Source organism: Paenibacillus sp. MAH-35 (assembly GCF_058135425.1).
The window spans coordinates 173,015-281,419 of sequence record NZ_JBYUPU010000007.1; the positions used below are offsets into that span (position 1 = coordinate 173,015).

The window sequence follows — 108,405 nt, forward strand, 5'->3', positions numbered from 1 at the left end:
GGTCCCCGAGCTTGGTCTGCATGTTCTCCCAGATCGTATGTACGGCTTTGGCCGATATCAGCTGTCCGACTATCGCGTATACGAGCGCGGTGAACGGGTCGGGCATCACAACGCGCTCTATCTTCCCGATCCGCGATATGGCCGCTCCAAGCACAGGATCGGCTTTACTTAAGTAGTCGGTCTGTTCCTTCCCGAAGTCAAAAAACTTGGTTTGTATCGGCTGCATGAGAGTTCCTCCGGTGTACACAATGGTATAGAAGCGGCTCCCTCTTCGCTTGAAGCTGCTCCTCCTACTATATCTCAATGGTGTGATCTCTTACGAGCTCTGCAAGTGTAACAGCAATCTTGCAAAGCAAGAAATATTAAAATACAGAAATACGAGTCTTTCGTATCCTCTATTTTTGGCCTTTTACCAGGACAGAAGAGATTAAAAGCGGTTTGCAGCCCTTATTTCAGCCGACTGACGGGACTGCACCCGATTCGCGGATTTTATGAGTCTCAAACCGCTCCTATTCCGTGCCCAAGCGGGTTTTCGGTCAAAATAAAGGGTACAAACCACCCTTACTCGGCCTCTACCTGCCGCCTATTAATGAACATACAAACACAATAACCCCCCGCTTCACCTGTAAAGCGAAGACGAGGGGCGCTAAGCGACTTATCGGGACTTATACATCCGGTAAGCCGCATGGTTGGTCGGACCGAAATAGGAGTTAAGCGGGAACGAATGCCGGATGGCCGCGGTAATAAACGCTTTGGCCGTGTCGATTGCTTCCCGGACCGGTTTGCCTTTGGCAAGCTCGGCGGCAATCGCGGCCGAATAGGTGCAGCCTGCCCCGTGCGTGTAGGTGGTGCCGATTTTGTCCGATTCCAGCGTCTCGAATGTCTGCCCGTCGTAGAGCAAGTCCAAGGCGCGAGGGTGATCGAGCTTGCCGCCGCCTTTGATCAGCACATACCGGGCTCCGAGCTCGTGAATGCGGGCTGCGGCTTCCTTCATATCGTCGACCGTCCGGATCGGAGGTCTGCCGCTGAGCTGGGACGCTTCGAACAAGTTCGGCGTCACGATAAGCGCCGCAGGAACGAGTACGTCGCGAAGGCTGTCGTTCGTCTCCGGATGCAGCGCTTCGTCCGCGCCTTTGCATACCATGACCGGATCGACGACGACGTTCGTTATCCCGTATTTCGCCAGCTTATGCGCCACCAGCTCGATAATCTCGATCGAACCGAGCATACCGGTCTTCAGAGCGTCGACCCCGATTCCGGATATAACCGTTTCGAGTTGCGCCTCTAGCGCATGAACCGGTAAGGGGAACACGTTGTGGAACCAGCCGTTATGAGGATCTTGAGCAACAACCGTCGTCAGGGCGGTCATCCCGTAGACGCCGTGCTCCTGGAACGTTTTCAGATCGGCCTGGATACCGGCTCCGCCGCTAGTATCCGAGCCGGCAATCGTTAAAGCTTTGTAAATGGCGGTCATCGATGAACTCTCCTGTCCGATAGAGCGAAATCCCGCTTATTCCGGTAATCCCGCTCTGATCACTCCTTTATATTTTCTCATATCCTACACCCGTTCGTCTGGAAAATCAAGATGGTGTTTGGCCCTGCTAACCGCTCTGGTTCGATATCAATCCGATCTGTTACAATAATAAAGCACGAATACAGTAGGCATTCTCGTCCTAGCTCTTCCTGTCGGGCGGAATGCTCGGGATCTTGGGAGCATCGCTCCTATGGACAATATCCAGCCGGTTATCCGGTAAAAACTGAGAATCCGTCACTCTTTTGCTTCATTTTACTTACCGAAGTTGAGAAACTATATAAAAATTAGTAAAGTAGAAGCTGTAAGCAAAGGAGGAGAAATCAAATGACCGAATCAGCAAATAGGATGGAAATTGGAATCAGCACATTTCTCGAGGCGACTCCCGACCCGTCAACCGGTGTAGTGATCAGTCACGCCGAGCGGCTGCGCAATGCGGTGGAGGAAATCGTCGTAGCCGATCAGGCCGGGCTCGATGTGTACGGGATCGGCGAGCATCACCGGGCCGATTACGCGGGCAGCTCCCCGGCCGTCGTACTGGCTGCGGCTGCGGCGATGACGAAGCGGATCAGGCTGACAAGCGCCGTCACGGTATTATCTTCGGACGATCCGGTACGCGTGTATCAATCGTTCTCTACGCTGGACGGCATCTCGAACGGCCGGGCCGAAATTATGGCGGGACGGGGCTCGTTCATCGAATCTTTCCCGCTATTCGGCTACGACCTGAGCGATTATGACGAACTGTTCGAAGAAAAGCTGGAGCTGCTGCTCGCGATTCGGGCTTCGGAGAAAGTATCGTGGCGCGGCGGCCATAGGCCGGCTATCGACAACCTGGGCGTATACCCCCGGGCGGTTCAAACCCCGCTGCCCGTATGGATCGCCAGCGGCGGTACTCCGCAATCCGCGATACGCGCCGGCATGCTCGGACTGCCGATCGCATTTGCCATTATCGGCGGAATGCCCGAGAGCTTCGCGCCGCTAGTCCAGTTATACAAGCGAGCGGCTGCCAAAGCGGGACATGATCCGGACAAACTGCCGATCGCCACCCACTCTCACGGTTTCGTCGCCGATACGACCGATCATGCCGCCGAGCTGTTTTTCCCGCCTACGCAAGCCCAGATGAACGTGATCGGACGCGAACGGGGCTGGGGACAGCCGTACAGCCGGGCTTCGTACGATGCCGCGCGCAGCCTCCGAGGCGCACTCTATGTCGGCGATCCGGAATATGTGGCGGAGAAAATCGTGCTGCTGCACAAAAATCTGGGAGTGACCCGCTTTTTCCTTCATGTGAATGTCGGGACGATGCCGCACCGTGAAGTGTTGCGCGCGATCGAACTGCTCGGAACGAAGGTGGCGCCGATTGTCCGCAAGGAGCTGGCTCGGGACGGCTCCGGCAATTGACCCTGGATACAACGAAAAAGCTGTCGGCATCTTGCACTTTGCCGGCAGCTTTTTATGTTTACCCTTTGACCGCGCCTGCGACCATTCCTTTCATAATCTGCTCCTGGAAGATCAAATAAATGACGATCGTAGGGATGACGGCGATCGTCATCGCGGCCATCGTCAAGCTGTAGTCCGTGCCGAACCCGTCGGAGAAAATCGACAGGCTGAGCGGAAGCGTCTTCAGTGCCTGCTTGTTAATGAACACGAGCGCAAAGGCGAAGTCGTTCCAGAATCGCAAAAAAGCGAGAATCGCGACCGTCGCCATCGCCGGTATGGACAGCGGGAAGATGACGCGGAAAAAGATCCCCCAATACCCGTTGCCGTCGATCATGGCGGCTTCCTCCACTTCCTTGGGCACCGAGGTCAAATAAGCGGCGACCACAAAAATCGCGACAGGCAGCTCGAATGCCGTATACGGAAGAATTAACGCCCAATGCGTATCGAGGATCATCATTTTCTTCATCATGATGAACAGCGGCACGAGCGTGCTGTGGATCGGAATGAGCATCCCGAGGACGAACAGCGCCATGATGGGTCCTTTGAGCTTAAACTGCAGCCTCGACAGTATATACGCGGCGAGTGTCCCGAGGAATAGCGTAAGCGCCATCGAAGCGAACGTGACGATAACCGAGTTCGTAAGCGCCGTTCCGATCCCCGCTATTTTCCACGCTCTGGTGAAATTCTCAAACTGCCAGACCGAAGGCAGGGCGAACGGCTTGCCGTAGAAGTCCTGATTCGATTTGAACGAACTGATGAACAGCCAAATTAACGGGTAAAGCGTCAGGAGCGCATAGATCGTCAGCAGCAGCTTGCCGATCCAGGACTTGCCCAGTTGAACCGTCTTTCCCAGAAGCCCCCCGCCACTGCGGGCGATCGCTTTGTTTGCCGTTGTCTCCATAGCGGTTTGCCTCCTTCCTCTATGCGGTTTAGTCGTTGCCTTTACGCTTCATTAGCAGCTGGCTGCCCGCAACCAGAATCATGCTGATGATCATAATCATCGTGGACACCGCCGAGCCGTATCCGTAACGGAATATGTTAAACGTGTTGTTGTACATGTAAGTAGCCAGCAGCTCGGTCGCTTGCGCCGGTCCGCCGCCCGTCATGACATAGATCAGATCAAACGCTTTCATGCTTCCGGAGATGCACAGCACGATCGCGACCTTAATCGTATTCCAGATCATCGGCACGACGATCAGATACAGACGGCGGAAGCCGACGGCTCCGTCGATTTTGGCCGCGTCCTCGACCTCCGAAGAGATATTCTGAATCGCAGCGATAAACAATATGAGATAAGGCCCGATGTTCGCCCAGATGATCGGAACGCTGACCGAATACATATTGATCTTCGGGTCGCCGAGCCAATCGCGAATCCAGGAGCTTAGGCCGACATTTTCAAGGATATAGTTCAAGATACCGATTTGCGGATTGTAGATGTAACCCCAGATAATCCCGATAACGACCGATGCGAGAACCATCGGCATAAATACCGCCGAGCGGATAAACCGGTGAAAAAAAGAGCTTTTCCACAACACAAGCGCAAGCACGAGCGCGATCGGCACCTGGCCGAATATCGACGCCGCTACGATAATCAGATTATTTTTGAACGCTCTCCAGAAGATGGGGTCTTGCACGACCTCGGCATAATTGGCGAAGCCGATATATTTCATCGCGCCGATGCCCTTCCAGTCGAAAAACCCGTAAAAGGCCGACCAGAATATCGGAACGATAACAAATAACAAATAAATCGATAAGGCGGGAAGCAGGCCCAACGTAATAAATGTCCGTACTCGGCTTGCAGCAGCCATCGCTAACCTCCCCTTTCGCTTTGTTGCGTACGCGGTTGCGTCGTCTTCCAACGGAAGCCGGACCGGGTTTCCCGATGAAAGACCGGTCCGTACCGTTTGGTTCTATTTCTGCCGTTCTATTTCTGCCGAACTGTTGCTTATTTGCCTAACGAACGGGCTTGCGCGTCTTGCAGCTTCTTCGCGATCTCTTCCGGCTTGCCGCCCATAAGCAGCTCCTGCAGCCCGTTGTTGATCGCTTCCGCACCTTGCGAGCTCAAGTAAGCGTCATATACCGGAGTGAACTTCACCGTTTTCGACAAGTTGTACGCTTTGTAGAACAGCGAAGTGACCTTCGACTGATCGACATCCACTTTATAATTGACGATCGTATTGCTTTCCGCTACCGCCTTCATTCCTTCCGGACCGCTGACCGTATAGATCAGTTCAAGAGCCGCGTCCAGCTTTTTGCCCGTCAGCTTTTTGTTAACCGCCAGACCTCCGCCTGCGCCGCCGGAGAGCGTATTCGGATCACCTTTGCCGCCCGGAACGGACGGAAGCACCGCGACTTCGACCTGATCCAGCTGTTCCTTCGTTCCCGTCGCCGCCATGTTCGTGAGCGCCCATGCGCCGTCGATCATCATAGCCGCTTTGCCGGAGATGAAATATTGCTCCATCTGCGTGTTGTCCAGGCTGTTGAAGCCTTGCTGGAAGGCGCCCGCATCGGACAGCCCCTTGAGCAGCGTCAGCGCCTGAACAAATTCCGGATCGGTGAATTTCGCGCCTTCCTGCTTCGCCGCCTTCAGGAACCAGTCGCTGCCGGTTACCCGGTCGGCCAAGGAGCTCAGAATGCTCGATTGGGCCAGCCATGCGGCTTTGTTGCCGAGCGAGATCGGCGTAATTCCTTTATCCTTGAACGCCTTGATGGCCGTATGCAGCTCGTCCCAAGTTTTCGGAACCGTGACGCCATGTTTGTCGAACAACGACTTGTTGTAGAAAAACAACGAGGTAACAGACGCATTGATCGGAACGGCGTATACTTGATCGTTAAACGACAGCGGGTCGAACGCACCTGGCGTGAAGTTGCCTTTCCAGTCCGGGTATTTAGTAAGCAGCGGCGTAATCGGCTGAATCAGTCCGCCGTCATGGAATTCCTTAATGCCCGAGCCCGAGTGGGCGAAGAATACGTCCGGCATCTCGTCGGCCGCCGCGACCGTCTTGAGCCGCTGACGGTATCCGTCCGGCGGGATCGCCTGGGCGTCCAGCTCGACTTCCGGGTGAGCCGCTTTAAACTTGTCGATTTGAGCCCGGACCGCTTTGGCGCGAAGGTCGTCGCCGGAGAAGTTATGCCAGATGGAGAGTTTCACTTTTTCGGTAGCGGGCGTATCGGTTTTCGCACCGTCGGAGGCACCGTTTTCTGCAGGCTGGCCGCATGCTGCAATCGTCGCTATTGCCATTACGGATGCTAAACTTGCCGCAATTTTCTTTTTCATGTTTGGGCTCCCCTATTCTATTAAAAGTATACCCTAAGTATAAAAGGCGCTTGCGGTTTCCAGTAGGGGAGAACCTTCAGCCGATAGGTAGACAAATTCCGGTTCTTCCCGGTATTCCCCCGCTAGGCGCAAAAAAACCGCCATAAGGCGGCAGGTCGAACGATTACATCGAAATACCCAAGCGATAATTACGAACCCGGGTTAAAGGAAAATCAGTCCTCGTCCTCTTCCCCGTAGTGCATTGCCGTGTAGATCAAAATGGCGGCTGCCTTCGCGACTTCGGCGAGCTCCACCCATTCGTCCGCCGTATGCGCCTCGGATATGTTGCCAGGCCCGAATACGATGGCCGGCACCGAAACGCGCGTCAGCTTGCTGGCGTCGCTGCAATAAGGAGCGCCGATCGCCTCGCGTCCGGCCGAGTACGTATTAGCCGCCGCGAGCAGCGTGTGCGTCAATGGATGGTCCGGCGATACTTCCATCGCATAGTCGGTTAAAAAAGGTCGATGCACCTCGACCTTCACGCCGGCCGGCATGGGCAGCAGCAGGATACGCTCGCGCAGCTCCGACCATACGTCCTCCCACTCCTGTCCGGGAATCGTACGAATATCGATTGAAATCGTGCAGCGGTCCGCAACCGTATTCGGGGCGACTCCGCCTTCGATCATACTGATGCATAGCGACGGAGGCCCGGTCAGTGCATGGGACCGGCTCGGAAATGATTCGCGTGCGTGCTGCCGGAGCCAAGCAATCACCTCCGCCATGCTCTCGATGGCGTTCGCTCCTTGCTCCGGCGTCGAACTGTGCGCGGCGACGCCGGTTACTTCGACGCGAAAGCGCAGCACGCCTTTGTGCGCAATAATCGGATGCAGCCGGGTAGGCTCTCCGACGATAGCGGCATCGTAGCGAAGCTCTCCGCTCCGGACCCGTTCGGCCAGCGCCGATACGCCTTTATACGTCGTTTCCTCGTCGACGACCGCAGCCAGATGAACATGGGCGGCCGGAATCAGCTTATGCCGCACCATCGTCTCCAGCGCTACGAGCATGGCAGCCAGCGACGCTTTCGTATCGCAGGCGCCGCGGCCGTACAGCTTGCCCTCCCGTACGTCTACGGCGAACGGATCGATCGTCATCCCGGACGTCTGAACCGTGTCCATATGCGCTTCCCACAATAAATGACGACCGCCCCGGCCTTGGAGCGTGCCGATCACATTGTCCCTGCCGGATTCCACGGTCTGCACATCGACGCTAAGAGCCAGACGTTCGAAAAACTGCCGGACGTAAACGGCGACCTGCCCTTCTCCGGTTCCTCCGGGAAATCCCGGATTCACGCTTGGAATACGCACCAGGTCTGACAAAACTTCGGTTATGCGGTCTACATCGATAAGATCCTTATAAAGTGTCACTGGAAAATCCCCCTAATAGAGGTTGTTCAAAAAGTCCACTTTTGATCACGAAGCCGATCCGAAAGCCTGCTCGACATCGAATATTGAATTTAGCCGGAACTTCCGGTGCTCACAAAAGCTCCGCTCCTCATTTCCTAGCTTCATCCAATGAAAACCGGACTTTTTGAATTCGCACTAATAATTGCAGCCGCGCGCGTCGATTACGATGCTTCGCTCTACATGCCCTTGGCGGACACCGGCAATCGAATCACATAAATTCGGGATGACGCACGAATGATTCGGGATAATCTCGATTCGGTCGCCGACCGACAGCGTCACTTTCGCCGGATCGAACTGAAGAAAGCCGTGCTCTTCGTTCAGCCCGATTATCCGGATTTCCGGCTGGCCGACTACGATGCCGAAGCCTTCCCGATGATGCGCCTTGTCGCTCGTCAGCGTCTTGGTGCCTGCATCGATCGTCGCCCTTCCCGGTAGAGGCGTGCTGACGACGGTTGCGACGACCCGCAGCGCGCAATCTTCTTCACTTGCAAATCCCATGGCAACACCGGATACGTCAAACAATAAATAATTACCGGCTCTAACCTCGGTGGCGCTGCTCAGCTCCTCGCATAACAAGGCTGCGGGCGACGAGCCTGTGCTGACGATATCGACGGCGATTCCGGCTTCGGCAAGCGCTTGGGCTGTCTGCCGCATCGTATCGGATTCCAGACTTACGGCGGCGCGGAACGAAGCTTCATCCGTATTTCCGTAAACGGTGCCGAAGTAACCCATAATGCCGCGAATCCGGATTCCCGGCAGCGAGACGATCTCGCGTGCGAATGCAACCGTATCTTCGCCAGGCTGCCGTCCCCCGCGGTTCAGTCCCCCGTCGATCTCGATCAGCGTGTCCACCGGTTTCCCGGACGCGACGCCTACACGGGACAAGCCTTCCGCGCCGTATACGCTGTCTACCGTCGCGATAACCGCCGCCTTTTTGTGAAGCCGTTCGAAGCGGGCCAGCTTGTCGTCCCCGATGATCGGATAAGCGATCAAGATGTTGTCGATGCCCGCTTCCGCGAACGTCTCCGCTTCGGAAAGCTTCGCCGTCGTGATCCCGATCGCTCCGGCCTCCAGCTGCTTGCGGGCGAAATATACCGATTTCGTCGATTTGATATGGGGGCGATGGCTGATGCCGTACTGCTTCAGCTTGGCAGCCATTCGTCCGATGTTGCGCTCTGCAATGTCCAAATCTACGATTACTGCCGGAGTTGTCAGTTCGTTGTACATGATTGTCTCTCTCCCTTGTGTCGAATCGGTTGCCGTCGCGGACCTATGTCCGGTACTTCTCGTACATGCTATGCCAGGATGCTTCAGGTACAGGCAAGGCTGCATTCAGCTTCCCGGCGACTGTCTGAACTCGGACGGCGTTTTGCCGTAATACTTTTTGAACTGCTGGCTAAAATATTTAATATCTTCGTAGCCGACGGCGCCGGCCACTTCGCCGATCTTCATCTGCGTACTGCTCAGCACGTCCGCCGCCTTGCGCATCCGCTCCATCGTGACGAACTCGATATAGCTCTGGCCCGTCTCCTTCTTGAATACTTCGCTGAAATGGTTTGGCGTCAGATGAACGAATCGGGCGACATCCTGCAGCGTCAGATGCTGATCTAGACGATCGCGGATATACGCGATTGCGCGCTGCATGTACGTATACCGGGAATCGCTGATCGTATCGTGGAAAGCGGACATCAGCGACGACAGGATGCGGAACAGCTCCGCCTCCGGCCTCGGATCGGTATCGAACGGATACGCAGTCGCCGGAGGAGCGGACGCACGCCCGTCTCCCTTCGCCCGCTCCAGCCAGCGGTGGCCGGCGAACACGACCGACTGCAAGTACGCTTGCAGCGAGTTCGGCGTGACTGCACCGTCATCCATCTGTTCGCGCACGATACGGTTGACCCATTGGCGCAGCTGGGCGGGATTGTTGCTGACGAGAATACCGGAGAGCTCCTTCTCTTCTTCCTGCGAGCATACCGTTCTGCCGCCGCTGCGGGAGGCGATGTCGCTCAGTACATAAACGCCCGACTCGCCAAGCAGCCGCCGGTACGAATAGATGCTCTCGGCTTCTCGGAACGAATGGTGCAGCTCCTGAGGACGTGCGATGATACATCCCGCGGCGACGAAAACCGTACACTTCAGCGTTTGCCCGACTCTCCGGACCGCCCGTTCCAGTTCGCCGGTTCCCTCATTCGCGGAATCCACCCGCACGACGAGCGTGATCCGTTCTCCTTTCACGAGTGATAGGGACGGCAGCAGTTCGCTGAGCATATTATCCGCCGCACTGTTCAGCAGATCGGCGAGATGGCCTTCGCCCCAGCCTGCCGCCTGGACCAGAATCACTCTCATCGGGCACGTTCCGTCCGCCGGCAATGCTAACTTGCTCCTCTCACCCAGCCAGCTCAGCACTTGAGCCGGATCGGTATCGTTTCCCGTCCTGCCCTCGAACACCCGCTCCAGCAGCTGATGCCGGAACGCGGCGGTTCGCGCCTGCTCGTTGCGCCACAGCTCCCATTTGTCCATAATCGTTTGCCGGGCTTTTAACGCTGCTTTGATGATCTCCTCCGGGCCGCTTGTTTTCAGCAAATAATCGGCGACCCCTTGGCGGAGCGCCTGCTGCGCATAGGCAAAATCGTCGTATCCGGTCAAAATGACGATTTCCGTGTCCGGAAGCAGCTTTTTGATCTCTTGCGCCAGCGTGATCCCGTCCATCCCCGGCATCCGGATATCGGTCAGTACGATATGCGGCTTCTCTTGCGGAATCCGCTCCAGCGCTTCCTCGGCCGATTCCGCCGGTTCAAGCAGCGTAAGACCCAGCTCTTTCCAATCGATAACTGTGCACAGCCCGGTGCGGATAATCACTTCATCGTCAACGATCAAAATTCTCATAAAAGTTCCTCCCGAATAGGGATCGTAAACGAGAAACGGGTGCCTATGCCGCTCTCGCTCTCGATCGTCAGCCCGGTATCGGCTCCGTAATGAAGCTGCAGCCGCTGGTGTACGTTGCGCAGACCGAACCCGGAACGCCCGGGCTCCAGACTGCTTGTGCCGGAAGCGGCGTTCAGGTTGCGGCGCACTTCCCGCAGCTTCTCCTCCCCGATGCCGACTCCGGTATCTTCGACGACAAAGGTCATCGTGTCCCCGTGCCGCTCGCCGTATACGTACAGATGTCCTTTTTCTTTCTTCTTCTGAAGCCCGTGCATGATGCAATTCTCGATCAGCGGCTGCAGCAGCAGCTTCAGCATCGGCTTGCCGTTCAAGTCGGGATCGATATAAAACTCGGTATCGAATTTGTCCTGAAACCGGATGGACATGATCGTTACGTAATTTTGCGCATGAGAAACTTCCTGTTGTACGCTGCAAAACTCTTCGCCCTTATTCAGACTGAAGCGCAAAAAATCGCTGAGGGCGCCGACCATGCCGGCGATCCGTTGATCTTTGTTCATCAGCGCCATCCAATGGATCGAAGACAGCGTGTTATACAAGAAATGCGGATTGATTTGAGCCTGCAGCGCCAAAATGTCCGCTTCCTTCTTCTTCGCTTCGTTTTGCTGCACCTGATCCTTCAACCGCTCGATCCGGTCGCCCAGCTTGTTGTAGCTATGGAGCAGGAGACCGACCTCGTCGGAGCTTTTGACCTCGAATGCCGGAAGAGGCTCGTCCGGATTGATGTCCTTCATCTTGACGGCAAGCCCGGCCAGCGGCCGCGTCACCCAGCGGATAAACCAGAGCACGAGAGCGATCGACAACAGCAGCGCGATTCCGATCGCCACCGCCGTCACCGTGAGCACGAACCGGTTCTGCGACGTATACACGCCGGTAGGAATGACCCCGACCAGCTTCCAGTCCGGCTGCGTCAGCTTGTGATACAACACCGTATTTTCCTGCTTGTTTTCGGCCGTATAGGTGAAAACGCCTTCATTTCCGATAAGCGGCCCCGCATGAGGCAGCCGTTCATACAAGGAGCGGTTCAGCCAATCGGCCGAATCGCCGGACAATATTCGATCGTTCTCGTCGACGATCATCACGAAGCCGGTTTTCTCCCAGCCGGAGCCCTTAATGATTTTTCGCATCTCCGCTTCGTCCAGGCTGATCGACAAGACGCCGAGCATCTGGAATTTGCTAAGGCTGCGGATCGGGCGGACCAACGAGACGACCCGTTTCAGACCGTCGGCCGAAGTTTGATTTTCATACAGCGAGGTCCATCCTTTCGTCCTGCCCGCCATCAGCTCCTGCCTTTCCTTCAGCTGCTTCGTCAGTCCCGAGTGAACGATCGTCGTATTGGAAAGTACCGGGAAGTCGCTGGTCGGCGTTATCGTTACATTGGATATATAAGGTTTGGAAAATACGAGATTGGTCAAAAATCCGATGTTATTCGCAAACAGAGTAATATCGGCGCGTTCGTTGTCCAAATATTGCTGGATGTCTTTCTCGCCGATGATAAACACGGACATGCTCTCCACATCGCGCACCATAAAGTCAAGCCGGTCACCCATCTGGCGCAGCATGTTCATGCCCGACTGCTTCTCCTTCTCCTCCGTCAGCGACGACGCGATCCGGTAAGAAACGACGCCTGTGGCGATAAGCGGCAGCACGACGGCGATCAGCAGCAGCAACGACAACTTGCGCTGCAGGGAATTGGCCAGCCAACGTTTCATTTTCGACCCTCCTCGCTGCTACTATATCATACTTTTTTTGATGCTAACAAACTTTTTGTTTGATTTTCTTCTCGGCGGTATGATACCATTTTCCCGCAAGCATCGTAAAATTAGTACAAACCGGCTGCGGCGGCTTTCCGCAGAGATGGAGGTTCTGAGGCGAATGGAAACGGTACGGCACGAGCTCGCTTTTTTGACCGACCTGCTTAAAGGCATCGCGGCCCAATTCGGCGATTCGTGCGAGGTTGTACTGCACGATCTGACCCGATCTTACGACAGCACGATCATCGCGATCGAGAACGGGCACATTACCGGACGCAAGGTCGGCGATCCGGGCACGAATCTGGGCCTCGAGCTGCTGCGCGGCAATCAGGTGAACGGAAATAAGTTCAACTACGTGACCCAGACGAAGGACGGCCGCATTCTTCGCTCGACGTCGATCTATATGAAAAACGACGAAGGCAAAATCATCGGTTCGTTATGCATCAATTTTGACATTACGTCTCTGATGATGGCCGAGAAGATGCTCCACTCGATGACGATGACCAATCTTCAGCCCGACGTGAAGGAGTCGTTCGTCACCAATGTCGGCGAACTGCTTGAGGCGCTTATTCAAGAGGCGCAGGACCATGTCGGCAAGCCGGTCGCTTTAATGACGAAGGAAGACAAAGTGAAAATGATATCGCTGCTCGACCGCAAAGGCGCTTTTCTGATCAAAAAAGGCGGCGAGAAAGTGTGCGGGTATTTGAACATCTCCAAATACACCCTGTACAGCTATATGGAAGAAGGCAAAAACGCGGACGGACCGCCCGAAGAAGCGTAATCGCTCGACTTGGTATCGTCACCGCATGTGGGAGGGGCAGCTAATGCTGGATTATATCATTCGCAACGGCCGGATCGTCGACGGCACGGGAAACCCGTGGTTTACCGGGGATGTAGGCATCAAGGACGGCATCATCGCAGCCGTCGGCAAGCTCGATCAGGAGGCCGCCCGCACGGTAGAGGCGCACGGACGCGTGATCGCGCCCGGATTTATCGACGGACACTGCCACTCCGATCTGATGATTTTCGATTATCCGCAAAGCGAAATCAAGCTTCGCCAGGGCGTCACGACCGAGGTTGTCGGCAACTGCGGTCTCGCCCCCGCTCCTTATGTGAAGCACCGTGCGGAAATGCTCAAGAGTTACGTGCAGCCCGTGCTCGGCAAAACCGATTGGGAATGGCCGTGGGAAACAGTGGGGCAATATATGGACCACTTGGCGGCCAGCCGCCCTTCCGAGCATCTGGCCACTTATGTCGCTCACGGCTCGCTGCGCATCTCGGTTATGGGCTTCGACAACCGGCCGGCAACCCGCGACGAGCTGGAGCAGATGAAGCAAATCTTGGACGAAGGCATGCGGGCGGGCGCGATCGGCTTGTCGATCGGCTTGCTGTATGCGCCGGGCAGCTATACGACGCGCGAAGAACTCGCCGAGTTATGCTCCGTCCTGCCGAAGCACGACGGATTGCTCGCCACTCATATCCGCGGCGAAGGAAACAATCTGATCAAGTCGGTGAAGGAAGTGATCTGGATTGCCGAGCGGGCCGGGGTCCCGCTTCATATCAGCCATCTGAAGGCGGCCGGCAAGGCGAACTGGGGCAAAGTGCTGGAAGCGGTCGAGCTGATCGAGGACGCGCGGGCCCGCGGCATGGACGTCACCTGCGACGTATATCCGTACAATGCCGGCTCCACGACGCTGACGACGGTGCTGCCGCCGTGGGTGCTCGAACGCGGCATCGAAGGTACACTGGAAGCGTTTCGTGACCCGGCGCTGCGCAAGCGGATCAAGGATGAGCTCGGTCAGGAGCAAACGGATTGGGACAACCTCGTCTGCTCGACCGGCTGGCAGAGCGTGATCATCTCCGCCATGCACACCGAGACGAACCGTCATCTGGAGGGGTTATCGGTTGCGGAGATCGCCGAGCGGCGCAGCCAGCATCCGGCCGACTGCATGATGGATCTGCTTCTGGAGGAGGACGGCCGCATCTCGATTGTTTACTTCCATATGTCCGAGGACGACGTCACTCAAGTGATCGGTTACGAGAAAGCGCTGATCGCTTCCGACAGCCTTACCTGCGAGACGGGCAAGCCGCATCCGCGCCTGTATGGCACGTTCCCCCGCGTATTTGCCAAATATGTACGGGAAAAGCGTGTCCTGTCCCTTGAGCAAGCGGTGCGCAAGCTGACTTCGTTCCCGGTGCAGCGGTTCAAGCTCGGCAAGCGCGGATTGATCGTTCCCGGCTATATCGCCGATCTGGTCGTATTCGACCCGGAGACGATCCGGGATACCGCGACGTTCGAAGAACCCCGTCAATATCCGGAGGGCATCTCCGAAGTTTGGGTCGGCGGCCGGGCAACCTTAAGCGGCTACAACCATACTTCTTCGCGTGAAGGCGTACTGATTCGTGCCGCCACATGCTGCCACCATCATTAAGCTTTTATCGGAAACCATAACACACATCCTGGAGGTTATCTCACTATGGCAATCATCGAACAACGACTGGAACAGCTCGGCATCGTGCTCCCATCCCCGCCCCAGCCGCGGTTTACCTATATTCCGGCGAACCGGACCGGCAATCTGCTTTATTTGTCCGGTCAAGATGCGCGCGACGCTAACGGCGTGCTGATCTATGAAGGCAAAGTCGGCAGCGATCTGACGATCGAGCAGGGCCAGGAATGCGCCCGGCAAGTGATCGTCAACTGTCTGGCCGTGCTCCAAGGGTATCTCGGTGATCTGGACCGCGTCGTCAAAGTCGTCAAAATGCTCGGCTTCGTCAACAGCGCCCCCGGCTTCGGCGACCAGCCGTACGTCATGAACGGCGCATCGGACTTGCTGGTGGAAGTATTCGGAGAAAACGGCCGCCATGCACGCTCCGCCATCGGCACCAGCGATCTGCCGTTCCATACGCCGGTCGAGATCGAGCTAATCGTCGAGATCCGGGACTGATGTCCCGATCATGCTTCTCCATATAACGCCAAAGCCGGCCTCATGGCCGGCTTTTCCTATTCCTATGCAACATCTCAAGCAGCCCGCAGCCCTCCGTACGCTGAGAACCGGCACCATAAGCTGCCCGGTGACTTAGCTCCGTTCAAGCCATACCGTACGTCTGCTCATAAAATTTCCCTCTCACCCGCAGGACGAGACTGGCCGGGCCGTTCGTTTCGTTCGGCAGATTGGCGGTCAGATTCGCCGCCGGGCCTGTGCCGCTGCGCAGCTCGATCTTCAACGCGGTCGAATAGCTGCTCATCCGGTACGGAACCGCCTGCGCGGAGAAAGTGCCCGCTCTCGCCCATAAATTCGGATCGGCCGCTCTTGAATCGGCAACCGTAACTTCAACCTCCTGATAATCGGCCGCATTGTCGATAATAACGCTCGTGTACAAGTTGTATTTGGCCGTAAAAGACTTCTCTCCCAAATAAATACCCTTCGCAAAATCGTCGATAGACCCGGGAACTGGAGTCGGCGTCCACTGCATGTAGTTCCAACCCGCTTCGGCTATGGCATAACGGAACAAAGCTTCGGCGGCCTTTGATTTGGCCGTCGCCTGGATAGCGTTAGGCTTCGTCACCCGGTGCTCGATCACGCCCCCGTTGTTGCGCAGCTCGATCTGGAATTCGTAAGGCATAAGGAGAACGTGTCCCAGTCTCCGGAACGGAGGTTCAATATGCGCGCCCTGGCAAAACTCGATCTCCTGATAAATCGGGTTGGTCCGGTTATAAGGAAATTCGCAGGCGATCAGCCGGGGCTGGATCGTATGCTTCGAGGCGCGGATCGGTCCGCTCTCCGCCCGGCAGTTCACGAAGGTGGGCCGGATGACGCGATCCAGAACAATCGAGGCGCTCTCCCGCGTCTGAATCGAGCAGTTGACGAAGCGCGGATTGTTGATCCGGTAAGGCGATCCGCTGCCGATGAAGCCGTCGATTTTGATCGGCGTGCTGTCCGGTTCGATCCGGCTTTGCCAGCCTGAGGCGAAGCCGTTGGAATGGTGGTCCGTACCGGAGAAGAAACAGTCGGAGACGAATAAATGAGACAGACCGAACTGCCCCTCCGTCAAGGCATCGCCGGTCGGAGGCGTATACCCCGTCTCGTCGGGCGGATTCCCCTCGTCTCCTCCGAGCACCGCCATCCCGATCTTGCCTTGGAACAAGCAATCCTTGATCGTCGCATATTCGATCGAGCCGTATTCGCCCGTCGCAGCCAGCCGGCCCGAAGCGTCCAGAAACAACCCGGCCTTTTGCCAGTACCCGACCACCGATACCCGGTTCAGCTTGACATGCTCGGCATTGTCGATCCACAAGCCGACGTCGTACATCGCATGCTCGTCCGTCAACTGCGTAGTGATGCCGCCCAGGTCGTCCCGGATGCGGAAATGGGACAAAATTTTCAGATCAGACAGCTGCGTGCCGTCCGCATCGCTCTCGAACCGGACCGCGCAAGTAAAGCTCTGGAAGTCGCCACGATTGCTTGAAAACGCTTGCGAACCGTTGCCAAAAAAAGCCAGAACGGTGCCGTTCTCCATATCGAGCACGCTGTCCGGCAGTACATTGCGCCGCTGTCCGAACGTAAACCAGGACGAGCTGCCCGATCCGCGAACGAACGTATTTCGCGGAATCGTAATCGTATCCGTCAGGCGGAATACGCCGGGAGGAAAAAACAGCGTCTTTCCTCTTGCCGCCGCCAGCGCAGCGCGGATTGCGGACGTATCGTCCGCGGCTCCGTCCCCTTTGGCCCCGAACCATTTGACGTGGATGTTCCCGTCATACCGCCTTTTGAAACGGGCTCCCATAGCCGATACAATTACGGTCCCCGCATTGTCCGCTGTTGTGTTGTCGGCGGCATCGTACAGGAACGGCCCTTCCTGGCCCGGATCGGTTACGAAATACACCCGGCCTTCCACCGGATTCGTTACGTTTCTCAGCTCTTCGATCCGGACGCCGCGGACGCAATCTGCCAGTAGCGGAAATTCGGGGTCTCCGCCATACACCGATCCGTGTACGCCCGATCCTGCCCTTTTCGCGGCCGCGCCCGATTGACCGGCCAGTACGCCCATCGCGGTGAGCGCCGCCCCGGCCGCTCCCATAGCCGCGAGCAGCTTGCGGCGGCTCACCGGTTTGCCTTCCCAGCCTTCCTGCTTAATTTCCGCATTTGTATACGGTTTCAATAAATTCTTCGTGCCGCCTTCGTTATTCATTGCACCCATTGATTATTCCTCCCGTCACCCGTGTTTGGCTATATCCGCATGTCCACTATCGGCTAAAGACGGAAAGCATCCGTACAGATCCTTCCCGCCCCGCATAAGTGCCCTTCCGAACCATACTTTAGTCGATTGAGCCGCACTTGTATATGAACGATTCGCATAGACGTTTTCCGATATTTACATTCGGTATTTGCCGATTATGACCTGGATGAACGGCTTCTTACATTCCTTCCTGATCCATCCGGAAATCGGGCTCGGTCGGCACCACGACCCTAACCAGCGGCTAGAAATCCATAAAGCCTCGGCTGCGAAGCGCCTCCACCGATTCGGTCAACGAGTCGCCCGTCTTCACTTCGATGACGACCGTCCAATCGTGCTCCCGGGCCAGGCTCAGCCGATCTCCAAGCGGCACGATTCCCTTGTATAAGGGCTGGTGGTCCGATTTGCCGTTATAATCATGCAGATGCATATGCCGGACTCGGCTCCTGTAGCGGTCGAACACTTCTTTTTCCGCGAAACCGGCTTTGGCGTCATGCCCCACATCCCAGGTCAGACGGAAGTTCGGCGAAGCGCTTAACAATTCGAGCGCCCGCCCTACGAACGGCAGCTGGAAATTGCCCGTATTCTCAATACATAAGTCGACCCCGTAACTTTTGGCCAGCCGGTACAGCTCCGCATACGATTTGAGCAGCAGCTCCAGATACGTCTCCTCATACTGCTCGTTGATCCAAACTTTGGTGTTCGGCAAAGTAAAATAGATCCCGTTGTTCAGATGCATCGTAAGCGTCCGGATGCCCGACCGGTTCGCCCACTCCATCGTCTGCTCGCATCTCTCCAGATGCCCTGATCGGATGGAGGGGTGGTACGAGGTTACATCCAGCTCTTCCGGGAGATGGACCGAGAAGCGGATTCCGTATCGTTCGGTATAGGATCGAATATCCGAAGGGGACAAGCTCTCCGGCAGGCAGATCGGAAGATTCATGTTCAGTTCAATGAAGTGCAAACCGAGTCTGCGGCAAAGCTGCACATTGTCTTCGATGGACGCATATTCGACAAGCGTCGGCATTCCAAATCTCATTTAGAAAACCCCCGTGAACCGTAAGTTGACGTTTCCTATTTATACCATACCATCAAATTGTTCTGCGTATCATCATTTTTTGTGGTTATTCGGCAAATTTACACAAAGAACTGCCAGCTCTTAGACCGGCAGCAACCCGATTTGACAAAACTATCCGTTTATTTCATTCGGCTTCAACTGTTCCGTACGTTGCAGCACCATCGCCTTCTTCTTGGAATCGTAGCGGAAATGATACACATCGATATAGTCTTGACCCGCCCCGTATCCGCCGGTCACGATCATCTCTCCGCTTGTTACCTGGAACTGCCGGTTCGGCAGCTGCCCGATACTCGTCCAACTTCGCTCCGGGTCCATCTCGAAGGGTACCGGGAACGCCTTGCCGTCGCTTACTCCGAACAAGTAGGTCTCAAGGGCGTGACAGTCCGTATGCCGCGGAACGTAGGCGAACAGATCCGTGCCGCTTAAGGCGAACGACTTCATTTGTACCGGGGAATCGTTTTTCTGGATGATTTCGAACTCAGCCGGAAACGAAAAAATCGGACTCGCAGCTCCCCCCGATTTGGGTTCCCAAACCGCTTCATAAGCACCTCTCCAATTCAGATCGGTTTCTTGTCCGTAACAGCTGGGGGCGCCAAGAGCAGCTACTTTCGCCTGACCGGACGGTTTTACGACGATCCGCCCCTCCGTATGGGTTCCAACCGCCCGGTGCGAAAGATCTTCCTTGAGAGCCGTTTCCTCCTCCTCTGTATAACCGGACTCCGCTCTCCCTTCGCTTCCCGTGTCACGAAACGGATTCGGAACAAAATCCGCTTTCTCGATATAACCCGTGTACCCGCCCGGAGCGATAATAACGTAGCGGTTGCCGGCTTCGCGATCGATCCAGATCGGCCCCGGCGGACGCTCCTTGGCTCCTCCTTTCTCCGTATAGACGCCGGCTCCTTCGCGCAGCGTTCCTTCCCGCGCGAAAGCGGGATCGAATACCGCAAGAGCGCTCTTCGGCACCCATTTTTCACCGGTATACGGGGTATCGTACGTAAACAGCCTGATATTGGCCCAGTCCCGGTACTCCCTTGTAACCTGCACAACCTTGCCGGCCGGCAGCTCGAAGCCCGAAGGTTTCGCTTCATCCGGATATAACCGGAACACCACCGGATTCTGCACCAGCATCTCGTAAGGCTTAACGCTCAGCAGCGCGCCGGTTTCCGGTTCCCGGTTCAAGTACCATTCCGGAATCCACCCGCTCGCTCCCCCGGAAGCAATCTTGGCGAAGTTGCCGCGAATCTCGGTCACTTCGTAAGACAGATCCGCATCCGCAACGAACACCGGTGCGCCGTGCTCATAAGCTCCGGGAGATTGCGTGACCTCGACGTCCCCTTTCAGCCTATACCGTTCCCGCTCCGCAGGCGGATTCGTTTCTGTCCCGGCCTCCCCGCTCCACGGCTTGAGTCCATCCGTCGCCCGCATATCCGGAATTAGGAGCAGCAGTACGATCACAACACCGGCAGCCAGCCACAGCACAGGCTTTGGGCGTCCGTTCCGTTTCGAGCCGGCGCGGCCATCCGCGGCCATCTTTTCGATCCGGTTGATGTTCTGCAGCGTAAATGTCCGCCGATCGAACGGATCGTTTCGCATCTGTTCATACCACTCCGGCTTAGGCTCGTTCATAAGCCGCCCCCTCCTTCCAGATTCTCGTTACTTTGCTGCGCGCCCGAGACAACCGCGACTTTACGGTACCCTGTGATATCCCGAGCACATCCGCGATTTCTTTTATCGTGAGATCGTACCTCGCATCGAGAAGGAGCACCTCTCTATATTTCACCGGCAGCTTCAGCACGATCTGCCATATATCCTCGGCCAGGCAAATCTCCATCGCTTCGTCTTCCGCCGACGAATGAGTTTCTTTGCGGACAATCCAATCCACAAGCGTTACTTTCCGCACGAAGGCCGACCGCCTGTAGTTGATCGCTATATTTCTCGTAATCGAGATCAGCCACGTCCGAAATGACGATTCCCCTCGGAACGAACCGATATTCTGGTACACCTTGAGAAATACATCCTGCGAGATATCGTCTGCGAGATCCGCGCGCTTCGTCATCAAATAAGCGTAATTCCAGACGTCCTGCCCATATGTGAGCATCAATTCGCGGAACGTCTCCTTGTTCAGTGACGCCATATGCTTCCAATAATCCTGCTCCTCCAACGACCCTTCACCCCGCCCTCTACTTATTGGACAATGGAAACCGGGGAATTGTTCCAATTATAATAAAAATTTCGATTTCGCTTCTCGGCTCCATCGTAGAAAAAGCCGCCTTCCAATCGGAAAGCGGCCGGTATGATGGTTAACCAGGTATAGTCCTCTGCCGGAGGAACCGGAATGATCCGGTTTTGACCGTTACCGCTGCGCCTTCGTTTTGCGGTACTCGCTGGGGGTTGCGCCAACCAGCTTTTTGAACAACCGGTTGAAAAATTTAATGTCCCGGTATCCGGCCTTCCAGGCGATCGATGAAATCGTATCGCTGGTCGAAGCCAGCAGTTTGCAGATCAGCTCCATCCGCAGCTTCTGTACGTACTCGGTATAATTCATCCCGGTGCGCGCTTCGAATCTTCGGCGGAATTGCCTCTCGCTCAGTCCCGACTCGGCAGCAAGCTCCTGAATCGTAGGAGGCTCCGCCGCCTTTTCCCTGATCCGATCGAGCACATGCTCCAGCGGATCGTCGAGCGGGGCCGTTTCCCCTGCTATCACCGTTCTCAGCTGGGAGCGGCGCAGATGAAGGAGCAGCCGGATCATCTCCGAACGCATCACTTGCAGATGATCGGGGCGTTTTCTTACGAACTCCTCGAACAACGTATGAACGATCGACTGGAAGGTGCCGTCCGAATCCTGGGCATGAAGCCACATCTGCTCCGGATAAGGCGAAGTGAGGAAGCGGAGCACGGCTGCGTCTTCCGCAAAAAATGGCTCCAGCTTGCGTGAAAACGCGGTGCTGAACAAAATATTGTACACGATCAAATGTTTGCGCTTCGGCTGCGCGTGCGCGGGACGGAAGACGTGGGACACCCCGAGCGGGAGAAAAAAAACGTCCCCCCGTGCAACCGGCAGCGACAATCCTTCGATCCGATGAAATCCGCTCCCCTCGCTGACATAATTGATTTCCAGAAATTCGTGATTATGCTCGGCCAGCTCGAACGACTCGGATACCCGGTTAACGTGAATCGGTGTCTCCTCCGTTATGTATAAACTTAGCGGTATCGTTTGTACAATCCGTTTTACGCTCATCGGCCGATTCTCCTTGTGTCCGTTTCAACCCCATAATATGTCCTAATTGCTACCCCACCTCTGGTTGCTCCTGAATTATACTATACAAAAACAGATTCGCAAACCAGGAGGTTTACCCGAGATATGAAGCCAAACGCAGATTGGAACGCCAGTTGGATATGGTCCGGCGGAGATACAAGCCCGCGGAACGAATGGCGCTGCTTTCGCAAGCAGTTTACTTTACCATCAGCGGATGCGGGACGGCCGGTACAATTAAAGATTACGGCGGATTCCCGTTACGTCCTGTATGTGAACGGCACAGCGGCGGGACGCGGTCCTGTCCGGTCGTGGCCGTTCGAGCTCGCCTATGACGAGTACGAGATCGGACATCTGCTTCGTCCGGGAACAGACAATACGATAGCGGTGCTGGTGACCCATTACGGCGTCCCGACGTTCCAATATGTGCGCGGACGGGGCGGGTTGCTGGCCCAGGTGGAGCTTTCCGGCGAGGGCGAGCGTACGGTCCTGGCGGCCACGGACGCCAGCTGGACAACCTCCCTCCATGCCGGTTACGATTCGCGTTCACCGCGTATTTCGTGCCAGCTTCCATTCACAGAAGTGTACGATGCCGCAGGCTGTGACGCCAGGTGGAGCGATGCCGGTTTCGACGATTCAGGCTGGGAGAACGTCTCCGTCATCGGCCCTGTCGGCATGGAGCCGTGGACGCAGCTGGTCGAGCGGGATATTCCGCATCTGACCGAGGAACCCGTCTACCCGGTAAGGGTCGAGAGCTTGAGCCGGGTAAAGCCGAGATCGTGGGGAGTCGTGCTGGACCTGCGGAATCATTTCGTTCCGTCTAGCGAACATCATGCCAACAATGTCCGGCTGTACGGTTTCCTCGCTACGGTCATCCGAACGGACAAAGCCGTTCGCGCGACGATCGGCATCGTCGACAGCGGACGGCTGCCCGGGTTGTGCAGCATTAACGGGACCTGGTACCCGGATACGGCCTATTATGGAGAAAAGCCGAGACGTTTTCTCGATGTAGAGCTGCAGCAAGGCGATAATTTCTTGATGCTTGCCTTAAAAGGAACGATTCATGGACACAGCTTCCACTTCGGGATCGATTGCGAAGAGCCGTTTGAAGTCGTCTCCCCTCTTGCCGATGCAGCTGGTACGAATGCAGACAGCCGTTCTTCGTTTGCAACGCTGGGGCCGTTCGATCATATCGAAATCATCGACCACCAGCCGGCACGACCGTTGAATGAATCGCATCCGGATTATGACCGGGCCCGAGCTATTAGCTCGGCAGCAGGTTTGCACGAGTTCCCCGAGTGGCTGCGTCCGGTGGACAATCGTTATGTCAGCAAGGACGACGTGTTCAGCCAATGCATCTGGACGACGCAATCCGCCCGGCTTCCGGTCCCGTATTCGCTTCATCAGGCTGTCATCGCGAACCGGTCGGCGGCCGTCGTGCCTGTACATCCCGGCGAGGACACGGAGATGATCATCGATTTCGGCAAGGAATATACCGGCTATATCGAGTTCGAAGCGGAAGCCTCCGCCGGCACGATTCTGGACTTCTACGGACTGGAGTTTATCCAGGACGGCTGGAGACAGGACACGTTCGAATTGGACAACACGATGCGATACGTCTGTCGGGAAGGCCGTCAATCGTACTCGTCCCTCGTCCGTCGCGGCTTCCGCTACTTGATGGTCGTCGTGAGAAACGCCGCAGCGCCGGTTCAATTCCACCGGATCTCGATGCTGCAAAGCAATTTTGCAGTCGCCGAGATCGGGCGGTTCCGCAGCTCCGATGCGCTGCTTAACGACATCTGGGAGATTAGCAAGCATACGACCCGGGTGTGCATGGAGGATACGTTCGTCGATTGTCCGGCGTACGAGCAGACGTTCTGGGTAGGCGATGCCCGCAACGAAGCGCTCGTCAATTATTACGTATTCGGCGACGACGCCATCGTCAAGCGTTGTTTGCGGCTCGTTCCCGGCTCGCAGTTCCAGACGCCTTTGTACGCGGACCAGGTGCCGAGCGGCTGGAACAGCGTCATTCCGAACTGGACCTTTTTCTGGGCGATCGCCTGCCTCGAACTGTACGAATTCAGCGGAGACCGCAGCTTTGCCGAGCAAATCTGGCCGCAAGTCCGCAGTACGCTCGATCATTTCGCTGAGAAGCTGGACGACCGCGGCTTGTTATATATGAAGGCATGGAACTTGCTGGACTGGGCCCCGATCGATCAGCCGAGAGACGGCGTCGTTACGCACCAGAACCTATTTTTCGTCAAGGCGCTCCGTTCCGCCGCCCGGATCGCGGCAGAAACCGACCCGGCTGGAGCCGCACGGCTGCTCGCCCGCGCCGACGCCTTGAAGACGGCGATCAATGCCCACCTGTGGTCGGAAGAACGAAATGCTTTTGTGGACTGCATTCACAGCGACGGCCGAATATCCAAAGTGTTCAGCATGCAGACGCAGGTGGTTGCGTATTTGTGCGATATCGCGGAAGGAGAACGTCAGCGCATATTGGAGAACTACGTCGCCGAGCCTCCGGTTGAATTCGTCCAGATCGGCAGTCCGTTCATGTCGTTTTTCTATCACGAGGCGCTGGCCAAGCTGGGCCGGATCGACATCATGCTGGACGACATCCGGACGCAGTACGGACATATGATCGAACACGACGCGACGACATGCTGGGAAATGTATCCGAGGCCGCTGGAGCGGCGCAATCATCCAAACGAGCTCACGCGCAGCCATTGCCACGCCTGGTCGGCCGGGCCCGGCTACTTCCTGGGGGCGTACATCCTCGGCGTGCGCGGCCTGAATCCGGGCTGGACGAAGATTGCGGTCGAACCTCACGTAGCGGATCTCGCTTGGGCCACAGGCACGGTTCCCCTCCCCGGGCTCGGGCGAATCGATATAACCTGGCACGCGGACCGGGCGAACCGGAAGCTTCGCCTCCGCGTCGAGACGCCGCCCGGACTGGAGCTGTCGATAACCGCTCCCGACAGGTATGAACTGGAGCTGGAGCGGATTGAGCTTGGGTCTTAACTGATAAGGGGCAGCAGCGTTGCAGGAAGGCCGTTTTACTGCTGGAAGCTAACCTCCTCCGGTTATTGTTTGCTTCCTCGAATAAGTGTATATGATTTTTCGTATATCATTTTCGAGAATAATCCAACTCGGTACATCCTATACGGTTTTTCATATATAATCGCCTATTTCGCTTTCTTACGTCAAAATCTATACGAATAATCATGTACATTCGGAGTCAAACTCAGTTGAATATAAGAAAAGCTTCTAAATGAAGCTCTTGCCACGATGAATGACCCTGCGTAAGAGGTAGCTTTCCTTAGTTCAGAATGTCTCGGTTCGTTTTAGCACTTTAACGCTTTATCGAACTTAAACATTCTGAATCGTTCAGAAAGCGGGTGTCCCAAGAGTCAATTTGCGATTTTCGAGCCCCATTAAACCCGATTTTTCTTGTGAAAAAGGACCTCAGCCTCCACTTTACCGTGGAATTTGGGGTCCTTTCGTATGGATCTTGGGATGTTCCCAATATGATGCGAACGCCTTTGGGACAGCCCATAGCCCCGTGTCTCGTATGCCATTAGATCAGTGTCAAACGGTCTAGATTAATAATCACGCAGCCGATGACGAATGCAAATCAAGCTTCGCTCCCGCTACAACTCCACGCGCATCGTGTTCAAGCCCCGAAACAACATATTCGGCCGCCAATCCGGCTTGGCGTCTGCAAGGCGCATGCCGGGGAACTGTTCCACCAACTTGCCGAGCGCGATCTCACCCTCCATGCGGGCAAGCGGAGCGCCGAGACAGAAATGGGGACCCGAGGCAAATGCGAGATGACGGTTCGGCGTACGCCCGATATCAAACCGGTTCGCCTGTTCGAACTGCGAAGGGTCGCGATTTGCCGCCCCCAGCATGACGGTGACATACTGCCCCCGCTTGATCGTCTGACCGCCGATCACGTAATCGGCGGACGCAAGACGTCCTGTCATCTGCACAGGCCCTTCGAACCGCAGCACTTCGTCGACGGCCGGGCGGATCAGCTCCGGCTTCGCGATCAGCCGGGTGAGCTGCTCGGGAAAACTCAACAGCGTAAAAACCGCGTTGCCGATCAGGTTCACGGTTGTCTCATGACCGGCTACCAGCAGCAGCACGCAGGTCGCGATTAGCTCCTGCTCGGTCAGGGCGCCCCCTTGTCCTTGCGCGGCAAGCAGATCACTGATCATATCTTCACGCGGCGACTTCCTGCGCTCCGCAATCAAAAAACGGAAATAGTCGGTGATCTCGACAGCCGCCTGAGCCGATTGCTGGGCAAATTCCGGCGGTCTGTCGCCGCCTTCGAGAATTCTGGCGAATATGTGCGACCACCCTTTGAATAACTCGCGGTCTTCCGGCGGCACTCCAAGCATCTCCGCGATCACGATGACAGGCAGCGGAAATGCGTAGGACGCGATCAAATCCGGCTTCGTTTCCTCCGTCAGCTGCTTGGCCAGATGATCCGCGACCGCCTGTATTTTCGGCTTGAGCCGTTCCATCGTACGCGGCGTAAAGGCGTGGCTGACTTGCCCTCTTAACCTCGTATGGTCCGGCGCATCGCGGAACAGCATCCAATTGCCCAGCAGATCATTCACCGGCTTCCAGACGGACGGCGCGGGCGGCGGGTCCTGTTTCGGAAGCTCCTGCGACGGCGGAGGCGGCGGTGCGGCATTCCGGTGTTCGCGAACGAATTCAGGATCTTTCAAGATCCGATTGACGTCCTCATAGCGGGAAGCCACCCATTGGTTTCGATCACTTATGTAATAGATCGGCTCTCTTTCCAGCAAATAGTTGTAGAACGGATAAGGATCGCCGTGCAGCGGTTCGGAGTAGCTCCGGAACCATGCCGCGATGTCGTGCTTCTCCTCGGAGTGGGGGCGAATAAGAATTTCAATCACGCTCCTTTATGGGGACGTCCAGAACGTAAAACAAACCGTTATACACATCTTACCAGCAAATTCATAGAGACTGCAACGTTCGAGCTGGATAACAAATAGAAGTCTTTGCATCTATGATGCCTAACAGCGGAGCTTCGTTTCGGCTGCGATTCCCTATGGAAACCCGTTAAGCTCAGCAAGAGCGCAAAGAAAACAGAGGAGCCTGCCGCAGCAAGCTCCTCTTGTCTGTACCCGGTTATAGATCAAGGTCCGATAACGCCCGGGTTCACCTTAAGCTCCAGTTCATAGTGTCTGCTCTCGCCGGGCTCGAGGAATACGAGCGTCCCTCTCTCCCGTTCTACGGCGCGTCCTTCCACGACGCAGTTGGCAGGCTCCAGGCCGAGCACATGTGTGCCTTGACCCGGCATTTTCCATTGAATCAGATTCGGAAGAGTGGTTGCATCCCAGGAAAGCTCCACAGAGATCGGCAGCGCCGCCCCCGAGGGAGTCGGGAACCGGTCGTTGCGGATTCGCACACTCGCTCGCGGTGCGGAGCGGATATTGCGATGGTAGTATACCCGCTCGTCATACCCTTTTTCCGGGGCTTGCCAGCGGTCGTATCCGTCCACCTGCATGTCCGCTTCGCGCGGAGACAACGCCGCCTCCGGGAAATCGATCTTCGTATGCTCTTCCATGAGCGGAAAGCCGAAATTAAAATGGTACAGCAGCATATGGGCAGCCCGGGTAAACCCGACATTCTCCACTTTGTCGCGAATACGGATGACGTTTTCTCCGAGTCTGCTGCGAATTTCCCGCGTCAATCTCAGATGATCGCCGAATATCGACGTTTCGTCAACCGTGCCTTTGACCGTCATCTCGTATTCGTCGCCGTCCCAGCTACCTTCCACGCCGACATGGCGTGCCGGGAGATGATGAACCCGGCCGTGCAGGCCGTAAGAAATTCCCCCGTCCTCGGACGGGTTGCCTACGTTCATCAGTCCGCATGTCATCAGCAGACCGCCTGCCGCCGTACGCAGCCACTCCTCACCTTGAGCGTCATAGTAGGCGGGATGGGCTACGCCTCCCGGCGCGAGCCAGCCGATCGGCACTCCGCCATATTCGCTCATGCCGATGTCCAGCCCGCGGGAAGGGATCACGTCAAAGGACAGACCCGCTCCCGTCCTGATCCGGACCAGCTCGACGCCATCCTCTACCCCTTCCGCTCCCCGGACCCGCTGAATGCCGCCGATCTGATCGATCCGGCCGACCCTTTCTTCGATTTCCCGTCGCGTCCAATCCCGGTTGTAAAGCCTCACCATCTAGTCCTCCTCGATTTCGGGCATCCGCTTGATGTGAGGATCTGTGAATACATCGAATTCATCCCGGCTCGTACTGGAAAACTCCGACACGACAGCGCCTTCGTCTCCCCCCTGGAACCAGTGCAGCGTATTCGGAGGAATCGTGTACTGCTCGCCCGGCATCAGGACGATTTCGTGAAATACCGTGTAGTAGTTCTCGCTGCCTTCGGGTACGAGCGCACGAATATCCGGAGTTGGCTCTCCTTCGACATACAGGAGCACGCTGCCGTACCTGCAGCGGAACGTCTCCATTTTGCCGGGATCGTCGCCGATAGGCGGGTGTTTGTGCTCAGGACACGTTTGCCCGGGGAACAGGACGAGCTCCTTGGCGCAATACCTATCGGTATTGACGTAGGTGACCAGCTCCAGCCCTTGCCGCTCCAGCTGGCCCAAGCCGAATTCGGCGATTTCGATGCGCTCCTTCTCTTCCTCCGACAGGACGATTCCGGCATGCCGGAACAGTTCCGCCGTACGCTGGCGGGCGATTTGCAGTTCACTTCGTTTGATCATCTGCTCATAAATCTCCTCTCGAGGAGCAGGATGGCAAGTCTGGACTAAGCTTCGGATTCGCCTTGCAGTATAGCCAGAGCTTGCTCCGCTGAAGCTCCTTTATGGACGATTGCCATCAGAGCCGATGTCATTCCGGCCGGATTCGGGTGCTGAATGACATTGCGCCCGTATACGATGCCGGAGGCGCCCTGGTTCATCAGCTCGACCGTCCGGCCCACGATCTCCTCGTCGCTCGCCCGGCCGCCGCCGCGAACGAGTACCGGTATGCCCGACGCCACTTCGATGACCCGATGATATTCCGTCACATCGTCGCATGGATCCGCTTTGATTACGTCAGCTCCAAGCTCTACGCCTTGGCGAACGAGCGGCATGATTTTTTGAATATCGCCGTCCACCATGTAACCGCCCTTCGCTTCGTTAGGCAGCATGACCAGCGGCTCCACCATAAGCGGCATGCCGTATTTCTCGCATTCCGTCTTCAACTGGGCCACGTTGCGGACGCATTGGTGATGCAGCTCCGGCTGGCCCGGCAGCAGCAGCAGATTCACGCACACCGCTACCGCGTCCAGACGGACCGCATGCTCGATGGCCCGGTCCATCAGCTCGCTGAACAGAAATCGCGGAAGCACGCTGCCGTATATGTTGGCTGCATCCGTCCGGAGCACGAGTCCAGGTTTGTGCTTGCCCGGAATCTCCTGCAGAAGTCTTGCTTGCCCCGCACTTAATTGTACACAATCGGGAGCCGCGTTGACTATCGTTTCGATCGCCTGCTTCATATTCTCAATCCCGGATAAAAAAGTAAACTCGTTAAAAAAGCCGTGGTCGATCGCTACGTCGAAACATTTCCCTTGGCTGCTGAACATCCGGTTCAATCTGGCTAAGCTGCTCATATCCCCAACTCCATTATGTTTAATACAAACATATAAATGTTCGTTTGTAACATTATCATAGTACATCAGGGACGGATCTGTCTATAGCTTCTTTCGATTTGTCCGGTATGGCCGGGCCGGACAACGGATCCTTACGGTCAATATGGACCCCGGCCTTCTGCCGGTTCCTTGGCCAAGATCAACGATCCCTACGCCGATATCGCCCTCGTCGTTCATATAAGCGAAGGTTACTATTGAGCTATTGCCTACCAGCCATACGAAAACGAATCTGTCCCCGGCCGTCAGTGCAGCGCTAACCGGGGACAGATTCGTTCGCAGACGGACTGGAATACCGCCACTTCCTCTATTCTATTTATATCCGAAACTTGCCGACCTGCCTGTTTAAATCTTCCGCCATGCTGGCAAGCGATGTCGCCGACGAAGTGACTTCCTCCATGGTCGCCAGCTGCTCTTCCGTAGCCGCAGAGACACTGGTCGTTCCGACTGCGGATTGCGCTGCGATTTCGGAGATGTTGTTAATGACAGTAACGACTTCTTCCGTCTCGGCAAGCATTTTCTGCGACGAGGAAGCGACTTCCTGAATCTGCCCCGCCACCTGCTCGACCGTCTGCTGAATTTCCTCGAACGACCGGCCCGCTTGGCCTACTACTTCCAGCCCGATCGCCACTTCCCGCGTTCCTTGCTCCATCGACTGCACCGTCTGCAGCGTCTCGCTCTGAATGTTCGCGACCATCTGGGCGATCTGTCCGGCCGATTGGGCGGACTGCTCCGCCAGCTTGCGAACCTCTGCCGCGACAACGGCGAAGCCTCTTCCCTGCTCTCCGGCCCTTGCAGCCTCAATCGCCGCATTCAAGGCGAGCAGGTTCGTCTGTGCCGCGATATCGGATATAAATTTGACCATTTCGCCGATCTCTTGCGAACCGTCGCCCAATCGTCTGACGATTACTTCGATATCGCTGACGGTTTTCTCGATCGAGTTCATCTGAACGATGACCGATTGAATCGCTTTGTTGCCCGCCTCAGCCGCTTCGGACGCGCTCATCGAAGACTTGGCCACGCTTTCCGCACTGGAGGCGATCTGATGGACGCCCATCGCCACTTTTTCGATCGACTTGACGCTTTGATCGACTTTATGCACCTGCATCTCGTTGCCGTCGGCCACTTCCTGGATGGAGACTGCGATCTGCTCGGTTGCCTTGTTCGTCTCCTCCGCATTGGTAGACAATTCTTCGGAAGAGGCTGCCACTTCGGTAGCCGTCCGGTTCACTTGCGCTACGAAATGCTTCAGCTGATCGACCATTCCATTCAGGGAAAACGCCAGCTGGCCCACTTCGTCACGGGAACGGATCGTAAGCCGCTCGACTCTTAAATCCCCGTCGGAGACCCGGGTCATAATGTCTGCAACTGCTTTTATCGGCCGCGTAATCTGGCGTGCGATCATATAAGCGAAACCGATTACGATCGCACTGACCAGCAGAATAATGACGACTACACTCGTTTGGATAGAGCTGACCGCCGCCGTAATCGAATTGACCGGAACATGAAGGTACAAGCCGTAATTGGTCGAAGGGATCGGCGCAGCAACTACAAGGTATTCTTGGCTGCCGTCCCGATACGTGTAGGTGTTCGATGACGTTTTCTCCTTTCGGAAAATATCTTTCAGGCTCTCAGGCAGACTGGCTTCCTCGAAAGGCTGGCTAATTACGTCCTCCTGGGGATGGACTTGAATCGCTCCGAGGTTGTCGATCACGATCGGATAAATTTTGCCGCCGTCCAGATTCAAATCCTGCAAGTAAGCCGTAACAAAATCGCCGAAATTGATAACGCCCGTCAGGACGCCCAATTTCTCGCCGGCATTGCCGATCACCGGCGTAGCCGCAATGATCGAACGTTTCCCTGTCGTCTTGGCGAGCAAGACGTCGGAGAACGTCGACCTCCCTTCCATTCCCGCGTGGAAAAACGGTCTCATCGAAAGATCGGTTCCCGGCTCCAGCGTATCGACGGCTTCGACGGTGCCTTTCGGATTCAGGAAGCCGTTTCCGTCAAACTCCGTATTTTTCGTAACGCTTTGCAGAAAACGGGATTTGGCTGCGTTGTCCGTTGATTTCACTTCCGAGGTCGTGGCGAGCAGCTTGATATTGCCCATCCGCTCTTCCAGCCATTGATTGATCCCGTTCGCCCGGCTGTCCACCAGCTTCTCGTAGCTTTCGCGCTGTTTGGTTATCAGCTCGGAAGATCCTTTTTGGTAGACGAAGATGGCGGTGCCGATCAGCGGAACGAGTGCGACTAACAGAAAAAAGATGATCAGTTTGTTTTGAAGCTTGCCGGTAATCCGCTTGCCGATCGTAACAATTCCTTTTCGGTTGTTGTCCGGTTGTTCGTTCGATAACACTTCATTTAACCCCTATCCTAAGTTGATTAATTGGGATCGAGCCGATGTCCAGTCACAAGAAGGCTCCTTATGCTCAGATCCGGCTGCCTGTCTGCCGAAACCTAAGCGATAAGGAGCGACCAATTAGTAACCGAGTGCGGCCCCTTCCCCACGTGGGTCTGCTCCGCCAAATTTCACATTCGTATCCGGATGAATCAGAATTGCGCCGGATTGTCCCATAATGTCCGTGTAAGCTTCAAGCTCAACGATCGAGTGGCCTCTCCGAATCAGCTCGTCCTGCACTTCTTTCGGAATTCTTCCTTCGACCTTCACGTCGTTCGACTGGGCGCCGACCGTCCGGCCGTACAGCCATCTAGGCGCCTCGATCGCTTGCTGCACCGTAAATCCGTAATCGATAATCCGGGTCACGAGCGAGGTTTGCGTTTGCGGCTGTCCCTCTCCCCCTTGCGTACCGTACACCAGATAAGGCTTGCCGTGCTTGAAAAGCATCGCCGGGTTCAGCGTATGGAACGTCCGTTTGTTCGGCTCCAGACGGTTGATATGATCCGGGTCCAGGGAGAAGAAGCTGCCGCGGTTTTGCAGCAATACGCCCGTACCGTCGGCTACGACGCCCGAGCCGTAGTCAAAGTAGTGGCTCTGAATCATCGATACAGCGTTTCCGTCTTTGTCCACGATCCCCAGCCAGACCGTATCGCCCTTCGGATCGAGCGGCTTCAAGTTATTCGATACTTGCGTCATGTCGATCCGGGAAGCAAGCTCGATTCCACGTTCTTTCGACAAAATCTCATCCACCGGAATATCGGCGAATTCCGGGTCCGTCAACCACTTGTCCCGATCGGCAAAGGCGTGCTTCGTCGCTTCGACAATCAAGTGATAGTAATCGGCACTGCCTTCTTCCACGTCGTTTTTCAGATCGAAGTTGTTCAAAATGTTCAGGATCGACAAGGATGCCATGCCCTGCGTGTTCGGCGGGAAATTGTAAGCCGTATAGCCGCGGTAGTTCGCCGAGATCGGGTCTACCCAGTTCGCCTTGTGGTCGGCATAATCTTTTTTCGTCATTACGCCGCCGTGCTTCTGAATGTCCGCGACAATTTTCTCGGCCACTTCGCCTTTATAGAACCCGTCGGCTCCTTTTTTGGCAATCTGCTCGAGCGTATGGGCCAAATCTTTCTGAACGAACAAATCTCCGGCTTTGTACACGTCGCCGTTCGGCTTCAAAAAGGTGTTGCGGAACGTCTCGAACCGCTGCAGATTTTTGATCTCCGGCTGCGTCGTATCGGTATCGATAATCGTCCAGAGCTCCTGGTTCGGTGTAACCGGGAAGCCTTTGCCTGCATACTGGATTGCCGGCTCCAGCAGTCGATCCCACGGCAAGCTGTTTTTCATCGACGTTTTGGCGTATTTGTATGCTTCTTCCCAGCCCGATACGGCGCCGGGCACGGTGTTGGCCGACAAGTAGCCGCGGCTTGGGATTTGGCTGTAGCCGAGGTTTTTGTAGAAATCGATCGTGACATTTTCCCCGGAGCGGCCGCTCGCGTTTAATGCTTTCAGCTCTTTCGTTTCCGCATTGTAAACCATCCAGAACGCGTCTCCGCCGATGCTGACGTAGTGCGGATATACGACCGACAAAACAGCCGCCGCCGCGATCGCCGCATCAACCGCATTACCGCCGTCCTGGAGCACTTTGAGCGCCGCTGCGGAAGCCAGATAATGCTGGGTAGTTACCATGCCGTTCGTCCCCATCGTGGTCGGACGGCCTGTCGATTGCGCCGCCGCGGCGATGCTGCTGAAACATAAGGTGAATATGAGCGTAATAAGAGCTATTTTTTTTCGAAAGCCTTTCGTCATATACTCTACCCTCCATTGGTATATTGCTTAGTGGATAATGGCCGTAAATGTCGAGCCTTATGCCGGGTTTATCGCATCTCCCCCTTTCTGCGCACACAAAAAAAGGCGACAAAGTAATTGTCACCTCCATAGACTCCACTGGCCGTTGGTGACAGGCAACTGGCTGGCATGCCTTCCGTGCGGGACGGAAGGGGTAGCCCCTGTAGCTTTGCGGCCTGCCCTTTCGGACAGTGTGCCTTTTTCTGTTATGAAACATCCATATACTGAGTCTTACGTACTATAATAACTTATATAATAATTATTTCAAGTGTTTTTAAACATTTCCATGGCAGAAAACGCCATTCATCGTCATTTTTCGATGAAGTTTTTGATGTTTCTTATGGTGAAATTTGTCGTTTTCCCACTATATAGGATACTCCGTTGTTACATTTGAATCATTTCAGTTAATCTCTGGAATTCGTTTGGCACTATATTCCTTATTTGTAGCATGATCGTCTCCTGCATACAAGTTAAATATTGTAAAACGACTTGGAAGATTTGTAAACGTTCCCCGCGCGAGCCCGGGCAGACCTGTTTGCGAAAAAAGCATAACTCCCAATTTCCCGCCTCCCTGGCCATACGGAAATGCGACTTTTGGCATGAAAAAACCTGTCCCTTCCATAAGGAGACAGGTTGAAGCCAGACGTTTTGATCCGAAAGTCATGCATATCGTTCGCCCAGCTCGCGAAGCTTACGGATGATGCTGCATTCCGTATGCTCGTCTGCCGGGATTCGTTCCTTCGCGATTCGCAGTAAAGGCTCGTAATCCCCGATCGCCACCGAATGATGGGCCTTCTCGAACAGCGGCAGATCGTTCATGTCGTTTCCGAAGCAGACGAACGGACCGCCGGGAATACCCGACAACTCCAGAGCCGACATTTTGTTTACGCCCTTGTAGGTCAGATCGAGTATTCCTTCTGTCGAATGGTGGTGGATCGTTACGTCCATCCGCTCCAATCTCCGGGATAACTCGCCGAAATCGGAGCCGGACAGCACTACGATTTTCATATACGATTCGATCTGGTCCAATTCGATGCGGGCCGCGAGCTTGTCCGGGTCTACAAAGCGGAGGAAGGGATGCGAATCCGCCATGCGGCAGGCGTAATTCCATCTGTCGTCGATTAGATATTCGGCATCGAACTCTTGTAAAAGATGCAGCAGTTCCTTCGCAAGTCCGGCAGGGATCGGAACCGAGGCTTGAAGCTCGCCCCCGAAATAAGTCATCGCCCCGTTGGCTCCGATCAGAAGCCGGTTTCTCAACCGTTCATCCAAGACGGGAAGCATATCCCGGCAAGGACGGGCGGAAGCAAAACCGACAACATGGCCGGCTTGCTCCAGCTCGACCAGCAAGTCTGCAATTCCGCTTGAGATCTTCTGCCCTTTAAAGCAAATCGTACCGTCCAAGTCAAAAATAAAGTTCATGTCCTCAGCCACCTTATGAAAGAATCTATGCTCCATAGTAAACAGAACCATCGGCCGGCGGAAGGGACAGAATGAACATATTGAATAGGACAAGCGTGAGCAATGGGTGATGAAAAATAAGAAAAGAGAAAAAAGCGCCCCCTCACCGGATATCGGCTTCAAGCCACGCTTCAGCAAGCAGCCGGATGCCGGTGCGGATGTCCGGGCCGCTTAACGCCCCATAGCCCAGCAGCAGCGTCGGATACGCTTCTGTCCGCCGTGTCCAGTACCGTGACGTACCGTACACTTGCACTCCTTTGGCGAGAGCCCGTTCGATCAGCTCGGATTCGCTGCGCCCGCTCTTGACCGTGAAAAAAGCATGCAGTCCGGCGTCTTTGGATTCCGCCTCCGCCGAACTGCCGAAATACAAAGAGACCGCATCGAAAAACGTCCTCCGCTTCGCCTCGTACGTCTTCCGCATTTTCTGAAGATGCTTGTACCAGTATCCTTCGCCGACATACGAGGCGAATGTCAATTGGTCCAGTCTGGCAACCGGCTGGTCATATTCGGGAACTTTCGCGTAAAAGGCAGAGAGCATCTCATACGGCAGGATCAGATAGCTGATATTCGCCGCCGGCAGCAGCGTCTTGGAAATTCTGCCGACGTAGATCACTTTGTCCGGAGCCAGACTTTGGATGGAGGGCAGAAACCGGTCTTCATACTTATACTCCCATTCGTAATCGTCTTCGATCAGATACCCGTTACGACTCACCCAATGAACGAGCTGCTGCCGCTTCGCCTCGGACATCGCCATCTTGTTAACGAATTGCTGAGACGGGCTTACGTACATCACATTGGCGCGGCTCGCTTCCAGTTGCTCCATCAAGAGTCCGTCCGAATCGAGCGGGATCGGGCTCACCTGAAATCCGTAATTAATAAACGTATTCCGTGCGCCGTCATAACCGGGATTTTCGACTCCGATACGGTACAGGTGCGGCTGCAGCAGCTGGCATAGGAGGGAAACGAGCTGTTGCGGCGTAGAGCCGATCAGAATCTGCTCCGGATGGGCGCGGACTCCCCTCGCCTCGTACAGCAGCCTCGATAATTCGTTCCGAAGCGTTAATTCTCCCGCCGGATCACCTTCGACCCTGTATTCCGACTGGTTGGCCGCCACCACGGTGTTGCGCAGTTTATTCCACTGCTTGAAAGGAAAAGAATCCAGCTCCATATTCCCGTAGCGAAAATCGTACATCAGGCGGCGGGAGTTGTCCTCGATGGATAGCGAAGCTTGCCCGTGTGCCGGGGTTTCGTTTCGATCCGCCACCTGAAACCCTTTCTTGGGGATGTTCGTGACATAACCTTCCGAAGCAAGCAGCTGATAGGCGGCTTCCGCCGTATTTTTGCTCACCTTCATCGACGACGCACACGTCCGGATCGAGGGCAGGAACGATCCGGGCTGGAGCTGTCCCGCGATAATTTGATTTTTGAAATAGCTGTAGATTTGGTAAAACAAAGGCTTGCGCCGGTCCGAAAGGCGGATGGAAAATTCCCGCACAGAGTTCCCTCGTTTCTTTACGTCAATAAGTGAAAGTTTCAAACTTAGTGTATCAGTTATCGGTCTGCCGTCAAAACGATTCGTTTTTATTGCGGTTTCCATTCAATAATGAATAATCCCGCGTAACCGCAGCAGTGCAACGTGATGCGGAACATCATCCGCATTCGAGCGAATCCGCCATATTTCTACCAGGCCGTACAGCTACTAGGAGAAGAAGCTTATTTTTAAGCGCCTGATCGTTTTGGGTCTTGTACTGGACAAAGGTTATGGTAGCATCTTCCTTGTCTCACCTGTGTTATCTTTTCTTTCATTCGTCTTTCATACTGACAAGGAGGATGAGCCTTCATGCCGGGATCTATCGTTCACATGATCGTACAGCAGCGATTGGGCAGAGCTATGCGCAAAACGAACCGCGACTATGCCGAGCTGCTTAGCGATTCCTGCAGTCCTTATGCCGCTTTCGGCAGCATCGGACCGGATTTTTTATTTTTTTCCCTAAAGGAGTACGACACTCCGCTCGACGATCTTGTCAATTTTATGTTTTCCGTGTACGACGCCATGGAACCTCTGCGCGACTTCTACGAACATACGATCCAGCCCGTCGAAGATGCGATCGACGACGCGACGGCCGCGCTGGACGAAGCTTTATTTCAAGGCTTGTTCAGTCAGATTAAGGATACGGCCGCACTTGCATCGAACACGCTTCTCACTGCAGCGGGCAAAGTTGTGACCAGCCACGTCGATCTGTTTTATCCGTTTTATCCGAAGATCCAGCAAGGCGCACCGGAAAAAGAGTGGTATTGGTTCGATTTCCTGCATTACCGGAGAACCGGCCAATTTTGCTCGAATATGTGGAACCTCGCCCAAGGTGATAAAGATTTGATGAAGTATTGCCTCGGATATGCAAGCCATATCGGGACGGACGTCGTCGGACATCCTTTCGTCAATTCGATCGTAGGCGGTCCGTTCCGGACGCATTGGCACCGGCACAAGCTGGTCGAAAACTGGATCGACGCTTACGCCAGAAAGCATTATCCCGACAGCCGCGCGATTACCTCCTGCTTAAGACTCACCTCTAAAGATACCTACATCCCGGACGCCATCTCCGGAAGTTACTACTACCGGCTCTGCGAATTTCCGGACGGCAAGCTTCCGGAGAAGCTGCAACATTTGCTGGTCAAGGCGATGGACGTCACCTACTCCGATATCGAACACCCGATCTCCATGAACGGCGCCGATCTGGATACGACCTACCGGCTCTGGATGAAATGGTACGAACGATCGACAACGATCGGCGACGCCAAGAAGCCCGTACCGGTCCCTCCTCCGGGCAGCGCCACCGCAGCGCTTATCAACGACTACACCAGCGGATTTCCGTCCCCTCCCAGCAGCGGGCCGAGCGGCGGCGGATTCAGCGTCGGCTCGATTCTCGAAGCGCTTTTCGCTTTTGCGAAGTGGCTGGCCGATGTGGTGGAGTATACCATCGACTGGATCATTACCCATGCGAAAGATATTTTGACACTCCCCTATCTAGAAGCGACCGGCCTGATCAAGTGGCTGTTGTACCAGATCCAGAAAGGAATCTGGGAAATCTACGACAACGTCCGGTTCAGTCTCGTGCTGGGCGGTTATCTGTTCCCCGAGCCGCGGGATCTGGACAAGATGCCCTGGGGCAAAGCGCTGCTCAACACAGCCTACGCCCATACGACCGGCGGCGCTTATGCGAACTTCTACCAATACCCGCGCAAGCAGGAAAGTCACGGGATGTTCGGAACGACCGAGCATCATCTGATCTACCCGACTACCGCCCGGGAACGCGAACACGCCGAACCTGCGCCGAAGCCGTTCCATGGACAATATCCCGAAGCTTTCATCAGCGGCAGCTGGCCGTTCCAGCCGCTGGCGGAGCATCTCCATGAATGTGACGATCCGTACGGAGAAGGGATGCAGTTTACTCACCACGTCGATTCGCTGACGTGGGATACGGCACAGTTCGGCAGCGCCATCGATTTCTGCGCCCGGCTGATCGGCGAACGGATGGAGAAGCTGCCGGATTACAACCTGGACGGCGACCGGGGGTACGGCTGGAAAACGTGGGTGGCCAAAAATGATCTCGAAACGTCCAATCCGGTCGAAACCCCGTATCTTCGTCCTTAAATCTTCGTGCGGACATTGCCGCTTGTTACGAAGCAGAACATGAACAGATCCCGCCTCTGGGCGAAAATGGAGGTTCATCCGTCTATGCCAAACGATCGTTTTCCAGATCATAATGACAATCCCGACCGGGATAAAGGCCGATTTGACGGTATCACTTATTTATTGATACGCACCCACCCCTATGACGACGGTTCGGAGCCGCTCGCTTCCGGATTGCCGTTCTGGGTCAGTCCGGACATCACCATCGTGAAGTCGGACGGGACCGAAGGAAGCGAAGCCGTCGCGGGCAAGATGAATCAGATGAAAGTCGTGGTCACGAACGGCGGCGGCATCGATGCGGTGGACGCTTACGTCGAAGCTTTCGTCGCAGACCCGTCGACCGCCTTTACCCCGGCTACGGCGACGCCGATCGGCTCCGGCTACTTAACGGTGAGCGGGTACAGTCAAGCAGCGATCAGCTTCCCCTGGAGTCCGGCGCCCGCTGACAGCGGCCACCGCTGCCTGCTCGCCCGGGTCAGTCTTACGATTCCACCGGACCGCTTCGCGAACGCAGCGATTTTCGACGTACCGGGCGACCGTCATGTCGCCCAAAAAAACATTAGCGTCGTCGATTCGGCGGTCCATGGCATGAAGCCGTTTTCGTTCTCCTTCGCGCTGGTGAACCCTGCTCCAGATGCAGCCGCCTTTCAGGTTAAAGCCGCGCAAATCCGGCCCGCTGACGACAAACAGCTGCATATGCTGAGACAATCCGTTGGCTGCGGATTTGCCCAGTTTTCCGACAAACCGCTCCGGGCGGTCCGCCTCGATCTCGGGGAGGAGCTGCCGGTCCGCGACCGGTCGGATGCGATTCGGATGGATCTTACGATCCGTTCCGGGCGTCTGGACCGATTCGAGCGGATTGAGGGGATCGAACGGATCGATCGTCCGTTGATTGGCCTCTTGGACAATCCGATCGTTCCGGGCCGTACCGGAGGAGCGAAAAAGATTCGCATGAAAGCCGGTGAAGTGCGTCAAGCGGTCGTGACGATCACGCCGAATCCGGGCGCGCGGAAGGGCGATCTGCAAGTTGTGGAGATTACCCAAGTGAACGAGCGCGATCAATTGGTCGGGGGGTTGTGGATCGTGGTCGTATGCTGAGTTTCATGGAACCTGTCACAGGTTCCACTCCTTATTGTACAGGCGCAAGAGCAGGCTGCCGCGATCGTGCAGCCTGTTTTCCCATACCCGCCCGTCCTTGCTAATTGGTCTCGTTCTGAAGCAGCGGATGGACAAAGTCGATCATTTCCAGCGCCGCACGAACTCTGGCTTCAGCGGAACCTAGGAATAGCGGCTCATCCAATCCTCCAGCAGCGCGGCTCCATGCTCCAAGTCTTTCAGGTAGGCCAGAACCCCCCCGGAGGGGGGCATCGGTTTATGATTGACGAGCCAAAACGCTTCGAGTATTTTATAAGAAGTCGTGCTTGCCACGAACGAAGCCTTCAGCGAATCCCCCGCTCCGGCGGCCGCTTCCATTTTCGTTTTGGCGCTTAACAGCCAATGAGCCGTCTCCTTTTTATCTTTCCGGGAGCTCCGGTAACCGTTGTAATTTTCGGTTGCTATAACGGACAGCTTCTGCACCAGCCCTTCCGGATCATACAAGATATGTCCGTCCAAGTAGTTATACATTTCCATGCTATTGCGGTTCAGTTTGTCCAGCGCCTTATCGAAGTCGGCATACTTGATCTCCAGAAGAATTCCGGAGTGATTCCCGGTATAAAAATCTCTGGAGCACCCCTTCTTTAATAACACGTACAGATCGAGATCCGATCCTTCCGCTGCATCCCCTCTCGCTACCGAGCCCGAAACCATCAGTCCGGATACGTCCGCATCGGCAACAGCAGCTTCCAACATCTCCGCGCCACGTACACCGGATCGGATAAAAGTCAAATCCGCCAACGGATTCCCTCCTTTTCTGTATGCTCAAGCTGATCGGTCAGCTACAGCAATCGGCAAATGGATGTTCTCCCATCAGCCGCTCCAGCAGCTTGCGACTGCATTATTGTATTATTTCTATTTCACAAAATCCTCCTAGATTTGTATGTATAACTTCCATTGTATTCATCCAGGCCTCAGCCCGCAATCGTATTGGTTTCCTCCAGAATGAACCGAGGACTCTCCTGCCCGGACCTCGCCCTAAAGAAAAAACCCTCACCCAAGCTAGGAACGAACGCCTGCCTGGGGGAGGGCTGATACTGGTTGTAATCCGTTTACCGTTTCAAAGCCGACAGAAGCTCCCGGTCGGTGAGCTGTTTGCCCGTCTCCGCATAACGGCACGCCTTCGATGCGACCTGGAACGCGTAAGCTCTTCTCGGCTTTTCCGTGTGATTCGTCTTACTGTGGTGCAGCGTCTCGCGATGGAAAATGACGGCGTCCCCGGGAGCCATCGGCTTGCACGGCATCCCGTTCTCCGGATCGGCGGCGCGGCGGTGCTCCGCTCCGTCCTCGTTCAGATTCGCCTGGCGTCCGAGACGATGCGATCGCGGCGCGAGCCACAATCCCGCATTTTCCTGACTGATCGTATCCAGCGCGATAAAACCGTTCAGCATATGCCCCAATATATGGGTGTACATATTGTCCTGGTGCCAGGCAAGTCCCTCTCCGTGCGGAGGCACAACCGCGTACATGCCCATCCATAATCTAACTTCGTCTCCGAGTATGTTCTCGTACACCTCGATCAGAGCCTTGGAGGCAAGCAATGAGGCCGTTTCCGGAAATTGCGCCGCACTTTTGTCGAAATGGATGAATCCGTTGGATTTCCACTTCCCGCTTTCCGATTGGTTCGCAAAATCCGCATTTTCTTTGTTGATTCTCTCCACCGTTTCGGGCGTAATGAATCCCGGCGCGTAAAAAAATCCTTCCCGGTAAAACTCCTCTATCATTTGCTCCGTCAATACAAAGTTCGAGATAACTGCTGTACTCATTCGTACGCCTCCTCAGCTGGATTTGTACTAAATGTACAGGAATGCGGCCGCGAAAACTGCTCGAAACGGCGCAAAAAGTTGTATTTTTGTTCAACCCGGGCCGATCTCGTCCGATGTGCTTCTTTACGAAAGCTGCGTTCCGGGATACGATAGGGAAATCAAGCGAATAGGCGGGGTCGTTATGTTCTACGAAGATGTAAGACTGGAGAGGGAGCTGAACTTCGTTCGGAAGATCGGCCGGTTATCCGAACACGATATGCATGTCCACGATGCGCTGGAGGTCAGCATCCTGCTGGAGAACGACGCCAAATACCGGCTGATCGGCCGCGATTATCACGGGAAACCCGGAGACGTCTTCGTCTTCCGGCCTTTCGAGCCTCATTACAACCTCGTACAGGATACGGAGAAACCGGTTCACTGGATTATGCTGCTGTTCTCCCCGTCGATCGTTCGTTCCATTCCCGAGGGCGGCAAGCTGCTCCGGCCTTTCTACACGGCGGCCAGCCGGTTCTCGCCGCTCATTCCGGCGCATTCGCCTTATGCCATCGCGATTCACGACGCCGCAAGGCAAGCTGTGCTGGAAGAAGAGAACCGTCTCCCCGGCTGGCAAGCCAAACAATTTCAAGCTTTTATCGATATTGTGGTGCACCTGTACCGGTACTACCTCGAGCTGGATCGCGATGCGCATATCGACCGATCCACCGATGAGGGCGTGCTCCGGGTCATCGAGTATGTGCTGTCCCATTTCAGCGAGGACATCGCGATCGATCGGTTAGTAGCTATGGCTCAGATGCGCAAGACGATGTTTTATACCAAATTCAAAGAGATGACGAGTCTCTCCCCGAATGAATTCATAAGCCGGCTTCGGCTGCAGTCCGCTGTTTATTTGCTCGACTACTCCGACAAGTCGGTTACGGACATCGCCTTTGAATGCGGCTTTCATTCGTTAAGCTACTTTAACAAGCAGTTCAAACAGTTCAAAGGCTTGTCGCCCCGGGAGCACCGCAACCGGATGAAATTGGCGGGGCCGCCCGGTACATGAAACGGATAGGGTTCATCTTTGCCATAACTGCCCTAACAAATCGTCGGCTCACCAAAAAAACGCATCGCCTGGGACAGTTCCGCTTCCCGGCCATGCGTTTTATTTCGTAAGTATAATCAGGATTGCGGCTTCGTCTGGAACCGGTTCCGGCTGTCTTTCAGCAAGAACAGGCCAAGGGCGGCCGCCAGTGCAACGCCCAGACAGACGAGCCACGGCAAGCCCGGCCAACCTTTCGCAACACCCAGATCGTACAGCCAGCCGCCGGCGATCGTACTCAGCGCGCCTCCTACGGCTAACGAGTACCCGTTGAATCCGTAATACGAGGCGAGCTGCCGGGGAGGCGCGAACATCGGCACGACGTCCATCAGCAGCGGGCCCGCGATCATCGTTCCGAAAGCAAAAACGACCGATCCCGCCAACAGCGCAATCAGGTTGAAGGCAAACAGGAACGAGAACAGTCCGACTCCCATCACAAGCGTCCCCAGGCCGATTAGCCAAAACCGGTTTTGAACGTTTTGCAGCTTCGCGGTAATCGGCAGTTGGAACAGGATGACAGAGAGCGAGATCGCGCCGTACACGTAGGCTACCCCGCTTTTGTCGCCGGCAACCTCTTCGGCCAACTGAGGTAGCGTCAGGAACAATTGCATAAACAGATAGTAATACCCGATCAGAATCAGCGTATAAGCGACGAACGGCCCGTCTTTTAAAATCAGTTGGATATCTTTAAACACGCTGTTGCGGGCAAAATCGACTTCGAGCCGCGGCAAGCCCCACGCGATCAGTCCGCCGATCAACACGTAGATGCTGCCGGACGCGACAGACAAATAAAAGAAATCGATCGAGCTCAGCACGCTTCCTACGATCGTGGACGATACCATGCCCAGATTGGATACGATGTTCTTGAAAGAAAACAGCGTCTTGCGGTGTTGTTCCGGCGTCAACCGCGCGAAGGCGGCCTGGTAGGACGGCTCGAACAAAGCTCCGCCCAGCCCGGAGACGATCGCCGCGGCGAAAAAATGCCAGACTTCGCTGCAAAAAGCAAACGACATAAAACCGGCGGCACGCACTCCGACGCCAAATACTAACGTTTCCTTACAGCCGAACCTGTCCGCTACGAGACCGCCGATAAACGTCAGCCCCTGCTGAGAGATTTGCCGGACACCGAGCAAGACGCCGGTGAGTGCCAGAGTCCAGAAGAAGTCGCCGGTAAGATGCAGCGTTAAATACGGAATCAGCGCGTAAAACCCCAAATTCATAAAAAACGAACTGATGTACATCACTTTCAAGCTGCCCGGGGCCAACTTCCACGCCTTCAGAGCCATTGCCGTTCACCTGCCTTTATGCGCTGCGCCAGTTGAGATTAACAAGTAAGGGGCGCTCCTGTCCGGCCAACCCGTGCTGCCCAAGTTAAGACCGCTATTCGATATAACGGTATTCCCGGAAAGCCGCGGTCTGCCCCCTAAGGGTACCGTCGTCATCCGTGAGGTTCCACACCGTGGCTTGCATGATATAAAATCGTCTGCCGGTACTCGAGATCCGGACGCCCGTATAATTGTCGACATACCCGTTCTCGCCGACGGCCTTCAAAAACTTGGCCCGTTCCCCGCGCTCCATCTCCCACAACGATAATGCCGCGAGATCCGGTAACACGATGATTCGTCTCCTCCTTGGTCGGCCTTTTTCTCCGCCTCCCTCTCGATCGTTGAGACCAAAACCCGCCTCGATATTCGCCGGTCGGGTCCCGGAAACGATGCGGCTTCTTGCATTATTCTCCTGTCTCGATGTATCTCGCGGTTCTCTCCTCCAGCCGAAGCTGTCCGGCGGCGCAGCTGTCCGCCAACTGCTCCGTCGTTCGTGAGCCGATGATCGGGTAGACCGCGTACGGCTGCGCAAATAATACGGCAAGCGCTACCGCCGAGGGAGCCGCCCCGATCTCTCCGGCAATTTCGCGTACGCGCTCCAGACGGCCGAAGTTGACGTCGTTGAAATATTTGCCGAGCGAAGGCTTGGCTTTCTCCAGCTCTGAGCGGCTGAGCGCGCGGCCGAAAAAGCCTCCGGCCTGAGACGAAAACGGCACCGCCGCCAAATCGTATGTCTCGTGATACTTCTTCGTTGCCTGATCCATAACCGCCAGCGTCTTATCCGATATTCCATCCGGATTCGGCTCGGCCAGACTCCACATCATCTGGTTGGCGCAAAATCCGTACTTCCCCGCGGCTTCCGAATACGCTCTCGCTTCCTCTATACGCTCCACCGACCAGTTGGAGCAGCCGAAACTGCGGATCTTGCCGGCGATCACCTGCTCGTGCAGAAAATCGATCATCTCCGAGACAGGTCTCGACGGATCGTCCCGGTGCAGCCAATACAGATCGATCGTGCTTACTTGCAGATTGCTCAGACTTTTCTGCAAGTCGTGCTCCAGTTCCTCGCACGACAACCGGAAAAACCGTCCCTCCGCCGGCTTCGGACAGCCGCCCTTCGTTCCGACCACGATCCGGTTCCGGTTCTGTCTCAGCTTCATCCACTTTCCGATTGTTTTCTCGCTGACGCTCTTGATCTCACATTGCCAATCCGCATAATTCAGCGACGTATCCAAAAAATTGCCGCCCAAATCGACGAACGTATCCAGCATCTTGAAGGAATCCGCTTCGCTTAGCGTGCTGCCGATCGACGCCGTTCCGAGACAGATTGACGACGCGTGGATGTCGGTACGCGGAATCGTCCGGTATCTCATACTCCTCTTCTCCCCTTATGCCTACGAAATATCCATGGCTTCACTGCATGACCACATAACCTTCGCTGTACAGGCAGCCATTACCTGCCTCCCCCCAAAATAATTACTTCCAACTTAGTCGCATCCCACCGGGCGCCTGCCGCAACAATTTGCTTCTGAATCGGAACGAATCGCCCTATATATAGTTTAGCGGCAACACAGCCTATCCTCCGTGCAGACTTGTCCGCTTGCCGCTTCCGTCTCTCCGTCTTTTCGCCTCTTCGCCTGCCGTCGCAGTTACTTTTTAGGAGGAGTGTTATGGCTAGACGCCCCGTCATCTTGATCCACGGCTATTCCGACAAAGGAAAGTCGTTTCAAACCTGGGTCGGCAAGCTGTGCGAGCTTGGCTACGATCCCCGTACCCTTCACATCTGTTCGTATGAAACGTTAACCAACGAAGTATCGATCGCGGATATCGCCGAAGGTTTCGACCGTGCGCTCCGCGAACGGATCGGCCTGGGCGGAGACGATGAATTCGATGCGATCGTCCATTCGACCGGGATGCTCGTCGTGCGCTCCTGGTTGTCGGTGTACGCCTCGAGACGGAGCCGCTTGAAGCATCTGATCGGGCTTGCACCGGCCAGCTTCGGCTCCCCGCTCGCTCACAAAGGCCGAAGCTGGCTTGGCGGTATATTCAAAGGCCGGAAAGAATTCGGCCCTGACTTTCTGGAAGCCGGGGACCGGGTTTTGGACGGACTGGAGCTCGGGAGCAAGTTCACCTGGGAATTGGCGGAGACCGATTTGCTCGGTCTTACGCCTTGCTACGGCCCGAACGGCGATACCCCGTATGTGTTTACATTTTGCGGTACGCTGGGATATGGCGGCCTCAAGAAGCTGATCAGCGACGCCGGGACGGACGGGACCGTACGATGGGCAGGCTGCGCGCTGAACTCCCGGAAAATCGTCCTCGATCTGGCCAAGCACAAAGAGAAGCAAGAGCGGATCTCCATCTCGAATTGGAGCAATGTCGACATTCCGTTTATTCCGGTCGAAGGAGCGAATCACGGCACGATTCTCCGCGAGCCATCCAACGAACTGGCAGCGGTCGTATACGACGCGCTCGGGGTGGAGAGCGGCCAGGAACTCGCAGACTGGCATCGGCGCGTCAACGCCCTAACCCGGGACACAATGGCCCGGTTGACCCCTTGGCAGCAGTTTGTGATCCGGGTCATCGACGAACGGGGCGAACCGGTACCGGACTATTATGTACAGCTTGAAGGCCGGCGGCATCACTGCGGGCCGGAAGAGCTCCAATACTTTGATGTAGACGTGCATGCGTATAGCGGCGATACGAGCCTGCGGAATTTTCATGTCAATCTGGAAGAGCTGAAGCCCGGCTCCCTCCAAAGCCTGATTCTGCGCGTGATCGCCTCTTCCGGCTCATCGTTCGTTACGTATCATGGCATCTCTGGCGATACAAATGGCGGACAGCAGCCATACGACGCGGACGGCACGTGGCATGCGGCTTTGGATTTGTCGCCCCTGCTCGGCGATACGGAAGTTAAATTTTTTTACCCGTTTACGACAACGCTCGTCGAGCTCCGGCTCAACCGGGAACCGCTCCCGCTAACCGGCCCCAACAAAGTGTGCTGGTTCGATCAGGCGTGAAGCGGCCGGCTTGCCACCGTTAACCGCAAAAATCGTCCTGTGAAGGGTATACCGCTCTAGCTCCTGTGCCCCTTCAGAGGACGATTTCCAGGTTATACACTCCGGCTCATGCAGCCGTCAATCCATGATCAGTTCATGTGCGGCAGGAACCGGCTTTCCCGTCAAACTGTTTTCGAACATATCGATCAGAAACAGAAAACGTTCGGCTTCGCGGAACACGTGATCCGCAAGCAGCGGATGAATGATGCTTTTGATCCGGCATGCTTCGATTAATTCGCGCGCCGTCTTCTTGAAATCGCGCAGTGACTTGACCGAGACCCGGTTTTGATCGAGAAACTGATCGAGCAGCGGTGCGGTCTGCGACTGGGGCCTCATCGATTCCAAATCTTTGGCCTGGAACAGCAGTTGGTCGAAATCGTGGCTGAATTCGTTCGCCTGCTGCACCAGCTTCCGCTCGGAAGGATCGAGCAGATGGCTGATAAATTTGGCATGATCGGCCATAATTCGCAGAAAGAACACATTTTCATCGATAATCGCATCAGGCAGCGGTTCCAGTCTACCGGTGTTCAGCTCGGCCAGCCGGTTTCTGAAATAGTTGGCTTCCCTGCTCACATGATCAACCAGCAGCGGGAAATTGTTCGCCCCCGGCAGTTGGCATGTCAGGATTAATCCGAGCACTTTTCTTTTGAATGCCCATATGTGGGATACGGCGACATAAGTATCCTCATTGAATGTACGGATCGTCTGCGGATCGGTCCCGGCCGTATAGCTGTTTGCCCGGTTCTCGATCGACTCGAATATTGCGTAGAACTGGTTGGCTTCCTGGATCAGTTGAGTGTCGTCACACCGGAACCCCAACTTCAAAAACAAAGAATGCTCCTTCATAATCCGCGACCAAAATCGCACTTCATCCAGCGAACGAGCCACAAATACGTCAGCCATCTCACATGTCCTCCCCGAATTGCCATTTCCCCCACATCATATGTGCGAATGCCTATTTGGTTAACGCTTCGGACAGGCCCCAAAATGCCCCGGCGTCCTGGACACGGACCGGGGTCTGCTGGAATCTGGTGTTTAGCTTTCGCCTGCATGCGATCTTAGCGCTCAAAAAATTCAATCAGCCACCCGGTTAGCTGCTTCTGGGCAGCGCTGATAAACCGGTCCGAACGATGGACCAGCTCCAGGTGACGGACAGGAGGACGGTCGGTGATCGGAATCGCCAGCAGTTCGTATTGCTCCGGCCCCCGTTTCAGCAGACTTTGCGGTTGAATCGTCGCGCCGATATTGGCTTTGACGAGCTGCAGCAGCGAAGAAGCCGTCGTCGTCTCCATGACGGTCGAGATGTGAAATCCTTCCTCCCTGCACGCCTTCTCTACCAGCTCGCGCCCCAGGAACCCTCTCGGATACATCACCAGCGGCAGCGGCTCCACTTCGCGCAGCTTCACTTCCTTCCGTCCCGCCAGCGGATGGGAGCGGTTAACCACCAGTTCGTAGGGCTCGGAGCGAAGCGCAATTTGAGTTAACCGGTTGTCCGGAGTATTCCTCACGCCGATTCCGAGATCCACGGTATTGTCCAACACTTCCTCCTGAATCCGCAGCGTGGAGATCGCCTGAAGCTGCGTGGACGGGAAGTGCTGATGAAAATGAATAAACAGAGGCACAAGCAGGAAGTCCAGATCGGAAGGAAGAACGCCGAGCCGAATCGTCCCGCCTCCGCCCCGCAACAATTCCTGAATCGATTGTTTGGCATCGTGTTCGGCTTGAAGCATTTTCTCCCCGTATACAAGCAGCAGCTTGCCGGCTTCGGTCAGCACGATTTTTTTGCCGATCCGGTCAAACAGCGGCATACCGAGCTCGTCTTCCAGCACGCGGATTTGTTGACTTAGAGTTGGCTGGCTGATCCCGAGCTCGTTTGCCGCTTTAGTAAAATGAAGATGATCGCAAACGGCTAAAAAATATTGAATTTGCCGGGTATCCATATCCTCGCTCCATCAATAGTATTTTTCTATGATTATAATAGAAACGATAGTATTGATCAATTTTCATTCCTTCTCTATACTCGTAGTTACTACTTAACCGCGAAATATAAAGGATGGAGTGCCCATGAGAACCTTTTATTTGCTGGCCGCTATTTTTTTGGCGGCTTTGAATTTACGCCCCGTAATTACATCGGTGGCTCCCTTGCTGCAGACGATCCAGGCCAACACGGGAATGAGCGGAGTGGCAGCCAGCTTGCTGACTACGCTTCCCGTATTGTGCATGGGGGTATTCGCGGTCGTTGCGACCACGATTCGGGATCGGATCGGTCTCGAACGCACGATTTTTCTTGCTCTCGCATTGGTTACGGCAGCCACCGCGTTACGCGGACTTATCGGTTCGGAAACGCTCCTGATTCTGACCGCGGTCGTCGCTGGAATCGGTATCAGTTTGGCCGGACCGCTGCTCTCCGGTTTTATCAAAAAGTATTTCCCGAACCATCCGGGAATCGTCAGCGTGTATTCCGCCTCGATGACGGTGGGCGCCGCTATGGCTTCCGGCCTGTCGATTCCGGTATACGCCCGGACCGGGAACAATCTGCCGCTGACCCTGGCGTGTTGGGCCGTCTTGGGCGTGCTCGCCTTGCTGATCTGGGCGGGGCTCATCCGGAAGCGTAACGAAAACGGACTGCCGGCGTCCCGCTCCCGCCTTCCCATACGCAGCAAGCGGGCCTGGATGCTCACATTTTTCTTCGGGCTGATGGCCAGCATGTTTTATTCGTTAACCGCATGGATTTCGCCGATCGCCCAAAGTCTCGGCTACAGCAAAACAAACGCCGCGCTGCTGCTGACCGTATTTACGCTTGTCCAAATTCCGGTATCGGTGATCGTGCCCTCGCTGGTCGCCCGTTCCGGCAAACGCCGGCAGTTTCTTATCCTGTGCAGTACATGCGAACTAATCGGCATCCTTCTGCTGGTATCCGGGCTCCCGCTATCGGTTGCAGTCGTATGTCTCGGTCTCGGCGCAGGCGGCTTGTTCCCGCTCGCTCTGATGCTGCCGATCGTCGAAACCGACACGGCCGAAGAAGCCGGCAGCTGGTCGGCGATGTCGCAATGCGGCGGTTACGTCATTGGTGCGGCCGGACCGTTTGCCATCGGCCTGCTGCATGATGCCTATAACAGCTTTCTCCCCGCTTTCCTGATGATGCTGGCGGTCATCTTGGTTATGATCGGCATCCAGTGGCGCATCGGCGACAAAGTCCGGCCGGTGTTGTCTCTTCAGGCCGCCGAAAGCCGGTAATCCTGCGTCCCACGCCAGTGACATAAGGAAGAGGCTGTCTCCAAAGTGTCGTATGACATGGGAGACGATTTTCAGACAAAAGGACCTCAAGTCCCACTGTAACGTGGAGACTGAGGTCCTTTTTCTCGAGAAACATCGGTTATGAGCGGGGCAACAAAAATCGCAAATGTACTTTTGTGACTTCACAAATTGGAGTCTCTGGGGAGCCTGTCGATTCATTGTGTAGAAGTGTTAGCAGACCGTTCCAAGTGAAAAGTTACCTTCTTCTGCTCAGACAGGTTGTCCTGAATCCCTTGATTGAATAAGGATTGTAAGGTAGGGGATTCCAGACAAAACTCGCCAGAAGGTAATCTTTTCCCTTTCCACTTGGTTGTCCACATTGAATCGACAGCCTCATAAACCACCCTTATCCTCCTCAAAAAAAAGAGAAAAAGGTGAGCCGACAAGCACGGACACACTTTTTCTCCACATATGACGGACAAGTTCCATTAAGCCATCGTTTCCAGCATGTCATACGTCACGTTGAATTTCAGAGCCTCGCCGTTCAAATACCGCTTGCATTCGTCCGCCATATACAACCCCATACGCGCAACCTCACGGCTCATGCTTCCTGCGATATGGGGAGTCAGAATAACGTTGTCCAGCTGCAGCAGCTCGCTGTCCCTTCGTACTGGCTCCGGGTATGTGACGTCCAGCAGCGCCGTCCGAGTAGGCACCTCCCGCAGGGCCCGGATCAAGTCCGGCTCTACGACCTGGGCGCCCCTGCCGGTATTGATAAACGTCGCATAAGGCATCATCCGATCGAAATGCTCCTTATTCAAAATCCCGACCGTCGCAGGCAAGTTTGCCAAATGGTTCGAGATCGTATGACAGTTCGCAAACAGATCGACCAGCTCCGACTTGACGACTCCCAGCTTGGCTGCGCGTTCCTCCGACAAATAAGGATCGAAGACTTCGACCGAGATGCGGTACGCTTGCAGTCTCTCGATGACCATGCTGCCGATCATGCCTGCGCCGAGTATGCCGACTTTCGCGCCGTAGTTGCCCGGATACTGGTCCGCCAGCATTCTCGACTCCAAGTGATCGGATTTGCACATCGCGGCCGAGCGGAAAAATCCTTTATTCGCCAATACGATTTGAGCCGCCGTGTACTCCGCGACGGGAACCGCATTCGCCGCCCATGCGCTGACGACGGTTACCCCGCAAGCCATAAAAGGACGAGCGAACGTTTGCACCGACCCCGCCCCATAAAACAATACCCGCAATTTCGGCAAGTACCGCTTGATTTCCTCCTCAGTAAAACGCGGAACCCCCCATGTCGAGAAAGCGATCTCCACGTCCCGAAGCTCGGACTCGAAAGACTCGATGTTTTTGTGGTTCACAGGCTCCGCCATAAATTCGAGAATCCCGTCCATTTGTTCGTAGAAACCGCTGTCATATACTTGCGTTCGTTTCCCGTTGTCATCCGATCCCAAAAAAACCGCTCTATTACTCACGCACTATCTGCTCCCCTCAAGTTGGATACTATCAGCGCTTATGAGGCTTGACCGCAAAAGTTTAACCCAAAATCAGCAAAAAAGGAAGAGCTCCCGGTAATTTTAGGAGCCCATTTCTAGAATTCATCCTACTGCATATGCACACCGATTTGCTGAGAGAACGGTGACAAGGCCCGATCCGGCGTATATGGTCATGGTGGGAGAGCGCTACGGATGACCCCTCAGTTGTCTCGTGTCTTGAAATGAACGGCTGGCTGGGTCAGACGAAAAGCGAGTATCCGGCGGCTCTTTTCTCCTCATCAGCCATAATTCCGTTGCCGTCTCCGCGTCCGTCATTGACCGCCATACTGTTTCTCCAGCAGCGGAATCAGATGGCGGATCGGGACGGCCAGCCCCATCTTCTCCTTCTCTCCGCCAAGTTCAACTTGTGTAGTTGCAAATACGACTCCGATCACTTCGCCGCTTTCGTTGATGACCGGACTGCCGCTATTGCCTTTGTAGATCGGAGCGCGGAGCGCCATCGCCTTCACATCCAGACCCTGCACCGGGATCTCGCCAACGATCGTACCCTGGTTTGCGATATGGTTGAAAAATAGAGGATTGCCGATCACATACACCGGATTGCCCGGCAGCCACTTGGACTCCCGCTCGAGAGGAAGCGCCGGAAGTTGGGACTCGGGCGATACGATCTTAAGCACAGCCAGGTCGAGAGTCTCCTCACTGATCACAACTTCCGCTTCATGGCTCGCCCCTTCTGAAAAACGCACAAACGCTTTCTGCTTTCCGTCGATCACATGATGGTTCGTGACAATATAACCGTCTGGCGATATGACAAATCCGGTGCCTTTTCCATCTTCCGTACCGACGACGACCACGGATTGCTTGTACCGGGCGATCGAATCGTCCTGCGACAGTTTCCTCGAAATCGCCAGAAACTGAATCGCCTGCATATTGTAAAGCATCGGCCAGAAGGCGACAACATTGCCGAGCATAGCGGCGATAGCTGTGACCGCGATCCATTTTTTCAGGCGCTGTCTCGCTCTCGCTTTGCGTTCGAAGTATGCCCGCTCTTCGGCTTCATCCGCTTCATCCTCATCCGTGTCGAGAAAGTCCGGCTCTTCCCATACCGGTTCCTCCTCCTTGCCGGTCTCCTCTCTATCGATGTCCCCCTGAGTACGTTGCTCGTGCTCCTTCATCTGCTCCTCCTGTCCGCCCTCTGTCCTCTGTCCTCTGTGTCTGGTGCCTGGTGTCTGTCGTAAGTTATCGAATATTATACCATGAACCTATCCACTCCGGTCTCTTCCTTTCGTATCAATAGAAAAACCGTCCGTAAAAGAGCGGACGGTCGTTGATGTGCAATCCCAGACGTTAGTGCATTGGAGGGAACGGATACCTTCGCTCCAGCCGATTGCCGAAGCAAGCAGCCGTTTCCCCTTCCGGATCACCGCGGTTCCCTTACTGCAAGCTTAATTGCCACGAAACTCCGAACGGATCGGCGACCCAGCCGAACTGTTTGGCAAACGGATACGCCTGAAGCGGCATTAACACTACACCGCCTTGCGACAACGTTTCGAAGGCACGGCTTATTTCCGCTTCCGATTCGCAGTTCACATAGATGGAGATCCCCGGCGAGAAGGTCCACTCATGCTTGACAGGACTGTCGATGCACATGAACGTTTGACCGTTCAACAGGAAGGTGCCATGCATAACGCTGCCTTCCTTCCCGGGACCTTCAGCCCCGTATCGGGTTATATTCATAATTTGCGAATGCTCGAATAACGAAGTATACAGATTCATCGCTTCCTCGGCTCGTCCGTCAAACGTAAAAAACGGAACAAACTTATTGCCTGGTATCGTCATCTTGTTGGTCTCCTCTTATCATGAATTTGTATTCCTAATACTCAACCACAGAGTTAAACATAAAAACATGATCCTTGTACTTATCAGCCATTCGGTAAAGTATGGACATAAAGCAGCTTTACTTGTATTTCCTTGGCTAGCCGGATTTATTCGTAAAAAGTCCGGTCCCACCCTGCCCGACTGACTGCTGAAAACTCAAGTGAGCGACTCGCAAAACGAACGATGCCGCCCTCCGGTAGTGGCGAACGTACTGCGCGCAATCTACACGTGTATCCCCACGAATTATCCGGCTAGATCGGGTTCAACTCACTAGGCAATTCCTGCTCCGACATCCAGCTGTCAAGAATTCGATGGAATAGATCCGAATTGGCCAGCGATATGCCGTGCCCGACTTTCGGGATCGCATATCCGGTGCCGTTCGGGTGGCTCTGTGCAAGAAGTTTCGCGGATTCGAGCATCGCTTTTTTCTCCTTGCCCCCGACCAGAACTAACAGGTTGGCGCCACTACGCGTATAACCGTGTGGAATCCCGAACGACATGTTCTCTTCCAATACCGTAAGCAGGTCCGTTTCGTCCATCTGCCTGGAATTTGTATAGTAGAACTCGAAATCTTCATCTCTAATGTACAATACCCGAGCTTGCAGCTTCGCAAACGTCCTGCTCTTCATAAGCGGCATCGACAAGTGGGTCAGCGGCTTGAGAAGTTTCCAAGTAGTTTTCATCGGCTTTACGAGTCCGCTCACGATAACCGCCCGATCGGCTGTCGCCTGATCCAGGCCCAGCATCTCCAGAGCAATTTGAGCACCCAGCGAGAATCCGACGATCGTCAGGTCCCGCCCGTTACGTCTTTCTTTAATCAGCTTCATGATCTCCGCAGCAGTATCGCGAATCGAAATGAAGCGCACGTTGGCGCTGTTGCCATGACCCGGCAGATCTGGGACTAAGATGGAATAACGGTCCTGGAAATAGCGGACCTGCTTGTCCCACATCCAGCCGCTTACCCCTCCTCCGTGCAGAAAGACAAGCAGCGGCTTGTTGGAATCGCCTGCTTCCTTCACATAAAGGCTCATGCTCGTCCCTCTATTCCGATAGGTTATATACCCGCAAACAGCTCCTCCAACTCTCGCAAAGCCTCCGCTACATCCCGTTCCGCGTTCAAAGTGCGAATCATGTCGGCCGTAATCGGAGCGCCGGCGTAGATCTGCTGCACCGTTTCAAGCGGCACTGTCATCTCGAAGTAACCCTCCGCCCAATCGGCATAATCTTCCGGCGTTTCAAAGATCGTACCGAGCAGAAAGCCGGAGCCATCCTCCTCCCCGTCGGGGATTTCTACGTTGCCTTTCCGCCAGACGGAATCTCCGGCTTCCCGCCATAGGCAGAAGGTGACCTCGTCTTTCTCCAGCGCCTCATCGTCCAGCCAAGCCAGAAGTGCTTCCGGCGTTTGGTCATAAATACCGGTCCATACCTCGTATTCGACTCCCGCGTGAGGGCTTAAGGCCGACTCGTGATCGAACCCTTTCATAATAACCCCTTCCGAAGTAAACAAAACAAACAGGTGGTCGCCTGCCCCGTTATCGATCTTCGCCAGCGAAACTTGAGGTGCCCACTCCACTATAAAACTGTGATACCGCAGCCATTCCTCCGGGCAAAGGATCAGATCCAGCGCGGTCAAAGCCATCAGCCGTTTTTTCAAAACATCGGGTTCAGCAATCGTGTGTAATTCCGTCATCTTGGCAGCCTTCCTTCCATACGACACATCGAGAGCCAGGTGCTGGCCTCCGATTAGCCATCTTCATCCATTTCTCTTATTCTATCGAATGAGTTCTCCGCTAGCAATTCCGCCAGTCAATTTCCAGCCGGAAACGGATAAGTGAATACAACCAATCCGTCAGGGTCCAAACCTTCTTCGATAAACCCGGCTTTTTGAAAGCAACGTAGACTGGCCCGGTTTTCCGTTTCTACATACGCCTTGACGGTTTCGATCCCCATAAGCTCAGGCCGGTCAAGCAAATACTGCAGCAAACGGGCTCCGTAGCCCCGGAATCGCATTGCAGGATGAACCAGCAGCCCGACCGAAGCGGTACGGTCCGCGTACGTCTCTATATGAATGTGACCGACCGCGCTCCCGTTTTCATATACGTTCCACGCGTAATAATCGGAGCTTTGCTGAACGAAGCGATACCAACGGTCTAAAGGCAGTATACCGCCTAGCCAGCTTCGCACCTCCGGGTCCTGAAACCACGCTTCCAGCAGAGCGAGCCCTTCCCGATCAAGCGGTACGAAATCGAGCGAAAAGCGGCGAACCAGCCCCTCAACCGAAAGCTCCTGAAACTGGTGAAATTGCAGATCGGCTCCTGTCATATCTTCATCGACATGGCTCAGTCCTTTAAAGCCGAGACATTTCATACCGGCCTGCTTAGCCGCCAACCACCCGTTCCGGGAATCTTCGATTACGATACATTCACGGGGATTAATCTGAAGCTTATCGCTAGCCAGCAAAAAAATCTGCGGGTCCGGTTTGGAGGCAGCCACCTCTTCATCGCATACCGTAACATCGAATAAGTCGCGCAGCCCGAACAAATCCAGGACGGCGTCCATTCTTTTTCTCGATGCGCTTGTGGCGAGCGCCGTCTTCATTCCATGCTCCTTGCACTCCAACAAAAACGGCAGCACCCCGGGGACTGGCTGCATAGATGCGTACAGCTCGATCTCGCGGTCTTGATTATAGCTGCCGATCAAGGTAGAAAGGTCATGCGGCAAGTTGTAGCGTTCCTTCACAATGGACCAAAATTGCCGGGAGCTTAAACTCCCCCATGACTTGATCTCGTCAGCCGTTATGCTGCAATCGTAGGATCGGGCAGCTTCACTCAGCAACTCGTACGCGACGGAATTAGAGTCGATGATCACTCCGTCCATATCAAACAAGAACGCTTGGATCACGTTACTATCACCCTAACATTTGCCCCTTTCAATCATCTGTATCGATTTATACTTATTTCTCGCCGGTTATCCGATTCCTTCCCAATAGGGAATGTTTCCGCTTCCCGCCGCACCAACAACGGTTATACCGATTCTCTACCTTCCTTTTATTGCAAATTCTTGTATGATGGGAATACATTGTCTCGTCGTCCCTTTGACTCCGGGCGCGCTTTGCTTGGAGTTTTTTCCATTGGCATGTCCAGTCCAGGGGCAGTCGGACAAAAATCATTGTCAAAAGCAACATGGAGGTGCGGCATGCCGCAAAATAAACCAAGTTCGATCACCTGGCTGCTCCGATATCTTCTGCCGGTTAAAGGACGAATGCTCGTCCTGCTGCTTCTGCTGCTGACGTCTACGGGGGGGCAGCTCCTCAATCCTCAGATTATCCAGCGATTTATTGACACCGCATCCAGCCAAGGCCCCTTGGACAGCTTACTGACGCTCGCCGGAATTTTTCTTGTCTTGGCGGTTTGCAGCCAGCTTCTAACGGTGTTGTTAAGCTACCTGGGCAACGATGTGGCGTGGAGGGCGACCAACCGGCTTCGGGCCGATCTGCTGAACCATTGCCTGCGTCTTGACATGCGGTTTCATAACGTGAAGACGCCCGGAGAAATGATCGAGCGCATCGACGGCGACGTATCAGGAATGTCGAATTTCTTCGCGATGTTCGTCGTCCAGATCGTCGGCAGCTTTATTCTGCTCGCCGGGATCTTAGGCTATATGTTCGTCTTCAACTGGCCGATCGCCATCGTGATGACGATATTCACGTGCGTATCCGTCGGCGCGATGTTCGTCATTCGCGATCTGGGCGTCAAATCGTCCCAGGCGGAGCGCGAAGCGAGCGCAGTGTTATTCGGCTTTATCGAGGAGCGGATTGCCGGCATCGAAGATGTGCAGACGAGCGGCAGCGTCCCGTACGTGATGAGACGGTTTCATCTCGCCATGCGCAACGTGTTCGTGCGGGGACGCAAAGCCTGGATGCTGCGCGTCGTTCCCTGGAACGTAACGGTATCGCTGTTTGCGGTCGCCGTCACTGCCGTGCTGCTGATGGGCGTGCATCTGTATATAACGGGACAAGTGACACTGGGTGCTCTGTTCCTGATCTTTCAATATACGCAAATGTTAAACGATCCGATCGAACAGCTTGGCAACCAGATGCAGGAGTTCCAGAAAGCGAAGTCCGGCATGCGCCGTTCCCGTGAGATCCTCTCGATGGAAAGCGAAATCCGCGGCGGAACGGAGGATTCGCTTCCCGAAGGCCCTCTCGCGGTGGAATTCTCCCATGTAAACTTCAGCTATAACCAAGGCAATCCGGTTCTGCGGGACATCAGCTTCCGGCTGGAGCCGGGCGAACGTCTCGGCCTGATCGGGCGCACCGGCAGCGGCAAAACGAGTATCAGCCGGCTGCTGCTTCGCCTGTACAACCTTAACAGCGGCGTCATTCGCATCGGCGGAGTCGATATCCGGACGCTGCGGCTGGAAGTTTTGTACAGACGCGTCGGCATGGTTACGCAGGACGTCCAGCTGTTCGACGGGACGCTGCGGGATAACCTGACCTTATTCAACAGCCGGATGTCGGATGAAGAGATATGGGATACGACCGGCAAGCTGGGCTTGCGTCCCTGGATCGACAGCCTGCCGCAAGGCTTGGATACCCATTTGAAGGCGGGAGGCGCATCCCTGTCGGCCGGCGAAGCGCAGCTGTTCGCGCTTACGCGCGTATTTCTGACGAAGCCGAGCCTGGTTATTCTGGATGAGCCGTCGTCCAGACTCGATGCGGCAACTGAAGCGGCGCTGCAAACCGCAGTCGACAAGCTGATGGAGCAATGTACCGGAATTGTGATCGCACACCGGTTATCGACGCTGGAGGCAACAGACAAAATTATGGTGCTCGGCGGCGGGCGCATTCTGGAATTCGGTTCGCGGCAGGCGCTTGCGCAAGATCCGAAGTCCCGTTACGCGGAACTGCTTCGAGACGATCGACAGGAGGAGTTGGCATGACTGTAAGCCGGTTTCTGGGGCGGCTGCTTCGTTTTCGGCTGTCTTTGTTTGTAATCAACGGACTGCTATGGGGAGTGTTCCACTCCATGCCGCTGCTCGTCGGTCTTGGTATGCAGTGGTTTTTCGACCGGGTGGCGGCCCCCTCGCAAGGCTACGTCTGGCTGGCGGTCCCGTTAATCGTCGTAGCCCTCGTCCGTTTTACGAGAGTTGGCGTATTTTTTATCGCCTTTTATAAATGGGTCACGTACTTCTATCATGTTCAAGCGCTTCTTCGTACGAATATGCTCGCCGGTATTATGCGCTGGCCGGGACGCAATCTTCCCGCTTCGCCTGGAGAAGCGATGACCCGCTTCCGGGAGGACGTCAACGAAGCGGTCGAATATGTCGAATCGTGGGTAGATTTCTGGGGACGCCTCTCGTTCGCCGTCATTGCAATCCTCATCATGGCCGGGATCAACTGGCAAATTACCATCGTGGCGATCCTGCCGCTCGTCGTCGTTTCCCTCATCAATAACTTGTCGGGCAACCGTGCGAGAACATACAACCAGTTGAGCCGCGAGGCGTCCGGACGCTTAACCGGATTTATCGCCGAGACGTTCGGCGCCGTACAAGCGATCAAGCTCGGTCAAGCGGAGGAGCATGTGCTGAACCGCTTTTCGGTGCTGAACGAGGCGCGCCGGCATGCTGCGCTCAAAGACAATTTGTTCAAACAGTGGATGCGTTCGCTGAATCAGCACGTGCTGACGGTTAGCACAGGCATCATCTTGCTGATGTGCGCCGCCCAGATGCAGGCGGGCCGGTTTACGGTCGGCGACTTCGCCCTGTTTACGTCGTACCTGACCATGTTCGCTTCCAGCATCTCGCTATTCGGGTATATGGTGTTTCAGCATAAGCGGCTGAAGGTGTCGCTGAACCGGATGCGCGAGTTGTTCCGTCCCGGCGAAGAGGACCGCGTCGCCGAGTACAGCGAGCTGCATATGTACGCTTCCCCGCCCGAACTGCCCGTTACCGCCGACCAGCGGGACGACCGGTTCGCCGAACTGGAAGTAACTGGACTTTCCTATACGTATCCGAACTCGGATCATGGTATTACCGATGTGAACTTGCGGGTTAAGCGCGGGCAATTCGTCGTAATAACCGGCAGAATCGGCTCCGGCAAATCGACTCTTCTCCGGACGCTGCTCGGGCTGCTGCCGGGTTCGGAAGGGACCATCCGCTGGAACGGTCGCGAGCTGGATGAACCGGCAAGCTTCCTCATCCCGCCCAGAACCGCCTACACATCGCAAGTGCCGCGGCTGTTCAGTGATACGCTTCGGGACAATATCGTCCTGGGGCACGAACCGTCTCCCGGTTCTCTGGATCGGGCGATTCGGCTAGCCGTAATGGAAAAAGACGTCGAAGACCTCCAGCTCGGTCTCGAGACGTTTGTCGGCCCGCGCGGCGTGATGCTGTCCGGAGGCCAGATTCAGCGGTCGGCTACCGCGCGGATGATGATGACCGAAGCGGACTTGTTCCTCTTCGACGACCTGTCCAGCGCCCTCGACGTGCACACCGAGAAGCAGCTGTGGGAACGATTATTCGCAGAGCGCGACGTTACTTGCATCGCCGTCTCCCATCGCAGATCGGCCTTGATCCAGGCCGACCGGATTTTCGTTATGAAGGACGGCCGGATCGAGGCGGAAGGAACGCTTGCCGAACTGCTCCAAACTTGCGCCGAGATGCAGCTTCTGTGGAAAGGCGAAGAAACAGCCGCCCCCGACCATGTCCCTCAGATGGCGCAGCCGATATAGCTAATGCATACGGGGAGCTGGTAACAGCTCCTCGCGTGCAGATCCGGCTTACCGTTCCGGCTGCCGCTTCGACGTCATATAATCGATCAAAAATTCGCGATCTTCCGGGTAAGCGTGACTACAACCGCTCACTTCGTCCGGCGTTCTCCAGCCGACATGAGTAATGATCCCGTCGGGATCTGCGATTCTCAACTCGCCGCCCGTCACCCGAACCTCGAAATAATGCGTTTCCACCCGAATGCCGCTCGCTGTCTGTTTCCTTTTGACAAACAGCTCGCCTACAACCTCCGCCTCGTATCCGGTTTCCTCTCTTACTTCCCGTACACAACATTGCCGCAGCGTCTCGCCCGGCTCCAATCCTCCCGACGGAACCGCCCAGTCCGTCCCGTCTTCGCCCTGCACCATCAACAGCTGGTGATGTTCATTCAAACATACAGCCGCGGTGCCTGTCCATTCTTTCATGGAGTTTGCTCACCTCCGTATCGTTTATCCATTTGAGGTTGTTCGCTTTACAACAGTCCATATCCTTCCGATTATTTACGATAAATCGTCAAAGGACTGTCATCAGCTGTTAAGTCGATCAGTAATGCCAAAAGTTAATACGATTACCAGTCTCCCAATCAATATGGAAGTGAGCAAGCGGCTCGGCTGATCGGCTCGACTTCAGATGAATGAGCCCTCTCTGCGGGAAAGCAAGCGAGCTCATCTTCTCCGCTTCTGATGCGGGGTCCTGTTTGCCGTTCCAGGTCGGCCACTTCAGTTCGAGCCCGAAATGTTTCGTGTACCAGTCGATTGCCCGCTCGTGCTCTTCGTCCTTCACATAAATATAACCGCCGTCCCACGACATGCGCGGAGGTCCGGTAATTTCGCCGCCTTCTGCCGTAGTCTCGGCCGTCACGCGAAACGACTGAACGGTAACGTTCGATCCGTGAGCGGAACCGATCCCGATCTGCCCGGCCGCGTCGCGGTAATCCCCTTCAAAAGATGTGCAGCCCATCGTCCGCCTGGCCGATCACACAGGCTCGTTCCAGCAGTTCATAAACTAATTCGCGCGAACTATCCATCGTTCATTCGCCTCCGATTGGCAAATTAGACAAAAGCACAAATCCTGTTATTGGTATATGCTCGCCAGCATTCCATATTCCATAATTACCCATTTATCATATTAAACATATGTTCTCGTGTAAATAATAAAAGCTTCTAAACGAAGTCTTACCCACGATGAATGACCCATCGCCAGCGGAGGCTTTTCATGTTTTAACGATTCAGTAAACTTAACATTCTTGCTTTAACGGTAAAAAAGACCGCCGTAGCGATCTATCCAGCATATTATACGTTTCGCTTAAATCCGTTCAGCATAAGCGATACGGCCGTCATGGAGTCGGCTAACGCCTGCTTCTCGTCGGGCTGCTGAGCGATCCAGAGCGCGGCTTCATTCAGCGCTCCCGAAATGACGGGAGTGAGCGCATCTACGGACACCGGTTGAAGGATATGCTCCCGTTCCAGCAGTTGGAGCTGTTCGTGCAGCAGCCTCACCGAATTTTGCGAATCCATCGTGCGCCACACCTCCCAGCCGAATACAGCAGGGCCGTCTATGAGCAGAATCCGCTTGTGCTGAGGCTCAACGGCGGCCGTAACGAATGCCCGGCAGCCGAGCAGCAGTTGCTTCCACACATCGTCGCTTTGAGCGGATTCGGTCAAGATTCGTTCCGCGATACGTTTCTGCACGGATTCCAGCACGGCGTGGAATATTCCCTTTTTGTTGCCGAAATGGTGATACAGAGCCCCGCGCGTTAGCTGCGCTTCGCTTGCGATATCTTCCAGCGCCGCATCCGCGTATCCTTTCCTCGTGAATACTTGTCCAGCCGTCTCTATTAGTAAACGTATCGTTTCATTCGTATCTTCCTTGCTTCTTCTCATCCTTCCTCCTGCTCCTGTTCCGCTGTAGTTTACAGTTCGTTCAACAGCCGCAGCGCGTCCCGGTCTTCGGATTTCACAAGCGATCTCAGCGAATGGCGGACCACCCATCTGTAGGAATCCCCGCCAAAAGCTTGATGCTCCCGCAGCCAGTCCAGCACAACTTCCTTATAATCTTTCGCCAGATCGTTCAGGTGGTTGGCGACGGACTTGCGGACATAAGGCGCCGGATCGTGAAGCAGCGGCTCCAGGAGCGCCAGATTACAGGCCGGATCTCCCCGCAGCGCGCCGATCCGCTTCGCCCAAGGAAGCCGCGGCCGGGTTCCTTCGCTGACCAGACGGCGGACGTGAAAGTTCGCATCCTGCGACCAACTGCCAAGTTGCCCGATACTCTCCTCCAAGTATATATCCAGATAGGGCCGTATGGCATACTCCGCCGTATGCCGCTTCGTAATTTCGCAGAGCGCCCGCATCGATAGCTGAAAGTGGTCCAACCCGTACTTTTCTACAAAATAAGCGACCGGCATCAGGAAATACCCGTTCGTAAACATCCCCTCGTCCGTCTCGTTTTCCGGACCCAGGATGTGCATCAATATTCCGATACTCTCCGTGTAATCATCGGGCAATGCCATCTTCAAGCCGTCGGCAATGACCGCAACTCTCCCTTTCAGCTCAAGCGGACCGACTAAGCCGGCTACAGAATCCACGAACGAACGGACCGGAAATTCCGCATAATGGGGCTTAATCAAATCCGATAAACGCTGCGCCAGTTCGGCTCCGAAGTACAACTTCAATGGCTGCGTACCGCTCATGCGCTTCCGCCGCTCTCCGGATCGCCCGACCATATTTTCTCTGCATATTGGCCGCTGTGCGCCTCCGTGGGCGGAATGATCTTGATCACATCAAGCAGCACGCCGCTCGGATCGCTTGTTATAAAGTGGCGCTGTCCGAACTCCTCGTCGCGGATATCGAGCTGCAGCGGAAGCTTTTCCTTGCGGATCAGCCGCTCATACTGCTCATCGACATCGTCAACCTCGAAATTGAGAATCATCCCCTGCACCGGCTTCCGATATGCCGCGGGAACCGTCGGATGAGTCGGGTCCAGCAAAGCCAATTCGAACGGCACGGTGCCGCGCGTCAATTTCAAGCTCACATACCAATCCGCTTCAAATACAATCTCGAACCCGAAATACCGGGTGTAAAAGGTCGCGCTCTCCGCGATCCGAGTCGTCATAATGACGGGATAAAAGCTTGATACATGCATACGATGTTCCTCCTTGGATTGTTCGGATGCATTCATTCTAACATACATACTGAATGTATGTATATGACCAAAAAAAATATTCATGTTTCACGTGTGGTCAGCACTGCAACGGCCCGAACCGGGGAGCCGTCGTCACCGACGGTTCGCACTTCCTTCACTTCAGTTAGAGTTGAACTACGGCTGCTCAGTCGTTGAGTTGTAATTGGAAATCTCTATCAGATTTCCATCCGGATCTCTAATATAAACGGATGTTATCGGTCCTAATGCCCCCGTTTTTCCTACAGGCCCTTCTTCAATAGTTACTTTGTAATCCGCCAAATGACGAATTACATCGTCCATAGGAACCTCTGTTATAAAACATAAGTCAGCGGTACCGGACATAGGCGACTTTGCTTTCGGCTCAAATTCTTTGCCTGCTTCGTGCAAGTTGATCTTTTGCTGTCCAAAATGTAACGCTTTTCTCCCTTCTCCAAAAGGAATAACCTTCATTCCTAAAATGCGGGAATAAAAATCACATGTTTTTTCTATATTAGTGACAGTTAACACCAGGTGATCCAATCGACTAATATTTATTCGAATCCACCCCTATTCCGTTGTTATGATCCTCTATTAATAATACGACTTTCCATTCCAGGGTCCTGCACGTTCGGCATAGTAAGCAGCCGATTGTAGGCGCAAAGAGAAAAGCCGCGATTTCACGCGGCTTTCCCCGTCTAGTACCATCGACGCTGAATGTCTACGATCGCAGCCATCATCAACTCGGATGCAGCTTCTGCCGAGGCCCCGGTCTTGCGAAACCGGTCCAGGTCTTCCATCATTTTTTGTATAAAATGAGCGGCTTGCTTGCTGTTTCCTATTCCATGATGGTGTTCCGCCTGCCGTAAGCTGTTATCTAGCTGGCGGTACAACGCTTCGTCCATTACTCCTGACGTGCGGTAGCCGGTTAACATCGACGTGACCGACTGTACGGTCGCCCCGGCAACCGTAACTTCCACCGGAGCCGAATATTCCCCTTCCCCGGTCAGAGCCCGTACGGCGGCGACGACATATACGTACTCAGCCCCCCCGGATACATCCTCGTCCGTGAACGTCGTTTGCGTAACCCCTCCGGCAATGCGCACATAGCGGTTCAGTCCCGTATCCATCCGGTACACATGATAAGACTCCGCTCCGTCGACTGCCGTCCAGCTCAGCTCCGCCGCTCCATGATCGCCGCTGCCGGTCAGCGCAGCGGCTGCGGGCAAACCATAGACGCCTATCCGCATATTGTCCCAAAATACACTGGTCTGCGCGGTCGAAGCCGTTTGCGTGCCGATTGCGTTCATGGAAGCCGGAACGGTCCAGCCCGAGCCGTAAAAGAACGGAATCGTTCCCGCCAGCTGACCGTTGATGGATATGGACGCGGTTTCATTCGGGACGTCTACTTCTGCTCGAATGTTGTACCACGTATTCGGTGAGAAGCTGTTGTTCGCAGGCAGCGCAGTATAGCCAGCCGCGGAACGATACGAGAAGCATGGTACAGTCGGGCAGCCGACGCCGTTATATACCAGAATCTCTACATGGGCGCGATTGCCGTTCATCACCTTGAAGGCCCGGATCGGCGTGACACTCTGCGGCAGCATGAAGTCCGCTTCGGCTGCAAATAGACCGGACTGCGGCGGAATCGCCACACTGGCCACTGTCTGAGCCGTGGAGGAATCGGACAGCTCCACGGCAAGTGACGACCCATTGCCAGTCGAGCCCGGCGGCACAGCCGATACGATCGCATAATTCGTTTCATTGCCAGGAGTAGCTACAATACGCGGCGGCACGCGCGAGCCGAGGGTTGCGGTCTCGAAGTCTTCCGCTGTCAGCGCAGTGAGCGGATTCGTCCCGAGCAGTGCTCCGCTTGCTTCCTCGGAATAGTCGAAGCTTTCACCGTACGTATTCACTGCATGCACAACATAAAAATAGTTCGTTCCTGCCTCCATACTGTTGTCCACAAAATGACCGTAAACCGAAGAACCGACAGTACGGTAGGGTCCGCCGCTGGTCAAGCTGCGTTTGACAGTATACGAGTCCGCCCCGCTCACAGGCTCCCAGCTCAGCCGTACATCGCTTGCTGAGCGAGACGCTGTCAGCCCGTGCGGCGCTTCCGGCAGCGGCGGGATTTCGTTGAAGACCACATGGGAAAAGCGCGATGTATTGTACCGTAGTCGCAAAGTCGGTTCTTGGCCCGGATCGGCTGCAAGACCGATATAGGCGGCTCCGCTCGGGAACGTCGTTTCACCCAGTTTCGTCCAGTACAAGCCGTCCTGTGAATGAGAAACAATGACCCGTTCGCCGTAACGAAGCAGCTTAAGCCAGTGGGAGAGCGGTACGCCCGCCTCATACGTTGTTGTCTGAATCGTGTTACCTGTGCCGCTGCGTCTCAGCAGGGCGGGATCGAACTTTTGCGCGTTCAGATCAAGCGCGAGCATGACCATGCGCGAATCGGAGGCCAATGTTTGCCGCAGCATAATGCCGGCTTTGGCTTGCTGGTTCGTGCGGGTAATCTCGTCCACGCGAACGATAACTTCCCCGTTGCCGGAAAGCGGCCGGTACATATAGTGAAACGCGTCGGCGGTGCCGCGGATCGCTCCTCCGCTTTTAACCGTATATTCGCCGTTTGTCAAATCCGCGTGTCCAGCCAGATCGGGCGTACCGATGTCCGCCGAGCTCCACGGCGAAATCGATCCGGTATTATGAATGTAGACCGGTCGCGCAGGCGTGCTCGTCGACGTCCCGCTGTCGTCGATCGCTCTGGCCGTGATGCTGTAGGTCCCTTCCGGAAGCGAGCTCCACGTGTACGAGTACGGCGCGCTGAGCGCCTCGCCCAGCAGCACATCATCAGCAAAAAACTGCACCTTTGCAATCGTGCCATCGCTGTCGCTGGCCGCCGCTTGAATCGTCATGCTGCCGCCGGCCGTATGGAACGAATCGAGACCCGGGCTTACGATGCTCACCTGCGGGTTGTTCGAGCCATTGCCCATGATGCCGTTCAAATACTGCTCCAAATTCGTATACCCGTCGTTATTCATATCGCCGTTGCGGTCGGACGGATGATTTGGGTCCAGACCATGCAGCAATTCCCACGCGTCCGGCATGCCGTCGTGATCGCTGTCCAGCGGAGCCGTCCCGCCCTGCATCGCCGTATAGCCGCCGACTTCGCGCTGAGAATCGATAATCCGGCCCGTGCGCTCTTGTACTTGCGCCATCACGCGAGCGTCTGCGGAATCCCGCTTCGGTAAGGTTGCGCCGGCATCGGCCAGCACAAGTTCATAAGCCTGCTCAGCGGTATGCGTTGTGACCGAGGTCGTCGGGTACGCCGAAGAACGCGGCACCTCGGCGGGCGAAAACGTTACGGTTGCGCCGGGATTGATCACGCCCAGCATGTTGTCCGCCGTTACGGCTGCCGAACCGTCCATGTAATTGCCGCTAATATGGGCGGTCGAATTTTCTCCTCCGGTAAAAATCATATTTTTACGCGCCGTCTGGGTTGACGGGCCCCACTTGTAGTAATTGTTCACCATATTAAAATCAAGGCCCTGCCCGCTATGGCTCGTAACCGATCCCCAATCGTAAATAACGTTGTTGCGCAAGTCGATCAGACGGTCATTCGGGTATGGAGGCTCCATGTACGTCATAAACCGCGGATTGCGGTCGCTGTTGTGCGTAATCAGATTATGATGATAGCTTGTCCCGCTGCCCCATATGCCGCCAAAGCCGTGGCTGCCCTTGGAGTGAACCGACGTATTCAGCGCTTCTCCGATGACCGACCATTGCACGGTAACGCTTTCATTCGGATAGGCGGAAAAGACTTCATCCACCCCCCACAAAAACGAGCAATGATCGATAATAATGTTCGTGCTGTTGCCCATGTAAAACGTATCCGCTTCCAAATTGTTCCGGTCGCCGAGTCTGAAGCGCATATGTCGCATAATGACGTTGTCGGTATTGGACAGCTGCACAGGGCGGCCGATCACGGCAATCCCGTCTCCGGGTGCAGTCTGGCCGGCAATAGTCAAATTGGAGCTGGTAATAGTAAGCGGCGAGTTCAGCTCGATCGTGCCGCCTACGCGGAACACAATCGTGCGGTTGCCCTGACTGACTGCCTCGCGGAACGAGCCGGGACCGCTATCATTCAAGTTAGTCACCTCGTACACGTCTCCCCCGCGTCCCCCGGTCGCGTACATGCCGAAGCCTTCGGCTCCGGGAAAAGCCGGTATCGGACCGCTTGCGTAAGCGGTTTCATTAGAATCCGGCCAAATACAAGTTGCGCCGATTGCAGCCAGCAGTAGCGCGGATAACCCGATGCGTTTTTTCATCGTTCTCATTTCACATATCCTCCCTGCTTATCGGATATCGGTTTTGTCCCATACTGTCTCTCCTGCTGAATAAGCTTACCCTAGCTGAACAAAGTTTTGCCGTTTGCGCCGCACGTTCCGTGTGCAACGCTATGAACGTCCGTGATCACCTCCGCATCTGGAACCCGAAACCCGATTCTTTAGAAATCGATTACTAAATACGAATACGAATTCCTTTCTTCAAACATATTTAGGATTAATCCATATGACTCAAGTACATTATACGTATTCTTAAATCACATTGGCAACCCTGTTTGTTAACTTTTTTATCTGCAGCATTTTTACAAAATAGATCCTGATGGGTCGCTCTAATTCAAATGATTGTTACTTATGCCCCCAAGATTGACGGACGGCCTTAACCGTTTTGGCAAAAAATAAAAAGCCGCTAATTCATGCGGCTTTCCCGTCTTGTTCCACGATCGCTGACAAAGTCTTATCGCTGGCCCGGTATGGACTTGATTTCTTGTCCATTTCGAAATTGTCTGCACAAATTGTTTATGGCGAACAACGCCTTCCAGACGAAAAAAAACTCTTCCAGCCATTCCTCCGATTCGTTTGGCCGAAGCGGTCTTACATAAAATACTTAAAGGAGTGGCGGATAATATCGCCGCGGCTGATAATGCCGACAAGCACTCCATTCCGTTCGACGGGTACTTTCTTGATTTGTTTCCGGCCCAGTATAGCCGCTATATTTTCGACTTCCTCGTCCCAAGGAACAGTCACCGGTTTTTTCTTGCCGATCTCCATCACGTTTACCTTCATCAGCTTGCGCACCCGCTCGTCGTACGCCTCCTCGTCTCCCTTGACGACGGCCGTAAACGTCAGACTGCTAATAATCATATCGTCGTGTTTACCGATATAACGCATAATATCACCGTCGCTTACGTAACCCTTAATTTCATTCCGGTCGTTGATAACGGGCAGTCCGCTGATCCGGTGATCGATAAATTTCTCGATGACCGCACGGACCGTGTCGTATTCCTTCACTTTGTACACCGGGCTGATCATAATATCTCTCGCTTGCATTCGCGTCCCCCCCGCTTCACGATTCCTTTTCATGCAAACAAGTTGTATAATGAAACTATCTATATAATTGTATTATACAACCACTTGTCAAGTTGTCAATCACACCCTGCTTGTTCCTATGGTATGATGGGACTAGCGTTACTGGATTCATGTAAGGAGGCGTTTTTTCTTGGAAGAGAAGTTGAACGATCAAGCATTAGAGATCATCGAGGTGGAATTGTCGATCTTAATACGCCGGATTTCTTCGTTCACCACCTATAAAAAAATCGGGAGCCTGGATCGCTCCGCCTATTTGCTGCTGCACCAAATCTCTTCGCACGGCTCCGCCAGCGTCAAAACGCTAGCAGACGAATTTCATCTGGATGTCTCAACAGTAAGCCGTCAGACGGCGGCGCTGGAACAGAAAAGTTACGTGTACCGGATTCCCGATCCCGTCGACGGGCGTTCCTATTCGTTGCATATTACGGAGCAAGGTGCGGCGGCATTGACCGAAAACAAACAGGCCAGGCAAGAGCGCGTAGCCGAGCTGCTGAAAAGCTGGTCCACCGAAGATCAGCTGATGTTCGGCCAGTTGCTGATGAAGTTCAACCGCACGTTCGATTAACGGGAGCGAGTCGGACTTAAGTCTGCCGCTTCCCGGCGTTCCTCATTCGAAACATTGGTATATCTTATGTGATCGGAGGGAACAGTGATTCATTCCAAAGCTTTTTGGGTTCTACCGGATGCAGCATGCAGCTTTTTCCCGAAACGACAAAAACACCCTATCGCTTCATACTAACGATGTTTCGATGGGGTGCCCGGATAGCTCTAATGTCTGGTTATCCAATGGTTTAAAGCCAGATCGGCAGCAGCAGCAGTACGGCGGAGACCGTAACCAAGCCTCGTGTCATGGCTTTGTTCAATTTTTTGTTGTTCACCGATTTGAACCAGCCTTTGAACTGAAAGTAGTTCCGGTACAATACCAGGAACAAAAGCAGATTGCCAGCCGTCATCGTCCAATGGTAGACGGGGTAACCGAATACGGCTTCGTATACGGCTCGTTCGACCCCGCCAAGCACCAACAGGCTCAATATAAGCAAAATGACGAGCCGAATCATTTCCAGCACAAACGAACCCCATTTTGCCAATCCTCCTCCCCCCCTTTCCCACTTTCCTTGAATATGCCGCCTTCTACATTATATAACGACGAAAAACAACAGTAAGTTGCGTTTATTAGGGCTAGCCTTCATCCAGGTTCCGTCGTAATAAAGAACGAATGAACAAGCCCGTCCCGGCAATACATCCAGACGGTCCTTTTGCGTGAAACCTCATGCATTTGTGAATGGGAGGGAACGGATTCCGTAGCTCCAGCCGCTCGTTGAGGAGGTTTTGAGGTAACAACTCTACTCCAATAAAACACGTTACCCTCCTTCCTATGAGCAGATCATGTCTGGCTTCGCTGTAACGAAATAGGCACGAATAGAAAAACAATATAGGAGTCTCTGGCCCCCTCTATTTTCGGCATTTTCGCCAGACGAAAACAAATAGAGGCGGTTTGCCCCCTTATTTCTACCTACTGGTCGCGTCTGTACCCCTTTCACGGGTTTTGGCAGCTTCAAATCGCTCTTCTTTCACCGTTCAAGCGGAATTCGGACAAAATAAAGGGTACAGACCGCTCCTATTTTGCTCTTTCCTCCCTATAAGCAAGCCCATAGTCGAACGGCCACGATAAGCGACTTGCGATACTTCCGACACCTGCTGACTTGTCAAGGGAAGAGCCCCCTGGTCGCTTTAGCACGGTGAAGAACTTAAAGATTCGGTTCTATTGAAAAAAGCCCGGTAAGGGCTTTTCTCACAAGGCGCTATATACTACTCGTCAGCGGTGCCGAACCGCTTTGCGTTTCGGGCCCGGGCGCGTTCGATCTCGATCTCGCGGTTGCGGGGCTCCGCATTCGTTACCAGCGATCCGAGCAGCTTGCGGGCTGCTTCCGTTACTTCTTGGATCGCTTCTTCAAACGCCGCCTGATTCGCCTTGGACGGCGTATTGAATCCGGACAGCTTTCGGACGAATTGCAGCGCGGCCGCTTGGATCTCCTCGTCGGTCGCAGGAGGATCGAAATTATGCAACGTTTTTATATTTCGGCACATAGGTACTCCTTTGGACAGCCGTTTTACTGCCATTGTACTATATACCGGTCTTCACTTCCATTCCAGCGGTATTTATTATAGCAATCCGCTCAACAGATATCGATTACTATTCTACTGCAACTGCGAACAGCGAAGCTCTCTATCCGTCTTCCCGCCTCCCGATTAGAGCGCCTCCGCCTGCCAATGAATAACGACGCCGCTGGACGCGACAAGGACGTTGTTGTTGAACACAGCGAATGTCGCCACGCCGGAAGAATCCAGCGAGACAAGCCGGCACCATACGTTTTCAGCAGCATCCTCCACCGTCGCCGTTACGCTAAAGCCTTTGGAGTAGGCTCTCAGTCCGAGCGGGATGGCTACTTCTCCGGCAGCATTCGTCGTACCGGCATACCTGCCTCTCGCCGTATAACCTTGTACTCCGGTAATATCGTTGCCTTGACCTTGAACCGTGATCGTACCGCTTACGAAGCCGCGAAGCTGGTTGTCGCTCCCTGTGAGGAGTACGTCACCGTCGATGTTAACGTCCATGACGTTGCGGTTTCCGGCGATCAGCAGCTCGTAGCCGGCGCAGTTGGCGGCAACGACTTCCAACTTGTTGTTCGACCCGTACACGGCGACTCCGTTGCTCCCCGCTCCGGTAACCGTGACGCTGCCCCGGCAAAAGCCGCCCGAGAGAACGCAGCCGCTCTGTGCCGGGCTGTCGATCAGTAAATCGATTACTTGATAGCTGTACCGGATCATCGCTCCGGTGCCCGCCGTTCTTCTCATCACTCCGCGGTACACGTTGTGGCCTTCGGCGGACGATTCCGTCAGTTCTTCGACTCCTGCCCCCTCGGAGGTGCCGTTTATCGTGAAGTCGTAAGTTGTATAGCTTGCTCCCTGCGACCAAATGCCCCGGCCTACGTTTTTGGACGAGAAATCGAGGCGGCCGAGCGTCGGATTGTTCGCCTGTGACGTGCCCTTGATCGCATGTACCGCATACCCGACATTTTCCATATACAAGGCCGACAGATTAAATCCTTTGGCCGTATTTTGCATCGAAACGCCGGTTTGCATGCCCCGGATGACGTTGGCAGCCCCGACAACGCCTTCGCATTCGGCATCGGCAGTGTCCGTCGGCTTGCCGTATCCGCTCAGACGAATCCCGTGGCTGTTGCCGCGAATTCCGTCAACTCCATTGCCGACGATCATCGAGTACGACGCCCCGATATTCTCGATCGCCATCTTCTCGATATTACGGAAGCTGTTGAAGGCAGCGACTCCGTACTCGTGGCGACGGCGCGGCAGATGAATGCTTCCGTAACCGAAAGAGATCCCGAGTGCGGCCGTATCCACCTTATTAAGCATCACCCTGTTGAATTCCCCGCCGCCGAATTTGATCGAAGCGTGATTATTGGCCGTCCCTCCCCCGGGACTGCTCGAATCCGGCTGAGCGAGCCTGAAGCCGACGACATCCTTGTAGCTCGGTCCCGGTACGCCGGTAAAATAAACGATCGAATGGTCGACAGCCGTCTGCACAATCTCCGCATTCCAGGCGTAGAGCGACGACTTGGCGAAAATTTCAGCGGATATCGACGTTTCTCCTTCAAAGTGAAACGTTTCTCTGCGCCCTCCCGCAACCAGAGCAGAAACAGTGTTGACATCAACCAGCAGGCCGATCGCCATCCAGCATCCGAGGCCGGAAGGGTCGGTTTCGCCGGCACGCTGCAAAAATCCGGCCAGATTGTTCATATCGAATGGCACGGTAGGACTGACGATCGTCCCTCCGTTATGAGCGGATTTCGGACAATCAGCGTCCCAGTAATAGATGCCGCCGCCCGTATCCGTGCCCGGCATATAGCCGATCAGATGCACCTGCCGACCCGCATACTCGCCTTCATAACCGTTCAAGTCGGCTATGCTGTCCAATGCCAGCACCCGCTTCTTCAACATGTCGGGCAAACCTCCCGGCCCGCCTCCGTACATATGTCCCGTAACCGTTCCTTGCTGAGCGGAGGTGACTTGGATAAATTGCCCCGTCGCAAGCGCTGCGCCTGCGACACCAAGCGCCGTCAGAATCGATCTGCGGCTCATCTTTTGTTCGGACATTCGAATCGCTCCTTCTTTGTAATCGTCCGGGAAGTGCTCCTGCTCCATAACACGGGCAACAATTCCGTGTTACGAGTCAAGGCGCCGCCGGCTTTACCGATTGACGCACGGTCAGAACCGTCTCTATCATCAGGTCAAACGAATCGGATTCGTCGGCAGGCTTCACGATCCCGGTCAGCATATCGAACGCTTTGGCGGCAATCTCGCTTGCCGAAGGTCCGACGGTCGTTATCGGGACGGGAAGCGCTTCCAGCTCGGGGATATCGTCGTACACGATGATCGATACATCGTCGGGAACGCGCACCCCGTTTTTTCGCAGAACATGATCCACCTTTAGATACACCGCGTGTGAATCGGCTACGAGTGCGGTAGGCTTTTGTTCATGTTCAAGCATGCTTCTCATTTTGGCTTCAAAATGTTCGTCGTTCGGGTGCACGAGATACTCGCGGCGAAAGTCGAGCCCGCGCTCGTCGCCGGCCTGCATAAAGCCTTCCAGCTTATCGTTGTATCCGCCCGCGTAAGCGATGCGTGTATGGCCTTGCCCGGCAAGGAAGCTGACCGCCTCATAGATGCCCTTTCTCCGGTTGATCGAGATCGTCAGAGCGCCGTCCATTTTTTTGCCACCGATCAGCAGCAGTTTGCCTTGGAAAGCCTCCTTTTCTGTCAAAAATTCGCTGGTTGGTTCCCAAGTGGAATGGCACCAAAATATAACGTTATCCGCGAAAACCTGATTAAACACGCTTAAGGCCGCTGCAGGCTCGTTCATCGAGATGATCACATTGAAATCGCGCTTAAGCCCTTCCGCATGAAGCTCCATGCTGAGGTGATAAAAAAACTGTCCTTTGATGGACGGCCAAATCAGACCGACGTGGCGCGTCTTTCGATCGACAAGTCGTTTGGCGGCAAGGTTGGGCTTGTAATTCATTTGGGCGGCAATCGCGAGAATCTTTTGTTTGGTCTTTTCACTTACCCCCTTTCCGTTATTCAGTGCGTTGGAAACGGTTACATGGGAAACGCCAGCCGCTTTTGCTATATCCTTGATCGTAACCATCTCTGTCTCTTCACTCCTAATCCGTTATATGTTCATTATATTAAACGTGTAAGTATCAGTAAATAGCGAATTTCAATGAGAGTATAATAAATTAATTAAACGCGTAAGTTCTCACTCGTTTGTGTCCGCACGCCAAAGAGCCGGAAATCGCACAGCGGATCTCCGGCCCTTTCCCCACTCCTATTTACCCCATCTGTTACCCGAACATGATAGGACCTGACTTTAAGACTGACTCTCCCTGCATTGGTGCAACTTGCGTGGCCGTTCGATGATCGCCGCTTTCCATACAAGCCGTTTCTCGATACTGAAACCTGGAAGACAAATAGTTTGCCTGCTTAGCATCTTCGCCATTTGGAAGGTTAGCGTTGTGTGCCGCTCCTTGCCGGTCACTTCGTCCCGGTAGTGGCGATCTGCTCCTCGATGCGCTTGTTCGATGTCGCCTCGGCTTCACGCAACGCTGTGTTGACATCTTTTTTTCCTGTGACCACTTCGGCAAATACGGCTTGAATGCTCGTATCGGCGATCGCGTAATATGGCGAGAACGGAGGCGCGGCCGCAAACTTATCGGGGAAGAAGGCAGCGATATTTTTCCCTTTGTAGTTTTTATTATTTTGTCCGAACGCCGCTTGAACTTCCGGCGTATTGATCGCCGGCGTAAACCCTTCCTTCGCCAGCTCGATCTGAACCTCCTGCGAGGTAAGGTATGCAGCGACCTCAAAGGCGGCCTGCTTCTGTTTACTCGTGGACATGACGTACAGATAGTACGGATCGACCGATGACGCTATAGCCGGCGCTTCTTTATAGGAAGGCATCGGTGCGACGTCCCAGTTCAGAACTTCCGTATCGGGCAGCCGCCGGGCGACATTCGTATAATGGGGATACATCGCCAGCGTCTGGTCCTTGAAAAACATAGTTTCCAGATCGGAGCCTTTCGCCATCCTGTCCGTCGCTTCGAATCCCGGTATGGTGAAGAATCGTACCCAGTTGGCGAAGATCGTCTTCACTTTGTCGTCGAATACGGATTTGTTCGTCTTCGGATTGACAAGCTCTACAGGAAGCTGACTCGTACGATACTGCCACAATATATTGGTGCCGAGCCCGTAATATTTGATGCCGCCTTCGAGCCGGCTCAGTTTAACCGCCGTATCGTACAGTTCATCGTAAGTCATGCCTGCTTTCGGATAAGGAACGCCGAATTTGTCAAAAAGCGTCCGATTGTAGAACAGCACCTGGAACTGGGTAAAGGCCGGCAGCCCGTACAAACCTCCCTTGGCGATATCGCGCTGCGTATCGATAATCGTCTTGTCGAACCGGTTCAAATCGAATTTGCTCGCCTGAATCATCTCCGTCAAGTCGGTCTCCAGATTATAATCCAGCACCATCCGGCGCGTGCCGGACGGAGTGACGAGCATCAGGTCGAACGGCGTTCCGGCCGTGATCAGCTGGTCGAGCGGCACGCTGCTGTTCGGGATCAGCTTGGGCGTAATATGCGGGAATTTCTTCTTGATCGCGTTCCCGTAGAGAGCGTCGAACATCTCTGGAGTCCAGTTCGATTGCCCGCCATACAAAACGATTTCGATCGGCTCCGGCGGCTTCGCCTCCGCCTGTTTCCCGGCCGTCTCCGAGCCGCCCCGCTCGCCCTCCCGACTGTCCCCGCCGCCGCTGCAGCCTGCCGCCCCTATGGTGAGCATGGCTGCGCATACCATACTTATACCTGCCCGATATTTCCTCAAAACGATCCCTCCGTTACGATAATGACAAAGCATAAATAAAGCGCTTTCCTAATTACACAATCCTGAATCACACGAATTCGATCTTTCGACTGCCAGCGGAATAACGCGCCGTTCCGAAGTAAACGCTGCCTTCCTGCGCTCCAATCCACCGGCGCGTTCCGCTAAGCCGTATTGCCAAGTCGCAAAGCCACCGGCGTCCGTCCCTAACTCCCTTCCTCAGGCACAAGGCACGCTTGGCGGATTCCGACTTTCCCCTTAACTTTTATTCGGGCTTCCTTACATCCAAAGACGCATACAGCTGTGCCAGCAGCCCCATCCCCATCTGCGACAAGACGCGGTATCCGCAAGTTTGCAGCTCGATCCCGCCCGCATTATGCTGGGTAACGCCCGATAAAATGCCGTCCGGCGTCAGGTACGACTGGATCTCTGCGAGCGCTTTCTCCGCCGCTTCGTAATGCCGCCGTTCCAGCAGTCCTTCCTTCGCACCGAGCGCAAGTGCGGCGGCAATCCCGGCCGAACCCGACGTTTCGATGCCGGTATCCGGATCGTCGAGGAACGAAGTCCAAACGCCTTCCGGCTGCACCCATAGCAGGGCGACATCCGCAATCCTGCGAATCTCCCGCTCTAGTTCGTTCAGGGCAGGCAGCTGGCCGAAAGCGGAATATTTCAACTCGTGCCAGGTTCGCGTCATGCCAAGCATATACCAGGCATACGCCCGCGACCAGTTGCGGAACACGTAAGCGCCCGTCTTCCGGTTGTACCTCAGGAACAGATGAGTGCCCCGGGCCAGCGCGTCGCGGCGTAGCGTCACCTCGCCGATCGCCCGTTCCGCCAAAGCCGCCCGCTCCAGCTTCGCCGCAACGACGGCCAACGGATATGCGACCGTATACACGCCTTCCGCCGTGATCGTGTCTCCGTCGACAATCGCACCACCTCCTACCTGAAGCCGGGCCTCCCAGAACGAGAGGGTCCGCGAAATCAGCGGGTGATCGGGATGGAGCTTGGCGATAACCGCAAGCGGTAAAGTCGCTTCGATCGTGGTCAGTTTGTCATCCGCCGCCTGACCGTGCAAGTCTTCATACCGGAGACTTCCGTCCTCGCTTACATATTGCCGAAGATGCATCCCGATAGCCGGATCGATCCGTTCCGCTCCGACAGACGGACGCAGCGCGTAAAGTCCGTCCAGCACGCAGCCTTCCAGCCAGCCGAAAGGCTGCAAGGAGGACAACGAGGCGAAGCTGTTCACAAACAGCCCGGTCCCCCGCGCCCCGCCCCCAACGAGCAGATGGGGGACAAATAACCGGCGCGTGTCATCGCCCTGCAGCTCATCGAAAATCCATAAAGGCTGGCCTCCATCGGCTATTCTCAGAACGACGCCTTCCCGAAATGCCGCCGCCGTCCGCTCCCCGTCCAGGATAAGCTCGAACGGCTGGAATGTGTACGCATAACGAATATCGAGGCTGCCGATCTTCTCGCCCGACACCCCGAGCAGCACGTCTACCTTGCACGCCGACCGGTAATCCAGCGCAGCCGTAATCCGCAGCCGGCCTTCGCTCGGGAAAGGCGGATTGGCGATCATCGCCTGCCTCTTCCATTCCAGATAAAGCTCCGATCCGGCACCGAGCATGGCCCCGGTCCAGCCGCGGGGCAGCCTTTTGCCCTCCGGCCATGCGCTGGCCGCACGATTTCCGGTCAGATTCGCCGTATAGTACACGGGAGTTTCATAATTGAACACCGCTTGCCCTCCAATGGTATAAGACCGTACGAATATAACTTAACAATTTGTAAATAATTTCCCCTCGTATGAATAACTCCGATCCCCTATGGAAAGCGTCCCCCCTCTAATAAGTGAGCCGATGATTTGGAACATATGCGGTAAGACAACGTATCTCACCATCCCGGCTTTCTTTCCATTGTAGAGATTTCCTATCGAAACTCCATTAAAAATATGTTAATACCTTAACGATATCACTATTAAAAATAGGTAAAACCGATTGCTTTTTACCGGCTGCGCCTGTAAGCTCATCGGTAGTAGGAAGATTTTCAACCAGCCGACCGGGAGGACATGCGCATGCTTCGACTGGAAAATGTAATATTCGATGACCATATCCCGAACTGGCGAAGATCCAGAATCAAGTCGATGCGGCATGTGATCATTTTTGTCGTGCAGGGAACGTTTCAGTTTGAACTGGACGACTTCCACACCGAGCTTACCAAGGGGGACATCCTGTTCGTTCGCCCGGGGCCCTATCGGTCCGGCACTAACGGCCCGTTCCCTCCGCATCAGAAATATGTAGCTCATTTCCAGCTTGACGAGGCTTCCAGGCAGCTATCGGCCCCTCACGGTTCCGAGAAAGGGTACGTCATCTACAAAACAAACCGGGCCGAATATTTTCGCCAGCGCTTCCATGCTCTGCATCAGGCGTGGATAGACAAAAGCGCATACCATGAATTTGTCTGTCACGGACTCATCTCGGAAATATTCGGCTCCATGCTCCAGGAATTGGACCGAAAAAACATCGCTTCTTCCAAACTCAAACTTGCCCGCCAGATTGAAAAACATATCCAGCAGCACTTCAAAGAAGAAATCCGGCTCGAACAGCTATGCGAGCTTGTCCAGCTGTCGCCCAACTACGTGATCCGCATCTTCAAGGAAGTGTTTAACCAGACGCCGCTTGGCTACATTCACCAGCTGCGGGTTTCCGTGGCGCGGGACATGCTGCTCCAATCGGATATGACGATCCACGAAATATCGAATTACTTGGGTTTCTGCGATCCGACGTACTTCAATCGCGTATTCCGGAAAATAACCGGCTATCCGCCCTCCCAGCTGCGCAAAGAGCGAAAAGAAGCGGAAGCTGAAAGCGTCGTCCGGAACCGTTGAGAGGATACGTCTTGCGTAAAGGGAGCGGCTTCGAAAACGCAAAAAAAAGCCGGCTTGAGCTCTGAAAAGCCCGAACCGGCTCGGCTGAACGCACCAAATAACGGGTGCTAATCATTCCTATTCCCCGCGATTATCGCATATGCTGCGGCTGTTGAATAGCGGCTCCCCAGGCAGCAGCATGTGCATGATGAACTAAGCCCGTCGAATGATCCGGCGGCAAGCTCCTTGTTCCACGACGGGTCAATGCAGAGGCAAGCGGATGGACAGCTCGCATCCCATCGGGGTTCCATCCGCATCGGCGGAAGAACGGATATAAACTTCCCCTCCGAGCAATTCCACCCGTTCCATCATGGCCGATAACCCGAACCCGGGAACGGCGGACCCGAACGGCTCCCCGTCGCTAATAAGCTGAAAATGCAGCGTATCCGCCGCTGTTCGAATCGAAAAGCGGACACAAGCGCATTTGCCATGGCGAATGCCGTTGGTCAGTCCCTCCTGAAGCGCATGATACAGCACTCGTTCCGTCAATGCGCCAAGAGCCGGAGCGGGGGGAAGCGAGATGTCCGTCTCAATCTGAATGTCCATCGTATCCTCGGTATATTGGATCAGCTCCCGCAGAGACGACTCCAGCGACATCGGCGGATGGTCGTCATCCGCTTTCATGATTCGGACCGCCTGGCGAATATCATTCAGCCCTTTGCGGACAAGCTCGCTTAACAAATCCATCTTTTCCATGGGAAGACCGCCATTGCGCTCAGCCAGCGTTTTCGTCGCTTCGATCTGCACGATCGCCGCCGTGAGCGTATGTCCCACCACGTCATGCATCTCGTAAGCGATCCGATTCCGCTCTTCCAAGACGGATTTTTCGGCGAGCGTTTCGGCTTTCTCGCGAAGCGTGAGCGCCAGGTTGCGGTTGGCCTGCTCCAGCTCGCCTGTACGCGTATGGACCAGCTGCTCCAGATTGCGGTGAAACTGCTCCAGCTCCTTGTTTTTCACGAGAAGTTCCGCGGCGCTGCGCTCCGCCTCCTGATGAACCCGGCGCACCCTGCTGACGATAACCATGGACATGCAAATGATAAATAAAAACAAAGCATTGGGCAGCAAACCTTCACTGATCCTGTACCAATACGTTTGCGAACTCAGCCATTCGGTTAACAGCCCGGGCATCGTATACAGGACCAGACTGCTGGTCGCACATAGTGTAAAGGTGGAGTTTCCCCGCATCAGCCATAGCTGCTCCTGACGTCCGACGGCTGCACGGTCGCCGTTCGCCGCTTGCGGCGCCCATAATTTGTAGTGCGTAAGCGCATACGCAACGATAATAAAGCCGGCCACCGCTGCAGTCGCGTTGCCATAGATCCGGTACTCCATATACAGCCGCGGCAGCGTAATCGCAGCAGCTACAGACGCCAGCCCGTACACCCCCATCATCGCATGCACGATCAGGATCAGCGGCCGGCGGCCGGCATTAAGCGCGCTGGTATAAAACCCGATACAGCCCCAGATCGCCAGCGGGGTTAACAGCTCATTCCAGTAGTACCCATGCTCCATGTCGATAAACCATTGCATCAGCCGGCAAGAGAACAGAAACGATAACCCCATGGAGAGATTGAACAGCGCAAACCATCCGTACAACGTCACCTTGCGCCGAATAAACATGGCCAGCCCGACAAACCCGGCAGCCACGCTTAAAGTGCCGTATATCACAAAGGTCAGCTCCGAACGGATCAGCGCATACAATATTTGATCCGGTTCGCCGGCCAATACCCAATCGTTGCCGAACAAGGCGTCGCCTTCCCACTCCGTCCGGATCAGCAGCTGTTTTCCTGCGTCCTGCGGATTGATCTGGACCGGATGTATCAATTTCGTGCCGTTGATATGGTCGCTCGCGTTGTCCTTATGAAACCGGTAGATCGAATCCTGATTCAGCAAAACCTCAAAATGGGTAAAACGGGCTAAAAATAAATACGGATTCCGCCAGTTCAGCTCGGGCAAGGTGCGCTGCAGCCAAACCGTTCCTTTGTACCCCTTCAACAGAAGCCTCGTATCGGCATTAAAGGGCTTCCAGACAGTGTCCTCCGGACGTTCCGGACCAAAGCCGATTTCCCACTGCCCGACAAGCGCGGCATAAGGCTCGCGATGGTCGCCGACCCGGCTGTTCCGCTCCAACATCACTGCGGGCAAGAAGGTGCAGAAGACGAGCAGGCAGACGAGACACCACAGGAGAAGGGAAATGCGCTCTCTGTTCATTCCATCAGCAAACCTTTCAGAATCGAAATCGCGTTCTGCCGGTCGCTTGTCCCGAGTTTATTGTAGATGACGCTGATGTAATTCCGCACGGTTCCTTCGCTCATAAACAACATGGAGGAAATTTGTCGATTCGTATATCCCTCAATCATCAGAACGATAATTCTCCGCTCGCGCTCCGTGAACGCATATCCGCGCTCCTTGATCTTGGCCTCGTCCAGCGTGTCCGCCCGTTCTTCCGACAATACCGACAGCTTGGCGGCGAGCCTCGAAGCCACTTGGGCGGGCAGGATGACGTTCCCGTTTTTCGCTTCATGAATCGTTTGCACGATAATTCTGGAGGGCATGTCTTTCAGCAGAAAGCCATCCGCTCCGCCCGCCATCGCGTCGACAATAAACCGGTCCTCCGCAAAGGTAGTTAACATAAGCACGATCGTGTCCGGCAGCTCGCGTTTGATCTGCTTCATCGCCTCAATGCCGTCCATCAGCGGCATCTTGATATCCATCAATACTACATCCGGCCGGCATTCCTTTGCCATTCGCACAGCTTCCAGCCCATTTTCGCACAGGCCTGCGATATTCAGCCCGTCCTCCGCCTGAAGAATCGTCTGCAGTCCTTCCCGCAGCAGCCGCTGGTCATCCGCTATAAGGATCGATATCATGCCGTATTCACCTTCTACCCTTCCTTTGTTCGACGCATCCTTACCCTATTGGTAAAAAGTGTATCAGACACCGGCTGAATCGTATAGGGGAAAGAAGCAAGCCAGAAGCTAAACCCGATCGCGGATTACGCGAGGGTTACTTCCAGCTTGCGATGTCGTTGTAAGTCCTCTCCGTGCGCAGCCACGCACGGTTCGCTCTCCTTATTGGCCGGAAAGCATCCCCATCAGGATCGATTCGAGCTCCTGCGGCTCCACGGCACGGTTATACACGCCCAAAAACGCGCGGGTCGCCTCGGGGCTTGCGGCGATCAGCCGGTTGACCATGTGCTGCTCCTGTGTAAACGGAACGTTTTTAGTAAATTGACATGCCATTTGAAAGCGCGCCATCATCGTATGCTCCATCTGCAACTGATAGTCTGCGGCCATCCTCTCCCAGTTGTCGTCCCAATCGCGGTACCGGCTCAAAATGCCGGTCAGAGTGCGTGCGCCGTAAAGCGCGTCCGGCATCCCTTGACCGACGACCGGGTCCTTGAAGGATAAAGCATCGCCTACAAGCGCCCACCCCTTGCCCATCCCCTGGAACCAGTCATTGTTGTAACCGTGCAGCCCTTTGATCTTCTCGGATTGCTGTGCCTTTCTCAGGCGACCGGGGAGAGGCGAACCGGCAAATCCGCTTTCCGCGATTTCCAGCATGGCGGTATCCGGCGTGCTTTGAAATCGGTCCATCCAGTACGCGTCGTTCAAGGGAAACATGATGCCTACGACATACCGGTCGTCGCTCGTCGGGAACACAATCCCCATCTTATCGCCGATTTTGTACAATTCCACATGGATATCGCCGTCCTGCCGGTAGCCTTCATAATAACCGACATAAGAAGCGAAATCCGTCGGTACGGAATGGAGACATGGACTGTTTACAAGGCCGCGCAGCGCAGACAAGCGGCCGTCCGCCCCGACCACCAGCCTGGCATGGAAGCTCGCCGTTTGGCCGCTGCGGGACGCCCCCTTTACCCCTGTGACCGTTTCCCCTTCCCGGATGACGTCGGTGACGCGGAACCCATCGATCAGCGTCACGCCGTTTTGTGCCAAAGCATGCTGCTGCAGAAGGGTATCGAGATGCTTACGGCGTATGCACAGGCCTTGCATTTCCCCGTCGACTTCCGGAAACCGGCCGTCGATCACCGTATCGTCGAATTGGATAACGGCCCGGCTGTAAAGCGGCGTGTTCGTCTCCAAGAGGCGGTCCAGCACTCCCATCTCCCGCAGCATGACCAATGAATTGCTAAGAAAATTATGCGTGGACAACGTGTCGCTCGGAAACTGGGCTTTATCCAGCAGCAGCACCTTCCATCCGGCCTTCGCCAATTCATAGGCCAGCGAAGCGCCTGCTACTCTCGCCCCAACGACAATTACATCAAAGCTGGTATTCATAAACGATACATCCTCTCTCTCCAGACTCAGCGTTTGCTCATCTCCATTTGACATTTTCATTGTAGCCGGGAGAAGAGAAAGCCGATAGTTACGGGCTGTCATTGTTTTTGTCACGCACAGCCTGATTCTGCGACTACGGGCCCGGATGACAAAACGGATGACAGCGAGTAACTATATGCGGAAGCGGCGCTCTTATACAATGTGTATACCAGAGCGATATGGAGAGGATGACGAAGCAATGAAGCAGAAGAAATTTATAATGTTACAATTAAACATTTGATTTGTACCGAATTCGAACTACTTCAAAAAGACAGTCCGGAACCGCTACTTACGGCCTCCAGACTGTCTGGATTCATGTCTATTTGGTATCCTTAATCTCGCTGCCCGCTACCGCCGCAAACCGTAGCCGAAAAGTTCCTTCCGCTGCCGGTTCGCGCGCCTTCAGCTTTAATCTATATACCGAATCTCCCCACACCGACAACAATTTGGAGTCCGTGACATGTACGTGCTCCACCTCAGCCGTCAGCCGGTTGCTGTCGTATTGAAGGCGCAGTGTCTCACCGATTTTATTAATAAGCTCGATACGCCCTCCTTGCCGCATAATCGGCTCCTGCAGCGTTAGGCAGTTCAGTACAAGATTAGACGTGGCGGCCGACAACCGGAACGTGTCGTTCACTTCCACCGCTGCGTTCTCGTGACTTCCGCGCTGCAAGCTGATCGTGCGCCTCCATGAGACAATGCCGGCTTCTGCCGGATAAGCCGGCGCTATATTCATCGTCACGGCAGCCATATCGTCATTTGCTTCGTACGATGCCTCCGTCGCCCGAAATGACGCCCCCGCCATCTGCTGCACCCCGTTCACGGTAGGAACGCTATGGTAATCGGACTGCATCGTCCAAATTTCGTATCGTCTAGGGCTGAACGTTTTGCTCGTATAGTTCTCCACTCCCGCATCGATCAGAAACGGATGGCCGTTGTAGTAGACGATATAATGGCCGATATCGTTATGATTATGGCTCTCGTTGTTGTGTCCGCCTTTTGCCGCGACGTATAGGCCGGATGGGCTTCCCGCATGCTCTCTGGCCGCGAACACCTGCGTGTCCGCCATCCAAACGTCCCTCTCGTACGGTGCGGCGGCAGTCGTTTCAAGCAGCGTTTCGGCGTCGAACAGCTCGCCCAGTATCCGGAAGGGCGACGCGAACGATTCGCGCGTAATCCCGTTCATTTGAAAGGCACATACCCCTAATGCGGACATTCTGCTGTCGCCGATCCGCTTTCCGTACCGGTATACGACATCCGCCGAAATGTTCAATCTGGCGTTGCCATCCGCAAAATTCACATAATAATTGCCGTCAATATGCGCCCGATAAATATATTTGCCGATCTGCTGAACGAGCGGTTCTTCGAAAAAGCTGAGCTTGCCGACCGACGCCAAATAAAGCAGCTCCATGCAATCGAAGAGTGATGCGCCCGCTCGGCCCCAATAACCGGGGCCCTCGTCGCAGCAGCCGTCCGGATGATACACGTCCATGAAAAAATCGAGACTTTTCGCCGCTTTGGCTACCGCACGACTGCGATCCGTCTCATCCTCCTCAAGCAGGATGAACGCAGCCAGGCAATTGGATAAAATCCAAGGGTTCCAATTGTTCACCTTCCTGCCCGTGAATCCCATCCACCAGAAATCGTCGCGCTGCAGGTACGGCTCCAAAATGCGCCGTTTCATTTCATATCGAATCCGTTTAACGACCATGGCGCTTTCCTCGTCAAGCCGCTCCTTCAGCAAATAAACGGTCCATGCCAGCAAGCCGCCAGTTTCGGCGGCAAATAAATCGATAACCGGATCTGTCACGTCCGGCAGCTCGGAACCGGCGCTGCTGCGTGATAAGGACAGGTGAGCCGGTATTACCCAATAAGATTCCTCGCATAGGCACCAGAGCCCGTTGATCAGAGGCTCGATAAACCGGCCTTTGCCTTCTATACATTCGCCGATCAGCAGCTCGGTAATCACTCTTCTGCGTTTGAAATACAGCTGCTCATAACGGGAACGGTTGCCGTTACGCACGTAGTCCATATACCTGACAGCAGGCAAGGCAGGCCACTCATAGTCGATGTTTTCCTCAGCCCAAGCCAGCCATTTGCTTGTAACCTGCTCCGGAAGCGAGCTCCATGCCTCGCGATCGGCGAATTTCGGGAACGGATTAAAGCTGGATGCCGGCAACAACAGCTCTGCAGCGATCCTCTGATCCAATCTTTGATTGAACAATGACTATCATCCCTTTCGCTATAAAAACAGCTATCGCTTCCTTACAAATCCTTACCACCCATCATATTTAATTATTTAGCCCCTGTAAATAAAAACCAACCCCCGCGAGAGCAAGGGCTGGCTTGTATGAAAGCTGGTATTATCCTTTGATCGAACCTGCCGTCATCTGCATAAACGATTTGTTGGCAAACACGTAAACGAGGAGTATGGGCAAGATCGACAAACAGGCGCCGGCCATCATATAGTGCGTTTGCGCAGCCGCAGAAGCGCCGTAGCGCAAGTTGGACAAGCCTACCGTGAGCGGCTGCAAATTCGGCTGACTCATCGTGAACACGAGCGGCATAATGTATTCATTCCAGGCTGCACGGAACGTAAACAGCGCCGATACCCCCAGTCCCGGCCCAAGCAAAGGCAGGATGATCCGCCAATACGTGCCCAGCATCGAGCTGCCGTCGATTTTGGCCGCCTCGTCCAGCTCCCGCGGGATTGCCCTGACGAAGCTGTACAGGATGAAGTAAGTGGCCGCGTGGGCGCTGACCAGCAAAATAACGACACCCCACAGCGAAGTTTGCAAGTGCAGCGTGACCATGAGTCGGAATTGCGGATGCAGCACCAGCGGACCGACAGAGATAAACATCGTGGCCGCTTGAATGAAGACATACATCCGTCTGCCCGCGAATCGCAGCCGCTCCACGCCGTAGGCAGCCATCGAAGCGACGAGCAGCGTTCCCGCTGTCGTGGTTATACTGATAAACAGGCTGTTCCACGTATAACGGGAAAAATTGGCCGTCTTCCATGCCTCCACGTAGTTGGAGAAGTGCCAAGTCTTCGGCAGTATGGTAGCGCCGGCGGTCAACTCGGCGTTCGTTTTGAACGAACCGAGGATGGCCACAAGCACCGGAAATAGCGTGAGAAACGCCATGACCAACAAAAAGATCCATAGAAAGATCGTTCCGGGACGTAGAAAGACGGGAACCACGCCGCTTGAAGCGCTCGGCTTGGGCTTTCCCGCAGTTGCTTGCTGCATGATCCATTCCTCCAAGAAAAAAACGGTAGATAGACGGGATTAGACGTTTTGATTTAACTTTCTGGACATATAAAAGTACAGGGCTGTCACGCCGCCGACGATTACCGCCGTCACGAAACCGACCGCGCTGCCGTAGCCGATCTGCTGCTCCAGTACGCTGCTGGCCGATGGCGTCGGGAACAGGAGACGATACAGGTACAGAAACATCACTTCGGTTTTGCCAATCGGCCCGCCGTCCGTCAGCACCATGATGCTTTCATAGCTTTTGAGCGAGTTGATGATCGCCAGCATGATGACCATCTGCAGCACCGGACCGAGCATCGGCACCGTGATGTACCAAAACTTTTGCAAAGCGCCCGCGCCATCCAACTCCGAGCTCTCATGAATCTCATGCGGAATGTTCTGCAAACCGGCGATGAATAAAATCATATAGTTGCCGATCGCTCCCCATACCGCGATGAGAATGACCGTCAGCATGGCGTATTTCGGCCCCAGCCATTCAACGCCTTTGTCGGTGATACCGAGCTTGATTAAAAACTGGTTCAAAATGCCGTTGTACGAGTTGAAAATGATGAAAAACACAACGGAAATCACCGCAGAGCTGATAATCGTCGGCAAGAAATAAATCGCCCGCAAAAGCTGTCGCCCTTTGATCGCACGATTGAGGATAACTGCCAATAGGAGCGCCAGCGGCAGCGTAAGAATCAGCTTCCCGCCTGCATAGACGAATGTTTGGACGACGGAATTCCACAGCAAATGATCCGACCATAAGGTGCGGAAGTTGTCCAGGCCGATGAAACGGGGCGTTCCGTACCCTTTATAATCATAAAACATGTACCGGAACACCCAAAAGATTGGATATACCGTAAACACAAGCGTCAAGAGAAGACTGGGCAAGGTGAAGAAAGCACCCGCCGCATTCGTTCTCCATTGTTTCATGGGTCCCACGAACCTTTCCCCGAAATTACGACAAAGGGTCAGAAGCCACTTCTGACCCTACGCCTTGACGAGCTAATCTCACTTCACTAACATATTTTGTAAATTTTTCGGATCGAAGCTTGGATCAGGCTTCACATCCACTTCCTTGGCGGCAATCGCTTTGTCGAGCGCCTCGTTGTAGCGCTTGTTCAGATCGGCGATGATTTTGTTCAGATCGCCGCCTTGCAGCATGTACTTGAAGAACGCGTCCTGGTATTTTTCGCCTTGTACGGCAACGGTTGGCTGAATCGGCCATGCGCCGTCGTACTTTGTCGGAACAAAAAATTCGAAGCCTTTGATATCCGCTTTTTTCGCTTTGCTCAGCACCGATGGCACCATCGAGATCCCGAATCCTTTTTCGTGATAATCGAGCATGATTTGCTCGCCGTACATGAAATTCAGAAACTTGGCGGCTTCTTTCTTATGCTTGGAGTTTTTGCTGATGCTGAGCCACTGGCCGCCTAGGAAGCCGGATGCGCCGCGCACGGTTCCGTCGAACGTAGGAACCTGCGCCGCCGCCCAGCGGATTTTGGCCGGAAACTGGTTCTGGTAGACGCCAGGCTCGGAAGAGAATGAGATGTACATGCCGATTTTGCCTTCGGCAAACTGAGCGCGGAGCGGGTCGATGTCGAGCGATTCCATGCCCGGCAGGGTGCTGCCGTCGACTTGCATCTGTCGGAACGCTTCGACAATAGGTTTGAATCCGCTTACATCAAACCGGCCTGTTTTGAAATCGAAGCCGTAACCACCATAGCCGTTCAGCTCGGCGATCGCGCGCGCCGAACGGTCGAAGGCGCTGGCCGGGCTCTTGAAGTTGAGGGCGAAGCCGTAAGCTCCGTCCGCTTTGCCGACGGCAGTAAGCTTCTTCGCCGTTTCAACCATTTCCTGCAGCGTGCTCGGCGGATTTTTGATGCCGGCCTTCTCGAACAGATCCACGTTATATACAAGCCGCATCGTGTAGCCGTAGTTCGGGAAACTGTACATTTTGCCGTCAAACAGGTTCAGGTCTTTCAGCGGCGTGAACTTGTTTTTAAACTCGGCGTTAAAATAATCGTCGAGCGGCTCCAGATAGCCCTTTTTGTAGAACGTCTGAATCGTGTTCTCCTTGACGCGGAAAATGTCCGGCGACTGCGAAGATGCAAAAGCGAGATCGATCGCCTGATTGTACTCTTCCGTCTTAATAACATAATTGATTTCAATCCCGGGGTTATCGGCTTGAAACTTGGCGATTTTTTCTCGCGTGTAATCGGCGTCCGTACGATCAACCGACCAGAATTCCAGCTTCACCTTATCTTCCGAACCCTTTTTAGTTGCGGACGCGGAATCGCCCGGGCTTGCGCCGTCGGTGCCACCACTGCTGTTGCAAGCGGCCAGCGCCAACGTCGTCAGAACGCTGAGTCCCATATACCCGATCTTCTTTTTCCTCATGCCGAAAATCCTCCCTTTCGTTCGTTACCCGCGCTGCGGTAATATCGTGCGGGCCCCCTGAAGCATTTGCTGCTTACTCTTCCAGTATGAAGCCTGGGACACCGACCGTACATGCGGCACGACCAACATCCAGGGTAACAAAACGACGAAGTTTCGCTTACGGCCCGGCCTTGCCCAAGTATGCCTGTCTGAACTCCGACGGCGTCATGCCGGTCACCTTCTTGAACACTTCACTAAAGTATCGCCGGTGCTCGTAGCTGAGCGCATCGGATATTTCCTGCACCTGATAGTCTTCGATCAGCATCTGCTTGGCCCGTTCGATCCGCTCTTGCGTGATGAACTGTTGTACGGTCATGCCGACGACTTTTTTGAACACGTTGGAGAAGTAACCGGCGCTGAGATTAGCCTGTTTGGCGCACTGTTCGACGGTAAGCGGCTGCTTGAGATTGTCCCGGATGTACTGCATCGACTGCCGGACGATTTGTTCCGACTCGCTCGTGCGCTGCATCTCGATCCACTTGCAGCCCTTGCGGCAAATGTCGCCCAGCAGCTGCCGCAGCTCTTGCATCGTCGGCTCCGCCGCCTTGTTCTCGCGAATGCGCCGCTCCAATCCCCGAACTTGCTCATAAGGGAGCTTCTCCAGCAGCACCCGCAGCATCATAAACGCCAGCTCGTAACAAACGCTAATCATATAATCGGGCTTTGGCGTCCCGGTGAATAAATCGTTTAGCAGCTGCGTAAGCAGCACCGAGCTTTTTTCGAGGTTCCCCGCACGCAAAGCGAACAGCAGCTCCTGAGCGGCTGCGGGCGCGAAGCGCGGCGGCTCTTTATCGGCGCCGGCGATATGAGCGAAGCTGAATGCCCCGTTGCCTCCGGTGTAGAAATGGTAGGAAAAGGCGTGCAACGCTTGCTCGTACGAATCCGGAAGCTGGCTTAGATCGTCCGCAATCAAGCCGATGCCGATCGAGATGGTGAAGCGGGTATACAACGCGATATGAGCGCAGCAGCGGTCGGCGATGCGGCTGGCCAGCTCCGGATCGTCACAATTGAGAATACAGGCGTGGCGACTCGCACTCTCCCGGAATACGACGCCTTTCGTAAACGTGCCGATCGTTTCCTCGAGAATGTTTTGCAGGGCAAACCGGATCAGTTCCACCTCGTGGGTCGGCAGCGCCGCGTAACTGCCATCGAAACGATCGATTTCCACAATCATCGCCACGAGCTGCACAGGTTCCAGCGGAATTTGAAAATACCGCCAACGATTCTCAGCCTGCTCGGCGTTTGTCCGGTGATGAACGAGCGTGTTTAAATATTCCTGGCGCAGGAGCGGCATGCTTTTCTTCAGCCTTGTCTCCATTTCGTGGACCTCGATCAGGCTGCGTCGCTCTTCTTCCCACGCCTCCTTCGCTTTCAGCACCACTTTGACGATTTCCGCGCGCGAGAACGGCTTCTTCAAAAAATCGAACGCACCAAGCCGAATGGCTTGTTGCGCATAGGCAAAATCGGTATAGCCGCTCAAAATAACGACTTTGCAGTGCGGGTCCAGCTTCATGATGTGAGCGGTCATCTCCAGACCGTCCATTCTCGGCATCCGAATGTCTGTCAACACGATATCCGGGCGCGTCTCCTCGACGAGCCGCAGGCCGTCGACACCGCTTCCGGCCGTACCTGCAATCTCGATCCCGTATGACGTCCAATCGATCCGGCTCGTAATCATCTCGACGACGCTGCTGATATCGTCGATCACGCATAGTCGAATGAGCCGTTCAATCATCTGCGCCTCCTCCTTCCGTTACCGGCAGCCGCAGTACGACTTCCGCGCCGCGGCCCGGCTCGCTGTATAGATCCATCCGCGCTTGTTCGCCATAATACAATTGCAGCCGATGCGCTATGTTGCGCAGAGCATAACCTTTTTTGCTTGTGGCGGCATGGTGCATGTTGCGATATACCTCTTCGATGTTCATGCCGCAGCCGTTGTCCTTGACCGAAAGGACGAGCTGCGCCGCCTCCGCATGGATGGCGATGTCGATGTGCCCGCCGTTTTCGATGTTTTGAAAGCCATGGACAATCGCGTTCTCGACAAGAGGCTGCAGCAAAATTTTCAGTACGCTCGACGACAGGTTCACCCCGCTGCCGATCTCGAGGCGGTAATCGAATAACGTGTCATAGCATTTATGCTGGATCGCCAAATACATCTTCATGTGGGTAATTTCATCTTCCAGCGTAACCCAATCGCGGCCGCTGCTAAGGCCGAGCTGGAACATGTGGGAGAGCGAAAGAATCATGTCGTTCACGTCGTCGTTCGCCCCGAGCTCCGATTTGCAATAAATCGTGTTCAGCGTGTTATAGAGGAAGTGCGGGTCCATCTGGGCTGTGAGCGCTTTGATTTCCGCCTTCCGCTTTTCCCTTTCCCCGTCCGTAACGTCCTGGATCAATCGTTTGATTTCGTCCAGCATGCGATTGAAGCGATATCCGACCTGGGCAACCTCATCCCGGTAATGGCTGGCATAACGCACGTTCAAGTCGTTATGCTCCACCCGCTTCATCAACTCCTGCAGCTTGTATAGCGGCTTGAGCAGCAGCCTCGTCAGCCCGTTCGACATGAACAGGGAGAGCAGCAGGCAGCCGAACAGCGCGTACAACGTCGATCGTTTGATGCCGTTGACTTGAGCGAGCAGACGCTCCTTGGACTGGACGCCAAGTAAAATCCAATTTTCGCCCACTTCCATTCGTGCGTAGTTGATGAGCGATTCGTTGCCATTCAGCGGATAAAAAAAATAGCCGGTTGTATCTCTGTACAGCCGTTCGAGGAAGGAAGACCGCCACTTGGCGTCGGTAGCCGCATAAAAAGGCAAACGAACGATTTCCTGTCCTTTTTCGTTGATGAACATATAGTTCAGTCCGGTCTCGGTCGTATCCTGGTTGTCGGCAATCAAGCGTAACAAATCGTTTTCCTTGACATTAACAATGATGTAGACGTTATAATCCTGATTCGGTATTTCCCCGATCGGGCTCAGCACGAGCGATATGACCTGCTCCCGATTCGAGAAGAAAGCGTCTTCATGGCGCGGCACCCAGAAAGGCCGTTTCTCGATTTTGGCCTGCCGGTACAAGTCGCTGTCGTAGAACGAATGATTCGTGAGGCGAATCGAAGTCGTCGGATAAAAGTCGCCGATCGGAGTGGCGATCAGAATCGATTGGATGTAGCTGTCGTAGAAACTGAATTGCGAGAACACCTTCTGCAACAAGGTTAAATGCTGGTAGTACCGGCTCGTATTCGCCGAAGCAACATCATCCATCATCTCTCTGAACGGATCGCTCATGGTCAGCGACATCATCGAGACGGTAATATTACGCAGGCGCTGATCGACGACCTGGGCCGTCTTGTTGATCGTATCTTCGCTGAGCCGGAAGGCGTTTTTTTGCACGACCTTGGCGGCGATGAAGTACGAGATCGTCCCATTCGCGCTTACTGCCAGTGTGATGAGCAGAACAATCGCAAGCCAGATCCGGCTCCGAAACGACAATCCGTAGAACCATGCTATCATTCGCATAGCTGGCGACCTACCCCACCGCCGCACTCAGCACCACCTGGATAGGACTGCGGTCGTCGACGGCAGCATCAGCACGTGGCCTTGATTGGCGCAGCCGTTGTAAGCGACAAGTTGTATGTTAATGGAGTGCCTCATTCGAACACGTCTCTATATTTTTCGATAAAGAACTGGTTCATCCACTTATTTACATCCCAAACATCCGTAACCGGCTGTTTTGTAAACGGCAGTGTATGCATATAACCCGGCGGGCCGAATTCCGGTGTAAACGTCATGGTAGCATAGCCATCCGAAGCGCGTCGCTTGCATATTTCCAACCACCAATTGACGAATGCTCTGACTTCTCTGGAGTATTCCGGCGCCCGCGGATCAGCGACTTGTGGCCCTTCCGCGTATCCAACACGCCCGTGAATGTGAATAGCACGATCAAGCGCAATCGACATATTCTCTGATTGATCCTGGAGCAGCGATTCACATACGCAGCACCAATGGCTAAAGTCTGCCGTAATTTTCAGCTCGGGAAATTGGCGCAGTAGCTTCGAAGTTGCCCATGGCGTAAACATCGCTCTTCCCCTATGCGTTTCATGAGCAACCGGAACAGAAATTGCCTCCTCGACGGCAAGAGCTTTCTCAAAAAAGTGCAGTTGATCCTCGTAGGACATGCTATCCTTTGCGCTGTGCGAAACGATCTTTACCGGATTAAATTCCGCTGCTTGTCTAGCAAGCGATTCGAATGATGAAATATGGTCATCCCGTGTGACGATCTGTGCAATAAAGGCGAGGTTGTATCGCTCAAGGAGTTCGCGGAATTGCTTCCATTTATCTTGTGATGGGAGCGTGAATTCGACTCCCCCGTACCCGGCCTCCGCGATTTTTTCCAATTTTTCTTCCAATGTTCCAGTCATATCCCACAATGATTTAAAGCTGAGTAATTGCAATTTTATGAGTCTCCTTCCTAATATGAGTCGGCGAACGGATTGGCGGCGATGTCCTTCCCGCAGGCTAGCCAAAATGAAGTCTCCGATAGTATAACTGTCCGTCCATGGGCATTCTCATCTTTTCTTTCGATTTTATTAGCTTATCTTCAGATACGATGATCCTGGGCGCCAAAAAAGAAAATAGGATCGACGGCTCCAGGGGTTCAGCGGAATCATCCAGTTTATTTCTGGTAGGATGAGGTATAGAACATTATTGCGAATATTAGGAAACATTCTCATGAAAGTACTAAGCTTTGCAATCAAACTCCATATTTGTTGAAAGCGAATACAATATATACTGGTATTGTGCTGAAAGTTGATGAACCAGAAGATGGGGTCTAATCATAGCGGTAGCTATACCTGATGGTTAGGAACATCAAAAACAAGCACACTTTTTAATCACAATACTATTATATGGGGGAGAAAAAAGCATGATGAAAAGTAGATTTACTTATATGGTAGCGCTTCTCTCTGCGGTGACGATTACTGCGACGGCATGCGGATCAAGCGGCGGCAGCGGTACGAATAACGCAAACATGGACAACCAGACGGACGGGAAAGCGGTGCAGCAAACGCCCGACTCGCAGAAGCCCGCAGAGCTTTCGTTTTATTTGGGCTCGATGAGCAAATTGGAGTTCGAGGAAATCTACGCTCCGCTTATCAGGGATAAATTTCCAAACTACAAACTGACTGGCGTTGAAAGCAGCAATAGAATACCCGACTTGATCGCGACAGGGAACGTTCCCGATATTATTATCAGTACGAAGGGAGGCATCCCTTCTATGATGCAAGAGTACGGCTTGGAGCAAGATTTGACCGAGTTAATCAAAACGACTAAGTTCGATTTAAGCAGAATCGAGCCCGCCTTTCTGGATACGATGAAATATTACACGAACGGCAAAATAATCGGTATTCCGATCAACGCCGCGTCATTCGCTCTTCACTACAACAAAACGCTGTTCGATAAATTCGGCGTCGCTTATCCGAAGGACGGCATGACATGGGATGACACTTACGAAATCGCCCAAAAGCTGACGAGAAATGAAGGCGGCGTCCAATATCGCGGATACAGCGAGCGCTGGCACCAAATGTTTATGGAATTCAACCAGTTCTCCCTGCCTTATCTCGATGCGAAGGAGGATAAAGCGGCGGTCAACACCGATCAATGGAAGACGCTGATCAATGGATTCGTCCGCTTCTACAAGCTGCCCGGCTTGAAGTTTGACAGCAAATCGGGTTACACCGAGGAGGACTTGAAAGTATTCGCAACCGGTACCTCCGGCATGCAAATATTCGCTCAGCCAGATCAGTTCAAAACGTTCGAATGGGATATCGTCTCCGTTCCTACCTTCAAAGAAAAACCGAATGGCGCCTTGTGGGGAAGCCCGCGTTTCTTCTTTATAACGAATACGAGTAAAAATAAAGAAGCTGCAATGAACGTTTCTGCGTTTATTACGTCGGACGAAGCGCAGTTGAAGCTGACCAAGAAGGGATTTGCGCCGCCGCTAGCCAAAATAAGCGACGAGATGAAAAATTCGTTCCACGCGGATAGCCAATTTTACAAAGGCAAGCACGTCACTTCGTTCTTCTATAACAAACCGGCTTCAGAGCCGCCAGCAAGAACGCCAGGACTTCTTTATTACTCCAAAGCGCAAGCAATCATGATTGCGGAAGTCCAAAAAATGTTTACCGAAGGTATGGAAGTCGACGTCAATACAGCGCTGCGAAATGCCGAGGAATTGATCAACAAGGGGATCGCGGAGCAAAAAGCATCGAAAAAGTAATGGAGCCAGCCAAACAAGCAGACCGCCGAACGTGGGCGGTCTGCTTGTTTGGCTCGGGAACTTATTTCTTGGCGGAAAGCCAGTCGGATGCTGCTGCGCATATTTCAGTGTCCGATAGATAGTATGGGGAATATGATCGTGATTCCCATTCATGATCTTCGCTTTTTCGAGGACTTGGGTGAGCTCTTGATGGCCCCGTTTTTACTCGACTTGCTTATTTCCTGTAATGACGTTGTTTGTTGCACTGCCGCCGAGGCGAATCATCTTTGAAGGAGGAAGTTTTTGGATCTTATTATTAGAGATGATATTCGAGCTGGCATGGTCCCGATTGCTTTCGCTGCTTCCGAAAGAGTAACCTTTATCGAGCTCGCAATAGTTTTTGGCTCCATCACGAGAGCTGAGCCAGATTGAGGGAAGCTTGCCGTCATACTTGTTGTAGTAAAAATAATTAGTAGAAATGACATTAAAGCTCGGTGTTTGATGGCGAATCGTCCCACCCTCCCCACAATTTCTATAGAGGAAGATTCCGCCGTTGTTCAGTCCAAAAAATTGATTGTTTATGATCTGATTATTCGCTGAACCGTCGATGGCAATCACTTCACGACTCTTTGTTGTGACATTGAACTCGTTGTTTTTAATGGTGTTATAGGCGGATTCGGCATCGAGATAAATGACGACGCTGCCGCTGGTTCCTTTAAACATGGAGCCCAGAATTTTGGAATAGGTCACCCCTGGAGAGAGGTAAAGTGGAATTCTGTTTTTGGAATGGATGGTGAGATTGTTAAATTCAATGTTTCTCGGAGCCGCTTGTTGGGCTCTGGCCGTGTGATCGCTGGAAAGCGACGAAAGTAAAACGTTTTCGGCCTCTCCATTTGGTCCAAGTCCCATCACACGTATGGAACCTTCAACGATGCAACTCGATATCTTTATATATTCAGGTCGTGAATAAGTGGAACCGTCTTGGATGGACTTGACGGTGATCATGTCTTTTCCCTCATTGACTCCATCATTGCCTTTCAGTTTAGCATTGTTGCAGTTCAACGTCAGATTGGAAGCTCCGGCTCCTTCATAAACCAGTCGCTTGGTGATGACGTCGCTGGGCTTCAGGTTAAGATTGCAATCCACGCTGACAAAAGCGTTTGAAGAAGTTGCTGGTGCAAGAATGTCCTGAAGTTTGGATGCGGAGCAGGCATTGGGGTCAGAACTTGAACCGGAACTGGAATCCGAGCCAATGCTCGATCCATAAGTTGAACCCATCAAACCTGAGTCCAAACCCGAATTTGATCCTGACACCGCTCCGCTATCGCTGTTTTGGGCTTCCAAGCCTGTTTCCGGGAAGACCTCTTCGGAAAAGTGGTTTCCGTTTCGGTCTTCATAAGGTGAAATTTGTGATTCAAGATTGCCCCCGCTGCAGCTTTGAAGAAACAGGGCCAAGAAAAAGCCGATGAGGGAGACAGGCAGTAATCGTTTCATATTCTTCATGCCTTTTCCTTCTCCTCGCGCATCAGATTCAAAAACAAAATTCGGTCTCAAATCCACCCGGTTCCACTTTAATTTGTGCACCGTGATTTTGGATGTGAGCTCGTACTTGCTCTGTCAACGTTTCCATTAAGGGATAACGCTTGGCATGTTGCCGAGCAGACAGGTCAATAACAGAAGCCGTGCCTGGCGGTTCGTCTATTGGACCATGTTCGCATCGACTCCTTAACGAAACAAACGGGAGCCGCTTGCACAACTATTTCAACCACACCTACTCCCCTATTCGTTGGAAAATACACAAAAACAAACCCATGTTCTCATAAATTTTACCATTGTCTGGAGCATAAAAACAGAGTTATTGAAAAATAACTGCCCGTTCGTGTAGCGATGCTGCCGATCCAAGTCAGCAGCCTCGCCATAGTTATCGTATTTCGTCGAGTGGAGTAAGAGTAATCACAAAAATTCCTCACACAACAATCCCCCATTTCCGCTTGTCGGGTGGTGAGACTGGGTTAACGAATGCTCACTTTCTGGACGAAGAAATATAATATTACCAATTAACCGCAGACTCTTAATCACGTCTATTGGAAAAACTGGGCGACCGGCTCGTGCTAATACATCTCCACGACAGATTGCCGCGTTGCGTACTCTCGCATGAATGTCTGCGCTAGCTGCGAGTAACTGGAATAAATCCCTTCCTGTTAGCGGATCTCTATTACAAAAGCATACAATGTATATCCTTCATCCCAATTCGAGCGGATCGAGATCAGATAAAGTCCGGTTTTTTCGGATAAATGCAGCCGGTTGCCATCCATGGACATAATCTTTTCTTCTTTTTGGCCACTTACCGAAAGTGGTTCCATAATAACCTCCTGCGTTTTAGGTTCCAATCCTTTCGGATATTGAATCACAAGATCCGATTCCGGTTTCACAACGACAGGAGGGTACTCGGCTTGCTCGATGAGGTGGGTTATTTCGAATTCCGATTTCGGTTTCATGTCCGCAGGTAAGTGCTCGGCTTGTTCATTAGTGAGAGTCAGCGCTCCCGGAACGTGAACACATCCCATCCAACAAGAGCTTCCTTGAACCAGCGGAATCTCTTGCATCCATACGGTTCCGTTCCGAGATTTCTTTTCATAGGCTACATAGGGAACCGGCGCCAATATTTGTTCATCGAACTTTACACTGAATTGATCGATCATAATTTTTCTTGTATCCGCTTCGTATTGAACGTCTGCAGCCATATTCTCCGCAATAAATCGTAACGGAACATACACGTGCCCGTTATAGTTAATAACCGAAACCTTGTTCGCTTCCCCATTCAAGATTACTTGTTCAGTGGTTCGAAAATCCAGAGAGGAGCTGGCACTGTAAGCTGCAATCCCAATCAATCCGATTAGGCAGACGAACGAAGCTATTACATACTTTCTCATCAATATCGACCTTCTTCCCGCATCCGGTACCCAAGAAAAAAAGGATCACGTTTCTTACATGATCCATTTTTTTCTGGAGTTTTTACTGACATCCCTGCAAACCTCTCGTTCAAGCACACTTGAGCTCTCGATTTGCGATTCTTCCTTATCCTTATTCATTCAAGTAGGTGGTCGTCCGGTTCTGGATCAGCTTCGCTACATCCTCGGCCGTCTTTTGACCGCTGAAATAAGACTTGGATTCCTCCTTGACGATATCCAGCACTTTGTTATCCGTCTTGGCAAAGCGATTCGCCGTGTTAATAAGCTGTCGGAGCTCTACAAACGGTTTTTCGGACATTTTGATCGATTCCCCGGACGGTAGCTTATAAGTTCCGCTGGCCGCTTGCTTTTGAATCTCGCCGATTCGCTTGTCGTTTACCGATTTGAGCATGGAGAAGCCTTCCAGATCCAGTACGGATTGCGCGTCCTCCGACAACAGAAACGCTATGAACTTCTGCGCCTCCTCCTTGACAGCAGAATTGGCTCGTATGCCAAGCTGATTCCGTACGAGGAACGTGCTTCCATCGGTATGTCCTTGCGGATGCGGCATTTGCAGCAGATCCGGATTCGGGTAAAACCGGTATGCCCCTTCGGCTACATCGAGCGGCGAAAACAAGTAGGTCGAATAATACAACTGATTGCTGATCTTCGCTTTATTAGCCGTCAAAATGCGATCGTCGTACATCTTTTTTATTTGTTTCATCTGCTGCACAAATACAGGAGAATCGAATTTGGCTTTCCGGGCCGAAGGATCGATGAAATTCCCGCTGTTATTCTGCACCGTTATTGCTAGAAAATGCTCCGGTGCGTAATTGGCCAAGGCGTAGCGACTCTCTTTACCATTCGACTGCTGCATGAATTTCCGCGATACTTCCTCGAACTGCTCCCAGGTCCAGCTTTTATCGTTCACCTTAATCGTTTTATCCAACGCGTCTCCATCCCCGACGAAAGCTCCTACATAAAACGAAGTAGGCACCGTGTACAAGCCTCCGTTCACCCGGAGTGCATCCAATATGTTCATATGCAGATCATTTTTGTTCAACGGCTCCAGCACGTCTTTCATATCCGCTAGAAGTTTTTTACCGACGTATTTGCTAACATCCAACTCGCCCAGATCGATTATATCCGCGCCTGTTCCCGACAAAAGAGCCGAGTTCGTCGTTTTTACGTACTTTTCGAAATCGCCTTCGGCCCATTCCGCTTCACCTTGCTTGTAAGCTTGTATTTGCAGATCGATGTCCGGATATTTCTGCTCAAATTGTTTCTCCATCTCATCAAAATACCAGTCCGAGCCCATTAAAGATAACGTAAGGATTGTTCGTCCATCCTTCGTCTTCGGCTTCTCCTTGTTCGCCGTCTCTCCGCTGCCTCCGGCTTGGCATCCGGCGGCAACCGCCAGCATCAAACATGCAACTCCGATTAATAATGGTTTTTTCATCGTACGATTCCTCTCTTTCCTCTCCGGCGGACAAAATGATTCGTTATTGCAAACGAACACGATTGCCGTCCTGCAACGGCTCGCTGCTCTCCAAAACAATAAGATCATTCAAATTCACGTTGCCCGATTCCAGCATCGTTTCCTTATCGTTTGCTTCACTGGTTTGAATCCGGACCTTTCGAATGATGAACGTATTGCTTAGAGCACCTTTGCGCTCTTCAATGACGTAGATGTAATTGCCTTGCCGATCCTCATGAATCGACTCGTTGGAAATGATCCGCCCCTCTTGACGCGACAGTTTGGCGAATTTGACGAATGCTTGCTCGCCCCCTTTCAGATCGGAGTCGACTACTTTCACGCGTACAATCTTTTGTGCGATTGCTGCCTGTTTGCCGGACGAATGGTCCGCACGCGGCTCTGCATCGGCTATTTCATAAACGGTGCCCTCGATGATTTTCGACCGCCGCTCCGGCAGCATGCGCACCTCGACTTGCAGCTTTTCCTCAATCGCCATTTCCAGGCTGGATAGCAGCGACGTATCGAGCAGAAGATCCATTCGATATCCCCGGCTATTGTTGGTGATAACCACATCCGGCTCTCCAGTAGACGCGAGCCCCTGGGCCGCATTCACCTTTGTCACGAAGCTATCAAACGGCGCAGCAATCTGCTTATGGTTTGCCAACCGATCTTTCAACTCGACGATTTTGCGTTCTTGAATACCCAGATCGAGCTTGAGCGATTCGATATCGCGTCCTGAGCTTCGTATCTTAGCTGCATCCCCCTCCGTTGCCGAGGCGATGTACCGATCCTGTACGTTTTGAAGATCGATCTTTTGCTTTTCCCATTGAGCCAGTTCATCCTGCAATTCCCGTTCGGCGGTTTTGCTATCGTAGGTGATAAGCACTTGACCTTGCAGCACGTTGTCTCCTTCTTTCACATCAATCGCAGTCACCTTCCATCCGGCCGGATTCGTCAGCCTTGCTTCAAACAGCGGCTGCAAGTTGCCGCTTCCTTCAAACTTATGTTCAATTTTGCCAAACGTCGGGTTTTCCGTTCTCACCTTCGGCAGCGACAGCGATTGCAGCGTATTGCTGAATAAGGTAAAAAACAATAATAGCCCTATAAATAGACCGAACACGATTTGAATGTTACGTTTACGGCTCCGCTGTACACCCTCCCCGCGTAGCTCCGTCACCACATTTTCTGCCTCCTAACCGTTGCAACTACCCTTTGATGCCGGACAGCTGGATTCCTTCGATAAAATAAGACTCCGCATACAGAAACAACAGCACCATCGGGGTCATATAAAGCATGGATGCGGCGAAAGCAATCCCCCGATCTCCTTCGTTCACTCTCGATAAATAAACCGACAGCGGTTGTTTGAGGGGGTCATCCAGGAAAATAAGCGGCTGCTCCACCATGTTCCAATAATCGGCGAACAATAAAACGACTAACGCAGCCAGACCCGGCTTGATCATCGGAACCAGGATCGAGCAAAATATCCGAACGTGCCCGGCCCCGTCCATCTTGGCCGCTTCGATATAAGCAAAAGGGATATGCAGGGCGAATTGCCTGAGCATAAACACGCCGAACGCCGCAAAAATACCGGGTAATATAATCGCCCCTGTCCGATTCAACAGTCCCAATTGATCCGCCATGATGTAATTTGGCACCAGCGTCACCTGAAACGGCAAAAGCATCGTCATCACATAAACGAAAAACAGGCTGTCCCGGCCGAGAAACGTCAGCTTGGAAAACGCATACGCAGCTAACGCCGCTACGAATACCTGTCCGGCAATGATCGGAACCACCATAAATACCGAGTTCCAAAACATCAGCAAATATCTCGGACTGTTTACGAATATTTCTCCATACTGCTCCAGCGATACCTGATCCGGCAGCAGCTTCAAATTCGCGAAACGATCGGTTTCCCCGCCGAACTCCTCGTTTTTTTTCCCGATCAGCCCGTAATTGATCCCGATTTCCTTCTCCGTCATTAGCGAGTTTGTGAAAGTAATCACGATAGGCATTAGCAACATCACCGCGAAAACGGCCATGAGGATCGTTAACGCCCACTTGTGCGACAATCTTGAACGTTCCAGTCGTCTCCCTCCTCCCGTTATTCCATAAACCGCCGGAAACGCCGTTCGAGTGCAAATAACCCGAGAACCCCAAGCAGAAAGCATACGGCCATCATCGTCGCCGCTGCGGTCAATTTTTGAATATCCATCGACATGAACATATTGTTCATATAGTGCTGCAGCATATAGATGCTGTCATGCGGGTAATCGCCGGCGATCAAATACGTTTCCCGGAATACTTTGAACGAGTTGACGACAGACATGATGACGACAAAAAATAGGGTCGGCGTTAAAAAGACGAGCGTTATATGGCGGAACTGTCTGAAGCGTCCGGCTCCGTCCATTTGCGCGGTTTCGTAATAGTCTTTCGGTATTTGCTGAAGCGCCGCCATAAATAAAATGATGTTGTAGCCGATGTTCTTCCATAAATAAACGACGATTACCACATAGCGAGCCGCCTCTGTTTTCATCCAATCTACACGATCGAATCCAAAAGAAGCGAGCCACGCATTAAGAGTACCGTTCCAATCGAGCAGCAACTGCCAGATGAGAACAATCGAGGCAACAGGAACGACAAGCGGCAGCACGTATGCCGTTCTCAGCGCATTTCGAACAAATAGATTCCGGTTCAACAGCATCGCCAAACCTAAGGAAAGCCCCACAATCGCGGGAACGCTGACCCCGGTAAAATACACCGTATTGGATGACGCTTTACGAAAAGAGTCGCTCGACAGCAGCTCGCGGTAATTCGCAAATCCAACGAATTGGCTCTCGACCGGGCTATTTATAAAAGAGTAATAGACACCCATAACAAAAGGTATCAGGTAAAACAACGCAAATCCGATCCCGCTCGGTGCAAGAAACAACCAAGCTGCTGCCGCATCGCTTCGTACCAGACGCTTCATTCTTTTTCTCATCATGAAGCGGTTATCGCCAATGGAGCGTCATCGCCAAACCAAACTACGACTCTCCAGTTTTTCATCGTCTCCTCTTGAAGCCGCATGATCTTCATCGAATCCTCCCTATGTGCTATTCTTGGTACTTCCCTTTGGGCAAAGGAAGGCCAACAAAAACCCTAATTCTCATCTGCGGTTTTCCTCCCCTGCATGAATAGGATAGGATAAACTGTTTAATAAGAAGTAGGGTAAACTTAAACTATTCCTTAACAATTGGACTGAACTACACGAACCTGGATTGTTTTCCATCAGACTGTTGGATCCGGGGCAAACGAACTTCAAAGACTGTATGCCTCAAGCTGCTTTGAGCCGTAACCGTTCCATCATGCTGCATCACGATGTTTTTGGTAATGAATAACCCGAGTCCCGTGCTTCCCTCTTGATGAGTACGGGCTTTGTCACAGGTATAAAACATATCAAAGATATGCGGCAAATCTTCCGTCTCTATAGGGCTTCCATAATTGATCACTTGAATAACAACCGCATCCGCTTCCGGATAAGCGTTCAAATCTACGAACAGGCCGTCTTTTCCGTAACGGACGGCATTGGTCAGTAAATTCTCAAATACGCGAGCGAGTAAATCCCCGTCACCCGATACGATCAAACCATCCGCTACGTTTATTCTGGCGGTCAACTGATGTTTCTCAAAGATCGGATACTGTTCTTCGTTTAGTTGGATCAGCAGCTCGGTTAAATCGATCCTTTTTTTCTCAAACGGAAGCATGCCATAGTTCATACGGGTAATCTCAAAGAGCTCGTCGACAAGCTTCTCCAGCCGTTTAGACTTTTGAAAAGCAATAACCACATATTGTTTGACCTGCTCCTTGGTCAAGTGCTCGTCATTAAGAATGAAGTCCAAATATCCTACAACAGAAGTCAACGGTGTACGTAAATCATGGGCCAAATTCAAGACCAGTTGATCTTTGCTGCTTTCCGCAAAGTCTCCCCTTTCAACGGCTTGTTGCAATTTTTCGCTGGCCAGATTTATGTCTGTCGCAATATCCTCGAACTCGTCCCGGGATGAAATGGATACGCGCTGCTTAAAGTCGCCACTGGCGAGATAACGGATGCCTTCCGAAATTTTGTTGAAATAGGTGGCGTAGGGCTTTGTGAGAAAAAAGAAAAACAACGTCACCAGCGGAATAAAAAAAAGCAAAAAGAAATTAATATCCCCTACAACATTGATGAATAGCCGAACATAAGCCAAGGGATCCTCAAACTTCACATAAGCACGATAATAAAGCTGAAGCACTTTATAAAGCAAAAATGTAAGGGTGCCCGCGAGCAGCATGCTAAACGCCAATAATAAAAGCATTTTGGAACGAAAGCTTCGTACCATGCTAACCATTGAATGTATACCCCACCCCCCACACGGTTTTAATCAGCTTCTGTTTACGGTTATCTTCTTCCAGCTTCCTCCTCAACTTCCGGATATGTACCATAACCGTATTGCCGCCCTCATAAAAGTCTTCGCCCCATACCTGTTCAAAAATATTTTCCGCGCTGAAAACTTTCTTCGGATAACTGGCCAGCAGATACAAGATATCAAACTCCTTGGGAGTCAGCTCAACAGGTTCCCCATACAAGGTGACCGTGCGCTGATCGGGAAAAATGGCCAATCCACCGGTTTCCAATACAGGCTTGTTTCCGGACGACAGCTGACTGAGCAGCATGGAACGCCGCAACTGCGCGTTTACGCGGGCAATCAACTCCATGGGGTTGAACGGTTTGGTCATATAATCGTCCCCCCCCTGAACCAGTCCTGCGATTTTATCCATATCGGACGTTTTGGCACTCAAAAAAATGATAGGCATGTGATTGTTTTCCCGAATATGCCGAGTTACTTCATAACCGTCCATTTTGGGCATCATAATATCCAAAATTGCCAGATCGATCGAATTCATCTGAACGGCTTTAATCGCTTCCAATCCATCCGATGCTTTTATGACGGAATATCCTTCTTTGAGTAGATGGAGGCCGATCAGATCGGCAATTTCTCTATCATCATCCGTTACTAAAATCGTAATACGTCTCATTCTATCCATCCCTTGTATGAAGTTCATCCTTCGGAGTCCGAAGGCGCTATCTAATAGGATAAGGAAAATCACTTAAAAAGAAGTTGGGTAAACTTAAAGTTTTTCTTAATATCTAAAATGAATAGAGATTATTGGAGGTTCATACAAAAACAAGCTGATACCGGTTTAGGATACCAGCATCAGCGTGAGTATTTTGACGATATAACGTCGACAGTTCTATTCCCTATTTTCGCACAGCTTCTGCAACGATTTGCACCGAACCAACCGCAACTTCATAGCCTCGGTCCAAAGCGCTTGCCGTATCGCATCTGCTATTTATTTGCCGCTTCAGCGGTTTCGATCGTTTTGTTAAGCTTCTCGTCCTCTTCCCGCAGTGCGGTGTTGACGTCTTTTTGTCCGGTAATGACCGCAAGCATAGCACTCGCGATCGCGGCCGCGCCTTGAGCGTTATATTTGCTGTAAGCAATCGGGCTCGGTGATTTTTGGGCTGTGACGGCGCTAATATTTTTCCCTTTCCAGTCAACCACGTCGCTCGCGAAGGCGGATTTGACGGCCGGATTTCTCAGAGGAGCCAGAAAACCGAGCTTGGCCGCCCGTTCCTTCTGCACTTCGTCGCTCAATAGCTGCGCGATGGCCAGAAAGGCTTCATCCCGGTGTTTGCTCGTCGAAGGGATCGACAGGACGACCGGATAAGGCTGAGAAGCCACCCCGCGCAAGTCGCTCATTTCCGGCAGGCTGACGGCATCCCAGTTTGGGACGTTTTGCTTGATCGTAGCGGCGAACGAATTGTAAGCCACGAACATCGCAGCGGTCTGCTCCTTCAAGAACATATTCATCATATTCGCGCTGTTCATCGTCTCTGGAGTGGCGTCGTAACCGGGTACGGTATAGAACGGGATGAAGGTTTCCATATGCGATTTCCAATCCTCGGTCATAATCGCCGACCGGTTCGTCTTGGTATCGATGTAGTTCAAGGAGCGCTGGTTGGCGTTCACGACCGTGACTGGCGGTGTGACGAAGCCGCGGTAGCTGACTCCTCCCTCCGTTCGGGTCATCCGCTTTGCAACATCAAGCAGTTCGCCCCAGGTCATCCCGTTTTTCGGATAAGGCACGCCGAATTTATCGAACAGGTCTTTATTGTAATATAAAACGAGCCGAAGATCGTACAGCGGCAAGGACGTCAGTTTGCCCTCCTCCATTTTGCGCATCATTTCCAGCGGCTCAGCTTCAATCCGGCTCAGATCGAAATTATGCTTTTTGACCAGATCGGACATATCGCTCAGAAGCCCGTTCTCCTTGACCGACTGCAACGAGGCGAACGACGCCAGCATCACGTCGAGGCTCGTCTTCGACATGACCATATTCGCGAGCGTATTCTGCTCTTTATTGACGAGCACTTGAAACGAATAATTCGGATATTTCCGCTGAATCGGCTCCCCGTATTGCTGCATGAAGGCGTCGCCGACAGGACCGTCGGTCGGTACATGGTACCAGGTCAGTTCAACCGGCTTCGCTTCCTCCTTGGTTGCTTGTCCTATAGGCTTACCCGCTTCGTCTCCGTCCGTTTTGCCTGCCCCGCAGGCCGCGGTCATCGCCGCCAGCGCCACGATTACGATTACGTTCACCGTTTTCTTTGTTATCATCCGGTTTACCCCCTCAAATTTATCGTTTCGTCTCAAATTATAGGGCGAGGGTGCAAAAAATGATTTACCCGCCGGGTCGATAAATGTACCAATTTGGACGGAAAGCGTTATAATAGACGATACAAATCATCCGGCGCATGCAAGGTTCGGAGCGCTTGGAAAGCGGGAGAAGCGATGGAATATCCGAGATACGAGCTGAAACGGGAGCTGTCCATAGACAAAATTATCACATTCAGCTATCGACGTCTGAAGAACGGGTATCGCGGTGTCGGAGAACAGCATGATTTTTGGGAATTCGTTTACATCGATCAAGGGCGCTTCGAAGTGTTTACAGAAGTCGGACAATACGAGCTGAACCAGGGAGAACTTATTTTTTACAAACCGAATCTGTTCCATGTCGGTAAAACTCGCAGCGGCGAAACCCCCACGCTCCTCATTTTGACGTTCGAATGCGCAGCCCCATGCATGAGCTTCTTCGCCGATCGCACGTTCCGACTGGAGGAGCAGGAGCGGCATTTGTTGTCCCGGCTGGTCCAAATCGGCAAGGAGGCGTTTAATCCTCCGGTTGACTCCATCCGTATGTTATTCCCGAATCGTTTGGAAGAAGCGAAATTCGGAACCGAACAGTTGATCATTAATTATCTGGAAATTTTTCTGCTCGAATTGATCCGGGGCGGCTCGACTCGGCGCGACAGCGTGAAACCGGCATCCGTCATCCAGGAAAACAAACAAGTCCGTGAAACGATGCGGCTGATCGATTATTTGCAATGCCACATCGCAGCGAGCGACTTATCGATGGAGGCGATATGCAGCGAGTTTGCAATCGGCCGGACGCAGTTGAAAACGATGTTCAAGGCGCAAACGGGAAGCGGGGTTATGGAGTATTGGAAGCGTCTGAAAATCGAGAAAGCGAAAAGCATGATAGCGGACGATCAGCTGAATTTCACGGAAATCGCCGAATATCTCGGCTATGCAAGCGTTCACGGATTTTCCAGACAGTTCAAAAAAATAGCGGGCGTCACACCGTCGGAATATGCCCGTTCGATCGTCGCCCGTTTGGAGAAAAGCATTCATATCCGATAACCGGCACCGACCGCCAACTTCCGATCGCATATGCAACCGCTTACTTCGACGAATTTCGGATACGCGGCTTTATCTCCTTCTCGGTACGAAGCCTTTCTTCAACAGAAAAACCGCATATTGAATTGCAGAGCGCCAAGGTAGATCATACATTCCTTCCGTTCAACAAGGCCGCCGGTTCATCCCGGCAGCCACGTCAACTTCACAACTTCTACCTGTTCTGAACGTATAGAGCTGCTACCTGTCGAACACATCTGAAGATACGCTAACTTTTCCGGATGGAAAGATGAGCGTCTGCCTCACCCGATTTGCTACAGTAGTGTTGTACCTATAATCGATTGGTGGAGGCGTTGTTCATGCAACACAAAGAAAGCTTGCTATCTCCGGAGGATGCGGCCTATTATAATCAAAACGGTTATTTTCTTTACAAAAAGCCGCTTTTTTCTGAACAAAAGTTGAATCTCTTGACGAGCATTTTCGAAGAGCATCTGGAGCTGAAAGGTGCAAAACTGTCGGATGAGCTGGATACCCCCCACTTTCGTGACGAGCGGCTGCTCGAGTTTTTGCTGGCGGACGAGGTGCTGGATCTGGTAGAACCG

The 108,405-nt window shown here is 53.8% G+C and carries 84 protein-coding genes, 1 pseudogene and 1 riboswitch (1 of these 86 running past the window's edge); of the genes and pseudogenes, 17 read left to right on the plus strand and 68 right to left on the minus strand.

What is annotated here, in order from left to right; genetic code table 11:
* Positions 1 to 226 carry the start of a DNA-3-methyladenine glycosylase family protein gene (locus AC3Y2E_RS10195; RefSeq protein ID WP_379209749.1) on the minus strand. It extends 392 nt beyond the left edge of the window, so 226 of the gene's 618 nt are visible here — the first part of the coding sequence; its start codon is at positions 224 to 226; its stop codon lies beyond the left edge, outside the window.
* A 429-nt stretch (positions 227 to 655) separates the two neighbouring features.
* Entirely contained in the window at positions 656 to 1,474 is an 819-nt protein-coding gene (pdxK, locus tag AC3Y2E_RS10200; RefSeq protein ID WP_379209751.1) for a pyridoxine/pyridoxal/pyridoxamine kinase, read from the minus strand.
* 384 nt (positions 1,475 to 1,858) lie between these two features.
* Here pdxK and AC3Y2E_RS10205 point away from each other — a divergent pair, with 384 nt between their 5' ends.
* A complete protein-coding gene (locus tag AC3Y2E_RS10205) occupies positions 1,859 to 2,932 on the plus strand; it encodes an LLM class flavin-dependent oxidoreductase (protein WP_379209753.1) in 1,074 nt (357 codons plus the stop codon).
* A gap of 58 nt (positions 2,933 to 2,990) precedes the next feature.
* Here AC3Y2E_RS10205 and AC3Y2E_RS10210 read toward each other — a convergent pair whose 3' ends face one another.
* From AC3Y2E_RS10210 to AC3Y2E_RS10240, 7 genes are all read right to left on the minus strand, one after another.
* Positions 2,991 to 3,872: a carbohydrate ABC transporter permease gene (locus tag AC3Y2E_RS10210; protein WP_379209755.1), complete on the minus strand. Its 882-nt coding sequence runs from the start codon at positions 3,870 to 3,872 to the stop codon at positions 2,991 to 2,993.
* 28 nt (positions 3,873 to 3,900) lie between these two features.
* Positions 3,901 to 4,779: a carbohydrate ABC transporter permease gene (locus AC3Y2E_RS10215; protein ID WP_190928295.1), complete on the minus strand. Its 879-nt coding sequence runs from the start codon at positions 4,777 to 4,779 to the stop codon at positions 3,901 to 3,903.
* A gap of 137 nt (positions 4,780 to 4,916) precedes the next feature.
* Positions 4,917 to 6,248 (minus strand): extracellular solute-binding protein, encoded by a 1,332-nt coding sequence (locus tag AC3Y2E_RS10220; RefSeq protein ID WP_379209758.1) that lies wholly within the window; start codon positions 6,246 to 6,248, stop codon positions 4,917 to 4,919.
* Between the two features lie 212 nt (positions 6,249 to 6,460).
* On the minus strand, positions 6,461 to 7,651 hold the full coding sequence (locus AC3Y2E_RS10225; protein ID WP_379209760.1) for a M20 family metallopeptidase: 1,191 nt from the start codon (positions 7,649 to 7,651) through the stop codon (positions 6,461 to 6,463).
* Between the two features lie 174 nt (positions 7,652 to 7,825).
* The gene (locus AC3Y2E_RS10230) at positions 7,826 to 8,917 is read right to left on the minus strand and encodes an alanine racemase (protein ID WP_379209762.1); all 1,092 of its coding nucleotides are present in this window, start codon (positions 8,915 to 8,917) and stop codon (positions 7,826 to 7,828) included.
* 105 nt (positions 8,918 to 9,022) lie between these two features.
* Positions 9,023 to 10,576, minus strand: a complete 1,554-nt coding sequence (locus AC3Y2E_RS10235) for a response regulator transcription factor (RefSeq protein WP_379209764.1) — start codon at positions 10,574 to 10,576, stop codon at positions 9,023 to 9,025.
* Positions 10,573 to 12,345 (minus strand): cache domain-containing sensor histidine kinase, encoded by a 1,773-nt coding sequence (locus AC3Y2E_RS10240; RefSeq protein WP_379209766.1) that lies wholly within the window; start codon positions 12,343 to 12,345, stop codon positions 10,573 to 10,575. The genes AC3Y2E_RS10235 and AC3Y2E_RS10240 overlap by 4 nt, the downstream gene beginning before the upstream one ends.
* A gap of 163 nt (positions 12,346 to 12,508) precedes the next feature.
* Between AC3Y2E_RS10240 and AC3Y2E_RS10245 the strand changes: the two genes are divergently transcribed.
* Genes AC3Y2E_RS10245 through AC3Y2E_RS10255 form a run of 3 tightly spaced genes read left to right on the plus strand, consistent with a single transcriptional unit; the run spans position 12,509 to position 15,332 of the window.
* The gene (locus AC3Y2E_RS10245) at positions 12,509 to 13,168 is read left to right on the plus strand and encodes a helix-turn-helix transcriptional regulator (protein WP_379209768.1); all 660 of its coding nucleotides are present in this window, start codon (positions 12,509 to 12,511) and stop codon (positions 13,166 to 13,168) included.
* 43 nt (positions 13,169 to 13,211) lie between these two features.
* Positions 13,212 to 14,819 carry an N-acyl-D-amino-acid deacylase family protein gene (locus AC3Y2E_RS10250; RefSeq protein WP_379209770.1) on the plus strand — a complete coding sequence of 536 codons (1,608 nt, stop codon included), beginning with the start codon at positions 13,212 to 13,214 and terminating at the stop codon, positions 14,817 to 14,819.
* 45 nt (positions 14,820 to 14,864) lie between these two features.
* Positions 14,865 to 15,332 (plus strand): RidA family protein, encoded by a 468-nt coding sequence (locus AC3Y2E_RS10255; protein ID WP_379209772.1) that lies wholly within the window; start codon positions 14,865 to 14,867, stop codon positions 15,330 to 15,332.
* 142 nt (positions 15,333 to 15,474) lie between these two features.
* Here AC3Y2E_RS10255 and AC3Y2E_RS10260 read toward each other — a convergent pair whose 3' ends face one another.
* From AC3Y2E_RS10260 to AC3Y2E_RS10280, 5 genes are all read right to left on the minus strand, one after another.
* Positions 15,475 to 17,586, minus strand: a complete 2,112-nt coding sequence (locus AC3Y2E_RS10260; protein ID WP_379209774.1) for a putative phage tail protein — start codon at positions 17,584 to 17,586, stop codon at positions 15,475 to 15,477.
* A 280-nt stretch (positions 17,587 to 17,866) separates the two neighbouring features.
* Entirely contained in the window at positions 17,867 to 18,661 is a 795-nt protein-coding gene (locus AC3Y2E_RS10265; protein ID WP_379209776.1) for a sugar phosphate isomerase/epimerase family protein, read from the minus strand.
* A 150-nt stretch (positions 18,662 to 18,811) separates the two neighbouring features.
* Positions 18,812 to 20,326, minus strand: a complete 1,515-nt coding sequence (locus AC3Y2E_RS10270) for an SH3 domain-containing protein (RefSeq protein ID WP_379209778.1) — start codon at positions 20,324 to 20,326, stop codon at positions 18,812 to 18,814.
* A complete protein-coding gene (locus tag AC3Y2E_RS10275; RefSeq protein ID WP_317891203.1) occupies positions 20,313 to 20,861 on the minus strand; it encodes an RNA polymerase sigma factor in 549 nt (182 codons plus the stop codon). The genes AC3Y2E_RS10270 and AC3Y2E_RS10275 overlap by 14 nt, the downstream gene beginning before the upstream one ends.
* A gap of 192 nt (positions 20,862 to 21,053) precedes the next feature.
* The gene (locus AC3Y2E_RS10280; RefSeq protein ID WP_379209780.1) at positions 21,054 to 21,938 is read right to left on the minus strand and encodes a helix-turn-helix domain-containing protein; all 885 of its coding nucleotides are present in this window, start codon (positions 21,936 to 21,938) and stop codon (positions 21,054 to 21,056) included.
* A 123-nt stretch (positions 21,939 to 22,061) separates the two neighbouring features.
* Here AC3Y2E_RS10280 and AC3Y2E_RS10285 point away from each other — a divergent pair, with 123 nt between their 5' ends.
* Positions 22,062 to 24,977 (plus strand): family 78 glycoside hydrolase catalytic domain, encoded by a 2,916-nt coding sequence (locus AC3Y2E_RS10285; RefSeq protein WP_379209783.1) that lies wholly within the window; start codon positions 22,062 to 22,064, stop codon positions 24,975 to 24,977.
* 629 nt (positions 24,978 to 25,606) lie between these two features.
* Here AC3Y2E_RS10285 and AC3Y2E_RS10290 read toward each other — a convergent pair.
* The 8 genes from AC3Y2E_RS10290 to pdxR form a co-directional block, all read right to left on the minus strand.
* Positions 25,607 to 26,884 (minus strand): cytochrome P450, encoded by a 1,278-nt coding sequence (locus tag AC3Y2E_RS10290; RefSeq protein WP_379209785.1) that lies wholly within the window; start codon positions 26,882 to 26,884, stop codon positions 25,607 to 25,609.
* A 242-nt stretch (positions 26,885 to 27,126) separates the two neighbouring features.
* Entirely contained in the window at positions 27,127 to 28,182 is a 1,056-nt protein-coding gene (locus tag AC3Y2E_RS10295) for an aldose 1-epimerase family protein (RefSeq protein ID WP_379209787.1), read from the minus strand.
* Positions 28,183 to 28,713 carry a D-lyxose/D-mannose family sugar isomerase gene (locus tag AC3Y2E_RS10300; protein WP_379209918.1) on the minus strand — a complete coding sequence of 177 codons (531 nt, stop codon included), beginning with the start codon at positions 28,711 to 28,713 and terminating at the stop codon, positions 28,183 to 28,185. It lies immediately after the preceding gene.
* Positions 28,714 to 28,775: 62 nt separating this feature from the next.
* Complete coding sequence (locus AC3Y2E_RS10305) at positions 28,776 to 29,621, minus strand: class I fructose-bisphosphate aldolase (RefSeq protein WP_379209789.1); 846 nt, start codon at positions 29,619 to 29,621, stop codon at positions 28,776 to 28,778.
* Positions 29,622 to 29,973: 352 nt separating this feature from the next.
* Positions 29,974 to 32,013, minus strand: coding sequence for a methyl-accepting chemotaxis protein (locus AC3Y2E_RS10310; RefSeq protein WP_379209791.1), 2,040 nt, complete (start codon positions 32,011 to 32,013; stop codon positions 29,974 to 29,976).
* A gap of 123 nt (positions 32,014 to 32,136) precedes the next feature.
* A complete protein-coding gene (ggt, locus tag AC3Y2E_RS10315) occupies positions 32,137 to 33,756 on the minus strand; it encodes a gamma-glutamyltransferase (protein ID WP_379209920.1) in 1,620 nt (539 codons plus the stop codon).
* A gap of 256 nt (positions 33,757 to 34,012) precedes the next feature.
* Positions 34,013 to 34,108, minus strand: a riboswitch (cyclic di-GMP riboswitch).
* A 452-nt stretch (positions 34,109 to 34,560) separates the two neighbouring features.
* The gene (locus AC3Y2E_RS10320) at positions 34,561 to 35,322 is read right to left on the minus strand and encodes an HAD-IIB family hydrolase (protein ID WP_379209793.1); all 762 of its coding nucleotides are present in this window, start codon (positions 35,320 to 35,322) and stop codon (positions 34,561 to 34,563) included.
* Between the two features lie 142 nt (positions 35,323 to 35,464).
* On the minus strand, positions 35,465 to 36,856 hold the full coding sequence (pdxR, locus tag AC3Y2E_RS10325) for a MocR-like pyridoxine biosynthesis transcription factor PdxR (protein WP_379209795.1): 1,392 nt from the start codon (positions 36,854 to 36,856) through the stop codon (positions 35,465 to 35,467).
* Between the two features lie 345 nt (positions 36,857 to 37,201).
* Here pdxR and AC3Y2E_RS10330 point away from each other — a divergent pair, with 345 nt between their 5' ends.
* Together AC3Y2E_RS10330 and AC3Y2E_RS10335 are read left to right on the plus strand one after the other, a co-directional pair.
* Entirely contained in the window at positions 37,202 to 39,013 is a 1,812-nt protein-coding gene (locus tag AC3Y2E_RS10330) for a hypothetical protein (RefSeq protein WP_379209797.1), read from the plus strand.
* Positions 39,014 to 39,097: 84 nt separating this feature from the next.
* The gene (locus AC3Y2E_RS10335; protein ID WP_379209799.1) at positions 39,098 to 40,150 is read left to right on the plus strand and encodes a hypothetical protein; all 1,053 of its coding nucleotides are present in this window, start codon (positions 39,098 to 39,100) and stop codon (positions 40,148 to 40,150) included.
* Positions 40,151 to 40,330: 180 nt separating this feature from the next.
* Here AC3Y2E_RS10335 and AC3Y2E_RS10340 read toward each other — a convergent pair whose 3' ends face one another.
* Together AC3Y2E_RS10340 and AC3Y2E_RS10345 are read right to left on the minus strand one after the other, a co-directional pair.
* Positions 40,331 to 40,948 (minus strand): nucleotidyltransferase domain-containing protein, encoded by a 618-nt coding sequence (locus tag AC3Y2E_RS10340; protein ID WP_379209801.1) that lies wholly within the window; start codon positions 40,946 to 40,948, stop codon positions 40,331 to 40,333.
* A gap of 311 nt (positions 40,949 to 41,259) precedes the next feature.
* Entirely contained in the window at positions 41,260 to 41,973 is a 714-nt protein-coding gene (locus AC3Y2E_RS10345; RefSeq protein ID WP_190931271.1) for a phytanoyl-CoA dioxygenase family protein, read from the minus strand.
* Between the two features lie 181 nt (positions 41,974 to 42,154).
* Here AC3Y2E_RS10345 and AC3Y2E_RS10350 point away from each other — a divergent pair, with 181 nt between their 5' ends.
* Positions 42,155 to 43,015: a helix-turn-helix domain-containing protein gene (locus tag AC3Y2E_RS10350; RefSeq protein WP_379209804.1), complete on the plus strand. Its 861-nt coding sequence runs from the start codon at positions 42,155 to 42,157 to the stop codon at positions 43,013 to 43,015.
* Between the two features lie 116 nt (positions 43,016 to 43,131).
* On the opposite strand, the gene AC3Y2E_RS10355 is transcribed toward AC3Y2E_RS10350, so the two are convergent.
* From AC3Y2E_RS10355 to AC3Y2E_RS10365, 3 genes are all read right to left on the minus strand, one after another.
* The gene (locus tag AC3Y2E_RS10355) at positions 43,132 to 44,337 is read right to left on the minus strand and encodes an MFS transporter (protein WP_379209806.1); all 1,206 of its coding nucleotides are present in this window, start codon (positions 44,335 to 44,337) and stop codon (positions 43,132 to 43,134) included.
* A gap of 94 nt (positions 44,338 to 44,431) precedes the next feature.
* On the minus strand, positions 44,432 to 44,665 hold the full coding sequence (locus AC3Y2E_RS10360; RefSeq protein WP_379209808.1) for an MEKHLA domain-containing protein: 234 nt from the start codon (positions 44,663 to 44,665) through the stop codon (positions 44,432 to 44,434).
* A gap of 115 nt (positions 44,666 to 44,780) precedes the next feature.
* A complete protein-coding gene (locus tag AC3Y2E_RS10365; protein WP_379209810.1) occupies positions 44,781 to 45,749 on the minus strand; it encodes an aldo/keto reductase in 969 nt (322 codons plus the stop codon).
* Between the two features lie 297 nt (positions 45,750 to 46,046).
* Between AC3Y2E_RS10365 and AC3Y2E_RS10370 the strand changes: the two genes are divergently transcribed.
* On the plus strand, positions 46,047 to 47,396 hold the full coding sequence (locus tag AC3Y2E_RS10370; RefSeq protein WP_379209812.1) for an esterase/lipase family protein: 1,350 nt from the start codon (positions 46,047 to 46,049) through the stop codon (positions 47,394 to 47,396).
* 117 nt (positions 47,397 to 47,513) lie between these two features.
* Here AC3Y2E_RS10370 and AC3Y2E_RS10375 read toward each other — a convergent pair whose 3' ends face one another.
* Both AC3Y2E_RS10375 and AC3Y2E_RS10380 read right to left on the minus strand, forming a co-directional pair.
* The gene (locus AC3Y2E_RS10375) at positions 47,514 to 48,338 is read right to left on the minus strand and encodes a DUF2935 domain-containing protein (protein ID WP_332071567.1); all 825 of its coding nucleotides are present in this window, start codon (positions 48,336 to 48,338) and stop codon (positions 47,514 to 47,516) included.
* A 155-nt stretch (positions 48,339 to 48,493) separates the two neighbouring features.
* Positions 48,494 to 49,375, minus strand: coding sequence for a LysR family transcriptional regulator (locus tag AC3Y2E_RS10380; RefSeq protein WP_379209815.1), 882 nt, complete (start codon positions 49,373 to 49,375; stop codon positions 48,494 to 48,496).
* 124 nt (positions 49,376 to 49,499) lie between these two features.
* On the opposite strand from AC3Y2E_RS10380, the gene AC3Y2E_RS10385 reads away from it, so the two are divergent.
* Positions 49,500 to 50,672, plus strand: a complete 1,173-nt coding sequence (locus AC3Y2E_RS10385) for an MFS transporter (protein ID WP_379209817.1) — start codon at positions 49,500 to 49,502, stop codon at positions 50,670 to 50,672.
* Positions 50,673 to 51,160: 488 nt separating this feature from the next.
* Here the strand turns inward: AC3Y2E_RS10385 and AC3Y2E_RS10390 are convergent, their stop codons facing one another.
* The 6 genes from AC3Y2E_RS10390 to AC3Y2E_RS10415 all read right to left on the minus strand — a co-directional run bounded on the left by AC3Y2E_RS10390 (position 51,161) and on the right by AC3Y2E_RS10415 (position 56,968).
* Positions 51,161 to 52,168, minus strand: a complete 1,008-nt coding sequence (locus tag AC3Y2E_RS10390; RefSeq protein ID WP_332071564.1) for a hydroxyacid dehydrogenase — start codon at positions 52,166 to 52,168, stop codon at positions 51,161 to 51,163.
* Positions 52,169 to 52,500: 332 nt separating this feature from the next.
* Positions 52,501 to 53,364: a S1C family serine protease gene (locus AC3Y2E_RS10395; protein ID WP_379209820.1), complete on the minus strand. Its 864-nt coding sequence runs from the start codon at positions 53,362 to 53,364 to the stop codon at positions 52,501 to 52,503.
* Between the two features lie 259 nt (positions 53,365 to 53,623).
* Positions 53,624 to 54,028, minus strand: a complete 405-nt coding sequence (locus AC3Y2E_RS10400) for a VOC family protein (protein ID WP_379209822.1) — start codon at positions 54,026 to 54,028, stop codon at positions 53,624 to 53,626.
* Between the two features lie 290 nt (positions 54,029 to 54,318).
* Positions 54,319 to 55,098, minus strand: coding sequence for an alpha/beta fold hydrolase (locus tag AC3Y2E_RS10405; RefSeq protein ID WP_379209824.1), 780 nt, complete (start codon positions 55,096 to 55,098; stop codon positions 54,319 to 54,321).
* A gap of 23 nt (positions 55,099 to 55,121) precedes the next feature.
* A complete protein-coding gene (locus AC3Y2E_RS10410) occupies positions 55,122 to 55,757 on the minus strand; it encodes a hypothetical protein (RefSeq protein ID WP_379209826.1) in 636 nt (211 codons plus the stop codon).
* Between the two features lie 116 nt (positions 55,758 to 55,873).
* A complete protein-coding gene (locus AC3Y2E_RS10415) occupies positions 55,874 to 56,968 on the minus strand; it encodes an HAD-IA family hydrolase (protein WP_379209828.1) in 1,095 nt (364 codons plus the stop codon).
* Between the two features lie 294 nt (positions 56,969 to 57,262).
* On the opposite strand from AC3Y2E_RS10415, the gene AC3Y2E_RS10420 reads away from it, so the two are divergent.
* Both AC3Y2E_RS10420 and AC3Y2E_RS10425 read left to right on the plus strand, forming a co-directional pair.
* Positions 57,263 to 59,008 carry an ABC transporter ATP-binding protein gene (locus AC3Y2E_RS10420; protein ID WP_379209830.1) on the plus strand — a complete coding sequence of 582 codons (1,746 nt, stop codon included), beginning with the start codon at positions 57,263 to 57,265 and terminating at the stop codon, positions 59,006 to 59,008.
* Positions 59,005 to 60,798 (plus strand): ABC transporter ATP-binding protein, encoded by a 1,794-nt coding sequence (locus tag AC3Y2E_RS10425; RefSeq protein ID WP_379209832.1) that lies wholly within the window; start codon positions 59,005 to 59,007, stop codon positions 60,796 to 60,798. The genes AC3Y2E_RS10420 and AC3Y2E_RS10425 overlap by 4 nt, the downstream gene beginning before the upstream one ends.
* 48 nt (positions 60,799 to 60,846) lie before the next feature.
* Here the strand turns inward: AC3Y2E_RS10425 and AC3Y2E_RS10430 are convergent, their stop codons facing one another.
* From AC3Y2E_RS10430 to AC3Y2E_RS10465, 8 genes are all read right to left on the minus strand, one after another.
* Positions 60,847 to 61,260 (minus strand): NUDIX domain-containing protein, encoded by a 414-nt coding sequence (locus AC3Y2E_RS10430; RefSeq protein WP_379209834.1) that lies wholly within the window; start codon positions 61,258 to 61,260, stop codon positions 60,847 to 60,849.
* Between the two features lie 118 nt (positions 61,261 to 61,378).
* On the minus strand, positions 61,379 to 61,795 hold the full coding sequence (locus AC3Y2E_RS10435; protein ID WP_379209836.1) for a hypothetical protein: 417 nt from the start codon (positions 61,793 to 61,795) through the stop codon (positions 61,379 to 61,381).
* A gap of 332 nt (positions 61,796 to 62,127) precedes the next feature.
* Positions 62,128 to 62,718 (minus strand): TetR/AcrR family transcriptional regulator, encoded by a 591-nt coding sequence (locus tag AC3Y2E_RS10440; RefSeq protein ID WP_379209838.1) that lies wholly within the window; start codon positions 62,716 to 62,718, stop codon positions 62,128 to 62,130.
* A gap of 29 nt (positions 62,719 to 62,747) precedes the next feature.
* Positions 62,748 to 63,527 carry a DNA alkylation repair protein gene (locus AC3Y2E_RS10445; protein ID WP_379209840.1) on the minus strand — a complete coding sequence of 260 codons (780 nt, stop codon included), beginning with the start codon at positions 63,525 to 63,527 and terminating at the stop codon, positions 62,748 to 62,750.
* The gene (locus tag AC3Y2E_RS10450) at positions 63,524 to 63,979 is read right to left on the minus strand and encodes a VOC family protein (RefSeq protein WP_379209842.1); all 456 of its coding nucleotides are present in this window, start codon (positions 63,977 to 63,979) and stop codon (positions 63,524 to 63,526) included. Before AC3Y2E_RS10450 ends, AC3Y2E_RS10445 begins: the two co-directional genes overlap by 4 nt.
* Before the next feature lie 174 nt (positions 63,980 to 64,153).
* Positions 64,154 to 64,552: a VOC family protein gene (locus tag AC3Y2E_RS10455; protein WP_379209922.1), complete on the minus strand. Its 399-nt coding sequence runs from the start codon at positions 64,550 to 64,552 to the stop codon at positions 64,154 to 64,156.
* A 140-nt stretch (positions 64,553 to 64,692) separates the two neighbouring features.
* Positions 64,693 to 68,334, minus strand: coding sequence for an Ig-like domain-containing protein (locus AC3Y2E_RS10460; RefSeq protein ID WP_379209844.1), 3,642 nt, complete (start codon positions 68,332 to 68,334; stop codon positions 64,693 to 64,695).
* Positions 68,335 to 68,934: 600 nt separating this feature from the next.
* A complete protein-coding gene (locus tag AC3Y2E_RS10465) occupies positions 68,935 to 69,390 on the minus strand; it encodes a CBS domain-containing protein (RefSeq protein WP_379209846.1) in 456 nt (151 codons plus the stop codon).
* A gap of 169 nt (positions 69,391 to 69,559) precedes the next feature.
* On the opposite strand from AC3Y2E_RS10465, the gene AC3Y2E_RS10470 reads away from it, so the two are divergent.
* Positions 69,560 to 69,994: a MarR family winged helix-turn-helix transcriptional regulator gene (locus AC3Y2E_RS10470; RefSeq protein WP_379209848.1), complete on the plus strand. Its 435-nt coding sequence runs from the start codon at positions 69,560 to 69,562 to the stop codon at positions 69,992 to 69,994.
* 226 nt (positions 69,995 to 70,220) lie between these two features.
* Here AC3Y2E_RS10470 and AC3Y2E_RS10475 read toward each other — a convergent pair whose 3' ends face one another.
* From AC3Y2E_RS10475 to AC3Y2E_RS10500, 6 genes are all read right to left on the minus strand, one after another.
* Entirely contained in the window at positions 70,221 to 70,517 is a 297-nt protein-coding gene (locus tag AC3Y2E_RS10475; RefSeq protein WP_379209851.1) for a hypothetical protein, read from the minus strand.
* A 721-nt stretch (positions 70,518 to 71,238) separates the two neighbouring features.
* On the minus strand, positions 71,239 to 71,517 hold the full coding sequence (locus tag AC3Y2E_RS10480) for a DUF2277 domain-containing protein (RefSeq protein WP_190931293.1): 279 nt from the start codon (positions 71,515 to 71,517) through the stop codon (positions 71,239 to 71,241).
* A gap of 162 nt (positions 71,518 to 71,679) precedes the next feature.
* Positions 71,680 to 73,605: a putative phage tail protein gene (locus AC3Y2E_RS10485; RefSeq protein ID WP_379209853.1), complete on the minus strand. Its 1,926-nt coding sequence runs from the start codon at positions 73,603 to 73,605 to the stop codon at positions 71,680 to 71,682.
* A 76-nt stretch (positions 73,606 to 73,681) separates the two neighbouring features.
* On the minus strand, positions 73,682 to 74,656 hold the full coding sequence (locus AC3Y2E_RS10490; protein ID WP_379209856.1) for a LacI family DNA-binding transcriptional regulator: 975 nt from the start codon (positions 74,654 to 74,656) through the stop codon (positions 73,682 to 73,684).
* Between the two features lie 386 nt (positions 74,657 to 75,042).
* A complete protein-coding gene (locus AC3Y2E_RS10495) occupies positions 75,043 to 76,389 on the minus strand; it encodes an extracellular solute-binding protein (protein WP_379209858.1) in 1,347 nt (448 codons plus the stop codon).
* 262 nt (positions 76,390 to 76,651) lie between these two features.
* Positions 76,652 to 78,124 carry a glycoside hydrolase family 88 protein gene (locus AC3Y2E_RS10500; RefSeq protein ID WP_379209860.1) on the minus strand — a complete coding sequence of 491 codons (1,473 nt, stop codon included), beginning with the start codon at positions 78,122 to 78,124 and terminating at the stop codon, positions 76,652 to 76,654.
* Between the two features lie 336 nt (positions 78,125 to 78,460).
* Here AC3Y2E_RS10500 and AC3Y2E_RS10505 point away from each other — a divergent pair, with 336 nt between their 5' ends.
* Positions 78,461 to 79,273 (plus strand): helix-turn-helix domain-containing protein, encoded by an 813-nt coding sequence (locus tag AC3Y2E_RS10505; RefSeq protein WP_332071540.1) that lies wholly within the window; start codon positions 78,461 to 78,463, stop codon positions 79,271 to 79,273.
* A gap of 240 nt (positions 79,274 to 79,513) precedes the next feature.
* On the opposite strand, the gene AC3Y2E_RS10510 is transcribed toward AC3Y2E_RS10505, so the two are convergent.
* From AC3Y2E_RS10510 to AC3Y2E_RS10555, 10 genes are all read right to left on the minus strand, one after another.
* A complete protein-coding gene (locus AC3Y2E_RS10510; protein WP_379209863.1) occupies positions 79,514 to 81,523 on the minus strand; it encodes a sensor histidine kinase in 2,010 nt (669 codons plus the stop codon).
* A complete protein-coding gene (locus AC3Y2E_RS10515) occupies positions 81,520 to 82,182 on the minus strand; it encodes a response regulator transcription factor (protein WP_379209865.1) in 663 nt (220 codons plus the stop codon). Before AC3Y2E_RS10515 ends, AC3Y2E_RS10510 begins: the two co-directional genes overlap by 4 nt.
* 201 nt (positions 82,183 to 82,383) lie before the next feature.
* The gene (locus tag AC3Y2E_RS10520) at positions 82,384 to 83,613 is read right to left on the minus strand and encodes an NAD(P)/FAD-dependent oxidoreductase (RefSeq protein ID WP_379209867.1); all 1,230 of its coding nucleotides are present in this window, start codon (positions 83,611 to 83,613) and stop codon (positions 82,384 to 82,386) included.
* 358 nt (positions 83,614 to 83,971) lie between these two features.
* Positions 83,972 to 85,876, minus strand: coding sequence for a heparinase II/III domain-containing protein (locus tag AC3Y2E_RS10525; protein WP_379209869.1), 1,905 nt, complete (start codon positions 85,874 to 85,876; stop codon positions 83,972 to 83,974).
* Positions 85,877 to 86,015: 139 nt separating this feature from the next.
* The gene (locus tag AC3Y2E_RS10530) at positions 86,016 to 86,798 is read right to left on the minus strand and encodes a carbohydrate ABC transporter permease (RefSeq protein WP_223837005.1); all 783 of its coding nucleotides are present in this window, start codon (positions 86,796 to 86,798) and stop codon (positions 86,016 to 86,018) included.
* Positions 86,799 to 86,942: 144 nt separating this feature from the next.
* Positions 86,943 to 87,842: a carbohydrate ABC transporter permease gene (locus AC3Y2E_RS10535; RefSeq protein WP_379209925.1), complete on the minus strand. Its 900-nt coding sequence runs from the start codon at positions 87,840 to 87,842 to the stop codon at positions 86,943 to 86,945.
* Between the two features lie 78 nt (positions 87,843 to 87,920).
* Positions 87,921 to 89,309 (minus strand): ABC transporter substrate-binding protein, encoded by a 1,389-nt coding sequence (locus AC3Y2E_RS10540; RefSeq protein WP_379209872.1) that lies wholly within the window; start codon positions 89,307 to 89,309, stop codon positions 87,921 to 87,923.
* Positions 89,310 to 89,466: 157 nt separating this feature from the next.
* A complete protein-coding gene (locus AC3Y2E_RS10545) occupies positions 89,467 to 91,083 on the minus strand; it encodes a response regulator (protein WP_379209874.1) in 1,617 nt (538 codons plus the stop codon).
* Positions 91,076 to 92,863 carry a cache domain-containing sensor histidine kinase gene (locus AC3Y2E_RS10550; protein ID WP_379209876.1) on the minus strand — a complete coding sequence of 596 codons (1,788 nt, stop codon included), beginning with the start codon at positions 92,861 to 92,863 and terminating at the stop codon, positions 91,076 to 91,078. Before AC3Y2E_RS10550 ends, AC3Y2E_RS10545 begins: the two co-directional genes overlap by 8 nt.
* Positions 92,864 to 92,994: 131 nt before the next feature.
* The gene (locus AC3Y2E_RS10555; protein WP_379209878.1) at positions 92,995 to 93,798 is read right to left on the minus strand and encodes a sugar phosphate isomerase/epimerase family protein; all 804 of its coding nucleotides are present in this window, start codon (positions 93,796 to 93,798) and stop codon (positions 92,995 to 92,997) included.
* A gap of 470 nt (positions 93,799 to 94,268) precedes the next feature.
* Between AC3Y2E_RS10555 and AC3Y2E_RS10560 the strand changes: the two genes are divergently transcribed.
* Positions 94,269 to 95,621, plus strand: a complete 1,353-nt coding sequence (locus tag AC3Y2E_RS10560; RefSeq protein WP_379209880.1) for an ABC transporter substrate-binding protein — start codon at positions 94,269 to 94,271, stop codon at positions 95,619 to 95,621.
* 201 nt (positions 95,622 to 95,822) lie between these two features.
* Here AC3Y2E_RS10560 and AC3Y2E_RS10565 read toward each other — a convergent pair whose 3' ends face one another.
* The 9 genes from AC3Y2E_RS10565 to AC3Y2E_RS10605 all read right to left on the minus strand — a co-directional run bounded on the left by AC3Y2E_RS10565 (position 95,823) and on the right by AC3Y2E_RS10605 (position 106,726).
* Positions 95,823 to 97,103: a hypothetical protein gene (locus AC3Y2E_RS10565; protein ID WP_379209882.1), complete on the minus strand. Its 1,281-nt coding sequence runs from the start codon at positions 97,101 to 97,103 to the stop codon at positions 95,823 to 95,825.
* 698 nt (positions 97,104 to 97,801) lie between these two features.
* Positions 97,802 to 98,533, minus strand: a complete 732-nt coding sequence (locus AC3Y2E_RS10570; protein WP_379209884.1) for a stalk domain-containing protein — start codon at positions 98,531 to 98,533, stop codon at positions 97,802 to 97,804.
* A 151-nt stretch (positions 98,534 to 98,684) separates the two neighbouring features.
* Positions 98,685 to 100,010, minus strand: coding sequence for an ABC transporter substrate-binding protein (locus AC3Y2E_RS10575; RefSeq protein ID WP_379209887.1), 1,326 nt, complete (start codon positions 100,008 to 100,010; stop codon positions 98,685 to 98,687).
* Positions 100,011 to 100,053: 43 nt separating this feature from the next.
* Entirely contained in the window at positions 100,054 to 101,208 is a 1,155-nt protein-coding gene (locus AC3Y2E_RS10580; RefSeq protein WP_379209889.1) for an efflux RND transporter periplasmic adaptor subunit, read from the minus strand.
* Between the two features lie 25 nt (positions 101,209 to 101,233).
* Positions 101,234 to 102,112, minus strand: a complete 879-nt coding sequence (locus AC3Y2E_RS10585; protein ID WP_379209927.1) for a carbohydrate ABC transporter permease — start codon at positions 102,110 to 102,112, stop codon at positions 101,234 to 101,236.
* A gap of 17 nt (positions 102,113 to 102,129) precedes the next feature.
* Complete coding sequence (locus AC3Y2E_RS10590) at positions 102,130 to 102,996, minus strand: carbohydrate ABC transporter permease (protein WP_379209929.1); 867 nt, start codon at positions 102,994 to 102,996, stop codon at positions 102,130 to 102,132.
* A 274-nt stretch (positions 102,997 to 103,270) separates the two neighbouring features.
* Positions 103,271 to 104,395 carry a sensor histidine kinase gene (locus AC3Y2E_RS10595; protein ID WP_379209892.1) on the minus strand — a complete coding sequence of 375 codons (1,125 nt, stop codon included), beginning with the start codon at positions 104,393 to 104,395 and terminating at the stop codon, positions 103,271 to 103,273.
* Positions 104,388 to 105,083 carry a response regulator transcription factor gene (locus AC3Y2E_RS10600; protein WP_379209894.1) on the minus strand — a complete coding sequence of 232 codons (696 nt, stop codon included), beginning with the start codon at positions 105,081 to 105,083 and terminating at the stop codon, positions 104,388 to 104,390. Before AC3Y2E_RS10600 ends, AC3Y2E_RS10595 begins: the two co-directional genes overlap by 8 nt.
* A 311-nt stretch (positions 105,084 to 105,394) precedes the next feature.
* Positions 105,395 to 106,726, minus strand: coding sequence for an ABC transporter substrate-binding protein (locus tag AC3Y2E_RS10605; protein WP_379209896.1), 1,332 nt, complete (start codon positions 106,724 to 106,726; stop codon positions 105,395 to 105,397).
* A 174-nt stretch (positions 106,727 to 106,900) separates the two neighbouring features.
* Here AC3Y2E_RS10605 and AC3Y2E_RS10610 point away from each other — a divergent pair, with 174 nt between their 5' ends.
* Positions 106,901 to 107,809 carry a helix-turn-helix domain-containing protein gene (locus AC3Y2E_RS10610; RefSeq protein WP_379209898.1) on the plus strand — a complete coding sequence of 303 codons (909 nt, stop codon included), beginning with the start codon at positions 106,901 to 106,903 and terminating at the stop codon, positions 107,807 to 107,809.
* A gap of 353 nt (positions 107,810 to 108,162) precedes the next feature.
* Positions 108,163 to 108,405: pseudogene (locus tag AC3Y2E_RS10615) on the plus strand (phytanoyl-CoA dioxygenase family protein); the annotation flags it as partial.

Bases quoted from the DNA above. Each gene is read 5' to 3' on its own strand.
- pdxK (WP_379209751.1), bottom strand. From the start codon at position 1,474: ATGACCGCCATTTACAAAGCTTTAACGATTGCCGGCTCGGATACTAGC.
- AC3Y2E_RS10205 (WP_379209753.1), top strand. From the start codon at position 1,859: ATGACCGAATCAGCAAATAGGATGGAAATTGGAATCAGCACATTTCTC.
- AC3Y2E_RS10210 (WP_379209755.1), bottom strand. From the start codon at position 3,872: ATGGAGACAACGGCAAACAAAGCGATCGCCCGCAGTGGCGGGGGGCTT.
- AC3Y2E_RS10215 (WP_190928295.1), bottom strand. From the start codon at position 4,779: ATGGCTGCTGCAAGCCGAGTACGGACATTTATTACGTTGGGCCTGCTT.
- AC3Y2E_RS10220 (WP_379209758.1), bottom strand. From the start codon at position 6,248: ATGAAAAAGAAAATTGCGGCAAGTTTAGCATCCGTAATGGCAATAGCG.
- AC3Y2E_RS10230 (WP_379209762.1), bottom strand. From the start codon at position 8,917: ATGTACAACGAACTGACAACTCCGGCAGTAATCGTAGATTTGGACATT.
- AC3Y2E_RS10235 (WP_379209764.1), bottom strand. From the start codon at position 10,576: ATGAGAATTTTGATCGTTGACGATGAAGTGATTATCCGCACCGGGCTG.
- AC3Y2E_RS10240 (WP_379209766.1), bottom strand. From the start codon at position 12,345: ATGAAACGTTGGCTGGCCAATTCCCTGCAGCGCAAGTTGTCGTTGCTG.
- AC3Y2E_RS10245 (WP_379209768.1), top strand. From the start codon at position 12,509: ATGGAAACGGTACGGCACGAGCTCGCTTTTTTGACCGACCTGCTTAAA.
- AC3Y2E_RS10250 (WP_379209770.1), top strand. From the start codon at position 13,212: ATGCTGGATTATATCATTCGCAACGGCCGGATCGTCGACGGCACGGGA.
- AC3Y2E_RS10255 (WP_379209772.1), top strand. From the start codon at position 14,865: ATGGCAATCATCGAACAACGACTGGAACAGCTCGGCATCGTGCTCCCA.
- AC3Y2E_RS10260 (WP_379209774.1), bottom strand. From the start codon at position 17,586: ATGGGTGCAATGAATAACGAAGGCGGCACGAAGAATTTATTGAAACCG.
- AC3Y2E_RS10265 (WP_379209776.1), bottom strand. From the start codon at position 18,661: ATGAGATTTGGAATGCCGACGCTTGTCGAATATGCGTCCATCGAAGAC.
- AC3Y2E_RS10270 (WP_379209778.1), bottom strand. From the start codon at position 20,326: ATGAACGAGCCTAAGCCGGAGTGGTATGAACAGATGCGAAACGATCCG.
- AC3Y2E_RS10280 (WP_379209780.1), bottom strand. From the start codon at position 21,938: ATGAGCGTAAAACGGATTGTACAAACGATACCGCTAAGTTTATACATA.
- AC3Y2E_RS10285 (WP_379209783.1), top strand. From the start codon at position 22,062: ATGAAGCCAAACGCAGATTGGAACGCCAGTTGGATATGGTCCGGCGGA.
- AC3Y2E_RS10295 (WP_379209787.1), bottom strand. From the start codon at position 28,182: ATGGTGAGGCTTTACAACCGGGATTGGACGCGACGGGAAATCGAAGAA.
- AC3Y2E_RS10305 (WP_379209789.1), bottom strand. From the start codon at position 29,621: ATGAGCAGCTTAGCCAGATTGAACCGGATGTTCAGCAGCCAAGGGAAA.
- ggt (WP_379209920.1), bottom strand. From the start codon at position 33,756: ATGGGGACGAACGGCATGGTAACTACCCAGCATTATCTGGCTTCCGCA.
- AC3Y2E_RS10320 (WP_379209793.1), bottom strand. From the start codon at position 35,322: ATGAACTTTATTTTTGACTTGGACGGTACGATTTGCTTTAAAGGGCAG.
- AC3Y2E_RS10330 (WP_379209797.1), top strand. From the start codon at position 37,202: ATGCCGGGATCTATCGTTCACATGATCGTACAGCAGCGATTGGGCAGA.
- AC3Y2E_RS10335 (WP_379209799.1), top strand. From the start codon at position 39,098: ATGCCAAACGATCGTTTTCCAGATCATAATGACAATCCCGACCGGGAT.
- AC3Y2E_RS10345 (WP_190931271.1), bottom strand. From the start codon at position 41,973: ATGAGTACAGCAGTTATCTCGAACTTTGTATTGACGGAGCAAATGATA.
- AC3Y2E_RS10350 (WP_379209804.1), top strand. From the start codon at position 42,155: ATGTTCTACGAAGATGTAAGACTGGAGAGGGAGCTGAACTTCGTTCGG.
- AC3Y2E_RS10355 (WP_379209806.1), bottom strand. From the start codon at position 44,337: ATGGCTCTGAAGGCGTGGAAGTTGGCCCCGGGCAGCTTGAAAGTGATG.
- AC3Y2E_RS10365 (WP_379209810.1), bottom strand. From the start codon at position 45,749: ATGAGATACCGGACGATTCCGCGTACCGACATCCACGCGTCGTCAATC.
- AC3Y2E_RS10370 (WP_379209812.1), top strand. From the start codon at position 46,047: ATGGCTAGACGCCCCGTCATCTTGATCCACGGCTATTCCGACAAAGGA.
- AC3Y2E_RS10375 (WP_332071567.1), bottom strand. From the start codon at position 48,338: ATGGCTGACGTATTTGTGGCTCGTTCGCTGGATGAAGTGCGATTTTGG.
- AC3Y2E_RS10380 (WP_379209815.1), bottom strand. From the start codon at position 49,375: ATGGATACCCGGCAAATTCAATATTTTTTAGCCGTTTGCGATCATCTT.
- AC3Y2E_RS10385 (WP_379209817.1), top strand. From the start codon at position 49,500: ATGAGAACCTTTTATTTGCTGGCCGCTATTTTTTTGGCGGCTTTGAAT.
- AC3Y2E_RS10395 (WP_379209820.1), bottom strand. From the start codon at position 53,364: ATGAAGGAGCACGAGCAACGTACTCAGGGGGACATCGATAGAGAGGAG.
- AC3Y2E_RS10400 (WP_379209822.1), bottom strand. From the start codon at position 54,028: ATGACGATACCAGGCAATAAGTTTGTTCCGTTTTTTACGTTTGACGGA.
- AC3Y2E_RS10405 (WP_379209824.1), bottom strand. From the start codon at position 55,098: ATGAGCCTTTATGTGAAGGAAGCAGGCGATTCCAACAAGCCGCTGCTT.
- AC3Y2E_RS10410 (WP_379209826.1), bottom strand. From the start codon at position 55,757: ATGACGGAATTACACACGATTGCTGAACCCGATGTTTTGAAAAAACGG.
- AC3Y2E_RS10420 (WP_379209830.1), top strand. From the start codon at position 57,263: ATGCCGCAAAATAAACCAAGTTCGATCACCTGGCTGCTCCGATATCTT.
- AC3Y2E_RS10425 (WP_379209832.1), top strand. From the start codon at position 59,005: ATGACTGTAAGCCGGTTTCTGGGGCGGCTGCTTCGTTTTCGGCTGTCT.
- AC3Y2E_RS10430 (WP_379209834.1), bottom strand. From the start codon at position 61,260: ATGAAAGAATGGACAGGCACCGCGGCTGTATGTTTGAATGAACATCAC.
- AC3Y2E_RS10435 (WP_379209836.1), bottom strand. From the start codon at position 61,795: ATGGGCTGCACATCTTTTGAAGGGGATTACCGCGACGCGGCCGGGCAG.
- AC3Y2E_RS10440 (WP_379209838.1), bottom strand. From the start codon at position 62,718: ATGAGAAGAAGCAAGGAAGATACGAATGAAACGATACGTTTACTAATA.
- AC3Y2E_RS10445 (WP_379209840.1), bottom strand. From the start codon at position 63,527: ATGAGCGGTACGCAGCCATTGAAGTTGTACTTCGGAGCCGAACTGGCG.
- AC3Y2E_RS10450 (WP_379209842.1), bottom strand. From the start codon at position 63,979: ATGCATGTATCAAGCTTTTATCCCGTCATTATGACGACTCGGATCGCG.
- AC3Y2E_RS10460 (WP_379209844.1), bottom strand. From the start codon at position 68,334: ATGAGAACGATGAAAAAACGCATCGGGTTATCCGCGCTACTGCTGGCT.
- AC3Y2E_RS10465 (WP_379209846.1), bottom strand. From the start codon at position 69,390: ATGCAAGCGAGAGATATTATGATCAGCCCGGTGTACAAAGTGAAGGAA.
- AC3Y2E_RS10480 (WP_190931293.1), bottom strand. From the start codon at position 71,517: ATGTGCCGAAATATAAAAACGTTGCATAATTTCGATCCTCCTGCGACC.
- AC3Y2E_RS10485 (WP_379209853.1), bottom strand. From the start codon at position 73,605: ATGTCCGAACAAAAGATGAGCCGCAGATCGATTCTGACGGCGCTTGGT.
- AC3Y2E_RS10490 (WP_379209856.1), bottom strand. From the start codon at position 74,656: ATGGTTACGATCAAGGATATAGCAAAAGCGGCTGGCGTTTCCCATGTA.
- AC3Y2E_RS10505 (WP_332071540.1), top strand. From the start codon at position 78,461: ATGCTTCGACTGGAAAATGTAATATTCGATGACCATATCCCGAACTGG.
- AC3Y2E_RS10510 (WP_379209863.1), bottom strand. From the start codon at position 81,523: ATGAACAGAGAGCGCATTTCCCTTCTCCTGTGGTGTCTCGTCTGCCTG.
- AC3Y2E_RS10515 (WP_379209865.1), bottom strand. From the start codon at position 82,182: ATGATATCGATCCTTATAGCGGATGACCAGCGGCTGCTGCGGGAAGGA.
- AC3Y2E_RS10520 (WP_379209867.1), bottom strand. From the start codon at position 83,613: ATGAATACCAGCTTTGATGTAATTGTCGTTGGGGCGAGAGTAGCAGGC.
- AC3Y2E_RS10530 (WP_223837005.1), bottom strand. From the start codon at position 86,798: ATGGCGTTTCTCACGCTATTTCCGGTGCTTGTGGCCATCCTCGGTTCG.
- AC3Y2E_RS10535 (WP_379209925.1), bottom strand. From the start codon at position 87,842: ATGAAACAATGGAGAACGAATGCGGCGGGTGCTTTCTTCACCTTGCCC.
- AC3Y2E_RS10540 (WP_379209872.1), bottom strand. From the start codon at position 89,309: ATGAGGAAAAAGAAGATCGGGTATATGGGACTCAGCGTTCTGACGACG.
- AC3Y2E_RS10545 (WP_379209874.1), bottom strand. From the start codon at position 91,083: ATGATTGAACGGCTCATTCGACTATGCGTGATCGACGATATCAGCAGC.
- AC3Y2E_RS10550 (WP_379209876.1), bottom strand. From the start codon at position 92,863: ATGCGAATGATAGCATGGTTCTACGGATTGTCGTTTCGGAGCCGGATC.
- AC3Y2E_RS10560 (WP_379209880.1), top strand. From the start codon at position 94,269: ATGATGAAAAGTAGATTTACTTATATGGTAGCGCTTCTCTCTGCGGTG.
- AC3Y2E_RS10565 (WP_379209882.1), bottom strand. From the start codon at position 97,103: ATGAAGAATATGAAACGATTACTGCCTGTCTCCCTCATCGGCTTTTTC.
- AC3Y2E_RS10570 (WP_379209884.1), bottom strand. From the start codon at position 98,533: ATGAGAAAGTATGTAATAGCTTCGTTCGTCTGCCTAATCGGATTGATT.
- AC3Y2E_RS10575 (WP_379209887.1), bottom strand. From the start codon at position 100,010: ATGAAAAAACCATTATTAATCGGAGTTGCATGTTTGATGCTGGCGGTT.
- AC3Y2E_RS10590 (WP_379209929.1), bottom strand. From the start codon at position 102,996: ATGAAGCGTCTGGTACGAAGCGATGCGGCAGCAGCTTGGTTGTTTCTT.
- AC3Y2E_RS10595 (WP_379209892.1), bottom strand. From the start codon at position 104,395: ATGGTTAGCATGGTACGAAGCTTTCGTTCCAAAATGCTTTTATTATTG.
- AC3Y2E_RS10600 (WP_379209894.1), bottom strand. From the start codon at position 105,083: ATGAGACGTATTACGATTTTAGTAACGGATGATGATAGAGAAATTGCC.
- AC3Y2E_RS10605 (WP_379209896.1), bottom strand. From the start codon at position 106,726: ATGATAACAAAGAAAACGGTGAACGTAATCGTAATCGTGGCGCTGGCG.
- AC3Y2E_RS10610 (WP_379209898.1), top strand. From the start codon at position 106,901: ATGGAATATCCGAGATACGAGCTGAAACGGGAGCTGTCCATAGACAAA.